104 protein-coding genes (1 of these 104 cut by a window edge) are annotated in these 113,365 nt (G+C 71.2%); 58 read left to right on the top strand and 46 right to left on the bottom strand.

The window, feature by feature from the left end; translation table 11 throughout:
• Window positions 1–47 precede the first annotated feature (47 nt).
• The 7 genes from AB0J69_RS08370 (at window position 48) to AB0J69_RS08340 (ending at window position 6,776) form a co-directional block, all read left to right on the top strand.
• Complete coding sequence (locus AB0J69_RS08370; RefSeq protein ID WP_364114271.1) at window positions 48–857, top strand: sugar phosphate isomerase/epimerase; 810 nt, start codon at window positions 48–50, stop codon at window positions 855–857.
• Complete coding sequence (locus tag AB0J69_RS08365) at window positions 854–1,627, top strand: class I SAM-dependent methyltransferase (RefSeq protein WP_364114269.1); 774 nt, start codon at window positions 854–856, stop codon at window positions 1,625–1,627. The genes AB0J69_RS08370 and AB0J69_RS08365 overlap by 4 nt, the downstream gene beginning before the upstream one ends.
• Window positions 1,624–2,205 carry a TetR family transcriptional regulator gene (locus AB0J69_RS08360; protein WP_364114267.1) on the top strand — a complete coding sequence of 194 codons (582 nt, stop codon included), beginning with the start codon at window positions 1,624–1,626 and terminating at the stop codon, window positions 2,203–2,205. The genes AB0J69_RS08365 and AB0J69_RS08360 overlap by 4 nt, the downstream gene beginning before the upstream one ends.
• 138 nt (window positions 2,206–2,343) lie before the next feature.
• Complete coding sequence (locus AB0J69_RS08355) at window positions 2,344–4,449, top strand: (Fe-S)-binding protein (RefSeq protein ID WP_364114265.1); 2,106 nt, start codon at window positions 2,344–2,346, stop codon at window positions 4,447–4,449.
• A 148-nt stretch (window positions 4,450–4,597) separates the two neighbouring features.
• Complete coding sequence (locus tag AB0J69_RS08350; RefSeq protein ID WP_364114263.1) at window positions 4,598–5,401, top strand: hypothetical protein; 804 nt, start codon at window positions 4,598–4,600, stop codon at window positions 5,399–5,401.
• On the top strand, window positions 5,398–6,465 hold the full coding sequence (locus AB0J69_RS08345; protein ID WP_364114261.1) for a glycosyltransferase: 1,068 nt from the start codon (window positions 5,398–5,400) through the stop codon (window positions 6,463–6,465). The genes AB0J69_RS08350 and AB0J69_RS08345 overlap by 4 nt, the downstream gene beginning before the upstream one ends.
• A gap of 29 nt (window positions 6,466–6,494) precedes the next feature.
• Window positions 6,495–6,776, top strand: a complete 282-nt coding sequence (locus tag AB0J69_RS08340) for a metal-sensitive transcriptional regulator (protein ID WP_364114259.1) — start codon at window positions 6,495–6,497, stop codon at window positions 6,774–6,776.
• A 134-nt stretch (window positions 6,777–6,910) separates the two neighbouring features.
• Here the strand turns inward: AB0J69_RS08340 and AB0J69_RS08335 are convergent, their stop codons facing one another.
• A complete protein-coding gene (locus tag AB0J69_RS08335) occupies window positions 6,911–7,072 on the bottom strand; it encodes a hypothetical protein (protein WP_020540796.1) in 162 nt (53 codons plus the stop codon).
• A 214-nt stretch (window positions 7,073–7,286) separates the two neighbouring features.
• Window positions 7,287–8,615, bottom strand: a complete 1,329-nt coding sequence (locus tag AB0J69_RS08330; protein ID WP_364114257.1) for a hypothetical protein — start codon at window positions 8,613–8,615, stop codon at window positions 7,287–7,289.
• 74 nt (window positions 8,616–8,689) lie between these two features.
• On the opposite strand from AB0J69_RS08330, the gene AB0J69_RS08325 reads away from it, so the two are divergent.
• On the top strand, window positions 8,690–9,571 hold the full coding sequence (locus AB0J69_RS08325; RefSeq protein WP_364114255.1) for a hypothetical protein: 882 nt from the start codon (window positions 8,690–8,692) through the stop codon (window positions 9,569–9,571).
• Here AB0J69_RS08325 and AB0J69_RS08320 read toward each other — a convergent pair.
• Window positions 9,543–10,064 (bottom strand): gamma carbonic anhydrase family protein, encoded by a 522-nt coding sequence (locus AB0J69_RS08320; RefSeq protein ID WP_364114253.1) that lies wholly within the window; start codon window positions 10,062–10,064, stop codon window positions 9,543–9,545. The two genes, AB0J69_RS08325 and AB0J69_RS08320, sit on opposite strands and share 29 nt — an antisense overlap.
• Before the next feature lie 150 nt (window positions 10,065–10,214).
• Here AB0J69_RS08320 and AB0J69_RS08315 point away from each other — a divergent pair, with 150 nt between their 5' ends.
• Entirely contained in the window at window positions 10,215–11,252 is a 1,038-nt protein-coding gene (locus AB0J69_RS08315) for a hypothetical protein (RefSeq protein ID WP_364114251.1), read from the top strand.
• A 37-nt stretch (window positions 11,253–11,289) separates the two neighbouring features.
• On the opposite strand, the gene AB0J69_RS08310 is transcribed toward AB0J69_RS08315, so the two are convergent.
• The 4 genes from AB0J69_RS08310 to AB0J69_RS08295 form a co-directional block, all read right to left on the bottom strand.
• Window positions 11,290–11,856 carry a hypothetical protein gene (locus AB0J69_RS08310; RefSeq protein ID WP_364114249.1) on the bottom strand — a complete coding sequence of 189 codons (567 nt, stop codon included), beginning with the start codon at window positions 11,854–11,856 and terminating at the stop codon, window positions 11,290–11,292.
• A 538-nt stretch (window positions 11,857–12,394) separates the two neighbouring features.
• Complete coding sequence (locus tag AB0J69_RS08305) at window positions 12,395–13,147, bottom strand: GntR family transcriptional regulator (RefSeq protein ID WP_364114247.1); 753 nt, start codon at window positions 13,145–13,147, stop codon at window positions 12,395–12,397.
• A gap of 152 nt (window positions 13,148–13,299) precedes the next feature.
• Complete coding sequence (locus AB0J69_RS08300; protein ID WP_364114245.1) at window positions 13,300–13,842, bottom strand: VanZ family protein; 543 nt, start codon at window positions 13,840–13,842, stop codon at window positions 13,300–13,302.
• Window positions 13,843–13,898: 56 nt separating this feature from the next.
• Window positions 13,899–14,603 carry a dienelactone hydrolase family protein gene (locus tag AB0J69_RS08295; protein ID WP_364114243.1) on the bottom strand — a complete coding sequence of 235 codons (705 nt, stop codon included), beginning with the start codon at window positions 14,601–14,603 and terminating at the stop codon, window positions 13,899–13,901.
• Between the two features lie 140 nt (window positions 14,604–14,743).
• Here AB0J69_RS08295 and AB0J69_RS08290 point away from each other — a divergent pair, with 140 nt between their 5' ends.
• The 7 genes from AB0J69_RS08290 to kynU are packed head-to-tail and all read left to right on the top strand — an operon-like array spanning window position 14,744 to window position 21,190.
• Window positions 14,744–16,153, top strand: a complete 1,410-nt coding sequence (locus AB0J69_RS08290; RefSeq protein ID WP_364114241.1) for an aldehyde dehydrogenase family protein — start codon at window positions 14,744–14,746, stop codon at window positions 16,151–16,153.
• Complete coding sequence (locus AB0J69_RS08285) at window positions 16,146–16,943, top strand: fumarylacetoacetate hydrolase family protein (protein WP_364114239.1); 798 nt, start codon at window positions 16,146–16,148, stop codon at window positions 16,941–16,943. The genes AB0J69_RS08290 and AB0J69_RS08285 overlap by 8 nt, the downstream gene beginning before the upstream one ends.
• A complete protein-coding gene (locus AB0J69_RS08280) occupies window positions 16,940–17,365 on the top strand; it encodes a RidA family protein (protein WP_364114237.1) in 426 nt (141 codons plus the stop codon). Before AB0J69_RS08285 ends, AB0J69_RS08280 begins: the two co-directional genes overlap by 4 nt.
• Window positions 17,362–17,877 carry a 3-hydroxyanthranilate 3,4-dioxygenase gene (locus AB0J69_RS08275; protein ID WP_364114235.1) on the top strand — a complete coding sequence of 172 codons (516 nt, stop codon included), beginning with the start codon at window positions 17,362–17,364 and terminating at the stop codon, window positions 17,875–17,877. Before AB0J69_RS08280 ends, AB0J69_RS08275 begins: the two co-directional genes overlap by 4 nt.
• A 10-nt stretch (window positions 17,878–17,887) precedes the next feature.
• The gene (locus AB0J69_RS08270) at window positions 17,888–18,856 is read left to right on the top strand and encodes an amidohydrolase family protein (RefSeq protein ID WP_364114233.1); all 969 of its coding nucleotides are present in this window, start codon (window positions 17,888–17,890) and stop codon (window positions 18,854–18,856) included.
• A 13-nt stretch (window positions 18,857–18,869) separates the two neighbouring features.
• Complete coding sequence (locus AB0J69_RS08265) at window positions 18,870–19,991, top strand: ABC transporter substrate-binding protein (RefSeq protein ID WP_364114231.1); 1,122 nt, start codon at window positions 18,870–18,872, stop codon at window positions 19,989–19,991.
• 2 nt (window positions 19,992–19,993) lie between these two features.
• Window positions 19,994–21,190: a kynureninase gene (kynU, locus tag AB0J69_RS08260; protein ID WP_364114229.1), complete on the top strand. Its 1,197-nt coding sequence runs from the start codon at window positions 19,994–19,996 to the stop codon at window positions 21,188–21,190.
• On the opposite strand, the gene AB0J69_RS08255 is transcribed toward kynU, so the two are convergent.
• Both AB0J69_RS08255 and AB0J69_RS08250 read right to left on the bottom strand, forming a co-directional pair.
• Window positions 21,183–21,554: an MmcQ/YjbR family DNA-binding protein gene (locus AB0J69_RS08255; RefSeq protein ID WP_364114227.1), complete on the bottom strand. Its 372-nt coding sequence runs from the start codon at window positions 21,552–21,554 to the stop codon at window positions 21,183–21,185. The two genes, kynU and AB0J69_RS08255, sit on opposite strands and share 8 nt — an antisense overlap.
• 10 nt (window positions 21,555–21,564) lie before the next feature.
• Window positions 21,565–22,608, bottom strand: a complete 1,044-nt coding sequence (locus AB0J69_RS08250; protein WP_364114225.1) for a DUF2293 domain-containing protein — start codon at window positions 22,606–22,608, stop codon at window positions 21,565–21,567.
• A gap of 145 nt (window positions 22,609–22,753) precedes the next feature.
• Here AB0J69_RS08250 and AB0J69_RS08245 point away from each other — a divergent pair, with 145 nt between their 5' ends.
• Window positions 22,754–23,557: an FKBP-type peptidyl-prolyl cis-trans isomerase gene (locus AB0J69_RS08245; RefSeq protein ID WP_364114223.1), complete on the top strand. Its 804-nt coding sequence runs from the start codon at window positions 22,754–22,756 to the stop codon at window positions 23,555–23,557.
• A gap of 50 nt (window positions 23,558–23,607) precedes the next feature.
• Here the strand turns inward: AB0J69_RS08245 and AB0J69_RS08240 are convergent, their stop codons facing one another.
• Window positions 23,608–24,516, bottom strand: a complete 909-nt coding sequence (locus AB0J69_RS08240) for a M23 family metallopeptidase (protein ID WP_364114221.1) — start codon at window positions 24,514–24,516, stop codon at window positions 23,608–23,610.
• Window positions 24,517–24,628: 112 nt separating this feature from the next.
• Between AB0J69_RS08240 and AB0J69_RS08235 the strand changes: the two genes are divergently transcribed.
• Window positions 24,629–27,355, top strand: coding sequence for a BTAD domain-containing putative transcriptional regulator (locus tag AB0J69_RS08235; RefSeq protein WP_364114219.1), 2,727 nt, complete (start codon window positions 24,629–24,631; stop codon window positions 27,353–27,355).
• Here AB0J69_RS08235 and AB0J69_RS08230 read toward each other — a convergent pair.
• Both AB0J69_RS08230 and AB0J69_RS08225 read right to left on the bottom strand, forming a co-directional pair.
• A complete protein-coding gene (locus tag AB0J69_RS08230) occupies window positions 27,352–27,561 on the bottom strand; it encodes a hypothetical protein (RefSeq protein ID WP_364114217.1) in 210 nt (69 codons plus the stop codon). The two genes, AB0J69_RS08235 and AB0J69_RS08230, sit on opposite strands and share 4 nt — an antisense overlap.
• Window positions 27,558–28,907, bottom strand: coding sequence for an NERD domain-containing protein kinase family protein (locus AB0J69_RS08225; protein WP_364114215.1), 1,350 nt, complete (start codon window positions 28,905–28,907; stop codon window positions 27,558–27,560). The genes AB0J69_RS08230 and AB0J69_RS08225 overlap by 4 nt, the downstream gene beginning before the upstream one ends.
• A gap of 61 nt (window positions 28,908–28,968) precedes the next feature.
• Here AB0J69_RS08225 and AB0J69_RS08220 point away from each other — a divergent pair, with 61 nt between their 5' ends.
• The 3 genes from AB0J69_RS08220 to AB0J69_RS08210 all read left to right on the top strand — a co-directional run bounded on the left by AB0J69_RS08220 (window position 28,969) and on the right by AB0J69_RS08210 (window position 30,796).
• Window positions 28,969–29,586, top strand: coding sequence for a type 1 glutamine amidotransferase family protein (locus tag AB0J69_RS08220; protein ID WP_364114213.1), 618 nt, complete (start codon window positions 28,969–28,971; stop codon window positions 29,584–29,586).
• A complete protein-coding gene (locus tag AB0J69_RS08215) occupies window positions 29,583–30,029 on the top strand; it encodes a MarR family transcriptional regulator (protein WP_364114211.1) in 447 nt (148 codons plus the stop codon). Before AB0J69_RS08220 ends, AB0J69_RS08215 begins: the two co-directional genes overlap by 4 nt.
• A gap of 500 nt (window positions 30,030–30,529) precedes the next feature.
• The gene (locus AB0J69_RS08210; RefSeq protein ID WP_364114209.1) at window positions 30,530–30,796 is read left to right on the top strand and encodes a hypothetical protein; all 267 of its coding nucleotides are present in this window, start codon (window positions 30,530–30,532) and stop codon (window positions 30,794–30,796) included.
• Between the two features lie 217 nt (window positions 30,797–31,013).
• Here the strand turns inward: AB0J69_RS08210 and AB0J69_RS08205 are convergent, their stop codons facing one another.
• Window positions 31,014–31,472 (bottom strand): C40 family peptidase, encoded by a 459-nt coding sequence (locus AB0J69_RS08205; RefSeq protein WP_364114207.1) that lies wholly within the window; start codon window positions 31,470–31,472, stop codon window positions 31,014–31,016.
• A 501-nt stretch (window positions 31,473–31,973) separates the two neighbouring features.
• Here AB0J69_RS08205 and AB0J69_RS08200 point away from each other — a divergent pair.
• Window positions 31,974–32,240, top strand: coding sequence for a hypothetical protein (locus tag AB0J69_RS08200; protein ID WP_364114205.1), 267 nt, complete (start codon window positions 31,974–31,976; stop codon window positions 32,238–32,240).
• 402 nt (window positions 32,241–32,642) lie between these two features.
• Entirely contained in the window at window positions 32,643–32,990 is a 348-nt protein-coding gene (locus tag AB0J69_RS08195) for an STAS domain-containing protein (RefSeq protein WP_364114203.1), read from the top strand.
• Here the strand turns inward: AB0J69_RS08195 and AB0J69_RS08190 are convergent.
• From AB0J69_RS08190 to AB0J69_RS08170, 5 genes are read right to left on the bottom strand one after another with little or no spacing between them, the layout of a single operon-like run.
• Window positions 32,908–35,148 carry a terpene synthase family protein gene (locus AB0J69_RS08190; protein ID WP_364114201.1) on the bottom strand — a complete coding sequence of 747 codons (2,241 nt, stop codon included), beginning with the start codon at window positions 35,146–35,148 and terminating at the stop codon, window positions 32,908–32,910. The genes AB0J69_RS08195 and AB0J69_RS08190 overlap by 83 nt on opposite strands.
• Window positions 35,149–35,170: 22 nt before the next feature.
• Window positions 35,171–36,589, bottom strand: a complete 1,419-nt coding sequence (locus tag AB0J69_RS08185; protein WP_364114199.1) for a family 2B encapsulin nanocompartment shell protein — start codon at window positions 36,587–36,589, stop codon at window positions 35,171–35,173.
• A 49-nt stretch (window positions 36,590–36,638) separates the two neighbouring features.
• The gene (locus AB0J69_RS08180) at window positions 36,639–38,048 is read right to left on the bottom strand and encodes a family 2B encapsulin nanocompartment shell protein (RefSeq protein WP_364114197.1); all 1,410 of its coding nucleotides are present in this window, start codon (window positions 38,046–38,048) and stop codon (window positions 36,639–36,641) included.
• A 25-nt stretch (window positions 38,049–38,073) separates the two neighbouring features.
• A complete protein-coding gene (locus AB0J69_RS08175; protein ID WP_364114195.1) occupies window positions 38,074–39,015 on the bottom strand; it encodes a 4-hydroxy-3-methylbut-2-enyl diphosphate reductase in 942 nt (313 codons plus the stop codon).
• An 11-nt stretch (window positions 39,016–39,026) separates the two neighbouring features.
• Window positions 39,027–40,070 (bottom strand): polyprenyl synthetase family protein, encoded by a 1,044-nt coding sequence (locus tag AB0J69_RS08170; RefSeq protein WP_364114193.1) that lies wholly within the window; start codon window positions 40,068–40,070, stop codon window positions 39,027–39,029.
• A 129-nt stretch (window positions 40,071–40,199) separates the two neighbouring features.
• Between AB0J69_RS08170 and AB0J69_RS08165 the strand changes: the two genes are divergently transcribed.
• Together AB0J69_RS08165 and ispG are read left to right on the top strand one after the other, a co-directional pair.
• Entirely contained in the window at window positions 40,200–41,948 is a 1,749-nt protein-coding gene (locus AB0J69_RS08165; RefSeq protein ID WP_364114191.1) for a 1-deoxy-D-xylulose-5-phosphate synthase, read from the top strand.
• Window positions 41,936–43,045 (top strand): flavodoxin-dependent (E)-4-hydroxy-3-methylbut-2-enyl-diphosphate synthase, encoded by a 1,110-nt coding sequence (ispG, locus tag AB0J69_RS08160; protein ID WP_364114189.1) that lies wholly within the window; start codon window positions 41,936–41,938, stop codon window positions 43,043–43,045. The genes AB0J69_RS08165 and ispG overlap by 13 nt, the downstream gene beginning before the upstream one ends.
• A gap of 40 nt (window positions 43,046–43,085) precedes the next feature.
• Here ispG and AB0J69_RS08155 read toward each other — a convergent pair whose 3' ends face one another.
• Complete coding sequence (locus AB0J69_RS08155) at window positions 43,086–44,459, bottom strand: carbohydrate-binding protein (RefSeq protein ID WP_364114187.1); 1,374 nt, start codon at window positions 44,457–44,459, stop codon at window positions 43,086–43,088.
• A 79-nt stretch (window positions 44,460–44,538) separates the two neighbouring features.
• Entirely contained in the window at window positions 44,539–44,808 is a 270-nt protein-coding gene (locus AB0J69_RS08150; RefSeq protein WP_364114185.1) for a hypothetical protein, read from the bottom strand.
• A gap of 94 nt (window positions 44,809–44,902) precedes the next feature.
• Between AB0J69_RS08150 and AB0J69_RS08145 the strand changes: the two genes are divergently transcribed.
• From AB0J69_RS08145 to AB0J69_RS08125, 5 genes are all read left to right on the top strand, one after another.
• Window positions 44,903–46,084: a zinc-dependent alcohol dehydrogenase gene (locus tag AB0J69_RS08145; RefSeq protein ID WP_364114183.1), complete on the top strand. Its 1,182-nt coding sequence runs from the start codon at window positions 44,903–44,905 to the stop codon at window positions 46,082–46,084.
• Between the two features lie 52 nt (window positions 46,085–46,136).
• Window positions 46,137–47,186, top strand: a complete 1,050-nt coding sequence (locus AB0J69_RS08140) for an NAD-dependent epimerase/dehydratase family protein (protein WP_364114181.1) — start codon at window positions 46,137–46,139, stop codon at window positions 47,184–47,186.
• 99 nt (window positions 47,187–47,285) lie between these two features.
• Window positions 47,286–47,759 carry an ATP-binding protein gene (locus AB0J69_RS08135; protein WP_364114179.1) on the top strand — a complete coding sequence of 158 codons (474 nt, stop codon included), beginning with the start codon at window positions 47,286–47,288 and terminating at the stop codon, window positions 47,757–47,759.
• A gap of 75 nt (window positions 47,760–47,834) precedes the next feature.
• Window positions 47,835–48,734, top strand: a complete 900-nt coding sequence (gene folP, locus AB0J69_RS08130) for a dihydropteroate synthase (protein ID WP_364114177.1) — start codon at window positions 47,835–47,837, stop codon at window positions 48,732–48,734.
• Between the two features lie 12 nt (window positions 48,735–48,746).
• Window positions 48,747–49,145 (top strand): DUF1992 domain-containing protein, encoded by a 399-nt coding sequence (locus AB0J69_RS08125; RefSeq protein WP_364114175.1) that lies wholly within the window; start codon window positions 48,747–48,749, stop codon window positions 49,143–49,145.
• Between the two features lie 126 nt (window positions 49,146–49,271).
• Here the strand turns inward: AB0J69_RS08125 and AB0J69_RS08120 are convergent, their stop codons facing one another.
• Window positions 49,272–51,578, bottom strand: coding sequence for a glycoside hydrolase family 6 protein (locus AB0J69_RS08120; RefSeq protein WP_364114173.1), 2,307 nt, complete (start codon window positions 51,576–51,578; stop codon window positions 49,272–49,274).
• Window positions 51,579–51,936: 358 nt separating this feature from the next.
• On the opposite strand from AB0J69_RS08120, the gene AB0J69_RS08115 reads away from it, so the two are divergent.
• The 3 genes from AB0J69_RS08115 (at window position 51,937) to AB0J69_RS08105 (ending at window position 59,251) form a co-directional block, all read left to right on the top strand.
• Entirely contained in the window at window positions 51,937–54,831 is a 2,895-nt protein-coding gene (locus tag AB0J69_RS08115; protein WP_364114171.1) for a glycoside hydrolase family 48 protein, read from the top strand.
• Between the two features lie 29 nt (window positions 54,832–54,860).
• Window positions 54,861–57,608, top strand: a complete 2,748-nt coding sequence (locus tag AB0J69_RS08110) for a glycoside hydrolase family 9 protein (RefSeq protein ID WP_364114301.1) — start codon at window positions 54,861–54,863, stop codon at window positions 57,606–57,608.
• 65 nt (window positions 57,609–57,673) lie between these two features.
• Window positions 57,674–59,251 (top strand): cellulase family glycosylhydrolase, encoded by a 1,578-nt coding sequence (locus AB0J69_RS08105; protein ID WP_364114169.1) that lies wholly within the window; start codon window positions 57,674–57,676, stop codon window positions 59,249–59,251.
• 552 nt (window positions 59,252–59,803) lie between these two features.
• On the opposite strand, the gene AB0J69_RS08100 is transcribed toward AB0J69_RS08105, so the two are convergent.
• Together AB0J69_RS08100 and AB0J69_RS08095 are read right to left on the bottom strand one after the other, a co-directional pair.
• Window positions 59,804–60,328 (bottom strand): hypothetical protein, encoded by a 525-nt coding sequence (locus AB0J69_RS08100; protein WP_364114167.1) that lies wholly within the window; start codon window positions 60,326–60,328, stop codon window positions 59,804–59,806.
• The gene (locus tag AB0J69_RS08095) at window positions 60,325–61,386 is read right to left on the bottom strand and encodes a lytic polysaccharide monooxygenase (RefSeq protein ID WP_364114165.1); all 1,062 of its coding nucleotides are present in this window, start codon (window positions 61,384–61,386) and stop codon (window positions 60,325–60,327) included. Before AB0J69_RS08095 ends, AB0J69_RS08100 begins: the two co-directional genes overlap by 4 nt.
• A 261-nt stretch (window positions 61,387–61,647) precedes the next feature.
• Between AB0J69_RS08095 and AB0J69_RS08090 the strand changes: the two genes are divergently transcribed.
• Window positions 61,648–63,012: a cellulose binding domain-containing protein gene (locus AB0J69_RS08090; RefSeq protein ID WP_364114163.1), complete on the top strand. Its 1,365-nt coding sequence runs from the start codon at window positions 61,648–61,650 to the stop codon at window positions 63,010–63,012.
• 82 nt (window positions 63,013–63,094) lie between these two features.
• On the opposite strand, the gene AB0J69_RS08085 is transcribed toward AB0J69_RS08090, so the two are convergent.
• From AB0J69_RS08085 to AB0J69_RS08075, 3 genes are all read right to left on the bottom strand, one after another.
• The gene (locus tag AB0J69_RS08085; protein ID WP_364114161.1) at window positions 63,095–64,351 is read right to left on the bottom strand and encodes a serine/threonine-protein kinase; all 1,257 of its coding nucleotides are present in this window, start codon (window positions 64,349–64,351) and stop codon (window positions 63,095–63,097) included.
• Window positions 64,338–65,309: a LacI family DNA-binding transcriptional regulator gene (locus tag AB0J69_RS08080; protein ID WP_364114159.1), complete on the bottom strand. Its 972-nt coding sequence runs from the start codon at window positions 65,307–65,309 to the stop codon at window positions 64,338–64,340. Before AB0J69_RS08080 ends, AB0J69_RS08085 begins: the two co-directional genes overlap by 14 nt.
• A 227-nt stretch (window positions 65,310–65,536) precedes the next feature.
• Window positions 65,537–67,669 (bottom strand): transglycosylase domain-containing protein, encoded by a 2,133-nt coding sequence (locus tag AB0J69_RS08075; protein ID WP_364114157.1) that lies wholly within the window; start codon window positions 67,667–67,669, stop codon window positions 65,537–65,539.
• Between the two features lie 337 nt (window positions 67,670–68,006).
• Between AB0J69_RS08075 and AB0J69_RS08070 the strand changes: the two genes are divergently transcribed.
• From AB0J69_RS08070 to AB0J69_RS08055, 4 genes are all read left to right on the top strand, one after another.
• On the top strand, window positions 68,007–69,191 hold the full coding sequence (locus AB0J69_RS08070) for a hypothetical protein (RefSeq protein WP_364114155.1): 1,185 nt from the start codon (window positions 68,007–68,009) through the stop codon (window positions 69,189–69,191).
• A complete protein-coding gene (locus AB0J69_RS08065; RefSeq protein WP_364114153.1) occupies window positions 69,188–70,186 on the top strand; it encodes a hypothetical protein in 999 nt (332 codons plus the stop codon). Before AB0J69_RS08070 ends, AB0J69_RS08065 begins: the two co-directional genes overlap by 4 nt.
• A 179-nt stretch (window positions 70,187–70,365) precedes the next feature.
• On the top strand, window positions 70,366–70,875 hold the full coding sequence (locus AB0J69_RS08060) for a MarR family transcriptional regulator (RefSeq protein ID WP_364114151.1): 510 nt from the start codon (window positions 70,366–70,368) through the stop codon (window positions 70,873–70,875).
• A gap of 74 nt (window positions 70,876–70,949) precedes the next feature.
• The gene (locus AB0J69_RS08055) at window positions 70,950–71,360 is read left to right on the top strand and encodes an STAS domain-containing protein (protein ID WP_364114149.1); all 411 of its coding nucleotides are present in this window, start codon (window positions 70,950–70,952) and stop codon (window positions 71,358–71,360) included.
• A gap of 133 nt (window positions 71,361–71,493) precedes the next feature.
• Here AB0J69_RS08055 and AB0J69_RS08050 read toward each other — a convergent pair whose 3' ends face one another.
• Window positions 71,494–72,900, bottom strand: a complete 1,407-nt coding sequence (locus AB0J69_RS08050) for an NAD(P)/FAD-dependent oxidoreductase (protein WP_364114147.1) — start codon at window positions 72,898–72,900, stop codon at window positions 71,494–71,496.
• 225 nt (window positions 72,901–73,125) lie between these two features.
• On the opposite strand from AB0J69_RS08050, the gene AB0J69_RS08045 reads away from it, so the two are divergent.
• A complete protein-coding gene (locus tag AB0J69_RS08045) occupies window positions 73,126–73,722 on the top strand; it encodes a hypothetical protein (protein ID WP_364114145.1) in 597 nt (198 codons plus the stop codon).
• A 422-nt stretch (window positions 73,723–74,144) separates the two neighbouring features.
• On the top strand, window positions 74,145–74,681 hold the full coding sequence (locus AB0J69_RS08040; protein ID WP_364114143.1) for a class F sortase: 537 nt from the start codon (window positions 74,145–74,147) through the stop codon (window positions 74,679–74,681).
• A 116-nt stretch (window positions 74,682–74,797) separates the two neighbouring features.
• Here AB0J69_RS08040 and AB0J69_RS08035 read toward each other — a convergent pair whose 3' ends face one another.
• From AB0J69_RS08035 to AB0J69_RS08025, 3 genes are all read right to left on the bottom strand, one after another.
• The gene (locus tag AB0J69_RS08035) at window positions 74,798–75,598 is read right to left on the bottom strand and encodes a hypothetical protein (RefSeq protein ID WP_364114141.1); all 801 of its coding nucleotides are present in this window, start codon (window positions 75,596–75,598) and stop codon (window positions 74,798–74,800) included.
• 399 nt (window positions 75,599–75,997) lie between these two features.
• Complete coding sequence (locus AB0J69_RS08030; protein ID WP_364114139.1) at window positions 75,998–77,050, bottom strand: CU044_5270 family protein; 1,053 nt, start codon at window positions 77,048–77,050, stop codon at window positions 75,998–76,000.
• The gene (locus tag AB0J69_RS08025) at window positions 77,043–77,648 is read right to left on the bottom strand and encodes an RNA polymerase sigma factor (protein WP_364114137.1); all 606 of its coding nucleotides are present in this window, start codon (window positions 77,646–77,648) and stop codon (window positions 77,043–77,045) included. Before AB0J69_RS08025 ends, AB0J69_RS08030 begins: the two co-directional genes overlap by 8 nt.
• Window positions 77,649–77,756: 108 nt before the next feature.
• Here AB0J69_RS08025 and AB0J69_RS08020 point away from each other — a divergent pair, with 108 nt between their 5' ends.
• Complete coding sequence (locus AB0J69_RS08020; RefSeq protein WP_364114135.1) at window positions 77,757–78,860, top strand: sialidase family protein; 1,104 nt, start codon at window positions 77,757–77,759, stop codon at window positions 78,858–78,860.
• A gap of 9 nt (window positions 78,861–78,869) precedes the next feature.
• Here AB0J69_RS08020 and AB0J69_RS08015 read toward each other — a convergent pair whose 3' ends face one another.
• The 4 genes from AB0J69_RS08015 to AB0J69_RS08000 form a co-directional block, all read right to left on the bottom strand.
• Window positions 78,870–80,720 carry a CheR family methyltransferase gene (locus AB0J69_RS08015; RefSeq protein ID WP_364114133.1) on the bottom strand — a complete coding sequence of 617 codons (1,851 nt, stop codon included), beginning with the start codon at window positions 80,718–80,720 and terminating at the stop codon, window positions 78,870–78,872.
• Between the two features lie 28 nt (window positions 80,721–80,748).
• On the bottom strand, window positions 80,749–80,952 hold the full coding sequence (locus AB0J69_RS08010; protein ID WP_364114131.1) for a hypothetical protein: 204 nt from the start codon (window positions 80,950–80,952) through the stop codon (window positions 80,749–80,751).
• A 50-nt stretch (window positions 80,953–81,002) separates the two neighbouring features.
• Window positions 81,003–81,815: an STAS domain-containing protein gene (locus tag AB0J69_RS08005; RefSeq protein WP_364114129.1), complete on the bottom strand. Its 813-nt coding sequence runs from the start codon at window positions 81,813–81,815 to the stop codon at window positions 81,003–81,005.
• A gap of 112 nt (window positions 81,816–81,927) precedes the next feature.
• Window positions 81,928–83,472 carry an IucA/IucC family protein gene (locus AB0J69_RS08000; protein ID WP_364114127.1) on the bottom strand — a complete coding sequence of 515 codons (1,545 nt, stop codon included), beginning with the start codon at window positions 83,470–83,472 and terminating at the stop codon, window positions 81,928–81,930.
• 80 nt (window positions 83,473–83,552) lie between these two features.
• Between AB0J69_RS08000 and AB0J69_RS07995 the strand changes: the two genes are divergently transcribed.
• Together AB0J69_RS07995 and AB0J69_RS07990 are read left to right on the top strand one after the other, a co-directional pair.
• Window positions 83,553–85,121: an IucA/IucC family C-terminal-domain containing protein gene (locus tag AB0J69_RS07995; protein WP_364114125.1), complete on the top strand. Its 1,569-nt coding sequence runs from the start codon at window positions 83,553–83,555 to the stop codon at window positions 85,119–85,121.
• Window positions 85,122–85,173: 52 nt separating this feature from the next.
• Window positions 85,174–86,013 carry an alpha/beta fold hydrolase gene (locus AB0J69_RS07990; protein ID WP_364114123.1) on the top strand — a complete coding sequence of 280 codons (840 nt, stop codon included), beginning with the start codon at window positions 85,174–85,176 and terminating at the stop codon, window positions 86,011–86,013.
• Between the two features lie 6 nt (window positions 86,014–86,019).
• On the opposite strand, the gene AB0J69_RS07985 is transcribed toward AB0J69_RS07990, so the two are convergent.
• Entirely contained in the window at window positions 86,020–86,514 is a 495-nt protein-coding gene (locus AB0J69_RS07985; protein WP_364114121.1) for a hypothetical protein, read from the bottom strand.
• Between the two features lie 37 nt (window positions 86,515–86,551).
• Entirely contained in the window at window positions 86,552–87,973 is a 1,422-nt protein-coding gene (gene rfaE2, locus AB0J69_RS07980; protein WP_364114119.1) for a D-glycero-beta-D-manno-heptose 1-phosphate adenylyltransferase, read from the bottom strand.
• A gap of 84 nt (window positions 87,974–88,057) precedes the next feature.
• Here rfaE2 and AB0J69_RS07975 point away from each other — a divergent pair, with 84 nt between their 5' ends.
• Genes AB0J69_RS07975 through AB0J69_RS07935 form a run of 9 tightly spaced genes read left to right on the top strand, consistent with a single transcriptional unit; the run spans window position 88,058 to window position 95,592 of the window.
• Window positions 88,058–89,170 (top strand): glycosyltransferase family 9 protein, encoded by a 1,113-nt coding sequence (locus AB0J69_RS07975; protein ID WP_364114117.1) that lies wholly within the window; start codon window positions 88,058–88,060, stop codon window positions 89,168–89,170.
• Window positions 89,171–89,172: 2 nt separating this feature from the next.
• Window positions 89,173–89,466 carry a hypothetical protein gene (locus tag AB0J69_RS07970; RefSeq protein ID WP_364114115.1) on the top strand — a complete coding sequence of 98 codons (294 nt, stop codon included), beginning with the start codon at window positions 89,173–89,175 and terminating at the stop codon, window positions 89,464–89,466.
• A 38-nt stretch (window positions 89,467–89,504) separates the two neighbouring features.
• Window positions 89,505–90,041 (top strand): SigE family RNA polymerase sigma factor, encoded by a 537-nt coding sequence (locus tag AB0J69_RS07965; RefSeq protein WP_364114113.1) that lies wholly within the window; start codon window positions 89,505–89,507, stop codon window positions 90,039–90,041.
• The gene (locus AB0J69_RS07960) at window positions 90,038–91,246 is read left to right on the top strand and encodes a hypothetical protein (RefSeq protein WP_364114111.1); all 1,209 of its coding nucleotides are present in this window, start codon (window positions 90,038–90,040) and stop codon (window positions 91,244–91,246) included. The genes AB0J69_RS07965 and AB0J69_RS07960 overlap by 4 nt, the downstream gene beginning before the upstream one ends.
• Window positions 91,247–91,299: 53 nt before the next feature.
• Entirely contained in the window at window positions 91,300–92,517 is a 1,218-nt protein-coding gene (locus AB0J69_RS07955) for an extracellular solute-binding protein (protein WP_364114109.1), read from the top strand.
• Window positions 92,514–93,374: a sugar ABC transporter permease gene (locus AB0J69_RS07950; RefSeq protein ID WP_364114107.1), complete on the top strand. Its 861-nt coding sequence runs from the start codon at window positions 92,514–92,516 to the stop codon at window positions 93,372–93,374. Before AB0J69_RS07955 ends, AB0J69_RS07950 begins: the two co-directional genes overlap by 4 nt.
• Complete coding sequence (locus AB0J69_RS07945) at window positions 93,374–94,189, top strand: carbohydrate ABC transporter permease (RefSeq protein WP_364114105.1); 816 nt, start codon at window positions 93,374–93,376, stop codon at window positions 94,187–94,189. The genes AB0J69_RS07950 and AB0J69_RS07945 overlap by 1 nt, the downstream gene beginning before the upstream one ends.
• 43 nt (window positions 94,190–94,232) lie before the next feature.
• Complete coding sequence (locus AB0J69_RS07940; protein ID WP_364114103.1) at window positions 94,233–94,811, top strand: TetR family transcriptional regulator; 579 nt, start codon at window positions 94,233–94,235, stop codon at window positions 94,809–94,811.
• A gap of 19 nt (window positions 94,812–94,830) precedes the next feature.
• Complete coding sequence (locus tag AB0J69_RS07935; protein ID WP_364114101.1) at window positions 94,831–95,592, top strand: SDR family oxidoreductase; 762 nt, start codon at window positions 94,831–94,833, stop codon at window positions 95,590–95,592.
• Window positions 95,593–95,598: 6 nt separating this feature from the next.
• Here the strand turns inward: AB0J69_RS07935 and AB0J69_RS07930 are convergent, their stop codons facing one another.
• The 3 genes from AB0J69_RS07930 to AB0J69_RS07920 form a co-directional block, all read right to left on the bottom strand.
• Entirely contained in the window at window positions 95,599–96,309 is a 711-nt protein-coding gene (locus AB0J69_RS07930) for a hypothetical protein (RefSeq protein ID WP_364114099.1), read from the bottom strand.
• 42 nt (window positions 96,310–96,351) lie between these two features.
• Window positions 96,352–98,535, bottom strand: a complete 2,184-nt coding sequence (locus AB0J69_RS07925; protein ID WP_364114097.1) for a hypothetical protein — start codon at window positions 98,533–98,535, stop codon at window positions 96,352–96,354.
• 188 nt (window positions 98,536–98,723) lie between these two features.
• A complete protein-coding gene (locus AB0J69_RS07920) occupies window positions 98,724–100,235 on the bottom strand; it encodes an N-acetylmuramoyl-L-alanine amidase (RefSeq protein WP_364114095.1) in 1,512 nt (503 codons plus the stop codon).
• Between the two features lie 184 nt (window positions 100,236–100,419).
• Here AB0J69_RS07920 and AB0J69_RS07915 point away from each other — a divergent pair, with 184 nt between their 5' ends.
• From AB0J69_RS07915 to AB0J69_RS07895, 5 genes are read left to right on the top strand one after another with little or no spacing between them, the layout of a single operon-like run.
• Window positions 100,420–102,369 (top strand): family 10 glycosylhydrolase, encoded by a 1,950-nt coding sequence (locus AB0J69_RS07915; protein ID WP_364114093.1) that lies wholly within the window; start codon window positions 100,420–100,422, stop codon window positions 102,367–102,369.
• Window positions 102,370–102,423: 54 nt separating this feature from the next.
• Window positions 102,424–103,515 carry a histidine kinase gene (locus tag AB0J69_RS07910; protein WP_364114091.1) on the top strand — a complete coding sequence of 364 codons (1,092 nt, stop codon included), beginning with the start codon at window positions 102,424–102,426 and terminating at the stop codon, window positions 103,513–103,515.
• 37 nt (window positions 103,516–103,552) lie between these two features.
• A complete protein-coding gene (locus AB0J69_RS07905) occupies window positions 103,553–104,386 on the top strand; it encodes a YbaB/EbfC family nucleoid-associated protein (RefSeq protein ID WP_364114089.1) in 834 nt (277 codons plus the stop codon).
• Between the two features lie 8 nt (window positions 104,387–104,394).
• Entirely contained in the window at window positions 104,395–104,724 is a 330-nt protein-coding gene (locus AB0J69_RS07900; protein ID WP_364114087.1) for a hypothetical protein, read from the top strand.
• 5 nt (window positions 104,725–104,729) lie between these two features.
• Window positions 104,730–105,224 (top strand): hypothetical protein, encoded by a 495-nt coding sequence (locus AB0J69_RS07895; RefSeq protein WP_364114085.1) that lies wholly within the window; start codon window positions 104,730–104,732, stop codon window positions 105,222–105,224.
• Between the two features lie 7 nt (window positions 105,225–105,231).
• Here the strand turns inward: AB0J69_RS07895 and AB0J69_RS07890 are convergent, their stop codons facing one another.
• The 7 genes from AB0J69_RS07890 to AB0J69_RS07860 form a co-directional block, all read right to left on the bottom strand.
• A complete protein-coding gene (locus AB0J69_RS07890) occupies window positions 105,232–105,531 on the bottom strand; it encodes a YrhB domain-containing protein (protein ID WP_364114083.1) in 300 nt (99 codons plus the stop codon).
• Between the two features lie 12 nt (window positions 105,532–105,543).
• Window positions 105,544–106,254: a toxin glutamine deamidase domain-containing protein gene (locus AB0J69_RS07885; protein WP_364114081.1), complete on the bottom strand. Its 711-nt coding sequence runs from the start codon at window positions 106,252–106,254 to the stop codon at window positions 105,544–105,546.
• A gap of 40 nt (window positions 106,255–106,294) precedes the next feature.
• The gene (locus AB0J69_RS07880; protein WP_364114079.1) at window positions 106,295–107,716 is read right to left on the bottom strand and encodes an aspartate aminotransferase family protein; all 1,422 of its coding nucleotides are present in this window, start codon (window positions 107,714–107,716) and stop codon (window positions 106,295–106,297) included.
• Entirely contained in the window at window positions 107,713–109,038 is a 1,326-nt protein-coding gene (locus AB0J69_RS07875; protein WP_364114077.1) for an MFS transporter, read from the bottom strand. The genes AB0J69_RS07880 and AB0J69_RS07875 overlap by 4 nt, the downstream gene beginning before the upstream one ends.
• A complete protein-coding gene (locus AB0J69_RS07870) occupies window positions 109,035–109,664 on the bottom strand; it encodes a TetR/AcrR family transcriptional regulator (protein ID WP_364114075.1) in 630 nt (209 codons plus the stop codon). Before AB0J69_RS07870 ends, AB0J69_RS07875 begins: the two co-directional genes overlap by 4 nt.
• Before the next feature lie 55 nt (window positions 109,665–109,719).
• Window positions 109,720–110,142, bottom strand: a complete 423-nt coding sequence (locus tag AB0J69_RS07865) for a hypothetical protein (protein WP_364114073.1) — start codon at window positions 110,140–110,142, stop codon at window positions 109,720–109,722.
• Between the two features lie 90 nt (window positions 110,143–110,232).
• A complete protein-coding gene (locus tag AB0J69_RS07860; RefSeq protein ID WP_364114071.1) occupies window positions 110,233–112,764 on the bottom strand; it encodes a glycoside hydrolase family 9 protein in 2,532 nt (843 codons plus the stop codon).
• Window positions 112,765–112,931: 167 nt separating this feature from the next.
• Between AB0J69_RS07860 and AB0J69_RS07855 the strand changes: the two genes are divergently transcribed.
• Window positions 112,932–113,365: the start of an ABC transporter substrate-binding protein gene (locus AB0J69_RS07855; RefSeq protein ID WP_364114069.1), read on the top strand. The gene runs 598 nt beyond the window's last position; 434 of the gene's 1,032 nt are visible here — the first part of the coding sequence; it begins with the start codon at window positions 112,932–112,934; its stop codon lies beyond the right edge, outside the window.

The following is a 113,365-nucleotide window of genomic DNA, read 5'->3' as shown; positions in this document are numbered from 1 at the left end:
ACAGGGGCTCGCGCGCCAGATCGGCTTCCCCGGCTTAGGCTGGCAGCGTGGCTGATGTCATCCGCGTGCCCAATGCGAAGATCGCATTGTCCACCGCTTCGGTATATCCGGAACGCACTCCTGACGCGTTCGAGCTGGCCGCCCGCCTGGGTTACGACGGCGTTGAGATCATGGTCGGCGCCGACCCGGTGAGCCAGGACATCGACGTGATCGAGCGGCTTTCCGCGCACTACGAGATACCCGTCCTGGCCATTCACGCGCCATGCCTGCTGGTCACGCAGCGGGTCTGGGGGCGTGACCCGTGGGCGAAGCTGGTCAAGGCGCAGAAGGCGGCCGAACGCCTGGGCGCCTCGACGGTCGTCGTCCACCCGCCGTTCCGCTGGCAGCGCGACTACGCCCGCGACTTCGAGACCGGGCTGGCCAGGATGCGGGACGAGACCGATGTCACGTTCGCGGTGGAGAACATGTTCCCGCTGCGGGCCAGGGGCAACGACGTCGTGCCCTACTCGCCCGACTGGAACCCGATCGACTACGACTTCCCGCAGGTGACGCTGGACCTCTCGCACACCGCCGTGTCGGGCTCCGACGCCATGGAGATGGCCGTCAAGCTCGGTGACAGGCTCGCGCACCTGCACCTGGCCGACGGCATCGGCGTGACGAACAAGGACGAGCACCTGGTCCCCGGCAGGGGCAACCAGCCGTGCGCGCAGATGCTGGAGCGACTGGCCAACAACGGCTACTCCGGGCTGGTGGTCCTCGAGATCAACACCCGTAAGGCGACCAGCCGCACCGAGCGGATCGACGACCTGGCGGAGGGGCTGGCCTTCGCCCGGCTGCACCTGGCGGCATCCACATGAACACAGGTCCCATCAAAGATCTGGGCAGGTCGTTCGATCGCGTGGCGGACGCCTACGACGCCGGCCGGCCCCACTACCCCGACGAGCTCTACCGGGCGCTGACCGAGGTGTCCGGCGTCGAGCTGGACGGCGCCACCACGGTCGACATCGGCGCGGGCACCGGCATCATGACGCGCGCGCTCAGGGCCCGCGGCGCGCGGGTCATCGGGGTGGACCCGGGCGAGCCGATGTTGCGGCGCCTGGTGTCCAGGACCGGCGCCGAGGAGGGCGCCCCGGCCGCGGCCGTGCTGGCGGACGGCAACGTGCTGCCGCTGGCCGACGGGGTGGCCGACCTGGTGACCTACGCCCAGTCGTGGCACTGGCTGGACCCGGTGGCCTCGATCGCCGAGGCCAGGCGGGTGCTGCGGCCGGAGGGCGCGATCGCGGGCTGCTGGAACCTCAACCACGCCGCGCAGGCCGAGTGGCTGGCCGCCTACGAGGCGCGCCTGGCGGAGGAGGTTCCCAGCTACTGGGGGCCCGCGGTGGAGGAGTGGTCGGTGCCGCCCATCGCCTCGGCCTTCGAGGTGATCGCCGAGCGCTGGATCCCGTGGACCAGGCTGGTCGGCATCGAGGACTTCCTGCTGGACCTGCGCTCCCACTCCTACATGGCGGCGCTGTCGCAGGAGCGCGCCGACGAGCTGGTCGAGCGGCAGCGGGTGGAGCTGCGCAAGGCGTTCCCCGAGGGGTTGCTGTCCGTGCCGATGCGGGTCTACCTGGCGGTGGGCCGGTGACGGTGAAGCGGCGTCCCGGGCGCAGGCCCGGGTCGGCCGACACGCGGGGGGAGATCCTCACCGCGGCGCGGAGGGTCTTCGCCGAGAAGGGGTTCGACAAGGCCACCGTGCGCGGCATCGCCAGGGAGGCGCAGGTCGACCCCGCCCTCGTCCACCACTATTTCGACACCAAGGCCGGTATGTTCGCGGCGGCCATGGCCCTGCCGATCACGCCGCAGGACGTCCTCCCGGTGCTGCTGGAGGGACCGCGCGAGGAGATCGGGGAGCGGCTCGTACGCATGATCCTGCGCGTCACCGCCTCCGAGGAGACCAGGGAGCCGCTGCTGGCCCTGATCCGCTCGGCCGTGACCCACGACCAGGCGGTCGCGATGTTCCGGGAGTTCATCACGAACGCCCTGCTCTTCCAGGTGGCCGACCGGCTGCGGGTGCCGCACCTGAGGGTCGAGGCCGCCTTCGCGCAGATGCTGGGCGTCATCATGGCCCGCTACGTCATCAAGCTGGAACCGCTGGCCAGCGCCGGTCACGACGAGCTGGTCGAGCTGCTCGCGCCGACCATCCAGAGGTACTTCACCGCCTAGAGCATTGTTCTGGATATGTCGGTGACCTTAGGGTATGTCACGTAGACCGGTAAAGTTACTCGTGGGTAGGATCTGGTCGTATGCCTGCGCAGCGGGTGACCGTACGCTGACAGCCAACGTCGTCTGTGGGAGGACCCCGTGCTCTGGGTAGCCATCATCGGGCTCGTCATGACCGTCCTGGCGGTGGCAATGGCCGGCCGCAGGGCGCTGTTCCTGTACAGGCTCGCGACCGTGGGACCGCCCGCGCCTGAGCGCATCGAATATGCCAGGACACATGTGGGCGACGAGCTCAAGGCTCAGCTCGTCGAGGTGTTCGGGCAGAAGAAGCTGCTCAAGTGGACGCCGTCGGGCACCGCGCACTTCTTCGTCATGTGGGCGTTCTTCATCCTGCTGACCGTCTACGTGGAGGCGTACGGCGCGATCATCCAGGGGGCGATCACCGGCAGGCCCGACTTCCACATCCCGCTCATCGGGACCTGGGGCGTGCTCGGCTTCCTGCAGGACTTCATCGCCGTCGCGTGTCTGCTCGGCCTGGTCGCCTTCGCGATCATCCGGGTCAAGAACTCGCCCAAGACGCTCGGCCGCGACTCCCGCTTCTCCGGCTCGCACCTGGGTGGCGCGTGGCTCGTCCTGTTCATGATCTTCAACATCATCTGGACGCTCTTCCTCGCCCGCGGCGCGGCCGCCGCCAACGGCAACTTCCCCTACTCCTCGGGCGCCTTCGTGTCGCTCGCGCTCGGTGACGTGCTGCCGCAGAGCGGGCTGCTGGAGGAGATCGCGCTGCTCCTGCACATCGGCTTCATGCTGGTGTTCCTGGTCATCGTGGTGAACTCCAAGCACCTGCACATCTTCACCGCCCCGCTCAACGTGCTCTTCTCGCGCCGCCCCGACGGCCTGGGCGGCGCGCCGGAGATGCGTGTGGACGGCAAGCCGGTCGACTTCGAGGACGAGGACCTCGACCCGGAGCGGCTCGGGCGCGGCAAGATCGGCGACACCACGTGGAAGGGCTTCCTCGACTTCTACTCCTGTACGGAGTGCGGTCGTTGCCAGTCGCAGTGCCCGGCGTGGAACACCGACAAGCCGCTGTCGCCGAAGATGCTCATCCTCGACCAGCGTGACCACGCCTTCAAGGTGGCGCCGTACCTGATGGCGGCCGCGGGCGGTGTCGAGCACAAGGACACCGACGTGCTGGCGCTGCTGGAGAAGCCGCTGGTCGGCGAGGACGGCGTGATCCACCCCGACGTGCTGTGGTCCTGCACCAACTGCGGCGCCTGCGTCGAGCAGTGCCCGGTGGACATCGAGCACATCGACCACATCCTCGACATGCGCCGCTACCAGGTGATGGTGGAGTCGTCGTTCCCGTCCGAGGCGGGGGTGATGGTGAAGAACCTGGAGAACAAGGGCAACCCGTGGGGCATGTCCGAGATGAAGCGGGCCGACTGGATCGAGGAGCTCGACTTCGAGGTCGAGGTCGTCGAGGAGAAGATGCCCGAGGACGCCGAATACCTGTTCTGGGTGGGCTGCGCGGGCGCGCTGGAGGACCGGGCCAAGAAGACCACCAAGGCCGTCGCGGAGCTGCTGCACATCGCGGGCGTGAAGTTCGCCGTGCTCGGCCCGATGGAGGCGTGCACCGGTGACCCGGCCCGGCGGCTGGGCATGGAATACCTGTTCAACATGCTCGCCCAGCAGAACATCGAGACGCTCAACGACGCGGGCGTGAAGAAGATCGTCGCCACCTGCCCCCACTGCTTCAACACCCTCGCCAACGAATATCCGCAGCTCGGCGGCACGTACGAGGTCGTCCACCACACCCAGCTGCTGTCCAAGCTGGTCGACGAGGGCCTGCTCACCCCGGTCACGCCGATCGAGGAGAAGATCACCTACCACGACCCGTGCTTCCTGGGCCGCCACAACAAGGTCTACTCCCAGCCCCGCGACATCATGTCGAAGGTGCCCGGCGTGCAGACCCAGGAGATGCACCGCCACAAGGACCGCGGCTTCTGCTGCGGCGCCGGCGGCGCGCGCATGTGGATGGAGGAGCGCATCGGCAAGCGCATCAACACCGAGCGCGTGGACGAGGCGCTGACCACGAATCCCGACACCGTCTCCACCGCCTGCCCGTTCTGCATGGTGATGCTCGGTGACGCCATCAACGAGAAGAAGAACAACGGCGAGGCCAAGGAGTCGCTCGAAGTCGTGGATGTGGCCCAGCTGTTGATCAAGTCGGTCAAGGGAGCTTCCTGACCACGAGATGTCGGACTCCTCCACATCTGATGTGGAGGAGTTTCGCCTGTCAACGGGTGTGTCTGCGCGAAATCCGGCATCCACATAACGGGAAAATCACGGTAACCTCAACGTCGCATGGCTCTATTCGACGGGGAGGGGGCTCGTGATGGGCGTCGTCGTCACGGACGCCGAGGTCACCCTGGCCGACGTGCTCTCCCTGCGACTAGCCATCGACGAACCACTGGAAGACGGCACCGAACTCGTTCTCCGGCATCGCACCACGGGGGTGGAACGCGACGTGCTGCTCGGCAGTCCAGGCGCGCGGGCGCGCGAGGCCACGCTGGCGGTCTCGCTGGCGCCGCTGGAGCTCAGCACCGGGCGCTGGGACGCCTATCTGCGCAATGACGGCAAGCGCAGCAGGCTGCGCAGCGTGGACCCGGGCTTCTCGCTCGACCACCTCGACGCGTACGCGTTGTGCAAACGGTCCCTCGCCTACCGCTCCTACCGCACCCGCAACGGCTTCCTGGCGCTGAAGATCTCCGACGCCGAGCCGGTGGCCGAGGTGCGCTCCATCTGGTTCAGGGAGGGCCGCTTCGAGGTGATGGGCCTGCTGGCCTTCACCGGGCTCGAGGACGACGACTCCCGCCACGAGGCCGTCCTGACGCTCGACCGGCGGCAGACGAGCGCCCACCTGTCGGCCACGGCCACGGTGCAGGGGGTGCGCTTCCACGCCGCCGTCTCCCTCGTGGACGTGCTGGCCGCCGACCCCGACGGCGCGGCCAGCTCCGGCACCTGGGAGCCCGCGCTGGAGGTCGACGGGGTGCCCACGCCGCTGCGGCTGGGCGCGCGACTCGACGACGTCGACGGCAAGCGGCGCCGCCTGCACTACCCGTCGGCCAGGGTGGACGGCGTGCTCATCAAGCCCTGCTACACCGCGGACGACGAGCTGCGGATCGAGGTCGGCGGATGAAGGTCAGCCTGGTCCTCGCCTCGGCGTACGCCATGCGGGGCGACGTCCGCGCCACGCTGAACCTCGCCACCGCCCTCGCCGAGCGGCACGACGTCGAGGTGATCAGCATCAGGCGGCAGAAGGAGAAGCCGTTCTTCCCCGTCGGCCCGAAGGTGACCATGCGCAGCGTCGTCGACGCCAGGCCGGGGGTCAGGCACCTGCTGCCGCGCGGCCAGGTGCGCACCGAGGTGGCGCTGTGGCGGGTGCTGCGCAACCTCAGGTCCGACGTCCTGATCACGACCCGGCCCGGGATCGGCGTCCAGGCCGCCCGGCACGCACCGCGCGAGACCATCAGGATCGCCCGTGAGTGGGGCCGGCCGGCCGTGCCGGGTCCCGTGCAACGCTTCTACCCGCGCCTGAGCGCCGTCGTGACGGCCACGGAGTCGGCCCAGGAGGAATGGGTCAAGCTCCTCGGCGACGGGGCCGTCGTGCACAGCGTGCTGGACGCGCTCCCGAGCGGCCCGTGGCCGCGCTCGCGGATGGACAACCGGATCGTGGCCGCCGGCGGGCGGTGGGTGCCGATGAAGGCTTATGACCGGCTGATCCGGGCGTTCGCGATCGTGGCGGACAAGCGGCCGGACTGGCGGCTGCGGCTCTACGGCGGCGGCCCCGAGGAGCGCCGGCTGCGCGCGCTGGTGCGCGACCTCAACCTGCACAACCACGTCTACTTCATGGGCACCACGCCGGATCTGGCGGGCGAGTTCGCCAAGGCGTCGATCGTGGCCAACACCTCGCACAGTGAAGACCTGGGCATGACCGTGCTGGAGGCCATGGGGTGCGGGGTGCCCGTGGTGGCCTTCGAGGGGGCCAGGGGGCCCAGGGAGTTCGTGGCGACGGGCTACAACGGCGTGCTGGTGCCCGAGGCGGACAGCGACCCGCAGCTGTTCGCGGCGGCGCTGCTGGCGCTGATCGACGACGAGCGCAGGCGGCGCTCGCTCGCGGCGGGGGCGCGGGACACGGCGGTGCGCCACTCGGCCGACGAGGTGGCCGAGCAGTGGGAGAAGCTCATCGCCGATCTCCGCTAGCGGATACCTGTTACGGGTACCGTAGAACCATGCATGGGTACAGCGGGGACAAGCAGGCCTATCTGACGCGCCTGCGGCGAATCGAGGGGCAGATCAGGGGTCTGCAGCGCATGGTCGATGACGATGCCTACTGCATCGACGTGCTCACCCAGGTCTCCGCGGCGACGCGGGCGCTGCAGGCGGTGGCGCTGGGGCTGCTCGAGGAGCACATCTCGCACTGCGTGACCGACGCGATCAACACCGGCGGGCCCGAGGCCGAGGCGAAGGTGAAGGAGGCCTCGGCGGCGATCGCCCGCCTCGTGCGTTCGTAGGAGTGGCCGTCTCGTCCGTAAGTCGGAGGACCGGGCGGCGGATTGACTAGTTATGAGAAACCCCGGAAACCCACCTTCCCGACCCCTTTGGAGCCGGGAACTAGGTCCCCGGGGCTAGTAATCGTGTTGGTCCTTCAGCGGCTCGCCGAAGTCCGCAATCCGAGCGCGTCGTCGAGTTCGTCCAAGGTCAGCCGCCGCTCGCTGACAGCCACGGCCGTGAGCACCTCGGCGTAGAGCGCAATCTCGTCCAACGCGACACGGTCGTGGACCCGAGAGTCCAGGTCGTCGTGCCCCACCGCGTCGTCCTTCCTTCCGCAGCCCACACCCTCTACGAGGTTACGGCTGAGGCCCTTCCGGCGACATGGCCCATCGGAGTCATTCCTTTCCGCGCCGCTGGGCCCCCAGGAGGATCATTTCCCGAATCCGAGATCACAATTCAGCGAATTTGCTGTTATCATAAGTGTTAGAACGATATAGGCGGAGTAAGGGTGAAATAACGGTATTAGTGGTTTAGGCGTGACCGGTGTGGTGATCGTCGCGTTCATGGACGATCTTACGGACGAGTGCCGCCTGCCCCGCCAGCCCCCGCTCCGGCACCTTGGCCCCCGTCAGCCGGCCCCACGCGAGCCCCATGGCGTACGCGGCCCCGAGCACCGCCGCCCCGCTCGCCCGGTCCGGCGGCGCCACCTCCAGCACCGGGGCCGGCGCGACCGAGACCCCGCCCGTACGGACCGGGAAGCCCTCCGGCTGCGTCGACTCGGCGGCGGACGTGCCGGTGCGCCCCGCGCGCCGCAGCTCCTCGTACGCCAGCCGCAGCCGGTGGTCCAGCCGCCCCGGCAGCGTCCCCCTGGAGTCGGACAGGTCGGCCAGGAACGCGGCCGCGGCCTCCCGCGGGTCCGGCATGAAGGACAGCGCCTCCACGAGGTCGTAGAGGGCGTGGGAGAAGTGCGCCTCCGGGTCGTTCTCCACGAGCAGGGCCCGGCACAGCCGCGCCGGGCAGCGCGCCAGCCACGCCCGGCGCACCGGCTCGGCGGCGTCGTGCACGACGTCGAGCCCCGGCCGGCGCAGCACGGGCTCCACCATCGTGAGCAGGGCCAGCGCCCGCGGCCTGAAGCGGGTGTCCAGCAGCAGGATCTGGGCCGTGTCCGCCATCACGGCGGCCAGCCTGAGCGCCTCCCGCGAACGCCCGGCCCGCAGCCGCTCCACCACGAGCGTGACGAGATCGAGCAGCGGCGGCGCGGGCAGCCAGCGCACCCACTCGTCGCCGGGCAGCGGGCGGCGCAGGTATTCGCCGAACACGGTGATCAGCCGCTCGTTGCCGTCGAAGGCCGGTGCGTAAGCGCACCACATGATCGTGCCCCAGACGGCCGCCACGGTGCTCGGCACGTCGGAGGCGAAGATCTCGTCGAACGCCGTCAGCGGGTAGTCCAGCTCCGACTTGAGCCCGCCGGCGCGTACCAGCACGCGGACCTGCTCGGTGAGGCTCTCGGGCACGTCGGGGCCGACGAACGACTGGACGGAGCCCGGCTCGGCGTGGAAGTCGTAGCCGACCGGCACCACGTCGTCCGGCAGGGCCGCCGCCGGGTGCCCCACCTGGCGGGCCCGCGTGCCCCTCGGCGGCGGGGCCAGGTGCCAGCGGCCGTCGGCGGGGTCGAGCAGGTGCCAGCGGGCGTGGGCTCCGAAGATCCATCGGTCGCCGGCTGGGGTCACAAGAATTCTGGCAGCGAGCACGTGGGCGCGGTCGGGCACGGAAAGGCCCTGCCAGCGCGGGTCCGCGACCATCGCGCGGACCTCCGCCTCTGTGGCGGTGAACGCGTCCCAGGGTGGCACGGCGGTCATCGTACTGGGAGTACTCGGATCATCCATCGGCATTTCACGGCAGAATGTCCGCTATGAGGGCGAAGGTAGCAGGGATGTTGGCAGTCGTAAGCGTGCTCTCCGGTTGCGGTACGTCCACGTCGGCGCGGCCGACGCCCACCGGTCCCGGCATACTCACGCTACAGAACGCCACGCCCCCGGCGCCCGGCGGGGAGGTCGGCGCGGCCTCCACGGAGTTCGACAAGGCCGCCGACCTGACGATGTGGACCAAGCTCAGCGAGACCGAGAAGGACATCGACCGGATCGCCAAGTACGACGTGAACAAGACCGTGAAGGGCTCGATGTACCTGGAGCCCAAGACCTCGGCCTGGTTCGACGGCTTCCGGGGCCCCTTCGTGTACCAGGAGCTCGCCGGGGACATCGTCATGCACGCCCGGATCAAGGTCGAGGGCAAGAAGGGCGGCCAGCCCAAGCGGAAGTTCTCGCTCGGGGGGCTGATGGCCCGCCAGCCCAACTCGTACGCCAAGCCCAACTGGGTGTCGGTCACCACCGGCACCGGCGAGAAGAGCGGCCAGGTCGAGGTGAAGTACACCCAGGACGGCAGCTCCAAACCGCAGGAGCTGGCCGTCAAGAGCGGGTGGGTGGAGCTCTCGCTGGCCAGGGTGGGCCGGGTCTTCGTCGCGCTGTACAAGGAGGACGGCGGGAAGTGGAAGGTGGGCCGGCGCTGGCCGTCGACCCTGCCCGACGTGCTCCAGTGGGGGATCACGGCCTACACCGACTGGGACAGCTACAGCCTGCTCAAGAAGGACGCGGCCAAGGCCAACGCCACGCAGGTCAAGGGCACGCCCGACCTCGAGGTCACGGTCGACTTCGTCCGCTTCCTGAGGCCGGAGCTGCCGGAATATGCCGACCCGCTCAACAGCGCGTCGGTGTCGGACGAGGTCCTGATCAAAGCGATGACGCCTGCCGGTGCCTGAGCGCCTTGGCCATGTAGTTGTCCGGCGTGCGCGCGAAAGAGTCGCGGTCGTCGTCGGTGAGCTCACGCACGATCTTGCCCGGCACGCCCGCGACCAGCACGCCCGCGGGGATCTTCTTGCCGGGGCCCACCAGCGCTCCGGCGGCCACCAGCGTGCCCGCCCCCACGTGGGCGCCCCCCAGCACGATCGCGCCGATGCCGATCAGCGCGCCGGACTCCACGTGGGCGCCGTGGACCATCGCCTTGTGGCCCAGGCTGACGCGGTCTTCCAGGATCGCGGGCTCGCCGGGGTCGGAGTGCAGGCAGCACAGGTCCTGGACGTTGCACTCCGCGCCGATCTCGATCCGCTCGTCGTCCCCACGGAGAACGGAGCCGTACCAGATGCTGGACGCCCGGCCCACGCGTACGTTGCCGACCACGACGGCGCTGGGGGCTATGTACGCCTCAGGGTGTATGTCTGGGACTGCTCCGTTGTCCAACGCTGCTATGTACATTCGACACATCGTAATTCCAGGTCGGGGTATGGCGTTCGGGTTGCGGACGTGGGCAGATGGCAGGAAAGTCGTTTCCTGACGTCTCGTCGCCAGACCCTCACAACCCGCAGTTTTCCCCCGCCTCACGCAAACCACCCTTAGGTAACCCCCATGACACACCAGCACGAGAGCATTCCCGATCTGATGCAAGAGGACACCTTCGAAGTCGTGATGCGCGGCTACAACCGCCGCCAGGTCCACGACTACATGATCCGTACCCGTAACCAGATACGGGATCTGGAGGAGAGGCTGGCACGGGCGATCGACCAGGCGGAACAGGGCCGCATCGAGCTGGCCGAGGCCAGGCGGCGCATGGTCGAGACCCCTCAGAGCTACGAGGACCTCAGCCCCAGACTCGCGCAGATCCTCCGGCTCGGAGAGGAGGAGGCCGCGTCCAAGCGCGAGGACGCCGAGGCCGAGGCCGCCAGCGTGCGCGACGCGGCCAAGTCGGAGGCCGACCGGCTCGTCACGAGCTCCCGCGAGACCGCCGACAAGATCCTCACCTCCGCGCAGGCGGAGGCCGAGCGGCGGGTGAGCGAGGCCACGCAGGCCGCCGAGCGGATGCTGGCCCAGGCGGGCAGCGACGCGGAGGAGCAGCTCACCGCCGCCCGCACGGAGGCCGAGGAGACGCTGAGGGAGGCGCGGTCCGAGGCCGAGCAGCTGCTCTCCTCGGCCCGGTCCGAGTCGGAGCAGTCACTGCAGTCCGCCCACGCCCAGGCCGAGCAGTTGGTGCAGTCCGCCACCGCGCAGGCCGAGCAGCTGGTGCAGTCCGCGACCGCGCAGGCCGAGCAGCTCACGACGGGAGCGCGCGGGGAGGCCGACTCGATGCTGGCCGCCGCGCGGCAGCGTACCGCCGCGCTGGACGAGCAGGCGGGGCGGCGGGTCGAATACCTGTCCAACACACACACCGAGGTCGTGCGGCGGCTGACGGAGATCAGCTCGGTGCTCGGTGACCTCATGCGCAGTGAGTCGAACGCCGGGCCGCTGGTCCCCGAGGCCGCCACGCCGCCGGCGCCGCAGAACCCGCAGGACGACGTGCGGGTGATCGTCGAGGAGGACGAGCCCGAGGAGCAGCAGCAGCCCAAGGAAGAGGGCATCTCGGACGACACGGACGTGCACATCGTCCGGCTGTCGGAGGCGCAGAAGTAACCAGGCCGCCTCGCCCCTGTCCTCGCGGGGACAGGGGTCAGGGCCTGGCCGCCAGGTAGGCCGCACCCCGTGGTGAGACGCGGTAACCGGTCTCCAGGCTGATCGTCAGACCGAGCTCCTTCAGCCTACGGACGTTGAGCTTGAACCGGGCAACCTCCTGGCCCACCTCCGGCGCCAGGTCCCCGGCCCGCACCCCGGGCCGTGCGGCGATGAGCCGCAGCGTGGGGAGCGCCCAGGGGCCCATCCGGTCCAGCCGCGCGGTGAGTGCCGCCACCTCCTCCTGGGCCAGTGTGGAGCTCGCGGCCAGCACGTCGCGCGGGTCGGGCTCGTGTACCAGGCGCAGCGCCAGGCGGTGGATGGGGTCGGAGCCCCGCGCCGCGAGGTCCGCGAGGAGGGCGGCGCGGTCCGGATAACCCGCCGCCCTGGCCTCCTCCTCCGTCACGTCCTCGGCGGAGGTCACCGCCACCGAGGTGACCTCCGCCATCAGCCCGTGACCCATGCGGTAGCGCCCGCCGGCCGTGACCTGGGGACGTTTCCATCGCCTGAAGGCCAGGGTGATCGAACCATCCTGGATGCCCTCGCGCAGGCGCCGCTCGAACAGCATGCCGACGACTCTACGGGGGTGGGGAGCGGAAGCCCCCGCCCCCGATAGGGTCGGAGGCTTCCGCGTTCGTGGCCCCTCCTGATTGGGGGCCCGGTACCGGGGCCGCCGAGACGCTGGACCCGGCACCGGGCTGCTTGTGTACGCCGGTCGCGGAACGCTCCACGACCTGCGTCAAGGAGGTGCGGGGCCGGCCCGCCACGTGGTCTGCTCGCCGGCCCGCCTCTCCTGGTCCCGGAGCTGGTCGCGCAGGCCGTCCGGGTCGTCCGCGTCGATGGTCATCGCACATCCGGCATCGCGCTGCGCCGCGCTGAGCGGATGGTGTCTCGTGGCCCACCAGCGGCCCGCATCGCTCCGCCAGATGGTCCACTGGGGGTATTCCCGGGCGATTTCGGCAAGGTGCCGATCAAAGGACATCGCTGTCCACCTTTCCCGGGCCCCCAGGCGAGGTTTCCATCTCCTTAGAAGATGCGGCACCTCTCTAGAGAATTCAATGATCGTGATGGACAGGTCAACCTATCGCTTGACAGATCGGTTTGAATCACGCGTCGAAGTCGTACTGGAGTACGTACGCCGCCGAGTCCAGCACCATCTCGTTGAGCTCGATCGGCAACCCGCCCGACGTGTACGCCGTCCGCGAGATAACGATGACGGGGGTGCCGCCCGGCAGGTCGAGCAGCCCGCTCTCGCGCGGCCCCGGCATCCGGGCCCGAACCTCCTCGGTGAAGTGGGCGGGTGGGACGCCCAGGTCGCTCAGCCTGGCATAGACGCCGCCCGGGCCGGTGTCCGCGAGGGTGATCGCGCTGCCCTCGACCAGATGGGCGGGGAAGTAGGACGTGGCCAGTTGCACGGGTCTGGTGTCCACCGAGTAGCGGCGCCGCCGTACCCATACCTCGCCGCTCTCCAGGACGCCCGCCACCTCCTCCGTGGCTCGCTCCAACGCCACCTCCACCCGGTCCACGGTGAAAGGCCGGCCACGCGTGTCCGCGTCCCAGATGGCCCGCCCCTGACCCCACTGCTCTCGTGACAGACGGCGCGAGCCGTGCCTGCGTATGGGTTTGAACAGCCGCACGTAAACCCCCGAACCTCGTCTGGGCACCGCCAGCCCTTCGTTGATCAGTACGGCAAGCGCCTGCCTGGCGGTGGCTCGTGCGATTGCGTAGTCGGCCATGAGCGCGTTCTCGCCCGGTAGTCGGTCCCCGTCGCGCAGTTCGCCGGACAGAATCCGGGCGCGGAGACCGTCGGCGATGCGTCGATAGATAGGGGGCTCGTGGGGTACCGGGGATTCAGACAACTTTGATCACCCTCTGTCACCAACCAGGTTGTGGCGTCTCCAGAGAACTTGCCCCGTCTTGTCCACGATCGCACAGAAGCAAGCGATGGTCGCGGGCTGATTTTGAGCGGATCGTGCCCGTGTGGTGAATTCCGCGATGTTTTAGCGGACCGTTACCGTGGAACGGTCCCGGCCGGTATTCGATCGGCCCACCAGCGGCGAGTAACCAAAGCGAAGATCACCGCGCCGGCCGTGTTGAGGATGACGTCGTCCACGGACGAGAAACGACCCAGGCGCAGCACATACTGGAGCACCTCGACCAGGACCGAAAATGCCGCCGCGATGGCCGCAACGCGGGCGATCGAGGACATGGCTCGGCTGCGTACCGGAAGCAGCGCGCCCAGCGCCGCGAAGACCAGCAGATTGCCTCCGACCTGCACCGACACCGCCTCCCACGACGCCTCGGCCAGGTCCGCGAGGTCGGCGAACGGGACCAGGCCGACCCCTGCCCGGCCGTCCGACGGCGTGAGGATCATCCATATCCATGGAGCGGTCCCGACCGCGATGCCGACGTCGGCGATCGAGGTGCGCAGGGGCGCCGGACGGAGGGCGCGGGCGCGGCGGCGGGAGAGGAGCAAGATTGCTAGCAAGCCCAGGGGGAGCGCAAACGTACCAGCAATAATGACGTTTCCCCACAATTCCCACGTCCGCGCCATCCGACCATGATGGCGATTGATCTAGGGGTACCGGAAGATGTCTATCTGGACAGGTCTCATCGGGCGGGAAGATGCTCCTCAAGGAAGGCCAGCGCCACCCGCCAGGCACGCTCCGCAGCCTCCGGGTGGTGGAACATCGGCGCCTCGCTGTTGTGGAAGGCGTGCCCGGCCTCTTCCTCGACGTGCATGACCACGTTCGGCCTGGACTCGGCGGCCTTCTCGACGACCGCCACCCGCTCGCGCGGGATGTAGGGGTCGCTGCCGCCGAACACCAGCAGGAGCGGCGCCTCGATGCGCTCCATCAGGCCGGTCGCGTCGGGGACGGCCGAGCCGTAGAAGGACAGGACCGCGGCCATCTCGACCTGGGTGGCCAGCATGTAGCCGATCGAGCCGCCCAGGCAGAAGCCGAGCGCGCCGACGCCCCCGCTCACCTCGGGCCGCGCGTCCAGATGGGCGACCGTGAGGGCGCAGTCGGCCACGCCCTGCGCGAAATCGAAGCCCTCGCTCAGCTCGATCGCGGCCTGCGTGCCCTCGGGCGTGTGCTCGCCCCGCCAGTTCGGTCGCAGGCGCCAGAACAGGTCCGGCGCGGCCACCACGTAACCGCGGGAGGCCAGGTCGAGGGCGACCTTCTCGATGTACGGGCCCACTCCGTAGATCTCCTGCACCAGGAGGAGCCCGGGGCCGGTGCCGGAGTCGGGAAGCCACACGCGGACGTCGAAGGAGCCGTCGTGGGCGGCGATTCGATCTGTACGGGTCTGCATGTCCACCAGCATCGCGCATGGCGCGCGCCGCGTTCCGGCGAGACGATGCGATCGGGGGTTCCGTGTCCCGGAACACCCTGTTGTCCAGGGAGCGCACGGCGATCTATACCGGGGAGTGAGGGAGAGATGAGGAGACTGTTGTGCTGACCCATTTCATCGGTGGCCAGCCGGTTGCCGCGGGCAAGGCGTTTCCCGTCCACGACCCTGTGACGGGCGCGGTGGTCAGACAGGTCCACGAGGCCGATCCCGAGGTGGCCGACCGGGCGGTGCGCGCGGCCAGGGAGGCGGCGCGCGACTGGGCGGGGATGCCCGTCGGCGAGCGCGCCGGGTGGATGCGGCGCCTGGCCGAGGGCATCGAGGCCCGGTTCGACGACCTGGTGGCGGCGGAGATCGCCGACACGGGCAAGCCGCTCGACCAGACGCGCACGCTCGACATCCCGCGCGGCATCGCGAACTTCCGCGCCTTTGCCGAGATCGCCGCCCAGCGCCCCGACGACGCCTTCCACCTGTCTGGGACGCTCAGCTACACCGTACGCAGGCCGCACGGCGTGGTCGCGGTGATCGTCCCGTGGAACCTGCCGTTCCTGCTCATGACCTGGAAGCTCGCGCCCGCCCTCGTCGCGGGCAACACCGTGGTGGTCAAGCCGTCGGAGCAGACGCCCGGCTCGGCCGCCGTGTTCGCCGAGATCTGCTCCGAGACGGGGCTTCCGCCCGGCGTGGTCAACATCATCTTCGGGCACGGGCCGGCCGGCCAACTGCTCGTCGAGCACCCGGGCGTGGACGCCGTGACGTTCACCGGGTCCACCGCGACCGGCACGGCGATCATGAAGACGGCGGCCGACCGGGTCAAGCCGATCTCGTTCGAGCTGGGCGGCAAGAACGCCGGGCTGGTCTTCGAGGACTGCGACCTCGACCGGGCGGTCGAGGGCACCATGAAGTCGGTCTTCACCAACGGCGGCCAGGTCTGCCTGTGCACCGAGCGGATGTACGTCCACCGCTCGATCTTCGAGGACTTCTGCGCCCGGCTGGCCGTTCGCGCCCAGGAGGTGGAGCCCCAGCCGATGATCTCGTCGGAGCATCGCGACAAGGTGCTCTCCTACTATGCCTTGGCCCGCTCGGAGGGAGCCAAGGTGCTCACAGGGGGCAGCGTCCCTGTATTCGGCGATCACCGCGATTCCGGGTATTTCGTGGAACCGACGGTGGTGACAGGCTTGTCGGAGTGGTCCAGGTTCAACAGGGAGGAGATCTTCGGTCCCGTGTGCCACGTCGCCCCCTTCGACAGCGAGGCCGAGGCGATCGACCTGGCCAACGGCAGCGACTACGGCCTGGCCGCCACGCTGTGGACCACCAACCTCGACCGCGCGCACCGCGTGGCCCAGCGCCTGGAGGCCGGGCTCGTCTGGGTCAACACCTGGTATCTGCGCGACCTGCGGACCCCGTTCGGCGGGGTGAAGCTCTCGGGCATCGGCCGGGAGGGCGGCACCCGGTCACTCGACTTCTACTCCGAACCCACCACGATCACCATCAAACTGGAGCAGCCCGATGCATGACGAATGGTCCCAGGCAGTGGACGCGCGCGCCCAGGCCGCCGACCGGCTGGCGGAGGCGGCGCGCTCGGGCAAGCCCTGCGCACCGATCAGGGACCTGGTCAGCACGGCGGCCGACGGGTACGCCGTACAGGAGATCAACACGAGGCGGGCGCTCGGCGCGGGCCGGCGGCTGGTCGGCAGGAAGATCGGCCTCACGAACCCGGTGGTGCAGCAGCAGCTCGGCGTCGACCAGCCGGACTTCGGCATGCTCTTCGCGGACATGTGCCACGGCGACGGGCTGCCGATCCCGGTGGAGCGGTTCCTGCAGCCGCGGGCCGAGGCGGAGGTCGCGCTGGTGCTCGGCAGGGACCTGGAGGGCGGGCCGTTCACGGTGGCCGACGTGATCAGGGCGGTGGAGTTCGCGCTGCCCGCCATCGAGATCGCCGACTCCCGGATCGCCGGCTGGGACATCACGGCGGCCGACACGATCGCGGACAACGCCTCGGGCGGCGCGTTCGTGCTGGGCTGCACGCCCGTGCCGCTGGCGGGGCTCGATCTGCGGGCGGCCGGGATGACGATGAGCCGCGGCGGGCAGGAGGTCTCGACCGGCGCCGGCGAGAGGTGCCAGGGCAACCCGCTCAACGCCGCCGTCTGGCTGGCCTCCCGGCTCGGTCGCACCGACTTCGCGCTGCGGGCCGGGGACGTGGTGCTGACCGGCGCGCTGGGGCCGGTGGTGCCCGTGGGTCCCGAGGACGTGTTCGAGGCGCGGATCGAGGGACTCGGCTCCGTGCGGGCGGTGTTCGGGAAGTGAGGCCCAAGGCCATCCGGGTGCCGGGCAAGGCCACCCCCCGAGGGCGGTTTCCACACGTCAAGCGGGCCGGCGACTTCCTGTACGTCTCAGGCACCAGCTGCCGGCGGCCCGACGACACGTTCGTGGGCGTGGAGGTGGACAAGTACGGGGCGACGAACCTGGACATCCGCGCCCAGACCAGAGCGGTCATCGAGAACATCGGCGACATCCTCAAGGCGGCGGGCGGCTCGCTCGCCGACCTGGTGCAGATCACCACCTACCTGGTGAACATGAACGACTTCAGGGGATACAACGAGGTCTACGCCGAGTTCTTCGACGAGGAGGGGCCGACCAGGACCACGGTCGCGGTGCACCAGCTGCCGCACCCCCATCTCCTCATCGAGATGCAAGCCGTCGCCTACCATCCGCAGGAGCGATCATGATTGCGCCCATTGACTTCACCAGGTGGATCGACGAGCACGCCCACCTGCTCAAGCCGCCGGTCGGCAACAAGGTGGTCTTCGAGAAGGCGAACGACTTCATCGTGATGGTGGTCGGCGGGCCGAACTCCAGGACCGACTTCCACGTGGACCCGTACGAGGAGCTGTTCTACCAGGTGCGCGGCAACATGCACGTCAACGTCGTCACCGAGGACGGCCCCGGGACCGTGCACATCCGCGAGGGCCAGATGTGGCTGCTGCCGCCGCGCGTGCCGCACTCCCCGCAGCGGCCCGAGGCCGGGTCGGTGGGGCTGGTGGTGGAGCGGATCCGGCCGGAGGGCGAGCTGGAGAAGTTCCAGTGGTACTGCATGGAGTGCGGGGCCCTCGTGCACGAGGTCGAGTTGCAGGTGCGCGACATCGTCAAGGACCTGCCGCCGGTCTTCGAGGCGTTCTACGGCGACGAGAAGGCCCGCACCTGCGGTCAATGCGGCGCGCTGCACCCTGGCAAGGGCTAGATGGTCCTCTATGGTCACTGACGTACACACGCACCACGTGCCCAAGGGCTGGCCCGAGCTGGGCTGGCCCGGGGCGCCCAGGCTGAGGATCGAGTCGGAGCGCGAAGCGACGATCCTCATCAACGACCGACAATTCCGGAAAATTCAGGATGACTGCTGGGATCCCCGGGTCCGGCTGGAACGGATGGACAAGGACGGCGTCGACCGGCAGGTGGTCTCGCCCACGCCCGTCTTCTTCGGCTACGACCGGCCGGCCGCGCAGGGCGTACGGATCGCGAAGGTCTTCAACGACCTGGCCCTGGAGATCTGCGCCGGCGAGCGGCTGATCCCGTTCTGCCAGGTGCCGCTGCAGGACCCCGAGCTGGCCTGCGCGGAGCTCGACCGCTGCCTGGACAACGGCCACCGCGGCGTGGAGATCGGCAACCACGTCGGCGACCGCGACCTCGACGACCCCGGGGTCGTCGAGTTCCTGCGCCACTGCGCCGGGCGGAACGTTCCCGTCTTCGTGCACCCGTGGGACATGCCCACGGGGCCGCGCGTCGCGCGCTGGATGGCGCAGTGGCTGGTCGGCATGCCGGCGGAGACCCACCTGTCCATCCTGGCGATGATTCTCGGCGGCGTGTTCGACCGCGTGCCGGACACGTTGCGGATCTGCTTCGCGCACGGCGGCGGCTCGTTCGCCTTCTGGCTCGGCCGGGTCGAGAACGCCTGGCACCGCAGGCACGACGTGGTCGGCGGCTCCGAACGGCCGCCGTCCCACTACCTCGGCAGGTTCAGCGTCGACTCTGCCGTCTTCGACGAGCGCGCGCTGCGGCTGCTCGTCGACACCCTCGGGGAGGACCATGTGATGCTCGGCAGCGACTTTCCCTATCCCCTGGGCGAGTCACCCTCGGGTGACCTGATCCGCAACGCCGGCTTCCTGTCCGGCGCGGCCCGCGCCAAGCTCCTCGCCGGCAACGCCGAGGCGTTCCTGGGCTGAAGGGAGCCACCCCATGCGCGTACCCGTGCTGGGGCTGCCCGCGGTCGGCCTGGCGGTGCTGATGGCCGCCGGGTGCGGCGGGTCGGTGCCGCCGCCCGATGAGGACGAGCGCCCGGTCAGGATCGGCGCGATCATCTCGCAGACCGGCGTGTACGCCGTGCTCGGCGACGACATGGAGACCGCCATGCGCCTCTATCTCGACGACCACGGCGAGCGCCTGGGCGGCAGGCCGGCCGAGCTGGTCGTGGCCGACGACGGGGGCTCCCCGGAGCAGGGCCAGCAGGCGGCCAGGAAGCTCATCGACGAGGAGGGCGTGGACGCGATCACCGGTCTGATCGCCTCGCCCGTCGCCGTGGCGGTGGCCGGCCAGGCGGGCCGTACGCCGGTGGTGGTCGCCAACGCGGGCGCCGACGAGCTGGCCGGCCCGAACGTCTTCCGCGTCTCCTACACCAACCACGACCACGGCCACGCCGCCGGCCGCTACGCCGCCGAGCGGTACGGCGGCCAGGGCGTGGTGCTCATGGCCTCCGACTACTCGGCGGGCGTCGAGACGCTCAGGGGCTTCACCGAGGGCTTCGGGGCCGAGCCGCTCAAGCAGATCCTGACGCCGTACGGCCGGCTCACCGACCTGGAGCCGTACTTCGAGCAGATCCCGCCGGAGGCGAAGCTCCTGTACGCCTTCTACGCCGGCGGCGAGGCGGTCGCGTTCACCACCGCGTTCAAGCGGCTCGGCTACGACAGCAAGATCGAGCTGCTGGCCGGCATGAACCTGACGGACGAGGATGTCCTGCGGGCCGTCGGCCCGGACGCCGAGGGCATCACGACCGTCGGCATGTACTCGCCCGCGCTGGACAACCCGGACAACGCCGCCTTCGTCGCCAGGTGGCGGGCCAGGACCGGCCAGAACCCGTCCGCGGTGGCGCTGCAGAGCTGGGACGCCATGCGCCTCATCGACGCGGCGCTGTCCAGGGGCGGCGATCTGGGGCGGCGGCTGGGGGAGCTGGGCGAGCTGTCGGGGCCGCGCGGCACGTTCCGCCTGGACGCGCGGCACAACCCGGTGCAGAACTGGTACGTCCGGAAGTACCAGAATGGCGTGAACCGGGTATTGGCCACCATCCCCCCACGTCAGGAGTGAACTTGGATCGCGATCAGTGCCTCGCCCTCGACGCCGAGGATCCGCTGCGGGCCTTCAAGGAGGAGTTCGTACTGCCCGAGGGGGTCATCTACCTCGTCGGCAACTCGCTGGGCGCGCTGCCCCGCCGTACCGCGGAGCGGGTGCGGCGGACCGTCGAGGACGAATGGGGCAGGCAGCTCGTCGGCGGCTGGAACCACGCCGGCTGGTACGCGCAGCCGCTCACGGCCGGCGACCGGCTGGCCCCGCTGATCGGCGCGGGCCCCGGGCAGGTCGTGGTGGGCAACGCGACCTCGATCGCGATCTTCCAGGCGGTGGCGGCGGCGCTGAGGCTGCGTCCGGAACGCCGGGTGATCGTCTCCGACCTGCGGAACTTCCCCACCGACCACTACATGGTGCAGGGCCTGGCCAAACTGCTCGGCGGCGGTTACGAGCTGCGCGACCTGGCCGAGCGGCGCTTCGACGACGCGGCCGTGGTGCTGCTGTCGGAGGTGGACTACCGCACCGGCGCCCGCCACGACGTGCCGTCGGTCACCGCCGAGGCGCACGCGGCCGGGGCGCTGATCGTCTGGGACGTGTGCCACAGTGTGGGCGCCATGGAGGTGGACGTCTCGGAGGCCGACTTCGCGGTCGGCTGCACGTACAAGTACCTCAACGCCGGTCCGGGCGCGCCCGCGTTCCTCTACGTGAACCCCCGCCACCACGCCGCCGCCGAGAACGTGCTGTCCGGCTGGCACGGCCACGCCGAGCCGTTCGCGTTCGAGACCGGCTTCCGGCCCGCCGAGGGCATCAGGCGCTTCGCGGTGAGCACTCCGCACGTGTTGTCGTTCGCGGCGCTGGAGGCGGCGCTCGACGTGTGGGAGCGGGTGCCGATGGACCAGGTCAGAGCCAAGAGCATGGCTCTGACCTCGCTCTTCGTCGACCTGGTCGGCGACCGGCTGGAGCTGGCCTCACCGGCCGACCCCGCCGCGCGGGGGAGCCAGGTGAGCCTGCGCCACCCCGACGGCTACCCGGTCATGCGGGCGCTGATCGACCAGGGCGTGCACGGCGACTTCCGCGCCCCCGACATCCTCAGGTTCGGCTTCGCGCCCCTCTACATCGGCTACGCCGACACCTACGACGCCGCCACCACGCTGCTGGAGGTGCTGGACAAGGAGCTCTGGCGGGACGAGAGGTACGCCACGCGGCTGGCCGTCACCTGAGGTCGAGCTCCTTGATCGCGCGCTTGGGGGCGATCGCTCGGTAGCTCTCCTCCACCCAGTCGAGCAGGATCTCGGTCTCCGGCAGCGCCGACAGGAAGGGCACGGTCACCCAGCCCGCCTTGCCCAGGCCGTAGCCGGTCGGCTGGGCGCCCTCGACGGTCAGCGCGTGGCCGTGGGCCTCCGACAGCAGCTTCACGCCGAACGCGGGACCCCACTTCTCGGTCTGCTCGTCGACGCCGAGGAAGAGGAACACCTTCTTGTTGACCTTGATGACCGTGTCACCCCAGGGGTGGTCCTCGTGAGCCTCGGGCAGCCCGAGTGCGAACGCGCGGAGCTGTTCCCGTGTGTCGTGCCAGTCGCTCATGTTTTCGACACTAGCGCGGCCCGCGGAACTCATCGAGCTTGCGCTCGATGCGGTCCCTGATCTGCTCGCGGGCCTCCATCCGGGGCACGCCCGCCATCAGCAGGCGGTCGTAGTCGGTGTCGAGATGCCGGATCGAGGCGATCACGGCGAGGGTGATGGCGTTCTCGTCGAGGGCTCTGGCCGCCGCCGACCTGCCCACCCGGCCGCTGCCGCGCTGGCCGGCGTGCTCGGCGATCTCCCGCGCCCGCGGCTCGGGGCAGCCGGGGAACAGCCGGGCGATCTCGGCGGCCATCCGGGCCTGGAAGTCGACGTCCTGCTCCGCCCGGCGTACGCGGTCGCGCTCGCGCCGGCGCAGGCGTACCTCCTCGTCGGCCAGGCACCGGTCCTCGGCGGCGGCCAGCGCGGCGTCCTCCACCAGCAGGCCCAGGCGCTGGTAGACCTTGCGCCGCCGGTTGTACTGGACGACCACGGCCGACAGGCCGCTCTCCTGCTTGGCGCGGCGGCTGAGCGCCGCGTTCCCGGCCGGCAGGAACACCAGGTGGTCCATGTCCGCGCAGGTCAGGCAGTGCGGCCGGTCGTCCTCCATGATCAGGTAGGGGCCGGTGTCGGCGCAGGACGCGCATGTCCAGGCGTCGAGCGGGGCCACCGCCACCAGGTCGGGCGCCTTGCTCTGCGTCTCGGTGAGCCGCCGCACCCTGGCCTCGCTGAGGTCGGGGGACAGCCAGTGCACCCGGAACGGCTCCTGCGGGTGCCGCGCGGTGAAGCGCAGCTCGCGGCGGTCGCGGGTGCCGGAGACGTAGGGCGTGTCCACCGGCCTCAGCCCCTTGGCGCGCGCCCAGTCGCGCAGCAGGGCGGCCGTGGTGACCAGGCGCTCCTCGTCGACGGCCGCCAGCTCGGCCAGCGTGGCCGCCCGGCCCTGCCGCCAGGTGTCCACGTGCCTGGAGTGCAGCCAGCGCAGCCCCGTCACTACGTCGATGAACGTCACGTATTTCCGGGTGGTCAGCGCGACCTCGGCCGCCTCCGCGACCCGCCGGGCCAAGTTGGGTTTGCTCACAGCGACTCCTCCCCCGAGAGCAGACTGCCGCATCCGATGACTCGCTCGCTCACGGGACAAGTTTGTCGTGAGATGGCGCGTCCCGAAGCTTTCCTTTTGGCACTTGCGGCAAGTAACTCCTTCGGATCTGGTCCGGGAGGAAATCGTGCGTCTGTTCTGGCCTGCCCTCCTCATGCTCGCCACGTCGTGTGGCCTGGCCGAGGAGGGCACGCAACCCGTCGTCACGGGGCGGTTCGGCAGCAAGCCGATCGTCTCCATACCCAAGGGCCAGCCGGGGCGCATGCCGCGGATCACGGTGCTGTCGGTGGGCAGCGGGCGGCGTACGGTGCCCGGTGACGTGGTGCTCGCCGACGTGGACATCCGGCGCTGGTCCGGTAACCGGCCGTACATGAGCACCTACGACGGCAACCAGCCCACCACGGTCGTCTTCGACGGCAGGCAGGTGTCGGAGACCTGGCGGCAGTCGCTCATCGGCCGGCCGGCGGGCACCAGGGTCATGCTGGTCAGCTCGGCGGGCGAGGCCCTGGGCCCGAACGTGCCGCTGACCGGCGTCTCGCCGACGGACACGCTGGTGCTCGTCTTCGACATCCTGGGCGGCTACCCGCCGGACGCGCGGCTCGTCGGGCGTACGCTGCCGGTGATCCCGGCCGACCTCACGCCGGCCGCGCCGCCGCGTACCGTCATCGACGGGTCGGGCCGGGAGGTCCTGGCGGGGTCGAAGGTGGTCATCCAGTACGTGGCCGCGTCCTGGCCGTCGAGGACCGTCGTGGACTCCTCGTACCGGCGGGGCGGGCCCAGCGCGTTCACGCTGGAGGAGGGGGCCGTGCCGGCCGCCTGGGTGGACGCGCTGTCCGGGCAGCGGGTCGGCAGCCGGGTGGCCGTGCCGTCCCCGGGGGAACGGCCCATGCTCTACGTCATCGACGTGCTCGACACCATCACTCCCGAATAGGCACCGCCGAGCAGGCCGGGCGGAATGCCGCCCGGCCTGATCGCGTCTGGTCAGTCGCAGTGCTCGAACGGGCTGTCGTAGGCCGACGCGCCGGCCTTGCCGCCCCACCTGACGCACGTGCCGGCCGCCGAGGCGATGACCGGTCCCGCGTAGTAGCCGTAGTTGCCCGAGTCCGTCTTCCTCGTGCTGCCCTGTACCTCCAGGTAGGCGCTGGTGGCGGTGGCCGTGCCGAGGGACCTCGACTTCAGCGTGGCGACGCAGTTGTTGCCGTTGCCGCTGTTGTAGAGCAGGTAGACGGTGCCGTCGCTGCCGAGCACGGCCGAGTCGATCACGCTGTAGCCCGAGCCGCAGACCTCCTGCGGGGTGTACGGGTTGGTCGAGCCGCCGCAGTTCCTCGAGGTCAGCGTCTGCTGCGGGTACCCGAACGTGACGCCGTTGAAAACGGCCTTCTGGATGTTGGACGGGTAGCTGGTTCCCAGCCGTACCTCGTAGTGGAGGTGAGGCGAGATGTTGTTGCCCGGCTTGCTGGTGTTGCCGACCGTCCCGATCTGCTGGCCCTGCGAGACGGCCTGGCCGGCGCTGACCGAGCGGACGTTCAGATGGGCGTAGTACGTGGCCCAGCCGCCCCCGTGGTCGATCTTGACGAGGTTCCCGAAACCGTTGGTCGAGCCCTGGTGGGCCGAGATCGCCACCGTGCCCGACGCGGCGGCCACCACGGGGTCGCCGAGGTCGGCGCCGGCGGTGCTGCCCCGGTTGAAGTCGATCTCCCACGACTGGTGCGCGCTGCTGGCGCTGGAGTTGCCCGTCCAGCTCTGGCCGCAGGGGAACGGCAGCTGGAAGTTCGTGGCGAGTATCTGCGCCTGCGGCGATTCCGGCTCCGGGTCGGCCGCGGCGGCGGAGGTCGTACCCAGACTGAATAACAATGCGAGGCCCGCGACCATTGCTCCGCTGAGCTTCATGAGGTGATCCTTTCCCGTGGGATCTCTGAGACCAGGGTCCGCACAGGCCGCACAAGAATCGTCCAGAACCGATACAAAGAGCTGTCAGGCCTCTGTAGAGGAGCTGATGCGGATGACGGTCACCTTCCACGTGCTCGGGCCGCTCGAGGTCCGCTCCGACGGGCGTCCCGTCCGGATCTCCGGCAGGAAGCCACGACTGTTGCTGGCCACGCTGTTGCTGGACGCGGGGCGGGTGGTCGGCGCCGACCGGCTGGCCGAGGTGCTCTGGCCGCACCGCCCGCCCCGCTCCGCCCAGGCCAACCTGCGTACGTACGTCAGCTCGCTCCGCTCCGACCTCCGCTGCGACCTGGGCCCCGAGTGGCTGCGGGCCGACGGCAGCGGCTACGCGATCGACGTGGACCGCGGCGCGCTCGACCTGCTGGCGTTCGAGGACCTGGTCGACCGGGGCGATCACGCCGGGGCGCTGGCCCTGTGGCGTGGCGCGCCGCTGTGCGACCTGCCCGGCAGCCCCGTCTGGGACCGCCGCCTCGAACGCCTGCACCAGCTGCGCCTGCGCGCCGCCGAGGCGATGGTCGAGCGGCGGATCGAGCGCGGTGACCGCGACGGGGCCATCACCGAGCTGCGCGGGCTGCTGGCCGAGCACCCCTACCGGGAGGACCTGTGGGGCCGCCTGCTGCTGACCCTGCACGAGGACGGCAGGAAGGCCGAGGCCCTGCGGGTCTACGCCGGCGTCCGCGACCAGCTCGTGGACGAGCTGGGGGTCGAGCCGGGGGCCGGGCTGCGCGGCGCGTACGAGCTGATCCTGGCTGACGAGGCCCCGGTCCTCGCGGGCGAGGCGGCGCCGCGCCGCCGGACCGCCGCCAGGGCGCGCCCGGCGGCGCCCCGCCAGCTCCCGCCCGACCTGCCCGACTTCACCGGCCGGGCCGACGCGGTGGCCGAGCTGGGCCGGCCGTTCGCCGTCGCGGTGATCTCCGGGCCGCCGGGGGCGGGCAAGTCGGCGCTGGCCGTGCACGCGGCGCACGCCCTGCGCGAGGCGTACCCGGCCGGGCAGCTCTACCTGGAGCTGGGCGGCAGGGAGCCGGCCGGCCTGCTGGCCGAGGCGCTCAGGGCGCTCGGCGTGGACTCCGCGCCGCCGACCGTGCCCGAGCGCTCGGCGCTGCTGCGCTCGCTGCTGGCCGAGCGGCCCATGCTGGTGCTGCTCGACGACGCCCGCGACGCCGGGCAGGTGCGGCCGCTGCTGCCCGGCACCGGCAGCGCGGTGATCGTCACCAGCCGCCGCCGGATCACCGAGCTGCCCGGCGCGGTACGCATCCAGCTCGGCGAGCTCGCTCCCCAGGAGGCGCTGTCGCTGCTCGGGCACATCGCGGGCGCGGAGCGGGTGGCGCGCGAGCGGGAGGCCGCCCGCGCCATCGTGGCCGCCTGCGGCGGGCTCCCGCTGGCCGTGCGGAACGCGGGCACCCGGCTGGCCGCGCGGCCCGGATGGTCGCTGTCGGTGCTGCGGCAGCGGCTGGAGGACGACTGGCTGGGCGAGCTGCGGGACGTGCGGACGACTTTGGACCACGGCTACGAGTGTCTGCCGCGGGAGGCCGCCCGTACTCTGGGCACGCTGGGCCTGCTCGGCGCGCCCGCCCAGCCCGGCTGGGTGGTCGACGCGGCCCTCGGCCGGCACGGCGCACACGACGTCACGGATCTGCTGGTGGACGTCAACCTGCTGGACCTGGTCGGCACCGACCCGATGGGCCAGCCGCGCTACCGGGTGCCCGGCCTCATCGCCCGTCACGCCCTGGAGCGCGGGGACGGCCTGGACGCGGTCGGGCGGGTGCTGGCGGCGTGGACCGCGACCACCGAGCACGCCATGGCGCGGCTGCCGACCACCGTCTTCAGCCTCACCGCCGCCAGGGCGCCGCGCTGGCGGCTGCCCGAGCCCACGCTCGAACGGCTGACCTCCGACCCGGTCACCTGGTTCGAGTCCGAGCACGAAGCCCTGGCCGGGGCGGTGGAGGTGGCGGCCGGGCTCGGGCTGGCCGAGTCCGCGTGGGGGCTGGCCGCCGCGATGGTGCCCTACCTCGACCTGCACTGCCACCTGGAGACGTGGCGGCGCACGCACGCCGCCGCATTGGCCGCCGCCCGCGCGGCCGGCGACACGTACGGCGAGGCCGCCATGCTGAGGGGCCTGGCACAGGTGAGCCTGTACCAGGACCGGTACGACGAGTCCGCCGAGGGCTTCACCCGCTCCCGACGGATATTTCATGAATTAGGGGACAGAAGAGCCGAAGCCACCTCCATCTGCGGCCTCGGAGCGGTCAGCCAGTTCCGCGGCCGCCACGCGCGCTCCCTCGGCCACTTCCAGCACGCCCTGGCGATCTTCCTGGCCACCGGCGACCGGCACGGCGAGGCCTTCGCCCGCCAGGCCATCGGCCGCGTGTGCCTGAAGTCGGGGGACCTGGCGCAGGCGTCGGAGTCCCTCGGCCAGGCCATGCGGCTGGCCCAGGAGCTCGGGGACGCCCACCGGGAGGGCTGCGTGTGCCTCCAGATGGGCCACCTGCACCAGGCGATGTCGTTCCACCGGCACGCGTTGGAGATCTTCGAGTCGCTGGGGGACCGGCACTGCGGGGCGTACGCGCTGCAGAGCCTGGCCGGGCTGCAGGCGGCCCGCGGCGAGCTGGCCCCGGCCTCGGCCGGACTGGAACGGTCGCTGGAGATCTTCCAGGAGCTGGGGGACCGCAGCGGCGAGGCGTCCACCACCCAGCTCCTGGGGGAGCTGCACCGCTCGGCCGGGCGCACGGGCCTGGCGCTCGACTATCTCCGGCGCTCCAGCGCCCTGCGCTCCAGCCTCTAACCCAGGTCGGAGCGGATCACGCTGTAGAGCACGCCGTCACGCCGCTGACCCGCCCGGAACCCGGCGCCCCTGAGCACTCCCTCGCGCAGGCGGTGGGGGCTCTGGAAGCCGTACCACTGGAACTCGCCGGTGCTGTGCGGGTCGCTGGTGAGCCTGTGGATGAAGGGCAGGTCGTCCTCTTCCACAGGCCGCAGGTTGATCGTCATGAGCGGGACACTATGCGGCGTACGAGCCGTTTGAGCCTCGACTCCGGGGCGGCCGGCGCGCTCTCCAGGGCCTGCAGCGCCTCGGCGGCCGTGGGCCGCTTCGCCGGCGAGTGGTCGAGCATCCGGCGCACCACCTCGGGCACCTCGGGGCCCTGGGCGTCGGCGCTGGTCGGGAGCAGGCCGGTGAGGAGCTGGTGGGCGATGACCCCGGCCGCGTACACGTCGGAGGCGGTCGTCATGCGGTCGGGCCGCTCCTGGCACTCCGGCGCCACGTAGTGGGCGTCGAGCACGTTGCCCAGCTCGTGGGCGACGGTGTAGTTGCGCGGCCCCGGCTTGGCGTAGTCGAATCCCGTCAGCACCGCGCGCCCGTCGTCGGTGACCAGCACGGCGGCCGGGGTGAGCGCGCGGTGGACCACGCCGTTGGCGTGCGCGTGCGCCAGCCCGCGCAGCAGGTCCTGGATCACGCCCAGCGGGGCGCCCTTGCCCAGCGCCAGGTGCAGCGCCTCGCCGTGCACGTCGTCGAGCACCAGCACGAAGCGGCTCTCGTCGTCGATGGCGAAGAAGTCGCGCGAGCGCACCACGCACGGGTGCGGCGGGATGCGGGCCAGCGTCTGGTAGGCGTTGGCGATGCGCTGCCGCTCGGCCGCCCGCGCCGTGTGGTCGGCCAGCGGGTCGGCCTGGTAGACCCGCAGCAGCACGGTCTCGCTGCCCGGCAGCGTGGCGTTGAACGCGCGGTATTCGGTGACCTTGGTGTCGCCGCCGAGCTGCTCCTCCACCTCCCAGTTGCCGAACCTGGGCGGCGCGGTGCTGCGGCGCACGGTCTGGTTGAGCGCGTCGAGGATCGCCGTCATGTACGGCTTCGCGTCGGGGCTGCACCCGCGCCTGACCCGCGCGACGTCGCTCAGCGTGGTCAGCAGGCCGGGCAGGTCGGTGACGTTGACCGCGTCGCGCCCGGCCGGGTCGATCAGCTCGGCGTCGGGCGAGGTGAGCACGACCAGGCTGTCGACGTAGACGCGTTCGAGCTGGGTGGCCCTGGAGACCAGCAGGCCCTTGAGCGCCTTCGCCGTGCCCCGCAGCTTGGCCACCGGAGACCCGAACGCCTCCCTGCGCGGCGGGAACCAGCGCGTGCCCGACACCTCGATGCGCCCCCGGGTGCCCTTGACGTCGACGACCACGAGCGAGTGGCCGGTCAGCACGATCAGGTCCACCTCGAAGATGTCATGGCCGCGTGGGACCTCGACGTTGTGCAGCAGCAGCCAGTCGGCGGGCGCGTGGTCTCGCAGATATGCGATCACGCGCCGTTCGGCGTCGTTGACCGGACGTCCTCCGCCGACGATCTCTGCCATGACGCCTATCCTCGCACGGGAAACGATTGACAACATGATGTCGAAATGACAAGATGCTGTCATGAAGGGAATCGTTCACCACGCCGTTTACGACACGTTCGCCGACTGGGAGACCGGTCACGCCACCGCCCACCTGCGCAACGGGCGCTACATGCGGGAGCCCGGCGGCTACGAGATCGTCACCGTCGGCCCGACCACCGATCCGATCGTCACCATGGGCGGCCTGCGGATCACGCCCGACCTCGCGCTCGAAGAGCTCTCCCCGGCCGACAGCGCGCTGCTCATCCTGCCGGGGGCCGATCTGTGGGACGCGGGCGCCGAGCTGGCGCCGTTCGCCCGCAAGGCCGGGGAGTTCCTCGACGCCGGGGTGCCGGTGGCGGCCATCTGCGGCGCCACGGCCGGGCTGGCCCGCGAGGGGCTGCTGGACGACCGCGACCACACCAGCGCCGTGGTGCAGTACCTGGAGGCGCAGGAGGGATACGCGGGGTCCAAGCACTATCTCGACCGGGACGCGGTGCTGGGAGGCGACCTCGTCACGGCCGGGCCGACGGAGCCGGTGGCGTTCGCCAGGGAGATCTTCCGGCGGCTCGACGTCTACCGGCCCGAGGTGCTGGACGCCTGGTTCCGGCTGTTCTCCAGGAGCGACGCCACGGCCTACGAGGTGCTGATGGCGGCATGAGCGAGAGCGGCGACCTGCTGTCGGGGCTGGCGCTGGGCTCCTTCCGGCTCTACGGCCAGTTCCTGCACGTGGCGGAGGGGCTGGCGCGGCCGGTGGGGATGACGGCCGCGTGGTGGCAGGTGCTCGGCGCCGTCCTGCGCGAGCCGCTGCCCGTCGCCGGCATCGCCCGGGCCATGGGGATGACCCGGCAGGGGGTGCAGCGGATCGCGGATCTGCTGGTGGAGCGGGGGCTGGCCGAATACCGGCCCAATCCGGCGCACCGGCGGGCCAAGCTGCTCCAGCCCACGGCGGCCGGGCGGGAGGCCATCGCCAAGATCGTCCCCGCCCACCAGGCGTTCGCCGACCGGCTGGTGGCGGAGCTGGGGGTCGAGGGGGCGCGCGAGTGCCTGGAGGCCGTCCAGCGGCTCTCGGCGGCCCTCGACCACCTGAGCGATCCCTCCTGACACCGCACGCACCCGGGGATCGAGGGCGGCGAGCAGGTGGTCGACGTCGGGATCACAGGAGCGGGCGAAGCCCGCCGACCCGGGTGCGTTCTCCGGCCGCGGTGACGGGCTCGGCGCCCGGGAATTCGTGGTCGTTTTCCATGAGGGCCGGTGATCAATGCCGTCCGGCCGCCGACTCCATTCGCCGATCGGCGTGCGGGAGATTCTCAAGTTTCGGGTGATCGTTGCCTAACCTGCGGTGAACGCATGCGCGGGCATTCTCGGGGGCGGCCAAAACAAATCTCGTTCGACGGCCTGCCGATGCACGCCATATACCGAGCGCCGTCGACGAGCGGGAAAACCGAGTGCCAAGAAATCGAGGCGCCTCCTTGACCTTCATGAGGGCATTCTGAGTTGCGGTTCTCGCTGCCTGCCGCGATTGTTATTGGCGGCACCTCACAGCCCTGCACAAACGACTATGGCGTCGGGTTTTCCGCGCCGATCCATGGAGGAAACCAAACATGATCCGTCGCATTCTGGCCGGTGCAGCAATCGCGGCCGCCGCCCTGGGCTTCTCCGCCACCGCGGCCTCGGCCAGTGTCGGCCCCAACCCGAACAACAGCGGGCAGAGCATCCTGAGCCAGCTCAGCATCCTCGACGACCTCACCGCACTGAACGACGTCCTCAACGACTCGGTCAAGTACGTCGACATTCTCACGCTGCTGCACCTGAACGACATCGACGCCGACATCCTGAACAACGAGGAAGACACGGGCGACAACAACTGACGGCTCCTCACGTGGCGTAGGCAGGAAGCTGATCGGCGGCTCCCGGGCAATGGCGGGAGCCCGCCCGGCCAAGATTGACTTCCTGATGCCTTGAGGTACCGACGTACGGGCCGTGGAAATTCGCGAAGCCACGGCACGGGCTTGGTGCGCACCGAGCTCTCAGCGCCGCGCGGCTCAGGTCGATCACTGCAGGACGACCTGGGCCGCGCGGTCGCGTTCAGACCTCGTCCGCCGAATCGACCGGCGGATCGAGGTTGGCCGCGCTCTCCGTCGGCCGTACCACCCCCATGAAGGTCCGCCGGTCGAGCGGATCCACCCGGACGAACTGCCCCGTGTACGGGGCGTGCACCATGCGGGTCGCGTCCACCGCCAGCCCGACGTGCTCGGGCCCCGAACTTCCCGGGTCGTTGTCGTAGAAGACCAGGTCCCCCGGCTCCACCTGCTCCTTCGTGAGCCTGATCCCCGAGCGCCACTGCTCCTGCGTGGTCGAGCCGATCGGCACCCCCGCCCGCGCCCACGCGTACTCCGTCAGCCCCGAGCAGTCGAACCCCCAGACCTTGGCCCCTTTCCCGATCCCGAACCCGGGCCCCCGGATCCCGCCGCCACCCCACGAGTACGGGACGCCGATCATCTCCATCGCCGCCCGCACCGCGATCGCCCCGGCCCCGGACCGCACGGCCTGAGCCGAGTGGGGCCGGCAAATGTGCGTGGGACAGCCATTGACCGCCGCCGCGGCAGGCAGAACCAGCCCGCCCGGAATCGTGTGCGCCACCGCAATTAGCAGCAGCGCCCGTAGTCCTTTCATGGCATATTCAGCGCTCCCTGACTCGTTGGCGCCGAACCCTGCCGTGGCGCGCACCAGGTCGTTCCTCCGCTAACATTCCTCCTTCCCTATACGGATAAAACGCCCTTTGGCCATGCGGTACGCGCGTATGGCCATAAGATGAAAAATTGCCCTGCAAGCCACCCCGGGCAAATGAGGGCCACTCGGACATATCCGGACTAGTTGTGATTTACGACCAAGGAATTGGGGTGCGCATTTGACTTTGACTTAGCACGGCCAGGTTGCGGCCCGCCGACGCCCGCGAGACGGTTACTCGTGGAATCTCGCAGCCCTTGCGAGTGATTCACGATGACGCGCATCCCGCGCCGATTCCGACGAAGGAGAAGTACAGAAATGATGCGTCGCGTTCTTGCCGGTGCAGCGATCGCGGGCTGCCTGTTCGGGTTCTCGGCCACGAGCGCTTCGGCCGACGTCGGCCCCAACGCGTTCAACAAAGACAAGCAGATCCTGAGCCAGCTCAGCATCCTGGACGACGCGACCGTGCTCAACGACGTCCTCAACGACTCGGTGAAGTACATCGACGTTCTCACGGCCCTGCACCTGCAAGACATCAACCTCGACGTGCTGAACAACGAGAAGGGCACGGGCGACAACAACTGATCCGTCCCGGGTGGCGGCGGCTCACGCCCACGTCCGCACGCCCGGCATGAAGGCGGTCCGACAGCCACGGCCCCTCGTGGCGGCACCTTGCCGGAGAGCCTTCGAGGCCGGCCGCGTGCCCGGGCACGGGCGCGGCGAGCCCCACCGACGGTAGATCGCGATTCCGAACAGGCCGGTGCTCGTCAAGCCCGCAGCCGGCGCGGGTACGGCCGGCCTGTTCGGAAAGCGCCGCCCGCCATGATTTCCCCGTAATTCGGTCATTTCACGGCGAAAATTACATAGCGTTACATACCTCGTGTAGCCTGGATTCGGGTTAATCGCCAGCGGTCAAGGCGGTCATCCCCTGCCAGTGGCAGTCCGGCAAGACGACCCCCAGAGCGCGTGTTGGGGGGTGCGGGGAGCGTGAGCGTCCAGGAACGGCTGCTCTATCAGGACCAGCAGCTGAGGATCACGGTGGCGACGGCGCCAGGGGTTCCAGCCGTCACGCTGATCGGTGAGATCGATGCCACCAACAGCTCCGCGCTGGCCGGCGCCCTGGCGAGTTGCCGTCAGGGCACCTACATCGTCGTCGACACCGGCGAGCTGACCTTCATCGACGTCTCCGGGCTGCGCGTGCTCGTCATGCCCACGGTGCCGCCCTCGGAGCGCTGGATCCGCCTGCACAACGTCACGCCGTACCAGCGGCGGTTGCTGCGCATGATGGGGTGGTTCTACCAGCCCAGGGTCCACCACGTGCCCCTGCAGGGCTGACGGTCGCGGCCGAGGTGCCGAACCCGGTCGGCCCGCCCAGCCGCCACGCCGGCGGCCGGTTGTGGCGCAGGAGCGACGGCTCGTCATAGCGGAAGCAGCCGCGGTGCCAGTTGAGGATGCCCGCCAGCCAGTTGTGCAGCTCCATCACGAACGCGTCGAGATCCCGCCGCGCCTCGGCGTCGAGGCCGAAGTCGTCGCAGACGATCGGCAGCTCGTGGTTCACGATGTGCTCGAACTGCCGCACCCGCGAGGCCAGCAGGTCGTTCACGATGGCCAGCGCCGTGGGGTAGTCGCAGTCGAAGAAGCTCTGCACCACCAGGACGCAGTTGTGCACCTCGCCCTCGAACTCGATCTCCTTCTGGTACGAGAAGATGTCGTTGACCAGCAGCCCGGCGTCCATCATCGCGTTCTCCAGCGCCACCATCGTGCCGCCGGCGTAGAACTCCTCCGGGATCCCCTTCGAGTGCCGCAGCCGGCACAGGCTCATCGTCAGCTCGGAGCCGAAGGTCAGCCTGCGCATCTCCAGGTAGTCCACCGGGTCGGGGATGTGGTGGGCGATCTCGTTGGCCAGCTCCCACAACCAGCCCTCGCACATGTGCTCGACCGCCGTGCGCAGCTTGCGCCGGTCCGCGGGCGGCATCGGCGCGGTCGTGCGCGCCCACAGGTCGGCCAGCCCGCGTTCGAGCGCGCCGGCCGGCGGCGGCGGGGCCGAGCCGTCGAGCGGCATGAACGCCCCGAACCTGGCCACCGCCACCCTGGCCGCCGCCAGGTTGCGCGACCGGCCGAAGACGACGGGGAAGTAGTCGTCCCCGTACGTGCCCCACGCCAGCCAGAACGACGCCAGGTTCAGCTCCTCGGGCGTGGCGTCGGGATGCAGGCCCGCCGCGCACAGCGGCAGGTCGTTGTCGATCAGCTTCTCCTCGTCCCACACGGCCGAGCCGGACACTCCCGGCTGGGCCTCGAGCATGCCCATCGCGCGGCACCAGGCCACGGTGTCCCGCCGGGAGGCGTCGAGGTGCGGCGACAGCTTGAGCTCGAACGGTACGTACAGGTCGGGGATCTGCGAAGGCCCAACCCGCCGGTACGGCACGTGCGCGAAGTTGCGCAGCCGCTTGACCCCCAGCAGGTCGACCATCGACGACATGCCCAGCGGCCGGCTCGACCTGGCCCGCGCGTTCATGTACCGGCTGGAGCGCATGTGCCACTCGTGCCCGCCCGACTGCCAGTCCTGCAACCCCTTGACGTACGCCAGCACCCCGGCCGCGCTGAGCGGGTCGATGGCGTGCTCCACGAACAGCGGCCCCAGCTCGAAGACCGCCGTGTGCTCGAACTGCTGCATCCGCGAGGTCAGCAGGTCGTTGACCGCGTCGGCGGCCGCCTGCGTGTCACAGCCCAGCAACCGCTCCAGCACCAGCACGCCGTTGCTCAGCTCGCCCTCGTCCCCGACCTCCCGCTGGTAGGAGAACAGGTCGTTGCGCAGGTGCACGGCGTCGGAGAAGGAGTCCCGCAGCACCCGCATCGGCCGCGACGCCGCGATCCGCTCCGGCACCTCGGCCCCCACGGCGTGCTCGACCAGCCCGGCCGACCAGGGCGCCCCACCGACCTTGCGCCGCATCTCGATGTACTCGACCGGGTTGGACACCCGGCCCCGGTTGATGTTGGCCAGCTCCCAGAGCGACTCGTCGAGCAGGTTGCGGGTGCTCTCCGCGAAGCGCGCCCGCCAGGCCGGCGACATGCTCGGCACCGTACGCGGCCACAGGTCGGCCAGCCCCGCCTCGACCGGGTTGGCCGGCTCCGGCACGGCCAGGTCCCCGCCCATCGGCATGAACCGGGCCAGCCGGTTGAGGTATTTCTTGCCGCCCGCCAGGTCGCCGGTGCGCTTGAAGACCTCCAGGAAGTGGTCGTCGAAGAAGAAGACCCACACGTACCAGTCGGTGATCAGGCTGAGCTCGGCGCCGTCGCAGTCGGGGTGGGTGTAGGCGCACATCAGCGGATAGTCGTGCGCGTCGAGGTCGGCCTCCTCCCATACGCCCGAGCCTTCGAGCATGCCCATGTCGCGCGCCCACTGTTTGGAGTGCACGCGAGCCTCTTCAAGATGGGGGTTGAGCCGGGCCGGGTACGGCATGTAGAAGTCCGGCAGTTCGAACGGCTGGGTCATCGTCACTCCTTCATGTGGACGGTCAGCGCGCCACCTCGACGTCCTCCAGCACCCCGAGCGCGTCCGGCACCAGGACCGCGACCGAGTAGTAGGCGCTGACCTGGTACGACGCGACGGCCCGCGCGTCGATCCCGGTGAACTTCACGCTGAGGCCCGGCTCCCGCTCGCCGGGGACGCCCTTCTGGAAGAGCCCGACGACGCCCTGGTCCTCCTCGCCCGTACGCAGGACGAGGATCGAGCTGGTGCCCGCCCGGGTGATCGGGATCTTGTCGCAGGGCAGGATGGGCACCCCGCGCCAGGCGGTCACCCAGGAGCCCTCGACCTCCGCGCTGTCGGGATAGACGCCCCTGGCGCTGCACTCCCGGTGGAAGGCGGCGATGGCGCGCGGGTGGGCCAGGAAGAAGCGCGACCTCTTCCTGCGGCAGAGCAGCTCGTCCAGGTCGTCGGGACCCGGCGGGCCGGTACGGGTGTAGACGCGCTGCCCGGGGTGGGCCTGGTGCAGCAGCCCGAAGTCGGGGTTGTTGACCAGCTCGCGCTCCTGGGACTCGCGCACCGCCTGGATGGTCAGCCTGAGCTGCTGCTCCTGCTGGTCCATCGGCTGGTTGTACAGGTCCGACACCCGGGTGTGGACGCGCAGCACGGTCTGCGACACGCTCAGCTCGTACTCGCGCGGTCCGGGGTCGTAGTCGGCGAACGTGCCGGGCAGCGTGGTCTCGCCCCGGTGCCCGGCGGCCGTGACGATCGCGGCCTCGCCCCACTTGTTCTGCGGGGCGGCCCTGCGGGCGCGGTAGCGGGCGAGGTGTTCGCGCAGCGCCGGCGACTGGCTGGCCACCGCGTGGAACTCCTCCCACGGCAGGGCCAGCACCGTGCACGCGGTGCCGGCCTCCAGCGTGTACTCCCAGACCGCGCCCCCGGCGGGCGGGCCGGAGCCGGCCTGGTCAGAACCGGCCTGGTCAGAACCGGCATGGTCGCCGCCGGCCAGCGAGCCGAGGACGACGCGGTCGCCGTACCGGCCCGCCTGGAGCTTGGTCGCCTTGCCGCGCGCGATGAGGACCAGCTCGTCCGCCGGCCGTCCGGCCCGCACGATCGTGTCGCCGCGCTCGAACTCCCGCTGCTCGAACAGCCCCGCGAGGGTGTCGAGCACGCGGTCGTCGTCGAGCCCGTGCAGCGGCGGCAGCTCGGTCAGGCTCGGCGGGACGACCCGGACGCGGGACCCGGTGTTCGAGAAGCTCACCCGCCCGCCGCCGACCGCGTACGTGAGCCGCCGGTTCACCCGGTAGACCCCGCCCGTGACGTCCACCCAAGGGAGCACCCGCAGCAGCCAGCGGGGAGAGATCTCCCGCATCTGCGGGGGCGTCTTGGTCGTCGTGGCGAGATTGCGCGCTGCCGCGGTGTCGAGGCTCAGCCGCTGGTCGGGGCCCTGGTCGGGCTGCGTTGACATGAACACCACCAATCCCTGTGGACCGGACGGACGAGAGGTAGGGGCCCGGCTAGCCGTTCCTGCCGAGCTCGACGTCCTCCAGCACGCCGAGCGCGTCCGGCACCAGGACCGCGGCCGAGTAGTAGGCGCTGACCAGGTAGGAGATGACGGCCTTCTCGTTGATGCTCATGAAGCGGACCGACAGGCTCGGCTGGTACTCGTCGGGGATGCCGGTCTGGTGCAGGCCGACGACGCCCTGGTTCTCCTGGCCGGTACGCATGAGCAGGAACGACGTCGTCCGCGTCGAGGAGACCGGGATCTTGTTGCACGGGAAGATCGGCACGCCTCGCCAGGCCGGCACGCGATGCCCGCTGACCTCGCTGGACTGCGGGTAGATGCCGCGCTTGCTGCACTCCCGGCCGAAGGCGGCGATGGCCTGCGGGTGCGCCAGGAAGAACGACGGCTCCTTCCAGACCGTGGACAGCAGGTCGTCGAGGTCGTCAGGGGTGGGCGGGCCCGAGCGGGTGCGGATGCGCTGGCTGAAGTCGGCGTTGTGGAGCAGGCCGAACTCCTTGTTGTTGATCAGCTCGTTCTCCTGGCGCTCGCGCAGGGCCTCCACCGTGAGGCGGAGTTGCTGGTCGAGCTGGCTCATCGGCTGGTTGTACAGGTCGGAGACCCGGCTGTGCACGCGCAGGACCGTCTGGGCCACGCTCAGCTCGTACTCGCGCGGGCTCTGCTCGTAGTCCACGAACGTGCCGGGCAGCACGGCCTCGCCGACGTGGCCGGCCGACATGTTGATCGCGGCCTCGCCGTAGTCGTTGGTGTCGTGGTCGCCGCTCGTCCGCCAGCGCTCCACGTGCTCGCGCAGCGCGGGAGCCTGCTCGGCGAGCTGCTCGAAGTCCTGCCGGGAGAGCGTGAGCAGGGTGGTGGCCGTCTTGGCCCGGGCGCTGAACTCGAACTGGCCGCCCTCGATCAGGGTCTGCTCGCCGAGGTAGTCTCCGTCGGCCAGCACGCCGAGGTTCTGCTCGTCACCGTACGAGCCGCGCCCGACCTTGGCGACGCGGCCGTGGACGATCAGCACGAGCCGGTCCACCGGGCCGCCCTCGGAGACGATCTCCTCGTTGGCCGCGACCTCACGCTGGGTGAAGCGGCCCGCCAGCGCTTCGAGCACCTCCATGTCGTCGAATCCGCGCAACATGGGCAGCTCGGTGAGCTCGGCCGGGATGACCCGCACCTCGGAGCCGGTGTTGCTGAAGGTGATCCGGCCATCTCCCAGCGTGTACGTCAGTCGCCGGTTCACCCTGAACACGCCGCCGGAGCACTGCACCCAGGGCAGCAGCCGCAGCAGCCAACGGGAGGTGATCTCCTGCATCTGCGGCGGCGTCTTGGTCGTCGTCGCGAGTTGTTTGGCGGCATCGGTGCTGAGGCTGAGCTGTCCGTTGCCGTTCTCGGGAGCGGAGGAATGAGTCGTTTCGGTCATCGTGCTGCACCACCAATCTCGGGGCCTAGCCGGGGTTGCGGGTCGATCGGAGTTCGAGCGGCAGGGAGAACGTGAGGGTCTCCTCGGTCAGGGTCACCGGCTCCACGTCGGCGTATCCGCGGTCCGCGAGCCAGTCGAGTAATTCCACGACCAGCCCTTCGGGGACGGAGGCGCCGGAGCTGACGCCGACGGTCCGCACCCCGTCGAGCCACTCCTGCTCGGCGTGCGCGGCCCGGTCGACCAGGTAGGCCGCGTCGGCGCCCGCGTTCAGCGCCACCTCCACCAGCCGCTGGGAGTTGGAGGAGTTGGCCGAGCCGACCACGATGACCAGCTCGCACTCGGGCGCGATCCTGGTGATCGCCTCCTGGCGGTTCTGGCTGGCGTAGCAGATGTCGTCGCTGGGCGGGTCGGCCAGGTCGGGGAAGCGCCGGCGCAACTCCGTGACCGCCCGCATGGTCTCGTCCACGGCGAGGGTGGTCTGCGACAGCCAGCTCATCGGCCGGGAGCCGTCGGCCGTCAGGTCGTCGGGCCTGGCCGGGTCCATGACGTGGATGCGTTCGGGGGCCTCGCCGAGCGTGCCCTCGACCTCCTCGTGCTCGGCGTGGCCGATCAGCACGATCTCGTAGCCCGCCTCGGCCATGCGCACGGCCTCTTTGTGCACCTTCGTGACCAGCGGGCAGGTGGCGTCGATCGTCCGCAGCCCGCGCCGTGCCGCCGTCTCCTTCACCGCCGGCGAGACGCCGTGGGCCGAGAAGACGACCAGCGAGCCGTCGGGGACCTCGTCGAGCTCATCGACGAAGACCGCGCCGCGCCGGGTGAGGTCGTCGACGACGAAGGTGTTGTGAACGATCTGCTTACGCACGTACACGGGTGGCCCGAAGCGTCTCAGCGCCTCTTCCACGGTGATGATCGCGCGTTCGACGCCCGCGCAGTAGCCGCGCGGAGCCGCGAGAAGTACCCGTCCCATGGGGGATCTCCTTACTTGATGCGGTGCGCGAGCTGATCGGCCATCAGGGTCAGCACGGTGGCGGCCTCGGGCTTGATCTGCGCCTCGGCCAGGACCGACACGGCCTCACGCACGCGTTCTTCGATCATTTGCTCGACCCTGGCCAGCGCCCCGGTGTCGACCAGGATCTGCCGCACCTCGGCGGCGCGCTCCTCGGTCAGCGCGGGGTTGCCGTGCCAGGTCCTGAGGTGGCCGAGCTGGGCGGGCGAGGCGTGCTGGACGGCGTGCGCGTACATCACCGTCTGCTTGCCCTCCCGCAGGTCGTCCAGCGCCGACTTGCCGGTCTGCGACGACGAGCCGAACGTGCCGAGCACGTCGTCGCGCAGCTGGAACGCCTCGCCGAGCGGCACGCCGAACCGCGAGTAGGCGTCCAGCAGCTCCGGCGAGGCGCCGGCCAGCGCGCCGCCGATCTGCAGCGGCCGCTCGACGGTGTACTTGGCGCTCTTGTAGCGGATCACCGTCAGCGCCTCGGCCTCGGTCGCGCCCGAGCGGAGCTGGGCGAGCACGTCGAGGTACTGGCCACTGATGACCTCGGTCCGCATGGCGTCGAACACGTGGTGCGCGGCCCGCAACCGCGACGGGTCCACCCCGCACGACGACAGCAGCGCGTCGGACCAGGCCAGGCTGAGCGTGCCGAGCAGGATGCCGCCCGCCCGCCCGAACGCCTCCGCGCCGGGGCCGTCGTGCAGCCCCGCCAGGTTCCGGTGCACGGTGGCCTGGCCGCGGCGCAGCTCGCTGCCGTCCATGATGTCGTCGTGGATCAGCAGGCCCGCGTGACACAGCTCAAGGGACGCGGCCGCGCTGATGATCTCTTCGCAATCGTCCCCACCGGCGCCGCGCCAGCCCCAGTAACACAGCTGCGGCCGCACGCGCTTGCCGCCGCCCAGGATGAAGTCGGCCAGCAGGCCGTAGGCGGCTTCGACACCGGGGTCGGAAACCGGGGTGCGCCAGGTTTCCAGGAAACCGCTCAGGCGTCGGTCAATTCTTGAACCAAGGGAGTGCTGAGTGAAGCTCACCGGCATACGCACGGCTCCTTCTGTCAGTCCGTCACTACCAATAGTTACTCATTGAATACGGAGCGTGTAAAGTGTCTTTAGTAGCTCAACCTTTCTTTTGCCACAGCAGTCACACGGTCTGGGGATCTCATGAAGACCCTGCTGCCCTACGTCTCGACCCCTGACGACCTTCGAGCCCTGCCCGCCGAGCTGCTTCCGGGGCTGGCCCGCGAGATTCGCGACTTCCTGATCGACAAGGTGAGCGCGAGGGGCGGCCACCTCGGCTCGAACCTCGGCGTCGTGGAGCTGACGATCGCGCTGCACCGGGTGTTCGACTCGCCCGACGACGTGATCGTGTTCGACACGGGCCACCAGGCCTACGTGCACAAGATCCTCACCGGCCGCCGCGACGGCTTCGACGCGCTGCGCTGCCGGGGTGGCCTGAGCGGCTACCCGTGCCGGCAGGAGTCGGCGCACGACCACATGGACAGCTCCCACGCCTCCACCGCGCTGGCCTACGCCGACGGCATGGCCAAGGCCCGCCGGATCACCGGTGGCGACACCAGGGCCGTGGTGGCGGTGGTGGGCGACGGCGCGCTCACCGGCGGGGTGGCCTGGGAGGCGCTCAACAACCTGGGCGCCGCCCGGCACCGGCCCGTGATCGTGGTGCTCAACGACAACGGCCGCTCCTACGCGCCGACGTTCGGGGGCTGCGCCGAGCACCTCGGCCGGTTGCGCGCCGCCCCCGGCGTGACCGTCTTCGAGAACCTCGGCCTGCGTTACCTCGGCCCCGTCGACGGGCACGACATCGAGGCGCTGGAGCAGGTCATGCGTACGGCGCGCGAGCTGCGGGAGCCGGTCGTGGTCCACTGCGTCACCCGCAAGGGCCGCGGCTACGAGCCCGCCGAGCAGGACCTCGACGAGCACCTGCACGCGATCCCGGTCACCGACCCCACCACCGGGCGGCCCCGCTCGACCGGCGGGAGCACCTGGACGCACGCCTTCTCCCACCACCTGTGCGCGCTGGGCGAGCGGCGCCACGACCTGGTCGCCATCACCGCGGCCATGCCGGGCCCGACCGGGCTGGCGGAGTTCGGCCGGCGCTTCCCCGAGCGCATGTTCGACGTCGGCATCGCCGAGCAGCAGGCCATGGCCTCGGCCGCGGGCCTGGCCATGAGCGGCCTGCACCCGGTGGTCGCGATCTACGCCACATTCCTCAACCGCGCCTTCGACCAGGTGCTGATGGACATCGCGCTGCACCGGCTGCCCGTCACGCTGGTGCTCGACCGGGCCGGGATCACCGGTCCCGACGGGCCCAGCCACCACGGCATGTGGGACCTGGCGGCGCTGTCCATCGTGCCGGGCATGCGGGTGGCCGCGCCGCGTGACGTGGTGCGCCTGTCCGAGCTGCTGGAGGAGGCCGTGGAGCACGACGGCCCCACGGCGCTGCGCTTCCCCAAGGCCCCGGTCGAGGCGGAGATCCCGCCCGCCGGCAGCATCGGCGACGTGGACGTGCTGTCGTCCAGCGGCCAGGACGTGCTGCTCGTGGCCGTCGGGCCGATGGCCGAGCCGTGCCTGAGCGCCGCCGCGATGTTGTCGGCGGCGGGCGTCGGCGTGACCGTGGTCGATCCGCGCTGGGTCATCCCGGTCTCCGTCGACCTGCGCAAGGCGGCCTGCGCCAGCCGGCTGGTCGTCACGGTCGAGGACGGCATCGCCGCCTCCGGGGCCGGCGCCCTGCTGCGGCAGGTGTGCGAGCCCGGCCGGCACGTGCTCAACCTCGGGCTGCCGTGCGAGTTCGTCGGCCAGGGCAGCCGGTCCGAGCTGCTGGCCGAGGCCGGGCTGACCGGCCAGGGCATCGCGTACGCCATCAGGAAGGAGCTGAACAGGTGGCCGCTGTAGATCTCGGGATACCTTCGGCCGGCCGGCCCCGGCGGGCCTCGCGGACGGTCATGGTGGGTGACGTGCCGGTCGGCGGCGACGCGCCCGTCTCGGTGCAGTCGATGACCACCACGGTCACGGCCGACGTCAACGCCACGCTGCAGCAGATCGCCGAGCTGACCGCGGCCGGCTGCCAGATCGTCCGGGTGGCGGTGCCGTCGCAGGACGACGCCGACGCGCTGCCGGAGATCGCGCGCAAGTCGCAGATCCCGGTCATCGCCGACATCCACTTCCAGCCGAAGTACGTGTTCGCCGCCATAGACGCCGGTTGCGCGGCCGTGCGGGTCAACCCCGGCAACATCAAGAAATTTGATGACAAGGTGGGCGAGATCGCCCGGGCGGCGGCCGACCGGGGCGTGCCGATCCGCATCGGCGTCAACGCCGGCTCGCTCGACCCCAGGCTGCTCACGAAGCACGGCAAGGCGACGCCGGAGGCGCTGGTGGAGTCGGCGCTGTGGGAGTGCTCGCTGTTCGAGGAGCACGGGTTCCGCGACATCAAGATCTCGGTCAAGCACCACGACCCGCAGGTGATGGTGGCCGCGTACCGGCTGCTGGCCAGGAGCTGCGACTACCCGCTGCACCTGGGGGTGACCGAGGCCGGGCCGCTCATGCAGGGCACGGTCAAGTCGGCGGTGGCCTTCGGGGTGCTGCTCGACGAGGGGATCGGCGACACGATCAGGGTGTCGCTGTCCGCGCCGCCCGTGGAGGAGGTCAAGGTCGGCATCGGCATCCTGGAGTCGCTGGGGTTGCGGCAGCGGAGGCTGGAGATCGTGTCATGCCCGTCCTGCGGACGGGCCCAGGTGGACGTCTACACGCTGACCGACCGGGTGACGGCCGCGCTCGACGGGTTCCCGCACCCGCTGCGGGTGGCGGTCATGGGGTGCGTGGTCAACGGGCCGGGCGAGGCCCGCGAGGCCGACCTGGGCGTGGCCTCCGGCAACGGCAAGGGGCAGATCTTCGTCAAGGGCGAGGTGGTCAAGACCGTCCCCGAGTCGCTGATCGTGGAGACGCTGGTCGAGGAGGCCATGCGCATCGCCGAGGAGCGGGAGCGGGGGTAGGCCCAGGCCGGGGAGGGGGCTCCCCGGTCTGGAGCTTCCGCTAGACGCGCTGCCAGAGCGCGGGCACGTTGGGCGGTTCCCAGCCTGCCTGCGAGGTGTGGCCCTGCAGGCAGCGGTAGGTGGCCCCGCCGTAGGTGACGGTTGCGCCCGTCGCGTACGCCGTGTTCGGCGCCCACGTGCCGCCCGGGTCGGTCGGGGTGACGGTCGGCGAGCCGGTCGGGCCGCCGCCCTGGGTGGCCAGGGTCAGCCCGTACGTGGCCAGGATCTCGTTGACCGGCTGGAAGTACGTCGTCCCGCCGGAGCCGCAGTTGCCCGAGCCGCCTGAGGTGACACCCTGGGCCTGGTCGCCGGAGATGAACGAGCCGCCCGAGTCGCCGGGCTCGGCGCAGACGCTGGTCCTGGTCACGCCGCTGACCGTGCCCTGCGGGTAGGTGACGCTGGTGTTGAGCTGCTGGACCGAGCCGCAGCGCCACTGGGTGGTCGAGCCGGAGCGGCAGATCGACGAGCCGGGCTGGGCCACGGTCGAGCCGCGCACCGGCAGGACGCCCGCGCTGTAGCCGTTCACGACGCCGACCGGGGTCCACTGCGTGTTGACCTCGACCCAGGCGTAGTCGTTGCCGGGGAAGGAGGAGCCGCGGAACGTCCCCTGGGCCACCCGGTTGACGCCCGTGGTGGTCGCGCCCGTGGAGCCGCAGTGGCCGGCGGTCACGAAGCCGCCCTGCGAGCCGGCCCTCGTCACCGAGAACCCGACCGAGCAGCGCGAGCCCGAGCCGATGTAGTACGCGTCGCCGCCGCGCACGTCGTAGTACGGCTCCGGCCGCTCGTCGGAGCGCACGACGCGGACGGCGGAGACGTCGGCGCCGCTGGCCCGCACCCAGGCCGCGGCCCGGGCGGGCGTGGAGGTCAGGACGACCACGGTGTTCTCGACGACGTCCACGTACCAGACCGGCGCGGTCCTCGGGGCGGTGGCCGACGCCTGGTCGAGGGTGGCCTTGACCTGGTCGAGCCGGTCGAGCGAGCGGCTGACCACGCGGGCCGCGACGCCGGCCGCCGCGATCGCCGCGGTCTTCGACGGGTCGGTGGTGGCGGCGACGGGGGTGGCGGTGGGGCCGGTGACCCAGGTGCCGGCGTACGACGGGCCGAGCAGGGCCCTGAGCCCGGGCTCCACGCCGGCCGCGGCGGCCTCGTTCACCAGGCGCGCCTCAGCCTGCTCGCCGGTGACGCCGAGGTCGCGGGCGAGCGCGTCCACGAGGCCGGGAGGGGGGTCGGCCGCGATGGAAGCGCTCGCCCTGGCCATCTCGTAGAGGCTGTCGTCCTGGGCCGAGGCGCCCTTCGCGGCGAGGGCGACGGCCGGGACAGCGATGAGGGTGACGGCTAACGCGATGCCCGCCGTCCGGGTCTTTCTGGGGAGCATTGGTGACTCTCCTCGTACTGGGGGGTGCCGTCACCGTACGGGACCGGATACGAGGAGTGGTCGTGTCAAATGGCCCCTATCACTGTGTTATGGGGGAACGCCCCTGGCCAGGCAGCTGTTCGTCGCCGAGCTCGAACGTCATGCCGCGGCTGCCGGCAATGCTGATCACCGGTCGCCGGAGCAGCTCGCTCGTCCGGTGCACCACGTCCTGGAAGTTGCGCTGGAGGTCGGGGTCGTCCACGGCGGACAGGCGTACCGAGCCTTTGTCCAGGAGCTCCTTGGCGAGCCACTCGGACATGGTGACGCGGAATCTGGCGGCCTCGTCGGGTGTGAGCGGTGTGGGTGCCATGCGGGCAGTCTAGACGCGGTGCGGGGCCTGGAGGCTGTTTGATGAGCTATGTGGGGGTATGCGGCATTTGTGCCCCGGCAATGAGGAGACGAGCATGAAAGCAGTCACCTGGCACGGCAAGCGCGACGTACGGGTCGAGGAGGTCCCCGACCCGGCGATCAAGGAGCCCAACGACGCTGTCATCAGGGTGACCAGCACCGGGATCTGCGGCTCCGACCTGCACCTGTACGAGGTGCTCGGGCCGTTCATGGCCGAGGGCGACATCCTCGGGCACGAGCCCATGGGCGTCGTCGAGGAGGTCGGCTCCGCCATCGACAACATCAAGCCCGGAGACCGGGTGGTCATCCCGTTCAACATCTCCTGCGGCCACTGCCACATGTGCGGGATGGAGCTCTACGCGCAGTGCGAGACGACCCAGGTCCGCGAGCAGGGCATGGGCGCCGCCCTGTTCGGCTACACGAGGCTCTACGGGCAGGTGCCCGGCGGTCAGGCCCAGTACCTGCGGGTGCCCGAGGCGCAGTTCGGGCCCATCAAGGTCCCGGAGGGGCCGCCGGACGAGCGGTTCCTGTACCTGTCCGACGTGCTGCCGACCTCCTGGCAGGCCGTCGCGTACGCGGAGATCCCCGACGGCGGCAGCGTCACCGTCTTCGGGCTCGGGCCCATCGGCCAGATGTGCGCCCGCATCGCCCGCCACCTCGGCCACCGCGTGATCGGCGTGGACGGCATCACCACCCGCCTGGAGATGGCTCGCCGCCACGGTGTCGAGGTCATCGACGCCAGCGAGGTGCACAACGTCCCCGAGGAGATCCGCCGGCGCACCTCCGGGCGCGGCACGGACTCGGTCATCGACGCCGTCGGCATGGAGGCCCACGGCTCCACCGCCGCCAAGATCGCCCAGACCCTCACCGGGCTGCTGCCCGACGCGGTGGCCGCGCCGCTCATGTCGAACGCCGGCGTGGACCGGCTGGCCGCGCTCAACCAGGCCATCGACTCCGTCCGCCGCGGCGGCGTCATCTCGGTCATCGGCGTCTACGGCGGCATGACCGACCCGCTGCCCATGCTGCGCATGTTCGACAAGGGCATCACGTTGCGCATGGGCCAGGCCCACGTCAGGAAGTGGGTCAGCGCGCTGATGCCGCTGCTGACCGACGACTCCGACCCGCTCGGCGTGATGGACCTGACCACCCACCGGCTGCCGCTGGAGCAGGCGCCCCATGCGTACGAGATGTTCCAGAAGAAGGCCGACGGCGCGGTGAAGATCCTGCTCCAGCCGTGATCTGCCAGCTCAGAGGGGTTTCACGGCCCGGGAGGCGGGCAGCGGAGCACCCATGAGAGTCGTGGTGGTGGGAGCAACCGGGAACGTCGGCACCAGCGTGGTGCGCGCGCTGGCCGCGGACGGCGGCGTGACCTCGATCGTGGGGGTCGCCCGCCGGCTCCCCGGGTGGCGGATCGACCGCACCGACTGGCGGCAGGCCGACGTGGCGACCGGCGACCTGACCCGGATCTTCGACGGGGCGGACGCGGTGGTGCACCTCGCGTGGCTGTTCCAGCCGACCAGGGACCCCGCCACCACCTGGCGGGCGAACGTGCTGGGCAGCATGCGGGTCTTCCGCGCCGCCGCGGAGGCGGGGGTGCCCGCCCTGGTCCACGCCTCGTCGGTGGGGGCGTACTCGCCGGGGCCCAAGGACCGGCCGGTGGACGAGAGCTGGCCCACGCACGGCTGGCCGGGGGCCGCGTACGGGCGGGAGAAGGCGTACGTCGAGCGGGTGCTCGACGTCTTCGAGCACGATCACCCGAACATCCGGGTCGTGCGGATGCGACCCGGCTTCATCTTCCAGCGTGCGGCCGCGACCGAGCAGCGCAGGCTGTTCGCCGGGCCGTTCGTGCCGCGGCGGCTCATCAAGGCCGGCCGGATCCCGTTCGTGCCGGACATCCCCGGGCTGCGGATGCAGGTGCTGCACGCCGAGGACGCGGCCGAGGCGTACCGGCTGGCCGTCACCAAGCCCGTGCGGGGCGCGTTCAACATCGCCGCCGAGCCCGTGCTCGACCCGCACGACCTGGCCAGGATGCTCGGCGCCCGGACCGTGCCGGTCCCGCAGGGGCTGGCCAGGGCGGCCGTGTCCGCGGGCTGGCACCTGCGGCTCGTGCCCGCCGCACCCGGCCTGCTGGAGCTGGCGCTGCGGATTCCGGTCATGAAGACGGAGCGGGCCAGAGAGGTGCTCGGCTGGAAGCCGCGGCACACGTCGTTCGAGGCCATGCGGGAGCTGTTCGACGGGTTGCGCGAGGGTGCCGGCATGGACACCGCGCCGCTGGCCCCGGACGGCGGTCCGATCGGCCGGGTACGCGAGCTCGCCGGCGGCATTGGCGGACGCCCGTAAAGAGATGACTGTGTGTAAATTCCGGCTGTCGGGGAAAGGGAATCACCACGCGAGGTCCTGAAGCGTGGCCCTGCGTGTCGGAAAGACACGGAGGAGCCCATGCGCACCTTGATGACCGAGAGGTTCACCCTCCAAGACATCACCAAGCTGCGCCATGCGGTGGCCGAGCAGTCCGCGAGCTGTGGCCTGCACGGTCCCCGGCTGGACGACTTCGTCCTGGCCGTGCACGAGAGCGTGGTCAACGCCGTGGAGCACGCGGGCGGAGCAGGGCGCTTCAAGCTGTGGACGGTCGACGGCGTCATCCGCGCCGAGACCAGTGACCGGGGCTCGGGCATTCCCCAGGAGTACGTCAACGGCGGCAGGCGGCCGTCCGACCATTCCTACACGGGCCGGGGGATCTACCTGATCCGCCGGTTGTGCGACGTGGCCGACTTCCGTACCGGACCCGCCGGCACCACGGTCGTGCTCACCATGCGGTTACCGCGGGGGCTCGATCACCGGACCCACAGGAGCATGCGGCGCATCCGGGTCACGGCGTCCGGAGGACGCCTGTTCGGCCGCTTCACCGCCTGATCCAGGGTGCCGTCCCGGGCCATCTGACCTGGCCGGGCGCCAGGTAGGCTCGAGGGGACGGAAAGGGATCACTACGTGAGCGGCGAAATGCTTTTCCCCGGGATCATCTCTCCGGTCCGGCGCATCGGGCGGCGTGAGTTCGATTTCGAGCGCCAGGTCGCCATCATGGCCATCGTCAACAGGACGCCCAACTCCTTCCACGACCAGGGCCGCACCTTCGAGCTCGACGGCGCGGTCGCGGCGGCGACGCGGGCCGTGGAGGCCGGGGCCGACTGGGTGGACATCGGCGGCTTCGCCTTCAGCGCTGCCCAGGCGCAGATCGGGGTGGCTGAGGAGATCGACCGCGTCGCCCCCGTCATCGCCCGGGTCAGGGCCGCCACCGACGCCGTGATCTCCGTCGACACCCACCGCCCCGAGGTGGCGAAGGCGGCCGTCGAGGCCGGCGCCGACGTCATCAACGACACCAACGGCCTGCGTGAGCCCGGCCTTGCCGAGGTCGCGGCGGAGACCGGGGTCGGCGTGGTGGTCACCCACAGCCTCGGCGGGCCCGGCCGCCGGGTCTTCCGGCCGAGCTATTCCGACGTCGTCTCCGAGGTGGCGGACTTCCTGCGGGAGCGGGTCTCGTTCGCGCTGAAGGCGGGGATCGCCCCCGACAAGATCATCATCGATCCCGGGCACGACCTGAACAAGAACACCTTCCACTCCCTCGAGCTGACGCGCCGGCTCGAGGAGATCACCTCGATCGGCTACCCGACGCTGGTGGCGCTGTCCAACAAGGACTTCATCGGGGAGACGATCGACCGCCCCCAGGGGGAGCGGAAGGAGGGGACGATCGCCGTCAACGTCGTCTCCGTCCTCAAGGGCGCACGCATCCTGCGCGTGCACGACGTGGCCGCGACGGTCGCGTCCGTGCGCATGACCGAGGCCGTGCTGGGGTGGCGCGGTCCGGTGGCACCCAGTCACAACCTCGCGTGAGGAGATCCGTACGTGACCGACCGCAAACCCGTCGGACTTCCCTTCGAGACCTGGATCGACCGGCAGATCCGCGAGGCGGAGGAGCGAGGCGAGTTCGACGACCTGCCCGGCAAGGGCAAGCCGCTGCCGGGGCTCGATCGGCACCCCGACGAGATGTGGTGGATCAAGCAGAAGGTCGAGAGCGAGGGGCTGTCGATGCCTCTGCCGCCCACGCTCGCGTTGCGCAAGGAGGCGGAGGAGGCGCTGGCCGCGGCGCGTGGGGCTCGCTCCGAGGCCGAGGCTCGGCGGATCGTCGAGGAGATCAACCACAGGATCCGGGAAGCGATCAGGACCGGGTTGTCGGGGCCGCCGCTGAACCTGATGCCCTTTGACGCCGACGAGATCGTGTCGGAGTGGCGGCGGGGGCGTTGACCCTGGGAAGGGGCCCGGGGGTGTGGCCCCCCGGGCCCCTTCCGGCAGCTGAGGGGCCCGGGTCAGGCGGGCCCCTCAGGCTGGTCGGGGGCCCGGGTCAGGCGGGTCCCCCGGCCGGCCGGGTCTTCAGTTGACGGGCGGGTAGGCGTTCTGCAGCAGCTCACGGAACTGGGCCGAGAACCACTGGCCGGACAGCGGGGCGTCGGCCTTGGCTCCCGACATGTTGTTGCCGTTGAGGCTGTTGCCGGTGTAGGTCGGGTCGCACATCCGGTCGAACTTCTTGCCCTCGTCGTTCGGGATGTCCCGGCTGGCGCCGTCGGACTCGCCCGGAGGCTTGATCCAGACGTAGGCGTCGAAGCCGGCGGCCGGGCTGGCCGTGGGCCGCGTGCCCAGGCCGGCGCCGCTCTGGTTGCACCAGTTGCCGGCGTGGATGCGCTGGTCGACGCGGGACTGGTTGACGAACTCGTCCACGTTGGTCGAGGTGCTCGGCCCGCTCGGGCGGGCGCTGCCGCCCCAGCCGTTGCGGGAGGTGTCGATCAGCATGCCGAGCCCCTGCCGGAAGCCCTTGCTGATGAGCGCGTTGCGCAGGGCCGTGGCGAAGGTCTGCTCGTCGACGTAATAGTTCCAGTCCACCCACTTGGACTGCCTGACCGAGGTGCTGCCCACCATGGTGTTGATGGTGAAGTGCGGCTCGGTCGTGGCCGAGTAGTTGGCGGTGTTGACGATGAAGCCGTCCACGCTGTCCACCCCGGCGGTGGTGCCGGCGACGGTCTCGTAGAAGAGGTTCACGGACGGGTTGAAGTTCGAGTCCCAGCCGAGCCACGCGTGGTGGGCGGCGTCGATGTAGGTGTAGACGTTCGTGATGGCGTGCAGCTGGTTGAGCGCGTAGCGGACGCCGTCGCGGTAGCCGCCGGCGCCGTTGGCCTCGCGGCACTTCTCGAAGGAGTTGAGGTTGGTGACCAGGTTCGGCAGCGAGTCGGGCTCGATGATCGTGACGATGCGCAGGTTGGCGTAGGCCGAGTCGCGCATGATGGCCGCGATCGGGTCGATGTACTCCGTCTTGTAGCGGTTGAACCCGTCCTCCGCGATGAGCAGCTCACCGTTGGAGGCCAGCGCCGAGCAGTCGCGGTTGGGCAGGTTGTAGATGACGACCTGGATCGTCAGCGGCGCGGAGCCGTTGGCGGCGTCCTGCCGGACGGCCTCGTCCAGGTGGGCGCGCAGGCCCATGGCCGAGGAGGAGCCGGCGATGGCCGCGATGCGGTCCATCCACACGGCCGTGGAGGTGTTGGCGACCGCCGAGCCGCCGGGCTCGGCCGCGGCCCTGGCGCTCCAGTTCGGGTTCACGTAGCCGGTGGCGCCCGCGTACGGGTTCTCGACGTGGGTCGGGTTGGTGCTGCCGTCGTCGTCGGCCTCGGTGGCGGTGACCGTACGCGAGGTCAGGCCGGTGGAGGCGACGGTGAAGGGGCGGCTGCCGTTGGCCGTGTCGGAGTCCTGGGCGGCGGCCAGGGTCACCGTCTGCGGGGTGCTCCAGTTGGCCGGGGTGAAGGTCAGGCTGGCCCCCGAGGAGATGGTGAGGTTGGTGTCACCGCTGCCGGCCGTCGTGGTGACGGTCACGTTCGAGGACGGCTGCGCGGCCAGGCGGACCGTGTAGGTGCCGGTCGAGCCCTCGGGCACGGTCACCGCGGGCGGCGACACGATGATCGACTGCTCCACGGTGGCGTCGTCGTCCACCTCGGTCGCGGTGACCGAGGCGCCGGTGACGCCGGTGCCGCCGACGCTGAAGGCGGCGGTGCCCGCGGCGGTGTCGGAGTCCTGGGCGGCGGCCAGGGTCACCGTCTGCGCGGTGCTCCAGTTGGACGGGGTGAAGGTGAGCGAGCTGCCCGAGCTGACGGTCAGGTCGGTGTCACCGCTGGTCCGCGCGGTGGTGACGGTTACGTTCGAGGTGGGCGCGGAGGAGAGCCGGGCGGTGAAGGTGGCCGTGCCGCCCTCGTTGACCGCGACCGCGCTGGCCGAGGTCACCACGGACGGGGTGGTCGGGCCGGTGCCGCCGCAGGTGACCCCGTTCACGCTGAACGAGGTGGGGTTCGGGTTGGTGCCCGTCCACGTGCCGTTGAAGCCGATGTTGGTGGAGGCGCCGGTGGCCAGGGTGCCGTTCCACGGCATGTTCGTGGCCGTGACCCGGGTGCCCGACTGGGACCAGTTCGCACCCCAGCCGGTCGGCGTGTACCTCTGACCGGTGGTCGGGAAGTCGAAGGCCAGCGACCACGACGTCAGGGGATCACCGGTGTTCTTCAGCGTGACGCTCGCGGTGAAACCGCCTGAGCCGGTGCCCCACTGGTTGGCGGTATAGGCCACGTCGCAGGTGACGGCGGCGTTCGCGGCCGTGCCCTGGCCGACGACGAGTCCTAAGGCCGCGACACTCGCGGCGGTCATGGTCACGGCCCATTTGCGGAGGCCGCGGTGGAGTCTCACGAGCGATCATCTCCAGTACTTAGGTGGCTGGGAGCGCTCCCATGGTGAGCCGCGCTCGGAGCCCTGTACAGAGGGCGGCCGTCGAGAAGGTGTCCGCCGCCCCGCATGCTCGTTGAATACCCCGGAACGGGGATGAAACTTTCATCCCTGGCAGCCTGGTGAGAGGAAACACGGGGGTTACCGAACCGCCATTCCGTTGACATACGCCGCCGGGCACCCACAATCCACTTTGGGAGCGCTCCCACACCCCTACTCCCATGGAGACCCCGTGAAGTACAGACCTTCATCCCTTTTGACGCGCTTATCGAGGCGGCTGGCCGTGGCCACGACCCTCGTCCTCGTCGCGGGCACGACCACGGCCTTGGCCGCCGGTCCCGCCCAGGCGGCCGTGGCGTGTGACGTGACGTACGCGGCCAACCAGTGGGGCACCGGTTCGGGCGGTTTCACCGCGAGCGTCACGCTGAAGAACACCGGCGACCCGCTGACCTCCTGGTCGCTCGGCTTCGATTTCCCGACCACCGGTCAGAGGTACACGCCGACCGGCTGGGGTGCGAACTGGTCCCAGTCGGGCACCCGGGTCACGGCCACGAACATGCCGTGGAACGGCACTCTGGCCACCGGTGCCTCCACCAACATCGGCTTCAACGGCACGTGGACGGGCAGCAACCCGAGCCCGACCTCGTTCAGCGTGAACGGGGTCACCTGCGGCGGCCCCGGCACCGGGACCGCGCCCACCGTGTCGCTGACCTCGCCGACCGCCGGCCAGACGTTCACCGCCCCGGCCACCGTGCCGATCGCGGCGAACGCGGCCGACTCCGACGGCACCGTCGCCAAGGTCGACTTCTACCAGGGCTCCACGCTGCTGGGCACCGACACCTCCTCGCCGTACAGCTACAGCTGGACGAACGTGGCGGCCGGCAGCTACTCGATCACGGCCAGGGCCACCGACAACGCCGGCCTGACCACGACCTCGTCGCCAGTCGGGATCACGGTCTCGCCGAACACCGGGCCGGCCCTCGTGGTCAGCCCGACCACGCTGTCCGTGCCCGAGGCGGGGACGGCGACCTTCGGCGTGAAGCTGTCGCAGGCTCCCTCGGCGAACGTGACGGTCACGACGGCCCGCGCCAGCGGTGACGCCGACGTCACGGTGTCGGGCGGCGCCAGCCTCACGTTCACCCCGTCGAACTGGAACACCGCGCAGAACGTCACGCTGGCCGCGGCCAACGACAGCGACACGACGAGCGGTTCGGCCGTGATCAGGGTGAGCGCCACCGGGTACACGCCGGTGGACGTCGCGGCCTCCGAGGCGGACGACGACGTCGGCGGCGACAACGAGTACGTCCAGCGCTTCGTCGAGCTCTACAACGAGCTGCACGACCCGGCCAACGGCTACTTCTCGCCCGAGGGCGTGCCGTACCACTCGGTCGAGACGTTCCTGGTCGAGGCGCCGGACCACGGGCACGAGACCACGTCCGAGGCCTACAGCTACTACCTGTGGCTGGAGGCGACCTACGGGCAGGTGACCGGCGACTGGACGAAGTTCAACAACGCGTGGGCCTCGATGGAGAAGTACATCATCCCGGCCACCGCCGACCAGCCGACGAACTCGTTCTACAACGCCTCGAAGCCCGCCACGTACGCGGCCGAGTACAACACGATCAGCAGCTACCCGTCGCAGATCGACTCCGGCGTCAGCGTGGGCACCGACCCGATCGCCGGTGAGCTGCAGAGCGCGTACGGCACGCGCGACATCTACGGCATGCACTGGCTGCTCGACGTCGACAACACCTACGGCTTCGGCCGCTGCGGCGACGGCACCACCAGGCCCGCCTACATCAACACCTACCAGCGCGGCCCGGAGGAGTCGGTCTTCGAGACGATCCCGCAGCCGTCCTGCGACACCTTCGCCCACGGCGGCACCAACGGCTACCTGGACCTGTTCATCAAGGACGCCTCGTACGCCAAGCAGTGGAAGTACACCAACGCCCCCGACGCCGACGCCCGCGCGGTGCAGGTGGCGTACTGGGCGCAGACCTGGGCCAAGGAGCAGGGCAAGGAGTCGCAGATCTCCGCGACGGTGGCCAAGGCCGCCAAGATGGGCGACTACCTGCGCTACGCGATGTACGACAAGTACTTCAAGCAGCCCGGCTGCACGAGCCCTTCGTGCCCGGCCGGTACCGGCAAGAACGCCTCCAACTACCTGCTGAGCTGGTATTACGCATGGGGCGGCGCGACCGACTCCAGCGCCGGTTGGGCCTGGCGCATCGGCTCCAGCCACAACCACTCCGGCTACCAGAACCCGTTCGCGGCCTGGGCGCTGGCCAACGTGGCCGAGCTCAAGCCGAAGAGCGCGACCGGTGCCGCCGACTGGAGCACCAGCATGACGCGCCAGCTGCAGTTCTACACGTGGCTGCAGTCGGCCGAGGGCGCCATCGCCGGCGGCGCGACCAACAGCTGGGAGGGCCACTACGCCACGCCGCCGGCGGGGCTGCCGAAGTTCCACGGCATGACCTACGACTGGCAGCCGGTCTACCACGACCCGCCGTCGAACCAGTGGTTCGGCTTCCAGGCGTGGACGATGGAGCGGGTCGCGGAGCTCTACTACGCCACCGGCAACGCCGACGCCAAGGCGCTGCTCGACAAGTGGGTGACGTGGGCGCTGGACAACACCACGATCGGCTCCGACGGCAGCTACCAGATCCCGTCCACGCTGCGCTGGACCGGTCAGCCGGCCGGCAACTTCAACGCGACGACGGGCATGCCGCCGGCCAACCCCGGCCTGCACGTGACCGTCGTGGACCACACGCAGGACGTGGGCGTCGCCGGCTCCTACGCTAAGGTGCTCATGTACTACGCGGCCAAGGCGAACCACGCCGAGGCGCGGGACACGGCCAAGGCGCTGCTCGACGGCGTCTGGGAGAACCGTGACGCCAAGGGCGTGTCGGTGCCGGAGACCAAGGGCGACTACAACCGCATCGACGACCCGGTGTACGTGCCCGCCGGCTGGACCGGTGAGATGCCGAACGGCGACACGATCAACTCCAGCTCGACCTTCATCTCGATCCGGTCCTTCTACCGGAACGACCCGGACTGGCCGAAGGTCGACGCCTTCCTGAAGGGGACGGGCCCGGCGCCCGTCTTCAACTACCACCGGTTCTGGGCGCAGGTGGACGTAGCCGTCGCCCTGGCCGAGTACGGGCGGCTCTTCCCGTGAAAAAGGCAACACTGATCGCCGTGGCGTCGCTGGTCCTGCCCCTGTTCGGGGCGGGGCCGGCGGCCCACGCCGCCGCTGCCGCACCCGCCTTCGCCTACGGCGAGGCGCTGCAGAAGTCGCTGTGGTTCTACGAGGCCCAGCAGTCGGGCGCGCTGCCCGACTGGAACCGCGTCTCCTGGCGCGGCGACTCGGGCCTGAACGACGGCAAGGACGTGGGCGTGGACCTCACGGGCGGCTGGTACGACGCGGGCGACCACGTCAAGTTCGGCTTCCCGATGGCGTTCTCGGCCACCATGCTGGCCTGGGGCGCGGTCGAGTACCGCGACGCCTACGCGGGCTCCGGCCAGCTCACCCACCTGCTCAACAATCTCAAGTTCGTCAACGACTACTTCATCAAGGCCCACCCGTCGCCGAACGTGCTCTACGGGCAGGTCGGCAACGGCGGCACGGACCACGCCTGGTGGGGCCCGGCCGAGGCGATGTCGATGGCGCGGCCCGCGTACAAGATCGACGCGTCGTGCGGCGGGTCGGATCTGGCGGGGGAGACGGCGGCGGCGATGGCGGCCTCGTCGATCGTCTTCCGCCCGACAAATCCGTCTTATGCCGACACGCTGGTGACGCACGCCAAGCAGCTCTACTCCTTCGCCGACACCGTCAGGAAGAAGTACAGCGAGTGCATCACCGACGCGTCGAGCTTCTACAACTCGTGGAGCGGCTTCAACGACGAGCTGGTGTGGGGCGCGATCTGGCTCTACCGGGCCACGAACGACGCCTCCTACCTGGCCAAGGCCGAGAGCGGCTACGCCAACCTGGGTACCGAACCCCAGACCAGCACCAAGTCGTACAAGTGGACGATCGCCTGGGACGACAAGTCGTACGGCGCGTACGTGCTGCTGCACAAGCTGACCGGCAAGCAGCAGTACCTGGACGACGCCAACCGCTGGCTCGACTGGTGGACGGTCGGTGTGAACGGGTCGCAGGTCAAGTACTCGCCGGGCGGGCAGGCCGTGCTCGACCGGTGGGGCTCGCTGCGGTACGCGGCCAACACCTCGTTCGCGGCGCTGGTGCACAGTGACTCGATCACCGACGCCACGCGCAAGGCCCGCTACCACGACTTCGCGGTCCGGCAGATCAACTACGCGCTGGGCGACAACCCGCGCAACTCCTCGTACCTGATCGGGTTCGGCGCCAACCCGCCGAAGAACCCGCACCACCGTACGGCGCACGGCTCGTGGACCGACCAGATCACCAACCCCGAGCAGACCCGCCACACCCTGTACGGCGCGCTCGTCGGCGGCCCGCCCGACCCGAACGACGCCTACACCGACAAGCGCGACGACTACGTCATGAACGAGGTCGCCACCGACTACAACGCCGGCTTCACCAGCGCGGTGGCCAGGTTGTACAAGGAGTACGGCGGCGCCCCGGCGGCGAGCTTCCCCGCCGCGGAGACGCCGGACGGTCCGGAGATCTTCGTCGAGGCGGGCGTGAACGCCTCGGGGACCGGGTTCACCGAGATCAAGGCCATCGTCCGCAACCAGTCGGCCTGGCCCGCCAGGGTCCTGTCCGACGGCTCGTTCCGCTACTACTTCACCCTCGACGGCTCGACGACGGCCTCGCAGATCAGCGTGTCGTCGGCCTACACGCAGTGCAAGGCGCCGACGCTGCACCAGGCGAGCGGCAGCACGTACTACGTGAACATCGACTGCTCGGGCCAGGCCATCGCGCCCGCCGGGCAGTCGCAGCACCGCAGGGAGGTGCAGTTCAGGATCGCCAGCGCGGGCACGTGGGACCCGGCCAACGACTGGTCGTACCGGAACATCCCCACCACGCCCGGCACGACGCCGGTGCGCACCGGGAACATCACCCTCTACAGCGGCGCCACCAAGATCTGGGGTGACCCGCCGGGTCCGGAGGAAGTGGACACGACGGCGCCCAGCAAGCCGGGCAAGCCCGCGGTCTCCGCGATCGCGGGCTCCTCGGCGAAGCTGAGCTGGACCGCCTCCACCGACAACGTGGGCGTGACCGGTTACGACGTCTACCTGGGGTCCACCAAGGTAGGAACCGCCACGACCACGTCCTTCGACCTGAGCGGGCTCACCCCTGCCACGGCCTACACCGCCCACGTGGTGGCCAGGGACGCGGCAGGCAACACGTCGGCGCAGTCCGACGGCACGGCGTTCACCACGTCAGACACGGTGGACGGGACGCCGCCCAGCAAGCCGGGCAAGCCGACGGTGTCCGGGATCACCTCCTCGGCAGCGCGGGTGAGCTGGGCGGCGTCCACGGACAACGTGGGCGTGGCCGGATATGACGTCTACCTGGGGTCCACCAAGGCAGGCACGGCCACGACCACGTCGTTCGACCTGAGCGGTCTCACCCCCGCCACCGGCTACACGGTCACCGTGGTGGCGCGGGACGAGGCGGGCAACAGCTCGGCGGCCTCGGACGGCACCGCGTTCACCACCTCCGACACCCCGGCCGGCGGGTGCACGGCCACCTACAAGGTGGTCAACACGTGGGGCGGCTCGTACCAGGCCGAGGTGACGGTGAAGAACGCCGGCACGTCGGCCACCAGCGCCTGGACGGTCACCTGGAACTCCCAGAACTCGATCACCCAGCTCTGGGGCGGCAAGCACACCGTGTCCGGCTCCACGGTCACGGTGAAGAACGAGGCGTGGAACGGCGCGCTCGCGCCGGGCGCCACCACCACGTTCGGCTTCATCGCCAACGGCTCCTCCACCACTCCCGACCCGATCACCTGCACCCCCGCCTGATCCGAGACTCCGCCCCCGCCGCAGTAGCGGCGGGGGCGGCTCCATCGGCTCAGTGAAAGGCACAAATGAGAGCACTCTTCACCGCGCTGGCCTTCGTGGCGGCACTCCTGGCGGTCCCCGCCGCACCGGCGAGCGCCGCCACCGGCCTGCACGTCAGCGGCACGAAGATCCTCGAGGCGAACGGCCAGGAGTTCGTCATGCGCGGCACCAGCCACGCCCACACCTGGTACGCCACGCAGACCAAGGCGTTCGCCGACATCAAGTCGCTGAAGGCCAACACCGTACGCGTCGTGCTCAGCGGCGGCCGCTGGACCGCCAACAACACCGCCGACGTGGCCAATGTCGTCGCCCTCTGCAAGCAGAACAAGCTGATCTGCGTGCTGGAGAACCACGACACCACCGGGTACGGCGAGCAGAGCGGCGCCTACACCCTCGACCAGGCCGCCGACTACTGGATCAGCGTCAGGTCCGCCCTGGTCGGCCAGGAGGACCACATCATCGTCAACATCGGCAACGAGCCGATCGGCAACAACCCCGTCACCCCCGGCTGGGCCGCCGCCACCACGGCCGCGATCCAGAAGCTGCGCACCAACGGCTTCGACCACGCGCTCATGGTGGACGCGCCGAACTGGGGCCAGGACTGGCAGTTCACGATGCGCGACAACGCGCGGGCGGTCTTCGACGGCGACCCCGACAAGAACACGATCTTCTCCGTGCACATGTACGGGGTGTTCGACACGGCCGCCGAGGTCACCGCGTACATGGACGCGTTCAGGACCGCCGGGCTGCCGCTGGTCGTGGGCGAGTTCGGGTTCGACCACTCCGACGGGAACCCGGACGAGGACACGATCATGGCGCAGGCCGTGAGCCGCGGGCTCGGCTACCTGGGCTGGTCCTGGAGCGGGAACAGCGGCGGCGTCGAGTATCTCGACCAGGTCACCGGCTTCGACGTCACCCGGCTCACCCCCTGGGGACAGCGGCTGTTCAACGGCGCCAACGGCATCGCCGCGACCGCCAAGGAAGCCTCGATCTATGGCGGCGGCACCACCGACCCGACACCGCCGAGCACCCCCGGCACGCCGTCGGCGTCGAACGTCACCTCGTCCGGGGCGACCCTGACCTGGGCCGCCTCCACCGACAACCTGGGCGTGACCGGGTACGACGTCTACACCTCGACCGGCACGGCCCTCGGCGCCACGGCCACGAACTCGATCACGCTGACCGGGCTGACGCCGGCCACCGCGTACCAGGTGCACGTCAAGGCCAGGGACGCGGCCGGGAACCAGTCGGGGCCGTCGCCGGCGGTGTCGTTCACCACGACCGGCGCGCCGGTCGGCGGGTGCACAGCTGCCGGGACCGTACAGAGCCAGTGGAGCACCGGCTACGTCGTGCAGCCCGTGACCGTGACCAACACCAGCACGACGGCCAGGACGGGCTGGACGGTGACGTTCACCCTGCCCGCCGGGCACACGGTCACCGGCTACTGGAACGCGGTGGTGACGGTCAGCGGGCAGACGGTGACGGCCAAGAATTTGAGCTACAACGGCACGCTCGCCCCGAACACCGGCACCACCTTCGGCCTCCAGGCGGGTCGGCCGACCGGGGACACGTCGATCCCGTCCGGTTACACGTGCGCCAACTGAACTGCCCGGCAGCCGGGTGCGTATGAGGAGGTGAGGCCCTAACCAGCTATCCCTGCCCAACAAACCATCCCGCCCGGATGGGACGGACGCGGCCGAAACCTCCACTCGGCCGCGTCCGTTTTCTCCCCACCCGCTTCCGCCACACGCCCGCTTCGCCGTGCGCCCGGCCCGCGGTCCCGCGCCGCCCCGCCGAGCCGCCGCGCCGCCCCGCCCCGCCGCGCCCCGCGCCCCGCGCCGCTCGCCCGCTCTCCACCGCCACCGGGCCCCATCGTCCCACGCCCCCCGCTCCGGCCGCGCTCGCTTCGGGCCCGGGCTGCGCTGTCTGCCGGGGTGCGCATGCCGCGCTGCCGAGGTCGCGCGCCGACGACGCCGGCCGACTGCCCCCTTCGGTCGCGGTGCCGTGGCCTGTCGGGCTCGCCGCGTGCCTGGCGTGTCGCCTCTGAACGTCCCCCGTGTCACAAAGCCCGCCGGCGCCGAGTCGGCGCCTCGGCGGGGCCCTGAGAGCCGTGAGGAGGCGCGGCCAGAGGGCCGGGCCTCCTCACGGGTGGGGGGCTATTTGGCGGTCGAGGTCGCCAGGGCGAAGCGTTCGCGGGCCGCCTCGATCGCCGTGTCGTCGGCGAACTCGGCGAACGCCTCCTCGTGATAGTGCTGAGGGATGAGCCGGCGGACCCGGTCCGGGTAGCCGGCTCCCGATTCGGGCACCCTGACCTGGGGCGGGATGCTGATCTTGACGGCGATCGGCCCCGAGGCGCGTACGGAGGCGGCCCAGTCCGGGCTCTCCCCCGTGATCGCGCACATGTGGCGGGCATACACCCACGTCACCTCCACGAGCGAGGTGGCGTTCCGGGGTTCGGTGCCGAAGGGTTCCACGGCGCACACGACGCGGGAGTCGAAGCTGTGTCCGTGGGCGTGGTGCTCGCCGGGCGATGCCTGCTCGAGTATCAGGGTCACCTGGGCGGCGAGCTCCGCGTTGAGCTGGGAGGACGGCTGCCTGGCAGCGAAGAACGTCACCCCGGCCAGGGTCAGGCCGGCCAGGGTGACGACTGCCGCGACGAGCCCGCGACGCGTTTTGATCACGGGCTGGTGCAGGTCAGGGTCGGTGCGGGGCTCGGGATCGAGCCGGTGGCGTTGAATCCGAACGCGGTGGAGGCGTTCGGTGCGAGTTGCCCGTTGTACGTGGCGTTCTTGACCGTCACGTTGGGCGCTTGTGTGGACAGCACGCCGTTCCACGGTGAGCCGTCGAAGCTCTGGCCGCCGGCGTACGTCCACTTGACCGTCCAGCCGTTGATCGCGCTGGTGCTGGTGTTCTTCACGGTCACCTCACCCTGGAAGTGGCCGGCCCAGCCGGTGTCGGTGGCCTTCCACGTGGCGGTGCAGGCGCCCGTCGGAGCGGGGTCGGTCGGCGTGACGGTGGGGCTGGGGCCGGGGGTGCTGCCGCCGGGGCCGACGCCGGTCACCTGGCCGTTGCCGCCGTCGAAGACGACGTCGGAGCAGCTGTAGAAGTTCTCGTTGCTGTCCGAGCGGATCCAGTGCGTGAAGATGATGTGCCGGCCGCTCTTGCCGGACGGCAGCTGGGCGTTCCAGTAGTAGTAGTTGAGCCCGCCGGCGCCGCCGCTGGCGGGCGGGTTGGTGACGCTGCCGAACGGCTCGAGGTCGGACCACTTGAGCGGCCCGTTGGGGTTCCAGCCGTTCTTGGTGATGTAGTAGTTGAACGCGCCGGGGTGCTGCGCCCAGTTGCTGTGCCGCATCTGGATGGAGGCCCCGGAGGTCAAGTGGGTCAGCGGCCAGTCGGAGCGGACCGCGTTGTAGGCCGAGAAGTCGTAGGGCCCGCCGGTGCCGCCGCTGCAGATCTGCCCGTCGGGGATGAATCCGGTGGTTCGGCCCGCGCCGTCGGAGCGCAGCACCGCGAACCAGTTGTACAGGGGGGTCGCGCCGCTCTGGTTGACCGCGGCCGCGCATGCGGGGTTGTAGGGGAGGATCTGCCCGTTGTCCCGCAGGCCGTCCTGCCAGCACAGGAACGTACGGCTGCCCGGGAACATGGACACGCCGTGGGCCTGTGCCTGCGTGGGCACCATCAGAACACTTGTGATCAGGACCAGGACGGCGGTGAGTGCCGCCGACTTGAATAACTTCATGGGGATTCCCTTGCGCTGACGACAGAGGAAACCTGCCCACGACCTGCCCGCCCGGCGAGCGCATTGAATCACGCTTTTTCCGGATTCGACAACGATCGGTGAAACTTTCAGCCGATCTTGGTCACGGTTTCCGCTGGTGGGTGCCTCGCCCCTGCTCGCGCGCGGGCACCGCTGCTTGCCGTACCGGAAAGGCCCGGAGAGGGTGAACGCTGGGAGCGCTCCCACTACACTCCACTGTCAGAGAGGCGGGAGCAACACGCCATGAGGCACGCGCACATCCACCTGATCATCGGGGCGTTACTCGCCATGGGCCTGTTCGCCGCGCCGGCGCAGGCCGCTCCGGTGCTCTGCGAGAAGTACGGCTCGGCGAGCATCCAGAACGGCCGCTACATCGTGCAGAACAACGTCTGGGGCGCGAGCACCGCGCAGTGCATCGACATCAACCAGAACGGCGGCTTCACCGTCACGCAGGCGGCCCACAACAACTCCACGAGCGGCGCACCGGCCGGCTACCCGTCGATCTACGCCGGCTGCCACTACGCCAACTGCACCACCGGCAGCAACCTGCCCATGCAGGCCAGCGCCGGAGGTTTCGCCGGGCTCCGGAGCAGCGTCAGCATGACGTACCCGAGCTCCGGCACCTACAACGCCTCCTACGACCTGTGGTTCGACCCCACGCCCCGCACCGACGGCCAGAACACCGGCGCCGAGCTGATGATCTGGCTCAACCGGCAGGGCTCGATCCAGCCGATCGGCTCCCAGGTCGGCACCGCGAACCTGGCCGGCGCGACCTGGCAGGTCTGGTACGGCAACATCGGCTGGAACGTGATCTCCTACGTGCGCACCTCGCCCGCCACCTCGCTGGACTTCACCATCGACACCTTCTACTCCGACGTGGTCAGCCGCGGCTACGGCCAGCGGTCGTGGTATCTGACCAGCGTCCAGGCCGGGTTCGAGCCCTGGATCGGCGGCACGGGCCTGGCGGTCAACTCCTTCTCGTTCGGCTCGGGCGGTGGCACCACCGACCCGACCCCGCCGAGCACCCCCGGCACGCCGTCGGCCTCGAACGTCACCTCGTCCGGGGCCACCCTCACCTGGGCCGCCTCCACCGACAACGTGGGCGTGACCGGCTATGAGGTGCTGCGCGCGACCGGCGACACGTTCACCAGGGTCGGCACCAGCGGCACCACCTCCTACACCGACACCGGCCTGAGCCCCGCCACCACCTACCGCTACCGGATCAGGGCAAGAGACGCCGCGGGCAACCTCTCGCCTGAGTCCGCCACGGTCACGGTGACCACCCAGACCGGCGGGACCGGCGGCGGTTGCGCGGCCACCGCCACCACCCAGACCGCCTGGAACAACGGCTACGTCATCCAGCCGGTCACCGTCACCAACCGGGGCGCCTCGGCGCTCGACGGCTGGACGGTCACGTTCGCGCTGCCGTCCGGGCACACGATCACCGGCATGTGGAACGCGAGCTACACCGTCAGCGGTGGCACGGTCACGGTCCGGAGCCTGTCGCACAACGGCCCTCTGGCGTCCGGCGCCACCACGTCGTTCGGCTACCAGGCGACGCGGCCGGCCGGCAACACGCAGGTACCCAGCGGTTACACCTGCGCATGAGGCTCGCGCGGGCATCGCTTTGCGAGGGGCCCAGCCCGCGCGCGGAGGGGTACGGCTGGTGCTGCCGTACCCCTCATCAATCTCAGTCGTGCTGCAGCGCCGCGTCGATGTCGTCCAGCCTGGCCTGCAGCTCGCTCAGGCAGGCGGGGGTGAGCCGGCCCTCCCGCATGCGGTCGGAGAGCTTCTGGCGCAGGCTCTCGGTCCTGGACTCCTCCGGGCCGTGCCGCGGCGCCACGGCGGTGTCCAGCACCTGCCGGAGGTCCAGCACGACGTCGGCGTCGGTCGCGCCGCACGGCGTCCTGGCCTCCAGCACGGTCCTGAAGCCGGCCGCGGCCTGCTCCACCGTGATAGTCGCGGACGGCGAGCTCTCGATCAGCCGGGCCGTCGGGGACGGCGCCGGCTCGGCTATCCGCTGCTGTTGCTGCTGCGGGGGCGGCCCCGTCTGCTGCTGGAACCAGAGCATGGCGGACAGGGCGATGGCCGCCGAGCCCGTCACGGTGAGGCCGCGCCGCACGTGCCGGCCCAGCGTCACCGTGCCGAGCGCGGAGGTCAGCGCGGAGACGATCTGCGCCGCCGTCGGCCGCTCCTCCGGCTCGTGCGCCAGGCAGCGCTGGCAGAGCGAGGCGACGGCGTTCGGCACGCCGGGGACGCGGGGAGGGGGCTCGGTGCGGTGAGCCGCCTCGATCTCCTCCCACGTGGTCTCCGGGTACGGCGTCCGCCCCGTGAGCATGGCGTGCAGCAGTACGCCCAGGGCGTACACGTCGACCGCCGGATGCGTCGGCGCGCCGAGCAGCCGCTCGGGGGCGACGTAGGGAGGGGTGCCGCGATCGTCGTCGGGGTCGCCCGCCCAGGCCGCGATGCCGAAGTCGAGGAGCTTGGGCCCGTTGGCGGTGAGCAGCACGTTCTCCGCCGTGACGTCCCGGTGCACCAGGCCGCGGGCGTGCCCGGCCATCAGCACCCGCGCCAGCCGCAGCGCGATGGCCGCCGCGTCCGGCCACGGCAGCGGGCCCTTCTCGATGAGCTCGGCCAGCGGCGTGCCGTCGAGCAGCGGCATCACGACGTAGGCCGCGACGCCGCCGCTCGTGGTGACGGTCTCGCCGTAGTCGTAGATCTCGATGGAGTCGGGATGGATGAAGCGGGCGGCGGCGCGGGCCTCGCTGCGTACGCTGACCCGATCTCCCGGGTCGGTGTGCAGCGAGGCCGTGAGCACCTTGACCGCGATCATCCGGTGCAGGGACTGGTCGAAGGCACGCCAGATGACCGACATGCCCCCGCGGGCCAGCGGATCCAGCAACAGATACCGCCGGGCCAGCACGTCCCCAGGCTCAAGCCGACTCACGGATGACCAGTTCCGTGGGGAGTACGGGGTCGATCCCCGCGGCTCCCGTCAGGAGCAGCCGGGTGGCGACGGTGGCGAGCTCCTCGACGGGCTGGCGGATGGTGGTCAGGGCCGGGACGGTGTGCCTGGCGACCGGGGCGTCGTCGAACCCGATCACCGCGACGTCCGCCGGCACCTTGCGTCCGGCCCTGCGCAGGGCCTGGATCGCGCCCGCCGCCATCAGGTCGGAGGCCACGAAGACCGCGTCCAGGCCGGGCGCGTGGCGTAACAGCCACTGCATCGCGTGCGTGCCCGACGCGGCGGTGAAGTCCCCGTAAGCCACGGGTACGTCGGGTGCGCCGGCCGCCTGCAAGGTGCGTATGAGGCCCTCCAACCTGTCACGGGCTCCGGGTAAGGACGGCGGGCCGCCGATGGCGGCGACGTTACGGCGGCCCGACAGCAGGAAGTGTTCGGCCGCCTGACGGCCGCCGTCGAGGTTGTCGACGTCGGCGAACGGGAGTTTGAGGTCGTGGGGCGGGCGGCCGATGTTGCGCACCGGTATGCCCGAGGTGGATAACTTGATCGCCAGGGGATGACGCTCTCTTGCGCCCACGATCAGCACCGCGCCGGACAGGGCGGGCAGCGTGGATGAGGTGGGGGTGACGGTGGTCACCATGAGGTGGGTGCCGTGCTCGTTTATCACGGCGCCCGCGGCGGACAGGAGCCTGGCGTAGTAGGGCTCGGAGAAGAGCCGGGGAAGGTGGTCACAGATCACCGCTGTGACTCCGTCGGCCATGGTTTTCGCGGCCGTTCCCCGGGGTGCGCGTTGTCGGACGTATCCCATGCGGGACACGGCGTCGTAGACTTGGCGGCGGGTCGAGGTACTGACCCGCACCGAGCCTGTGAGGACTCGAGATGCGGTCGCGGGGGAAACCCCTGCAGCGGCCGCCACCTGTGCCAGTGTGGGCTGCTCGGTCATGGAGCACCTCGCGGAAAGATCCTGGGAGCGCTCCCACGTTACCAATGTTTCGCCGCTGTTAATAGGGCCTTTGCAGGGAGTGCGTCCCACTGTGCGGACGCACTCCGAATTTGCTCAGCTAGAGGCGCTGGTAACCGGCAGAGGTTTCTGTGTCGGATGTGGATCACGGCATATTTACGTGTCCGATTTGTCTTATCCGACAATCAGGAAACCCCTCCTACCCGTGATCATTCTCCGAACTCGGCCAGATCCCCTTCATCGATCAAGCCTTCCTGGTCCTCGTCCGGCTCCGGCTGGACCACCGGCCGGCAACCCGAGCCGCAGCCGCCGAAGCGGGAGGTGTTCACCGGGGTGAAGTCGGTCGCCGGGGTGCCCTTCAGGGCGGCGATCATGGTGTCCTTCCAGATCGGCCCGGGGATCGAGGCGCCGAAGACCGAGGCGTAGTAACGGCCGCCGATGGTGATGTTGTTGAGCTTGTAGTCCTGGGAGCCGCGCGGGTCGCCGATGCTGACCGCCCCCGCCAGGTCCGGGGTGAACCCGGCGAACCAGGCGGTGGCCTGCGCGTCCGTGGTGCCGGTCTTGCCCGCCGCCGGACGGCCGATGCCGCCGACGCCGCGCATGGTTCCCTTGGTGAACACGCCGGACAGGATGTCCGCCGCGGCGTCCGCGACCTCGGGGTCGAGGGCCTGCTTGCACTTCGGGTTGTAGGTCTTCACCTTGCCGTAGCGGTCGGTGATCTTGGTGATCGCCATGGGCGCGCAGTACTTGCCGCGCGCGCCGATGGCCGCGTACGCGTTGGCGACGGTCACCGGGTCCATCTCGTTGGTGCCGAGCGTGAACGTCTCGTACTCCGTCAGCGCCAGGCCGTCGGAGCGCTTGATCCCCAGCGACTTGGCCGTCTGGATGGTGTCACACAGGCCGACCTTCTGCTCCAGCATCATGAAGAAGGTGTTCACCGAGCCCCAGGTGCCGGTGGCCAGCGACTTGAAGCCGCCGCCGCCCTCGTCGTTGGTGACGGTGTGGCTGGGGTCGCCGATGTTCTCGCCCTTGCAGTTCTTGAACGTGGAGTAGAAGGGGGCGCGGTAGCCGCTGCCGACGCTGAACCCGTCGTTGATCTTCATGCCCTCCTTGAGGGCGGTGATCAGGGTGAACGTCTTGAACGTCGAGCCCGCCTGGAAGCCGACGCCGCCGCCGTGCACGGCGTCCGCCACCACGTTGTACGACATCTCCTTCTTGCGCTTGTTGTTGCCGTACTTGCGGCTGGCGGCCATCGCCTTGATCGCGCCCGTGCCCGGCTCCACCAGGGCCTCGGAGGCGACCGGGTTGTCCGAGGCGAACACGTGCTTCCTGATCGCCGCGTCGGCGGCCTTCTGCATCTTCGGGTCCAGCGTGGTCTGGATCGTCAGGCCGCCCCGGTTGAGGAACTGGCTCCTGGCCTTGGCCGTCTTGCCGAAGACCGGGTTGCTCAGCACCTCGTTGCGCACGTACATGCAGAAGTACGGGTAGTCGCTGGCTCCGCAGCCGCCCGGGATGTCGACGCCCTTGTAGCCGAGCTTCTTGGCCTTGGCCTCGGCGGCCTGCTCGGGCGTGATCTTCTTCAGCTCGGCCATCCGGTCGAGCACCACGTTGCGCCGCGCCAGCAGGGCCTTCTGCTGCGCCTTGCCCAGGTTCGGGTCCGTCGAGTTGGGGTCCTGCACGGCGCCGGCCAGCGTTGCGGCCTGCACCAGCGTCAGCTCCGACGCGCTCACCCCGAAGAAGCGCTTGGCCGCCGCCTCCACCCCGTTGGCGCCGGCGCCGAAGTAGGCGATGTTGAGGTACTTCTCCAGGATCTCGTCCTTGGTGTACTTGTTCTCCACCGCCATCGCGTAGCGCAGCTCCTTGAGCTTGCGCGCGTAGCTGGCCTCCAGGGCCGCGTTCCGCTCCTTGTCGGTGGTGGCCGAGTTGAGCAGCACCTGCTTGACGTACTGCTGGGTGATGGACGAGCCGCCCTGGGCGATGCCGCCCGAGGTGAAGTTCTTGGCCAGGGCCCGGATGGTGCCCTCGATGTCGATCGCGCCGTGCTCGTAGAAGCGGAAGTCCTCGATGGAGATGATGGCCGTCTTCATGATGTCGGCCACCTGGTCGAGCGCGATGCTCTCGCGGTACTCCTCCCAGAAGTAGGCGATCTCGTTGCCCTTGGCGTCCAGCACGGTCGTCCGCTCGGCCAGGGGGGGTTCCTTGAGCTCCTCGGGTTTGATGCCGAGATCCTCCGATGCCGAGACGAACATCGCTCCGGTACCCCCGACCGCGGGCAGCGCGATGGCGGCGGCCACGACGCCGGCCGCCGCCGCGGCCGCCGTCAGGCGTGCGACACTCGACAAACGGGAACCCATAACGGTAAACCCTCCCCCTCGTGGCATTTAGGGTGCATCCTAAACCCGGGCATGACGTGCTCCATGTAAAACCTTGGACGCCTTCCGCGGCTCGATTGTTCGGCCGTACGCGGGGTTTTTCGCCGGATTCGGGCGCATACCAGGGGTTCGGGCATCTTGGGGCTCCTGCGCCGGCTGTGACGGGAGACTTTAGTTTCTGTCAGCCGGCGGCAAAGAAGCGTGTTGACGGCGGGGCGGCCCGGCCGCGATCTGGCAACGTCTACCAGGGCATTTCTTCCTGGCCTTGGTGGAGGGGCTTATGCGTCGCGTCGGGGATGGCGAGCACGTGGATCGTCTGCTCGCCGCTGCCAGGAGTTGTTGGGGCGAGCCCGCCGGCGGCGACGGATGCGTCGTGGCGGAGGCGTACGACGAGGACCTGCGGGTCGTGGCGCGTACGCTGCTGGTGGCCAGGGCGGTCTGCGGCCTGCTCTCCGCGCGGCTGGTCGTGCTGACCGGGCCGGAGTGGCGGCGGCTGGCCGAGGCATTCGGCGCCGTGGGGGACATCCGGCCCGACGTGCCGCCCCGCGCGCTGGTCACGAGCCGGCCGGAGCGTGCCGTGCGCAGGGACGTCCCCGTCGTGCACGTGCACGGCACGGGGTCGCTGAAGGCGTACGCGCTGTTCCCCGACCAGGGCTCGTGCTCGATCGAGGACGAGCTGCCCGCCCGGGTCGGCGCGTTCTTCGAGCGGCAGGTCTGGCCGCACAGGGAGCTGATCAGGCCCGGCGCGGAGCGGGTGGCCTGGCGGGCGAAGAGCGGCTACCAGGTCCGTACGGACACCGAGCGCCGCCAGCTCCGCTACTACGGCTGTGCCCGGCTGGGCCTCGACCCCGACCGGCCCACGATCGTCGTGTTCGGCCACGCGCCGGATCGCGACGCGGAGCTGTTCGGGACGACGGCGGAGTTCGCCGCCGCCGACGAGTCCGCGAACTGGCTGTTCCTCGACCCCGCCCCCGTCGCCGGCCATCCCCGCATCAGGGGCGTGACCGGCGGGCTGTCCGCCAACCTCCTGTGGAGCATGGCGGACGTGGGCGTCACGTTCGAGGACAGCGATCTGCCCGCCTTCGGCATCCCCGTCATCCAGGCCGGCTGGTCGGAGGGCGCCGCCTGCGGGGCCACCCACGTCCCGGGCTCGCCGTCCGAGCACCGACTGCTGCTCGGGGAGGCCGTCGCCAGGCACGCCAAGGGCGAGTCCCTCCTCGGGCCCGAGCAGCGCGAGCGCGCCCGGCTGTGGCTCTGGTTGCGCCGCTGCGGCGCCGACGTGCCCAGCCAGCTCGTGCCCCACTGGGAGCACGGCGACGACTACGCCCAGGCGCTCGCCGTCAACCTGCGGCACGTCGAGCACGACGGCGACCCCCTCTACGGCGCGGTCGCCCGCATGTGGGAACGGCGCGAGCCCGTCCTCACCCGATTCGACTTCCACGACCCGATTGGGCTGGCCACCACACTCACCCCCTCGAGGAGCACCAGATGAGCAGCTCAGGATCCGCCACCGACCTGGACCAGGTGATCCTTCCCGCCATCCCGCCCGTACACCTGACCAGCGGCAAGGCCGCTCCCCTGCAGGTGACCGACCGGTTGCACCGCGGCCGCCAGATCCTGGGCAGGTTCGAGACCTCAGGGCTGGCCGGCTTCAAGGTGTCGGCGCAGGGGCGGCCGCTGCGGGTGCAGGTGGCGCTGTCCACCGACGAGCGGTCGGTGAGCGGCTGGCACGAGGGACGTACCGAGCCGGCGAGCACGCTGCCGCGGTTCGTCCAGATCCGCTCCCAGGGGCGGCTGCGCCAGTGCGTGCTGCTGCGCGGCCGGAAGTCGCACGCCCGGGTGGCCTTCGACCTGTCGCCGGAGGAGATCCCCGACGACGGCCTCATCTGCATCGAGGCGCTGGACATCACCGAGGGCGACGGCGTCAGCGAGGAGGTGCGCCGGGCCGTGTCGGGCCGCGTCGCCGAGGACGGCGTGGCGGGGGTGCGGCTGGACAAGGTCGTGTTCGAGGAGCCGCCGCCGGTGGACTACGACCCCGACACGCTCGACGGGTCGCGCTGCGAGCTCTACTCGCTGATCAGCGCGGGCGGGCTGGCCAACCTCAACAGGCAGGGCGTACGCGCGCTGCGCTCGGGCATGTTCGTGGTCAACCCCGTGCTCAAGGACCGGTTCGGGTCCAGCGGCCTGATCACGCTCCGGCTCGGCACCAAGGCGGAGGCGGTGAGCGTGATCCCCGCGACGTGGCGGCGGGTCAACAGCGAGCTGCGCTGGCTCCGCCACACCACCAGGAAGCTGCTGAACTCGGCGGCGCCGTCCGTGGAGCGGGTGCTCAGCGTCAGGGACGGGGACGCGGGGGCGCCGGAGCAGAACGTGCGCGGCAACATCACCGAGCTGGTGCTGCCCAGCCCGTCGAACTCGCCGCTGCTGGTGGTCCTGGCTCCGTGCCCGGACGCCGTACCGACCCTGGAGTCCGGCACCCAGCACTAGCCCCGCCGTCCGCCATTCGACCTCCGGCTGGCCACCACCGGCCGCACTCGCTTCGGCCAGGGCGCGGGCGTGCCTCCCTCCAGGGGGACCCGCGCCTTTCCCCGAGGGATCCGCGCCGAGGACGCCGGGACCAGGTGCTACGGGCGCGAATAGTTTTCGCTCGAATAAGATGCGGGTTCATGGGCGACGCCATCGACGGGATCATCGAGCAGTGGCGGCGCGAGCGGCCCGATCTCGACCTGTCGGCCATGGACGTCTTCGGCCGGCTCGCCCAGGCCATGCGGCTCATGGTGCCGCAGGTGGACCGGGTCTTCACCAAGCGCGGGCTCCGGCAGGGCGAGTTCGACGTGCTGGCGGCGCTGCGCCGGGCCGGGGCGCCGTACACGCTGATCCCCTCCGAGCTGTCGGAGGTGCTGATGATGTCGCGGGCCGGCATGACCAACCGGCTCGACCGGCTGGAGGCCGCCGGGCTGGTCGAGCGCAACCTGGACCCCGCCGACCGGCGCAGTTTCCGCGTCCGGCTGACCGAGGAGGGCCTGCGGATCGTCGACGACGCGCTCACCGAACACGCCGCGAACCTGGCCCGCCTGGCCTCGCCCCTCACCCGCGAGGACATGGACACGCTCACCGTGCTCATGCGCAAGCTGGTCAGCGGTCCTCTTGGTAATCGGGGGGACGCCGGGGCCTAATAGGTCCGGAAAAATAGCGATCACCTGTGATAACGCCGCTCATTGGGCAGTTTGTCTGTGTGGGCAGGAGCGGTTTGCGCATCGAGACGACCCGGCATCTCCATTGCACGGTCATGCGCGCCAGCGGCGTGCTCGATCACGACGGCAGGGTCCGCTTCAGCGCTCGCATCAACGCCGTGTGGAACTGGTCGGCGGGGCCGGTTCTGGTGCTGGACCTGGCCGACCTCGACTTCTACGACTCGTCGGTCATCGGGGTGCTGGCGATGGCGATGCAGCGGATGGAGGAGGAGGGCGACGGCCGGATCATCCTGGTGCGGCCCTCCGACCACCTGCTTTCCGTGTTGCGGCTGACGGACCTGCTGTCGCACGTGGAGTTGCGTGACAGCGTCGAGGAGACGGTGGCGGAGCTGATGCTGCGGTCGGGAGGACGCTTCCCTGAGCCCACCACCGCGATCCTGCGCGGCCCGCCGAGAGACGCGGCCTGAACCCTGAGCCCTGAACCTTGAACCTTGAGCCCTGAGCCCTGAGCCCTGAGCCGGTCTCGACTCCGTCCGCGCCCTCGCTGTCCGCCGTTGACAGCCGCCTTCTTACAGCCCGCCTTCCTTGAGGCCCACCTGCTTACAGCCCGTACGCCTCCAGCAGCCGCAGCCACACCTCGCTCACCGTCGGGAACGACGGCACCGCGTGCCAGAGCCGGTCGAGCGGCACCTCGGCGGTCACCGCGATCGTGGCGGCGTGCAGCAGCTCGGCCGCGCCCGGCCCGGCGAACGTGACGCCGAGCAGCACCTTCCTGTCCTCGTCCACCACGGCCCTGGCCCGGCCACGGTAGCCGTCGCCCAGCAGGTAGGCCCCGGTGACCGCGCCCATGTCGTAGTCCACCGCGCGGACCCGGAAGCCGTCCGCGCGAGCCGCCTCCTCGGTCCGGCCCACGGCGCAGATCTGCGGGTCGGTGAAGACGACCTGGGGCGCCCCGTAGCCGTCCGCCAGGTCCCGCATCGCGGGGAGCTCGTCGCCCCGCGCCCGGGCGGCGATCACGTCGCCGCAGATCCTGGCCTGGTACTTGCCCATGTGGGTCAGGAGCACCCGCCCGTTGATGTCGCCCACGGCGTACAGCCAGCCGTCGGGGACCTCGGTGGCCCGCATGCTGTCGTCCACCTTGACGGGCGCGTCGTCGGGCAGGCCCACCGTGTCGAGGCCCAGGTCGCGGGTGGCGACGTGGCGGCCGGTGGCCACCAGCAGCTCGTCGGCCTCCAGCGGCGGGCCCTCGGCCAGGTGCACGGTCGCCTTCCCGCCGGGCTCGGGGCGTTCGACCCTGACCATGTCGGCGTGGAAGCGTACGTCGATGCCCTCCTCGGCGAAGGACTCGGCGAGCAGCTCCCCGGCGAACGGCTCCATGCGGTTCAGCAGCCGGCCACCGCGTACCAGCACGGTGGTCTGCCGGGCGCCCAGACCGTGCATGGCCTGCGCCATCTCGCAGGCGACCACGCCGCCGCCGAGCACGACCAGCCGCTCGGGGATCGAGCTCGTCGCCGTCACCTCGTGGCTGGTCCAGGGCTTCGCCTCGGCCAGGCCGGGCACGGGCGGCACGACCGCGGTGCTGCCGGTGGCCAGCACGACGGCCTGGCGGGCGGTCAGCACGCGCTCGCCGCCGTCCTCCATGGTGACGCGTACGCGCTTGGGGCCGTCCAGGCGGCCACGGCCACGTACGAACTCGGCGGGCACGCTCTCGACCCAGCGCACCTGGCCGGCGTCGCTGTAGTTGGAGACGGCCTCGTCGCGCCGGGCCAGCACGGCGGCCACGTCGATCTCCCCGAGCTTGAGCCCGGGAACCCGGCGTACCTCGCCGGCCAGGTCGATCGGCCGCAGCAACGCCTTGCTCGGCACGCACGCCCAGTAGGAGCACTCGCCGCCGGCCAGCCGCTCCTCGACGACGGCCGCCGTCAACCCACCCCGCACGGCCCTGTCCACGACGTTCTCACCGGCGGGACCCGCACCGATCACGATGACGTCGAATTCGTCAGCCACCCCAGCCTCCACATGTGCTCGCTCGGCTACGTTGAAATGGTTTCACGCCGGGTCGGCGGCCTCTCACGCCGGGCCGGGAACACGTCGAACCCTGGCGCAGCGGACGACTCCCGGCGTCGGCCGTGAGAGTCCTTTCATCTCGACCTCATCGTGGTCCAACAGCCGCCCGACACCCTGGAACCACTCGCGGAAGTCACCGCGGGGACACCATCCAGGAGGGTTTCCATGGGTCAGGCATTACGGCGACTGCTGCTCGCCATCACGATCACACTCCTGCCGGCCACCGTCGGCGCCATCCTCACCCCAACAGCCGCCCAGGCGGCGATCGCCCCGACGAGCATCCACGTCACCACCTCGGCCGACGACGACGATGACGAGGACGGGGACGACGGCGGGGACGATGGAGACGGGGACGACGACGGTGGCGCGCCGCGTGGTGGCGTGGACACGGGTGTCGGTGGGGCGGCGTCGCGGGACGACGACGATGACGATGATGGTGCGCCGCGTGGTGGCGTGGACACGGGTGTCGGTGGGGCGGCGTCGCGGGACGACGACGATGACGATGACGGTGCGCCGCGCGGTGGCGTGGACACCGGCATGGGCGGGACCGCCAGCGATGGGACCGTCGGAGGCGCGACTGCCACGGGTGGGTCCGACGGAAGCGGGTCCTCAATTGGTGAGTTCACGGCGCGCGAGGCCGCGGGGAGCAGTGAGGCCGACGAGGGTGGGGCGGTGCCCCTGGTGCCGCTGAGCTTGGCAGGCGCCGGGCTGTTCGCGGTGGGCGCTTACTGGCTGCGGCGCACCTTCTTCGCGAGGGGCTGACCATGCGCGCGCTCCTGGCGGTCACCACCTGCGCCCTGCTCGCAACCAGCGCCTGCACCACCGGAAACGCTTTCGACAGCCCTCACCACGAGACCGTCGGAACGAGTGACGGGGTGCGGCCTGCGGTTGGTGGCAGCGCGGGTGGGGCCACCGGACGGACCACCAACGGGGCTGCCGAGCCGACCGCTGACGCGGGCACCGCCATTGCTACGGACGCTGCCCTCAACAGGGGCGACGCCGCTACGGGCACTACCGTCGGGGCAGGCACGGCCTTGGGGGCGAGCGCCACCTTCGGAGCAGGCACGGCCTTGGGGGCGAGCGCCACCGTCGGGGCGAGGACGGCCTTCGGGGCGAGCGCCACCGTCGGGGTGGACGCCGCCGTTGGGGTGGATGCCTCCGCTGGTGCGGCCACCGTCCCGGAGGTGGAGACCGCTGAGGTGCTGAGGCCGGTGGGTTCGGGTGAGGGTGTGCGGTCGGCGCTGAGCGTAAGGAGTCGTACGGGTGGGTCCGGTGACGTGGCCCAGCCCGTACGGTTGCGCATCCCGGCCATCAACGTCTCCACCCGGGTGACCCCGCTGCGGCTCGATGCCAAGGGCCGCCTGATCGCCCCCACCAGGTTCGACCGGGTGGGCTGGAACAAGGCGGGGCCCGAGCCGGGCGAGAAGGGGGTCGCCGTGATCGCCGGTCACGTCGACTCCAAGACCGGACCGGCCGTGTTCTACCGCCTGTCCCAGCTGCGCAAGGGTGACCGCGTCCACGTCGATCGGGCCGACGGCAGCACGGCCACCTTCGTGGTCGGCCGCCTGGCCCGCTACGCCAAGAACCGCATCCCGAACAAGGAGGTCTACGGTTCGGGCAAGGGTGCCCAGCTCAGGCTGATCACCTGCGGTGGGACGTTCGACCGTGCACGCGGCAGCTACCGCGACAACGTGATCGTGTTCGCCGCCCCTGTCGCTTAGGGGCTTACCGGTGCGGGGCTGACACCCGCGATCCCCTCATCCGTTGAGCTGGGACCCCAGGACTCTGCCGCCGTGGAGGCGACTCCACGGCGGCAGAGGCATGGCTGGGGGTGGGCTCAGGAGGCGGCTGGTTCGTTGTTGGTCCAGCCGGACTTCACGTCCGTGGTCCACGTCTTGGCGTTCAGTTGCTTGCCGTTGTGGATGGTGTCGAGCTCCGTCCCCACCAGCAGCAGGTCCCTTGTGTCGATGATCCGGGCGTGCCGGGCCTTGGTGTTGGGACGCTCCGAGCGCTCGGTGACCTTCTTGCGGCCCTTGCCCGCGTCGGTGACGGTCGCGCCGGGCATTTGGGACAGCAGTTGGTACGCGGCTGTTCGTACGGCCTTGGGGGCGGGCAGGCGGTGCATCAAGTCCGTGTACGCGGACGGGAGGTCAGTGCTCGGGTCGATCGGAGGTTCGCCCGGTGTGCTGTAGAGCTTCTGCAGCCAGGTCTTCAACTGCCTCGGGTCCGTGGGGGCGGCCTGCAGCTCCTCGAACGTCAGCCGGGTGTATCCCAGGAACCAGCCGTGCGGGGACCTGGGCGGGATCACGCGGCCCTTCTCCGGCTCCATCGACAGCTCCAGCAGCATGCCTTCGGTGCGGTAGCTCCACTTCTTAGGTGATCCGTCCCGTTTCCATGCCGCCCGGTCGGCGGCGGACTTGGGTGTCGCGCCCAGCCGCCGGAAGGTCGTCCACGCCCGGCCGTCGCGCGAGGTCCAGGTCTCACTGAGCCGCCGCTCCACCAGCCAGTACTTGTTGTCGCCCCGGCCCACCTGGCGGGGGTGGGTCATGACCTGCAGGGTTCTGGTGTGCCAGTACTTGCCCTCGGCGACCGCCTCCCGTGTCCCGACGCCGGTCCGGCCGGTGGCGTCGGCGGACATGGTGCGGCTCGCGCCAGTGAGGGCGTTGGCGGCAGTCGTGTGGCCGGCAGCAGTGAGGGCGTTGGCGGCAGTCGTGTGGCCGGCAGCAGTGAGGGCGTTGGCGGCAGTCGTGTGGCCGGCAGCAGTGAGGGCGTTGGCGGCTGTCGTGTGGCTTGCGGCAGTGAGGGTGGCGGCGGCAGTTGTGTGGGTTTCCGCAGTGAGGGTGGCGCTGGGCGGCGTGCGGGTCTCGGCTGTCCGGGCGGTGGTGGCTGGTGCGTGGTGGCCGGACGTCAGGGCGGTGGTCGGGTGGGCCGGCGGTTGGAGCGCGTGGGCAGCCGGTGAAGCGGCGGGTGAAGGGGCCGCGAGTGCCGCTGTGGTCAGGGCCGTGGTCAGTAGGGTTCGCATGAAGGTCTCTCTCGGTCAGTTGCGCGGCTGCGGGTTGGGGAAGTCGGGCTTCCGGTCGGTCCACACGCTCTGCTCGATCGCCACGAACGACATCAGCTCCCCCGTGTCCGGTGTGAGCGTCTCGACGGCCAGTGGCTCGCCGGTCGCCGAGTCGACGATCAGCCGGGTCTGCACCTGCCGGCCGGACCGCGTGTGGCTGGGCTGGCGGTAGAGGACGGCCTGTCCGGTCCGGCCGAGCTGGTCGGTCGCCGGTCCCTGGGCGATCACCCCGGGCAGCGAGGCCATGAGCCGGTAGGCCGCGGCCCGGACCTCGGAGGGGACGGGGACGTACGCGATCAGGCTCTGCAGGTTGTGCAGCAGGCCCTCCATGTCGCCGGAGGAGGGCTCCATCAGGGCGCGCAGCCCTTCCGGGGTTGCGGGGAGCTGGTCCATGTCGGCCAGCGTCTTGCCGGTGAAGAGCAGGCGCCACTCCACGTCCCGCGACTCGTACGACTCGGGCTCCCCGGGCGCGGCCTCGACGTCGAACGGGTTGCCGGCCAGGTCGGAGGGGTTGACGGTCTTGTAGGCCCAGGACGACGGCGAGCCGGCGGCGCGCCAGGCGGCCTCATCCTGTGGCGTGGCGGGCTTGGCCCCGAGGTAGCGCTGCACGATCCAGTGGGGCTTGGTCACCTCGCCGGCCTGGATCCAGGTCTCCTCGGCGGTGGCCGTCTGGATGACGTACTGGCCGGTGGGATCGTGGAAGCGGGCGCCTCGGACCAGCTTGTTGCCCCACCAGGAGCCCCCCGCGGGCCGCTTGGCGACGGAGGTGGCGGCGGCCAGCAGGATCTGCCGCGCCGAGGGGGGCGCGACCGGTTCGGGGGCCGCGACCGTGGAGGCGATCATGACGGCCGCCGTGGCCGCTCCGGCCAGACCCAGGCCGAACGAGGTCCAGCGAGCCGCGCGGATCCTCGCCTTCGGCGGCCGCTCGTCGGCGATCTCCCGGAGGAGCCTGGCCCGCCCCAGGGCGACCGTCTCCGTGGTGGGCCCCGGCCCGGCGAGCTGCTCCCGTACCGCGGACAGGTCATCCATCTGCGTCTCCGATCATGGGGTTGACGTCGCCGAGCGCGGCCCTGACCCGCTTGCGCGCCCGGTTGAGGCGGGAGCCGACGGTGCCCGGCGGGATGCCCAGCGACTCGGCCACCTCCTCGTAGCTCAGCCCGGCCACGGCCACGAGCAGCAGCACGTCCCTGTCGCCCGGGGAGAGCGCGGCCAGCGCCCCGGCGAGCGGCCCCCGCACGCTCGCCGCGTCCACCCGGCTCGGCACCCGGTCCTCGGGGCCCGCCTCGACCGGGTCGGCCGGCCGCGCGCGGCGGAACGCCGCCAGCATCCTGGTCACGCCCCTGCGGTGGCCGGCGACGAGCTTGGTGGCGATGCCGTACAGCCACGGCCGTACGGCCCCGAGCCCGGCGTCGTACGTGTGCCGCTTGCGGAAGGCGATCAGGAACGTCTCCGCGGCCAGGTCGTCGGCGGCCTCGCTGCCGAGCCTGGCGGCGAGGTAGCGGTAGATCTCCTCGAAGTAGCGGTCGTAGAGGATCGCGAACCGCTCCGGCCGGCGTAACGACTCGCTCATCACGCTCGCGTCGTCGGCCTGTCTGGGTGGATCGTCCACCTCTGGAGGGGCGGTCATGCGGGCGTCCCTTCTGTCGTTTACACCGCTACTCCACCGCTCGCCTCATTTGTCTTCACGTACGGCTGGCGTCGAAGTCCGTTAACCCGGGAGCCGTAGCGTGCTCGCATGGCGGATCGTTACCCGACGTCGGTCCCGTACCGGCAGCAGACGGACGGCTACCACACCTACCGGATCCCGGCGGCCGTGGTGACCACGACCGGTACGGTGCTGGCCTTCGCCGAGGGGCGGCGCGGCTCGGCCTCCGACTCCGGCCACATCGACCTGGTGCTCAGGCGGTCCGCGGACGGCGGGCAGACGTGGGGCGCCCTGCAGGTGGTGGCCACGGAGCCGCGCCGGGGCACGGCCGGCAACCCGGCACCCGTCGTGCTGGACGACGGCCGGATCGTGCTGGTCTTCGTCCGGCAGGGCCCTTCGGCGACCGAGGAGAAGATCAGGCGCGGTCAGGTGGCGGCGGCCGACGGGCGGCGGGTGTTCGTACAGGTCAGCGAGGACGACGGCGTCACGTGGTCGGAGCCGCGCGAGATCACCGGCAGCGTGAAGCGGGCCGAGTGGCGCTGGTACGCGACGACGCCCGGCCACGCGCTGGTGCTGCGGCAGGGCCCGCACGCCGGGCGCCTCGTGGTCCCCGCCAACCACTCGCTGCCGCCGAGCGGTCAGGACAACGGGACCGAGGGCAAGTACAACGGCGGCCACGCGCTGCTGAGCGACGACGGCGGCCAGACCTGGCGGATCGGGTACGTCGACGACAACCCGGACGGGTACGTCAACGTCAACGAGACCACCGCCACCGAGCTGCCCGGCGGGCGCGTCTACCTCAACACCCGCACCGACTCCACCGCCCCCGGCACCAGGGCGGACGCCTACTCGGCCGACGGCGGCCAGACGCTGGAGCTGCCCTTCCGCCCGCAGGCCGGGCTGGTGGGCCCGGTGGTGGAGGGCAGCGTGTTGTGGTGCGACTCGCCGGACGTGCTGCTGTTCTCCGGCCCGGCCGCCCCCGACGCGAGGGCGCTGATGACGGTACGCGCCAGCGACGACCACGGCGTCACCTGGCGGGTGGCGCACACGGTGTCGGGGCTGCCCGCGGCCTACTCCGACCTGGTGCGGGTGGGCGGCGACACGGTCGGACTGCTGTACGAGACCGGGAACTTCGGCCCGTACGAGACCATCGCCTTCCGCCGGATCCCGCTCGCGGAGCTGGCCACCGGCTGAGACCCCGGCCTAGGAGGCGAGCACGTTCATCACCATGATGAGACCGTGGACGGCGCCGTCCTCCGTACGCAGGTGGGACAGGTGCACGGTCAGCGGCGCCGGCCGCCCCCGGCGGTTGACCGCGTCGAGCACCAGCCCGTCCACCGCTTCGAGCGGATCGGACCCGTCGGTCAGCGCGGCCCGCAGGCGCGGCACCAGCGGGTCGAGGGGCAGGCCGATGTCGAGGCCGCCGAGCGCCTGGCCCACGGCCTCGTCCGCCCGCACCCCCCACAGCTCCTCCGCCCCGGGGCTCCAGACGGCCACCCGCAGCTCCTCGTCCAGGACCACCACGGCGTCGCCGAGGCTGCGCACCACCGAGGACACGAACGTGTTGACCTCGTCGAGCTCGATCGTGCGGGCCGTCAGGGCGTCGTTGATCTGCTGCAGCTCGTCGTTGGCGGACTGGAGCTCCTCGTTCATCGTTTCCAGCTCCTCGTTGGTGGACTGGAGCTCCTCGTTGGTCGTCTCGAGTTCTTCGTTGGTGGACTGGAGCTCCTCGTTCGTGGTCTCCAGCTCCTCGTTGAGCGACTGCAGCTGCTCGTAGGCCTGTTCGAGCTGCCCGTTGGCCAGCTCCAGCTCGGTCCTGAGCTTGCGGTAGCGGGTGACGTCGCAGAAGTGGATGCCCACGCCGACGAGGATGCCCGAGGCGAGCATGGGAACGACGGAGACGTCGAAGACGCCCCTTTCCGGCAGCCCGGCGCGGTGCCAGATCACCTCACGCAGCTCGACCGGCCCCAGGTCGTGGCGGGCCTGCTCGATGACCGAGCGCAGCTCGACGGGCCGGTAGGAGACCTCCAGGTCCTGGAAGGGGCGGCCGACGTCGCGCGGGTTGAGGTTGAACAGGGACTCGGCCTTGGCGTTGGCCAGCGCGAGGTTGCCCGCGGCGTCCACGACGATCTGGGCCACGGGCCCGGCCGCCAGCGCCACGGACACCAGCTTGGGCAGGTGGGCGGCGAGCTCGTCGGCGGTGCCGGTGACCGGCCACGGCGCCCGGTCGTCGTGGTGAGCCGGCCTGACCTTCCGGAACAGGCGCATGCGCAGGTCCACCGGCTCGAACTTGTCGCTGTGGTTGAGCAGCATCTCCGCCTTGCCCAGGAACAGGAAGCCGGGGTCCGACAGCGCGAGGTGGAAGCGCCGGACGATGTTGAGCTGCATCTCCGTGTTGAAGTACATGAGCGTGTTGCGGGCCAGGAGCAGGTCCACGCGGGAGATGGGGGCGTCGCGGGTGAGGTCGTTGCGCCCGAAGATCAGCTGGCGGCGCAGGTCGCGGCGGAAGGAGTGGCCGTTGTCCAGCGGGTCGAAGTACGTCTCGCGCAGGTCGATCGGCACGTCGGTGAGCGTGCGGTCGGCGTAGACGCCCGTCCTGGCGACCTGCAGCGCCTTGTCATCGAGGTCCGTGCCGTAGATCTTCACCCGGTCGCGGAACTGGTCGATGCCCATCTCCTCGGCCAGCACCATGGCGGCCGTGTAGACCTCCTCGCCGGTCGCGCAGCCGGCACTCCACACCCGGATGGGCCGGCCGGCGGCCTTCTGGTCGAGCAGGGCGGGGACCACGAGCTCGCGCAGGCGCTGCCATGCCGAGGTGTCCCTGAAGAAGCCGGTGACATTGATCAGCAAGCTGTCGAAGAGCCTCGTGAACTCCTCCGGCTCCAGCTCGAGCAGATCGCGGTATTCGCCGTAGTCGCGCAGCCTCAGCGTCTCCATCCGGCGGGCGATCCGCCGGATGAGGGTGTTGCGTTTGTATCCCGTGAAATCGAACCCGCGGGTCTCCTTGAGGAGAACGAGGAGGTCGTCGAACTCACGCTCTTCCTCTGGTGCCACAACGGAAGACTACGCCGATCCCGCGAGGTCAACTTGTCAGCGGAGTGCCGCCGGTGCGGCCGATGCGGGATTGCAGCATGCGAATGGTATTCAGGGTTTCGAGGTTGCGTTCCGTCTTCTCATGGAAGTGCCGCAGCGCGGCGGGAGCAGCCTTGAGCGGTCTGACCCGCAGTGGCTCGACCCCGCCGGCGGTCGCGGCGACCACGACCACGTCGCGCACCGCTGTCGCCATCTCCTCCGCCTGTCCAGGGATGGGGAGGGAACATGCGCGTCGGCCGGAGATCAGGGACCAGGCCGTGGAAGTCGGGGCCGTGCCGAGCTCGCGCAGCGGGGCTCCAGGGCCCAGCGCGCGTGCGTGAGATTGGCGCGCAGGGCTCCCAGGCTGTCGTTGCAGCGCTCGCGGGCGCTGATCAGCAGCATGCGGGCCCTGGCCGCCGCGGCCAGTTGCTCGGCCAGGGTCTGCTGCTGGTGGACGGCCTGCTCGCAGAGCGTGCGCGACTGATGGATGATCGCCGGTAGCGAGCCGTTTCCCGGTGACCCGTTTCCGTGTGACCCGTTTCCGTGTGGGCCGTTTCCCGGGCCGGCGGGCGGCCTGGGCGGATCGGTCTCCGACCGGCCGGGTGGCAGCTCGCGCGCGGGCCGGGGACGGTCGCGGACGGCCGGCTGGATGCGCGGCACGCTGCGCAGGCGCGGCAGGTGGCGGTGGCCGGCAGGGAGCAACGCCGGCGTCTGGTATTCCACCACCCCGGCGGCCGCGAGGGCCTCCGCCATGCTGGCGAACACCGGCATCGCCGCGCAGGCATGCTCGGCCATCAGCCCGATGAGGCGGCGCAGCGCCGGCTGGGCCTCGGCGATGGCCAGGTGGCCGCCCTTGGCCTGCAGGGCGCCGTGGGTGGACGCGAACTGCTCCAGGCCGTTCAGGTCGCAGAACCAGAGGTCTCCCGCCGCCACGAGCACGTATTTCACCGGCGACCTCGGCAGCGGATCCAGGAAGGCGGCCAGCACCGGCCTGGTCGTCGAGTCCAGCTCTCCGGTCAGGGCGACCACCAGGGTGGCGTCGTCGACCGGGACAAGGCGCACCGACAGCTGCATCATCGCAAGCCCCCTCCCCATCCGCCGCCGCGCGATCGGGATCGCCGCGCCGGCGGATTTCCGGCTCGCCGCCCATCCTCCTACCCGGCGGCGGAAAGAGCCAGGTAATTCGGTATCAAAGGGCCACGCGGGCGGCGAGAGGGTTGGGCAGGCTCGTCCAGCTGTCGCCCGGCGGGGCGCCCTCCAGCCGCGAGAGCAGGTGGGCCTTGACCGCGACCCGCTCCCCGAACAGGGCGTCGCGGTCGGCGCGTACGTCCGGGGTGCCGGGCAGCGCCTCGAACGCCCGCCGGGCCGCGGCGGCCACGACGTCCCAGAGCCGGGCCTCCACCGCCCGGTCCCCCTGCCCGAACAGGGAGACCAGGCTGCCGAACGTGGTGCCGACCAGCGACCCGAACAGCTTGGCGTGCAGGACCGCGGGGTCGTCGGTGAGGAGCCGGGCGCTGACCGGCGGGACCTCGATCCCGTTGCGGGCCAGCCTGGCGGGGCTGATCCTGACGTCGGCCAGATCGCGATAGATCAGCCGGTACGGCAGGCCGTCCCCGCCGACCGCCACCACGAGGTTCTGGCCGTGCGCCTCCAGCGCCACCCCGAGCGACAGCAGGCTCAACGCGTTCGTCAGGGCCAGGCGGGCGAACGCGGCCAGCCACGCCCCAGGGGTGCGCGCCGTCGCCCGGGTGACCGCGGCGACGGGCAGCACGGTGCCGGCCTCGTGCGTGGGCTCGCGGAGCATGGCCGACAGGTCGGCGCTGTGCTCGCCGTGCACCGAGCCCGCCGCCCCGGCCAGGTAACGGGCGATGCGCAGCCCGCCGCCGCACCGCGCGGACAGCGTGGTGAGCAGGTGCGACAGGGGAACGCAGTCGCGTACCGAGCCGGGGGAGATGTCCCTGACGCCCGAGGTCATGCGCGTGGTGAAGGCCGTCTTGAGATGCGGGCCGCCGTCGAGCGGGGCGAGGGTCCGTACGGACATGAGCGGCCGGGTCCTGATGACCCCCGCGGCGTACGGCCGCAGGCCCAGGGCGGGCAGGACGTGCCTGGTCTGCCAGGGGTGCACGGGCAGCAGGAGCCGGTCGCCGTCCATGAGGGAGGCCGGCCACGGACCCGTGACCAGGCAGTCCCGTACGGGCAGCGCCAGCAGGTCGAGGGCGACCGTGGGGCGGTGCTCCGGCATGTACGCGAGCTGCTCGGCCACGGAGACGCCCGGGCGGTTGCGGCAGCCCGGGTGATAGGGATGGCCGTCCACGACGCTCTGCTCGTAGTCCTCGAGCGTGGCGGCGGGCCGGGCGGAGGCGTCCGCGCGGGAGAGGGCCAGCGAGGCGACGCTGTTGTCCAGGTCCTCGACCAGCCGGTCCGTGCCGGGCAGGCCGAGGGCGGCCAGCAGCTCGGCCGGGTGCGTGTGGGGGCGGCCGTCCAGCCAGAGCGCGGGCTCGACCCCGAGGTCGTACGGCCGCCGCGAACGCCCCGTGAGGCTGCGCCCGTCGGCCAGCAGCACGCACGCGGGACCGGACGCCGTCAGCCCGGGCAGCGGCTCGTACAGCAGCCCCCGCCACAGGCGGCCCAGGACGGCGGCGCGCGCGCCGGGGAGCGCCCCGGCGTACGCGGCGGAGAGGCCGGGACGCACGAGGGCCAGCTCCGCGGCGAAGTCCGCCTCCAACGGCCTCATATTTCCCACCTTTCCCAGAAAGATGCCCCGTAGCTACTCTGTGGCCACCAATCGGGACAAAGGGTAGGAGTAGGGTCGACATGGCATCTACTGACGTCCTTCCTCCACCCTCCGGGCCGGGGTGGGAGGCAGCTGCGGAGGCCGAGGTCCTCGCGGTGACGGCGCTGCTCAACTGCCTGATCCGGGAGGTGGCCCGGCCCGACGGCCCCGGCACGTACCTGCTGCCCGCGACCGGCCACGTGCTGCGCGTCGGTGGCACGCGTTTCCCCACCGCCCCCGCCCTGCGCACCCCTGACGGCTGGTGCCCGCTGCCGCTGGCGGATCTGGTCGCCTTGACGGCCGCGGAGCTGCGGGCGAGCACCGGGGTCGGCAATGACGCGCTGCCCGCCGAGATCCTCCAGAGCCGGGACGTCACGGCCGCGCTGCTGGCGGCCAGGCGGACCGCCGTGCTGCCCGCGGACCCGTACCTGCGCTCCGAGCAGGCTCTCGTGGCGGGCCACCGCTACCATCCCGCGCCCAAGGCGCGCGGCGGGTCGGGCCCCGAGGCGTGGCTGCCCTACTCGCCCGAGGCGCGCACGAGCTTCCCCTTGACGCTGCTCGGGGTGCCCGTCGCGGACCTGGTGGAGGAGGGGGACGGGGGCGCGCTGGACCGGCTCGGCGGCCCGGCCGGCGACGGCCTGGTCCTGCTGCCCGCCCACCCCTGGCAGGTGGAGCTGCTCGGCGGCCTGCGGGACGGCCGGCTGCGGCACCTGGGGGTCACGGCGGCCGCGGCGGTGCCCACCGCGTCCATCCGCACGGTGTACCTGCCGGAGGCGGACCTGTTCTGCAAGTTCAGCCTGGACGTGCGGATCACGAACGACGTGCGCCGCCTGTGGCTGCACGACCTGCGCCACCTCGAGACGGTGGTGGCCCTGGTGGACGCGGCCTTCGACGACTTTCCCGAGCACCTCCCGCGCCCGGCCGTGCTGCGCGACCGCGGCTACCGCAGCGCGGAGCTGGGCGGGGACGGGGGCGAGGCGCTGGCGGTGATCGTCCGCGACGGGCTGCGCGAGCACGTGCGGCCCGGGCTGACCGCGCTGCAGGCAGCCGGGGTCAGCGAGGGCTTCCCCGGCAACCCGCTCGACGGGCTGGACGAGGACGGGGCGCTCGTGTGGTGGGAGCGGTACCTGGAGCACGTGGTGCCGCCGGTCCTGCACGCGTACCTGCGCCATGGGGTCGTGCTCGAATGCCACCTGCAGAACGTGCTGGTCGCGGTGGACGAGCGGGGACTGCCCGCGCAGGCGCTGTTCCGCGACCACGAGGGCGTCAAGCTCGTCGCCGAGCGGCACCCGCGGCTCGGCTCGCCGGTACTGGGCGGCGTGCGGGCGTGGGAGCGGCTGGTCTACTGCCTGCTGACCAACAACCTGTGCGAGATCGCCGGTGCGGTGACGGCCCGCCATCCCCGGCTGGGCGACGAGCTGTGGGCGCGGGCCAGAGCCGTGTTCGCCGCCGCCGCCAAGGAGTACGGCGATCCGCCGGAGCTGCGGGACCTGCTCGCCGCCGCCCACATCCCCGCCAAGGCCAACCTCCTGCTGCGCTGGCTGGACGCCGACGGCGCCGCCATGCGGTGGGTGCCCGTCCCCAATCCGTTGAGACTCTTTACGCCATAAGCTATCCTCGCCGTGACGATTCTTTACGGTGTACTGAGTTAGGAGGCGCACGATGGGCCGAGCGAGGATGCACGACGGGAGCACCATCGAGGTGGAGGTGCACGGGTCCGGCCCGGCCGTGCTGCTGCCGGTCGATCCACAGCCTGTGGAAGGCGCGCAGGCCGACGAGCTGCGCAAGTGGGGCACCGATCCGGCGCTCGGGCGGTCGCTGATCGACGGGCTCAGCGACGCCTTCCAGGTCGTGGCCTTCGACTACACGGGTCACTGCCTGAACACCCCCAAACCGGACACGCTCACGCCCGAGAACGTGGCCGCCGACCTGCTGGCCGTGGCCGACGCGGTGGGGGCCGAGCGGTTCGCGTACTACGGGTACTCGTGGCTGGGGCTGAGCGGGCTGCAGCTCGCGATCCGGACCGACCGGCTCGCCGCGCTGGTCATGGGCGGGTATCCACCGTACGGCGGGCCGTACGCGGAGATGTTGCGGGTCACCGAGGCCGCGTACGCCGAGGCCGTCAACCCCACTCCCGCGCCCGTTGGGAAGAGCTCCGACGACGCCTACGACTGGTCCTCCGCCGCGGTCAGCACGACCGAGGAGCAGGCCAGGCAGTTCGTCACGCTGTACGAGGCCCTCCGGGGCTTCGACGACCGGGCGGTCCGGCTGTCCTGCCCGCGGCTGTGCTTCGCCGGGTCCGCCGACGCGATCAGCTACGACGAGCGGTGGGGCGGTGTGGTCGTCGACATCGGGGGACCGCTGGTGCGGCACCGGGCGGAGCTCGAAGCGCTCGGCTGGGACGTCGAGGTGCTGGACGGGCTCGACCACATGGGAGCCATGCAGGCGGCCACTGTGCTGCCGATCCTGCGTCCGTGGCTGACCAGGGCGCTGCGGGAGTAGGCGCCCTCAGCGGTCGTCCTCGTGCGGCCAGGGCGAGGCGGCCACCACGGCGCCGTACAGGACGTGGTCGGCCAGCAGCGCGAGCCGCTCGGCGGTGCCGTGCCGGCGGTGCAGGCCGAGCGCGGGCGCGATCGCCATCTCGAAGGCGGCCCAGACCAGCACCCCGTAGGCCGGGCCCGCCCACGGCTGCCTGCGCGCCGCGCGCGGCAGCAGGGCGAAGACCGCGCCGCCGCCCGCGCCGTACAACCAGTGCACCATCTCCACCACGGCCGGCCGCCGGTCGACCGGGATGCGGTGGAAGGCCGTGGGCGCGGTCCGCTCGATGACGGACTCCGGTGGCGTCGTCGGGACCAGCCCGAGCGCGGTGGTGAGCTGCCGCAGGCCCGACATCGCCATGGACGCGATCGCGCCACGGGCGGCGGCACGCGCGACCGGCTTGCGCTCCCGTCGCTCCCGTACGTCTTCGTCCAGGTCAGGAGGGGTCCGCAGGGTCTGTGTCATGGTGTGGCGCCTACCGAACGGCACCCCGGTTAAACCCTCACGGGAGCGAGCGCATGCGGCCGATGATGGCGGTGGTCGAGCGGTCCGGCAGGTAGCCGAGCACCCGTACCTCGCCGCCCAGCGACCGGACCAGCGGGGCCTCGGCGAGCATCTCGGCGGTGTAGTCGCCGCCCTTCACGTAGAGCTCCGGCCGGATCATCCTGAGCAGCCGCTCCGGGGTGTCCTCGTCGAACTCGGTCACGTAGTCCACGTCGTTCAGCGCGGCCAGCACGGACATCCGGTCCTCGCACGGGTTGACCGGCCGGCCCGGCCCCTTCAGCCGGGCCACGCTGGCGTCGCTGTTGACCGCCACCACCAGCACGTCACCGAGCTGGCCGGCCTGCTCCAGGTAGGTCACGTGGCCCCGGTGCAGCACGTCGAAGCAGCCGTTGGTGAACACCACCCGCTCGCCCCTTCGCCGGTGCTCGTCCAGGAGCTGGGCCAGGCGCTCGGGCGTCTGCACCGTGCCCTCGTGGCGGCGCAGGGCGCGCAGCAGGTCGTAGCGGGTGCAGATGGCGGTGCCCTGGCGGCGTACGACGACGCCGGCCGCCGCCTGGCCCGCCTCCGCCGCCTCCTCCGGCGACGCGCCGCCGGCCAGCCAGAGCGCGAACGCGGCGGCGTAGGTGTCGCCCGCGCCCGTCGCCATGTGCTGGGGCGCGGGCGAGGCGTAGGTCCGGTAAGGCGGGTGGCCGCTCCTGTGCAGGAGCGTGCCCTCCCCGTCCAGCGTGGTCACCACGATCCCGGCGCCCGTCAGCTCCAGCAGCCGGTCCGAGCGGGCCATCAGGTACGCCGGCCGGTCGCCGGTCCCGTTGCCGGTCCCGTCGCCCAGCAGGCGCACCACCTCGGCGTAGTTCGGCAGGACCGCGGCCGGCCCGCACTCCCGCCACGGCGCCACCGCGTGCGCGTCCACCACCAGCAGCGGCAGCCCGGCCAGCGCCCGCCGCACGGCGGAGGTGAACACCCCGCCGCCGTAGTCGCACGCCACCACCACGTCGGCGTCCGCCACGGCCGCGGCCAGCCGGCCGAGCAGCTCCCGCTCGGCCTCCTCCGGGATGACGTCGAGGTCCTCCTCGTCGTAGCGCGCGGTGAGCTGGCCGCTGGTGACCAGCCGCCGCTTGTGCGCCGTCCGCCGCCCGGGCACGGTCACCAGGTCGGTGCCGACGCCGAGCAGGCGCAGCGACTGCACCAGCTTGTCCCCGCAGTCGTCGTCCCCCACGATGCCGACGAGGTGCACCCGCGCGCCGAGCGCCACCAGGTTGGCCGCGGTGTTGGCGGCCCCGCCCGGGGCGTCCTCGGTCGCCTCCAGGCTCATCACGGGCACCGGCGCCTCCTGGGCCAGACGCTTGGCCGAGCCGTGCAGCCACGAGTCGAGCATGACGTCGCCGACGACCGCGGCGCGGATCACCCTGTCTGTGCCCATGGAAGGCGAGTACCTGCGAAAGACCTGCTCAAACCCGGTATGGCGGAAGTTACGGACAGGAGATCCCTGGGTAGCCAGGCCGCTATGCGCGGCCCTTCAGATCTCGATGTGCTCGTGCCGGCCAGGGACGGTCCCGCCCTGGAGGCGCTGGTCGGCGGCGTACGCCGGATCGCGGTGCTGCGGGCCAACGCGCTCGGCGACTACCTCATGGCCGTGCCGGCGCTGGAGGCGCTCAAGCGGGCCTACCCCGGCGCGCACCTGACGCTGCTGGGCACCGCGTGGCACGCCGAGTTCCTCACGGGACGGCCCGGGCCCGTGGACGACGTGGTGGCGCTGCCGCCGATCACCGGTGTCTCCACGCCGGAAGCCGGGCATGTGGTGCCCGACGGGTTGTGCGAGGAACTGCGGGGGCGCGGGTTCGACCTGGCCGTGCAGATCCACGGGGGCGGGCGGTTCTCCAACCCGTTCATGCGCCGGCTGGGCGCCAGGGTGACCGCCGGGATGCGCGCCCCGGGGGCGGAGAGCCTGGACCGCTGGGTGCCGTACACCGACTATCACCACGAGACCCTCCGCTTCCTGCAGGTCGCCGCGCTGGTCGGCGCGGTGGGCGGCGGGCTGGAGGCGCGGGTGGCGGTCACCGGCGAGGACCGCGCCGAGCTGGCCCGCGCGCTCGGGGAGCCGCCGCGCGGGCTGGTGGCCGTGCACCCGGGCGCGACCGATCCCCGGCGGCGCTGGCCGGTGGAGCGCTTCGCCGAGGTGGCCGACCGGACCGGCCGTCCCGTGGCCGTGACCGGTACGCGCGAGGAGGAGCACCTGGTGACGGGCGTGGTCGCGGCGATGCGCCGGCCGGCGATCCCCGTCGTCGGCACGCTCGGCATCGGCGCCCTGGCCGCCCTGTACGAGCGCTGCGACCTGCTGATCGCCAACGACACCGGCCCGCGCCACCTGGCCGCGGCCGTCGGAACCCCCACGGTCGCCGTCTACTGGTGCGGCAACCTGATCAACGCCGGCCCGCTCAGCAGGACCGCGCACCGGCCGCTGATCTCCTGGACCACGGCCTGCCCGCGCTGCGGCGCCGGCGGCGTGGCCCCGGGCGCCGAGCGCTGCCCGCACGACGTGTCATGGGTACGCGACGTCTCGGTGGACATGGTGATGGAGCAGGCCGAAGACCTGCTCACCGGACCTAGGGGAGGATGACGATGACGGATCATGCGGTGCTCGACGAGTTGCAGCAGGCCATCGACGAGGCGTTCCGGGGGCGCGAGCGGGTCGCGATGAGGGAGGTCTACTCGCAGGTCTCGCGGCACGTGGGCCTGCCGGCCGACCTGCTGACGCACCTCAACGAGCTGCCCGAGGGGGCCTACGACAGGCAGGAGCTGACCGAGGCGATCAACGAGGTGATCACCCGGAGGGGCGAGCAGGACACCCTCGGGCTGCTGGAAGTGCCCAGGCAGGCCGGGCCGGACGACGGCGATCCTGATCTGATGCGGTAGGCGGCGCATAGCGGGAGCCGCGGGGGGCGTCTGAGAGGGTGACGTCGATCCCCCTGGAGGTGACCGTGGACGCCGCGGACGAGCAACGGTTCCGCGAGTTCGTCGCCGCGCGTTCGCCTGCCCTCATGCGGCTCGGGTTCCTGCTCACCGGTGGTGACCAGCACGCGGCCGAAGACCTGGTGCAGACCGCGCTGGCGAGGCTGGTGAGCAAGTGGCGGCGGGTGGAGGCGCCGGAGGCGTACGCCCGGCAGATCATGTACCGGCAGCAGGTCAGCTGGTGGCGGGCGAGCGTGCGGCGCGGCGAGGTGGTGCAGGCGAGCCCGCCCGAGCGCGAGGAACGCGACGCGCACCACCAGAGCGAGCTGCGCATGGTGCTGCGCGCCGCCCTGGCCAGGCTCACCGCCCGCCAGCGCGCGGTGCTGGTGCTGCGGTATTTCGAGGATCTGCCCGAGCAGGAGGTCGCCCGGATGCTGGGCTGCTCCGTCGGCACGGTCAGGAGCACCGCGCACCGGTCCCTGGCCAGGCTGCGCGAGATCGCCCCCGAGCTGGCACAGGCACTGGAGGTGGCCAGGTGACCCGACTGCTGCGCGACACGCTGGAGGAATGGGCCGGCGAGGCCAGGGTGCCGGACGACCTGGCCGACCGGGCGCTACGGAGGCGCGCCTGGAAGCCCGTGGGAGCGGCGGTGCTGGTGGCGGTCATGATCGTGGCCATCGCCGTGTTCGTCGGCGGCCGGCGGGAGCCGGAGCGCGTCGTCGTCCCGGCCACCGGCATCACGCTGCCGGCCCGGCCGTCGCCCGCCCCGACGGACGTGCGGACCGACACCGGGAACAGCCCGCCGGCCAAGCTGATCGCCGCGGGGGGCATGGCCGTGTCGGCGTACTACGTGACCCGGCGAGAGGAGATCTCGGAGACCGGGCAGCGCGTCCGGCGGATCTGGTCCCTGTACGACCCGCGCACCGGCGGCTACGAGAAGACCCCGTACGCCTGGGTGGACGTCGCCCCAGGGCTCCAGGTCGCGGCCGTGCTCGAAGGCGACCTGATCAGCAGGCGGCTGGGCGTGCTCGATCTGAACACCCGCCGCATGCTCACCTGGATCGACCTGGAGCACCCCGTGGGGTCCGTGGCGTGGTCCCCCGACGGCACCAGGATCCTGGCCACCGCCTACTCCAGCTACCCCGACATCCTCGAAGGCAAGGGCGACCAGGCGGCGCCACCGCGGGGCGGGAGCCCGCGCACCGGCTACTACATCGTCGACGTGCGGGCGGGCACGGCCGAGTATCACGCGCTGCCGCCCATGGGTGACAGCCTCCCCGGCGAGGCCCCGGGCCGGCCCTTCAACATGAACAGCCGCCAGGACCTGGGCTGGAGCCTGGACGGAACGATGCTCTGGATGCCCACGGCCACCCACCCGGACCGGGTCTTCCTCACCCTCGACGGCCAGGAGCGGGAGGCCCCCCAGGACCAGCGGTACGTCGGCTACTCGCGGATCTCGGCCACCTCGCCCGACGGCCGGCTGGTCCTGGGCCCGGACGGGCTGCCGACGGAGATCACCGAGGCCGCGACCGGCAGGGTCGCCGGCCGGCAGCGGGTGCTGCAACTGCACGCCTGGGCGGACAACGACAACGTCCTCGCGCTGGGCTGCGCCGGCGAGTGCGACGACGAGTTCCACAACGGCCTGGTGCTCGTCAGCGTGGACGGCTCCAGGATGACCCAGCTCGCCGCCAACCGTAAGAGCGACAAGGACGGCGCCTGGCGGTGGGTCCTCACCCCCAGATAGCCGGATGGCGGCCGGGAGACATGACCGGGCGTTGACGGGGCAGCGACCCGGTCATGAAGCGGACCGCCCTCTTCGTGGCCGGGGTGCTGCTCATCACCGCCTGTGCCGCGCAGCCCGCGGACACGCGGGTCACGCTGGAGTTCTTCCAGTTCAAGCCGGAAGCGATCGAGACCTTCGACCGGATCATCAGGGACTTCGAGGCCGCGAACCCCGGCATCCACGTCGTGCAGAACCACACGCCCACGGCCGAGAGCGCCATCAGGGCCAGGCTGGTCAAGGACGACGTCCCCGACGTGATGGCGCTGAACGGCAACGGCGTCTTCGGCGAGCTGGCCTCGGCCGGGGTGTTCTACGACTTCTCCGGCACCCCGTCCCGCGTCTCCCCGCCCATCCAGCGCATCCTCGACGACCTGGGCGTGCACCGGGCGGGGGAGCGCAACGGGATGCCGTTCGCCTCCAACGGCAACGGCGTCATCTACAACAAGGACCTGTTCGAGCGGCACGGCGTGCGGCCGCCGACCACGTGGCCGGAGGTGGTCGCCGCGGCCAGGACGTTCGAGGCCGCCGGCGTCACGCCGTTCTACGGGACGCTGGCGGACGCGTGGACGGTGCTGCCCGCCTTCAACGCGCTGGCCGCGAACGCGGCGCCGCCCGACTTCTTCGCGCGGCGCGCGGCCGGGCGGACCTCGTTCGCCGCCGCCTATCCGGCGGTGGCGGCCAAGTTACGGGAGCTGTTCGGGTTCACCCAGCCGGACCGGCACTCCCGGACGTACGAGGACGGCAACCTCGCCTTCGCCCAGGGCAAGGCGGCCATGTACCTCCAGGGCAGCTTCGCCCTCCCGGCCATCGCCACCTCCGGCCCCCGCTTCGAGATCGGCACGTTCGCCCTCCCCGCGACCGGCGACCCCGCGGCCACCTGGCTGGTCTCGGGCGTGGACGTGGCGCTCACCATGCCCCGCGAGCCGGAGCACCCGCGGGAGTCGCTGGCCTTCATCGACCACCTCCTGCGGCCGGAGGTGATGACCGCCTACGCGCGGGAGCAGCGCGCCGTGCCGCCGATCGAGAACGCCGCCTCCGGTGACCCCGCGCTGGCCGGGCTGATGCCGTATTTCAAGGAGGGACGGCTCACCGGCTACGCCGACCACCACATCCCGCTGGCGATCCCGCTGGAGCAGCTCCTGCAGCAGTTCCTGATCGACGGTGACCAGGCCCGCCTGTTACGCGACCTCGACCGCGAGTGGGACAAGGTCGCCGCCCGGAGCACCTCATGACGACCTCCCGCGCCTACTACTGGATGGTCCTGCCGGCCCTGGTCCTGTTCCTGGTCTTCCACACCGTGCCCGTCCTCCAGGGCTTCTACTACAGCCTCACCGACTCCCCGGGGTACGGCACCTACGGATTCGTCGGCCTGCGCAACTACGTGAACCTCCTCAGGGACGACCGGATCCTCGACGCCTACCTGTTCACCTTCCGGTTCGCCGTCGTGGCCACCGTGCTGACCAACGCCCTGGCCCTGGCCATCGCGCTCGGGCTCAACGCGCGCATCCGCTTCCGCACCGCGCTGCGCGGGATCTTCTTCATCCCGAACGTGCTGGCCATCCTCATCATCGGCTACATCTTCAACTACCTGTTCGCCAACTCGATCCCGGCCGTCGCCCAGGCGCTCGGCATCGAGGCGCTGAGCACGAACCTCCTGGCCGACCCCGGGCTGGCCTGGCTCGGCATCGTCGCCGTGGCCGTCTGGCAGGCCGCCGCGTTCAACATCATCATCTATCTCGCCGGGCTGCAGACGATCTCCGACGACGTGCGGGAGGCCGCCACGATCGACGGCGCGGGCTCGTGGCGGCAGTTCAGGTCGATCGTCTTCCCGCTGATCGCGCCGTTCTTCACGATCAACATGGTGCTGTCGCTGAAGAACTTCCTGCAGGTCTTCGACCACATCGTGGCCCTCACCAACGGCGGCCCCGGCACCGCGACCACGTCGGTCTCCCTGCTCATCTACAGCGGCGGCCTGGAGGGCGGCGAGTACGCGTACCAGACGGCCAACGCCGTCGTGTACTTCCTCGTCATCGTCGCCGTCTCCGCCTTCCAGCTCCGCGTCCTGCAACGCCGCGAAATGAGCGCCTGATGCGACACACCAACCCCTGGCTGACCGCCCTGATGGCGGCCTGCGCGCTGACCGTGCTCGTCCCGCTGTACTTCACCGTGGTCACCGCGCTGAAGGAGCCGGCCGAGCTCGCGGGCGCGGGCTTCGGCCTGCCAGCCGACCCCCGCTGGAGCAACTTCGCCGACGCCTGGCACCTGACGAACTACCCGAGGGCCGCCCTGAACAGCGCCCTGGTCACCGTCGGCGCCGTGGTCCTGACGCTGCTGACCAACTCGCTGGTGGCCTACGCCATCGCCCGCAACCTGCACCGCCGCCTGTTCAAGGGGCTGTACTTCTACTTCGTCTCGGCCCTGTTCGTGCCGTTCCCGATCATCATGCTGCCGGTCATCAAGCAGACCTCGCTGCTGCGCCTGGACAACCAGCTCGGCCTCATCCTGCTGTACGTCGTCTACGGCCTGGCCTTCAACATCTTCCTCTACGTGGGCTACATCAAGTCGATCCCGCGGGCCCTGGAGGAGGCGGCCCGCACGGACGGCGCGGGCACGTGGACGGTCTTCTGGAAGGTGATCTTCCCGCTGCTCGCCCCCATGAACGCCACCGTGGGCATCCTGACGTTCCTGTGGGCGTGGAACGACTTCCTGCTGCCGCTGGTGGTGCTGTCCAGCCCGAGCGCCAGGACCCTCCCGCTGGTCCAGTACGTCTTCCAGAGCCAGTTCAGCACCGACTACACCACGGCCTTCGCCTCCTACCTGATGGCTCTGGCCCCGGCGCTGCTCGTCTACCTGTTCGCCCAGCGCTGGGTGATCTCGGGCGTGCTGCGCGGGGCCGTGAAGTGACTTTATTGACCGATCGTTCTCGATACTGCTAGCGTTCACAGCCATGGCCAGGACCAAGGAGTTCGATCCGGACGCGGCGCTGCAGCAGGCGCTGGAGCTGTTCTGGGAGCGGGGCTACGAGGCGACCTCGATGGCCGACCTCGTGGAGCGCCTCGGGGTCGCACGGGCGAGCATCTACGCGACCTTCGGCGGCAAGCGCGAGCTCTACCTGAAAGCGCTGGAGCGTTATCTCCAGCAGCGCGATGTGGTCGCGCCGCTGGCCCAGCCGGGCCCGGCGCTGCCCGCCATCCGCGCCTTCCTCGACTCCTACGTGGCCGAATGCCTGGCCGACGAGCTGCGGCGGGGCTGCATGGTGGTCAACACGGCCGTGGAGTTCGCCACGCGCGACGCGGAGGTGTCCCGCAAGGTGACGGAGAGCTGGGCGGGGCTGGAGACGGCGCTGGCCGGGGCGCTGGTCAGGGCGCGCGCCCAGGGGGAGCTGCCGGCGGGCAAGGACCCGTACGCGCTGGCCCGGTTCCTGCTCGTGCTGCTGCAGGGGCTCAGGGTGCTCGGCCGGGCCGACCCGGACCCGCGCAGGTTGCGGGACGCGGTCGAACAGGCCATGACAGCTGTCGTGATTTAAGAACGATTGGTATGGAATTATGACTGGACGTTTTGCCGGCAAGGTCGCGCTCGTCACGGGCGCGAGCGGGGTCGTGGGGCGGGCGGCGGCGCTGGCGTACGCGCGGGAAGGCGCGGCGGTGCTCGTCGCGGGGCGCGACGAGCACCGCCTGGCCGAGGTCGTGAAGCTGGCCGAGGAGAACGGCGGGCGGGTGAGCGCGTTCACCGTGGACATCACCCGCTCGGCCGAGGTCGCCGCCATGGTGGAGGCGGCGGTCTCCCGGTACGGCGGACTCGACGTGGCGCTCAACGCGGCCGGGATCTTCGGCCAGGTGGCGCCGCTGGCCGACTACGACGAGGACACCTGGGACGACGTGCTCGCGATCAACCTCAAGGGCGTGTTCCTGTCGATGAAGCACGAGATCGCCCACATGCGGGCGCACGGGGGCGGCGCCGTCGTCAACGTGGCCTCCAACCTGGGCGCGCACTGGCGCCTGGCGGGGGCGAGTGCGTACGCCGCCTCGAAGGCCGCGGTGAGCCACCTGACCCGCACGGCCGCCCGCGACCACATCGCCGACGGCGTCCGCGTCAACGCCATCAGCCCCGGCCCGATCGACTCGCCCATGTCCATGCGGCCCGGCGAAACGCCGCAGGACCGGGACGACCGCATGAGGGGCGCGCTGCCGATCGGCCGCGTGGCCACCCCGGAGGAGATCGCCGCCGCGGCGCTGTGGCTGTCGTCGCCGGAGTCGAGCTTCGTCGTCGGCGCCGACCACGTGATCGACGGCGGCGCCACGGCCTGACCCCCGTCAGCGTGCCGGCCGCAGCCGCCGCAGCACCAGAACGAGGAGAGCGGGGACCGCCACCAGCCCGAGCAGCGGCCAGGGACCGAAGGACATGCTGAGCCAGGCCAGCAGACCGGTGTTCACGAAGGCCATCGGCATGATGCCGCTGACCAGCAGGAACACGGCAACGGTCCAGTAGCAGAGGAGAAAGGCCGAGACCCGGCGCACCGCCACCCCGGCGGGCCTCTCCTCGGCCGGGCCCGTGGTCCGGGTGGCGAGCAGCACCAGCAGGGCGGCACCCAGCAGGGCCACGCTCGTGCCCGTCCCGAGATGGCTCACCACTTCCGCGAACCACCTGCCGCTGAACACCCGCACCTCGGCACAGGCCTCAGCGTCGTAGTACGGCAGGCTGAGCGGCAGGAGCACGGCGAGCGACGCGAGGAGCACCGCCGACCGCCGCCCCGTCGTCCCCGACCGCCGCCAGGCCAGCGCCGTCAGCACCACCAACACGGGGACGGCCCCGATCAGCGACAGCCACACCACCGCGAACGCATCCGCGCGCAGCGGCAGGACGAGCGGCTCCATGATCCGGTCCCACACACTGAGCGGCTGGAGGACCGACGCCGGGCAGTAGGAGAACCACCCGTATCCCGGCCCGTCCCGCCACGCCGCCCACGTCGGGAAGGCAGCGGCACCAAGGGCACCCGACCAGGCAACCAGGGCTGATCGCGACAAGCCGTCCTCCTCTGTGTCCGCGAAACCCTACTGCGGCGGACGTCATGAAGGGAGGTTGAGCGGGGTGGTCACGACGAGGTGCCATTCGCCCCCGTACGGGCTGCCGTCCATCCAGGCGATCACCGGACGCCCCTCCCTGTTCAGCGCCATGGTCAGGCCGTGGCCCGCGTAATGGCGCATCTTCGCCACCGGGGTGTGCGTGCAGCGCGTGCCCGTGCAGGCGGCGACGACGAGCCGCTCGCGGTCGAGGTCCTGGTAGGCCACCAGGGCCCGTCCGTCCCGGTCCAGCACCATGGCCGGCGCCGCGTGATCCAGGCCGGGCGCGGACAGCACGACGGTGTCGGCCTGCGAGCACTCCGGGTTGCGGCAGTCGAGCAGCCTGATCGAACCGTCGGCCGAGTCCCGGTAGGCGATCAGCGGCCGGGTGTCCTCCCGGAGGAGCATGGTCGCGCCTGACTGGTTGTCGTGGTCGTCGCGGCGCCAGGGCCGGCCGCCGTGGACGGGCCGCTCCACGCGGGGCCGCGCGCAGTCGGAGTCCGCGCAGGTGATCACGGTGACCGAGCCGGTTTCGCCGTCGAAGCGGACGACGGAGGGGCGGTCGAGCGGGCCGGCGGCGACGGCGAGGCCGCGGTCCTGGTAGACCGAGGTGCGGGAGGGGAGCCTGGCGACCTCCTTCGTGCGCGGGCTGGTGCAGGCCGGGTCCTCGCAGGTGGTGATGGAGAGCACCTCCCGGTCCTCCTCGCCCTCCCGCCACGGCAGCCCGCGCACGTGGGCGACCACCAGGCCGCCGTAGCGCCCCGGCGCCAGCGCCACGAGCCGGTCGTCCGTGGCGTGCGTCGCCTCCGCGAGGGGCTTGCCGCCGGGGGCCGGGACGCAGCCGGCCGCGTCGCAGATCAGCAGCCTGAGCTGGGCGCGCCAGTCGTCGTCCGCGAGCTTGTTCCCCTGCTGCGCCCACGTCGCCACGACGAGCCTGCCGCCGACCAGCCGGGCGACGGCCGCCCGTGGGTCGCCGTCGACGCCGGCCGGCTCGGCCCAGGCGTACCGGGTACGGTCACAGGTGCTGTCGGCGCACGTGAGCAGTTTGGCCTCGGCGGATGAGTCCATGACCATGACCATGCGCGCGCCCTCGCCCGCGTGCACGGCCTGCAGGTCCCATCCGCCGAGAGTCGGTCGCGGCCGGCCGTCCGCCTGGATCTCCGGGCCCCGGTCGCGGCTCCAGGTGGCGGTGACGACCGTTTCGGTGGTCTCCAGCCAGCCGAGCGGGTTGACCAGCATCGCGCCGCCGTAGAGCAGGCCGGGCACCAGCAGCGCCCCCAGCACCGAGGCCGGCCTGGCCGGGCCCGGCCCGCTCCCGGGCAGGCCCTCGACGACCTGCCCGTACTCGGCGGTCGTGCCCCGGAGCGCCAGGCGGTGCAGGAACAGGCGGGTGATCACCGTCGCCTGGAACGCGGGGACGACCAGCCCCAGGACGGAGCCCGTCAGGCCCTGCGCGAGATGGTTCCCGGACGCCGCCCACTGCGCGCCCTGCTGGACCAGGGCGGGGAGGACCAGCACGCCGAAGGCCAGCGTGACCGCGCTCGACCAGAAACCGCCCGTCCCGTGCCCGCGCACGCACGCCAGCACGTACGCACGCTTGAGCGCGCGTCCCGCGGACCGGCCTTCCAGGGCCACGATCGGCACCGCCAGCAGGCACGGGATCGCGAGCAGCGTCAGGGGCGCCATCACGGCGAACGACCCCAGCAGTTCCCCGTCCCACAGCATCGTGGCGGCCCCGGCCGCCACGATCGCCGCGAACACCACGACGCCCAGCAGCGTGAGCCCCGCAATCGCGGGCAGGCGCCGGACCGCTGCCCGCAGCGCCGCGGACGTGCTGACGGGCCTGCCGGTCAGCAGCCCGGCGGCGAGCACGACGGTGGCGGGCATGACGACGGTCTGCGCGGCCAGCGAGACGAGCAACGTGCCCGCCGCCCACACCGCCAGCGGCCGGCCCGGCGCGCCGATCAGCTCGAACGCGCCGTTGACCAGCGCCGCCGACCCGTCCACGACGAGCGCCAGCCCCAGCAGGGACAGCAGGCCGACCGGCACGAACACCAGCAGGGCGGGGGCCACGAGCCGGATCAGGTGCCGCGCCGCGGTCGCGTAGGCCGGCCGGAGCACCCCGGACCGCTGTCCGGCGGCCATGGCGTCGTCGTGGCGGGTGTCCGCCTGTAACACCGCCTCGGACATGGAGGCCTCCAGCGCAGTGGGAATCGCCTTGTGGCCAGAGCGTAGGTTCCGTGGGCCGCGTGGAAGGGGGACGCGTCCCGGTCGGCATCGGATCGAACCCGCCGCGGGACGCCGCACGTACACCTACGGCGCAGCGGACGGCCCGCGTCCGGGAGGGGGGTCGGGCGCGGGCCGTCGTGGGGGATGGGCTACCTGCTGATGCGCACCGCGTCGGCGATGACGTAGCCGGTGCCCGAGGTCCACCGGCTCACGCCGACCACGTTGTACGTGCCCGCGTTGAGGGTGAACGTGCCGATGCTGCGCCAGGCTCCACCGCCGGAGCGCTGGTCGACGTAGACGGTCTGGTTCCCGCTCGACGTCGCCACGATGTACGGCGCCGAGCTGTTGTACCCGGGATCGGCCGGATACCAGACCTCGACCTGGTACGTCCCCGCGCTGGGGATCGTGGCCGAGAACCAGGCCGGGTCACTGGCCGCGACCGGGTCGGCGAAGCGGTAGTCGGCACCGTGGCGCTGGCTGGAGTAGGTGGAGGTGCCCCAGTTGGCGCTGGCGGTGAACTGGCCGGCCGTGGCGTTGTCGACCGTGGTGCTCCACGTCGGGGTGCCGCCACCGGTCACGTAGTTCATGTACGTGGTCCAGTTCCAGTGCGGGCCCGGGTCGGTGTGGGTCGCGCCGGGGACCTCATTGTGGCCGATGATGCCGGTCCGGGTCTTGGGGATGCCGTACTTGTCGCACAGGGCGCGCGTCAGGGCGGCCGAGGCCCGGTACATCGCGTCGGTGAACCACGAGGCGTCGCTGACGAAGCCCTCGTGCTCGATGCCGATGGACCGGTTGTTGTAGGTCGAGTTCCCGGCGTGCCAGGCGACGTCCTTGTCGCGCACCATCTGGGTGATGGCGCCGTTGGAGGACTTGACCACGTAGTGCGAGGAGACCTGGGCGCTGGGGTTCTGGAACCAGGAGATCGTCCCGGCGTACGAGCCCTGGGTGACGTGGATGACCACCCGGTCGATGTTGTAGCTGGTCTCCCGGCTGGAGACGCGGTAGTTGCTGGTGCTGGCCGGGACCCAGGCGGCCGGGGGGTAGTCGGGGCTGGCGACCGCCGCCTGCGCGCTCAGGTCGCGCGCCTTGGCGAGGGCGCCGCGGTCGGCGGTGACCTCCTGCGGCTTGACCTGCACGCCGCGCAGGTCGATGCCGAGGCCGAGCTGCTCGTAGACCGCGTCGGCGTACAGGCGGGCCAGCTCGGGGGAGGCGGCGTTGCCGTACTTGGCCACGGCCTGGTACCAGCGGCCGAGGTCCTTCCTGGCGGTCTCGTCGAGGCCCAGCCCGTCGGCGTGGGCGCGCAGCACGGCCGCGCCGCCGAGGACGTTGGCCTCGTCGTCGGCCTTGAGCCGGTCGGCGGGGAGCCCGGTGAGCTCGGCGGCCTTCTCCAGTGAGCGGTTGGTGGGGTTGCTGACCAGGTGCATCACGCCGTAGCCGCCGCTGGCGCTGGGCTCGCCGCCGTGCCCGTCGAGGTGGGTCTCGGCGTAGGCGAGCGCGACGAGCAGGTCGCGGGGTACGTCGTGCGCGGCGGCCGCCTTGGCGAAGGCCGCGGGCAGCGGGGGCTCCTTGGCCTGGGACCATGCGGGCTGGCCTGCGGCGATGAGGAGGATGGCGAGGATCGAGGTGGCGAGGGCTGCTAATCGCGTGCGGGCGAGAGTCATGGGATGCTCCTCGTTCACAGGTGACGGGTGCAACCTATGGCAGCTTCTGACTAATGTCGATAATTGACATTACTGCGGAGTTAGGTGAAACTTTTCGCCCCGCGGTCGGGGTCCCGGAGATTAGGTCCCCGTGAACTTCTGAAAACTATTGCGCTTCCGTGCGAATGCACTGAAACTTCCCTTCGTGACCGCGCTCCTGCGTACCGTCCTGGCGGCGCTCACCGCCGCACTCGTCAGTATCGTGGCCCCTACCTCCGCCGTCGCAGCCGCTTGCACGACAGATCCCGCCATGCCGAAGCGGCAGCTCAGAGCCATGTGGATCTCCTCGGTCGCCAACATCGACTGGCCCAGCCGCACCGGCCTGAGCGTGTCGGCGCAGCAGGCCGAGTTCCGGGCCTGGCTCGACCTGGCCGTGGCCAAGCGCATGAACGCCGTGGTCGTGCAGGTCCGGCCGACCGCCGACGCGTTCTGGCCCTCGCCGTACGAGCCGTGGTCGCAGTGGCTGACCGGCACCCAGGGCGGCAACCCCGGGTACGACCCGCTGGCCTTCATGGTCAACGAGGCCCACGCCCGGAACCTGGAGTTCCACGCCTGGTTCAACCCGTACCGGATCGCCAACCACGACGACCCGTCCAGGCTCGTGGCCACGCACCCCGCGCGGCAGCACCCCGACTGGCGTTTCGCCTACGGCGGCAAGCTCTACTACAACCCGGGCATCCCGGAGGTCCGCGACTTCATCGAGGACGCGATCATGGACGCCGTCTCCCGGTACGACGTGGACGGCGTGCACCTCGACGACTACTTCTACCCCTATCCGGTCAGCGGCCAGGCCATCCCCGACTCGGCCACCTACGCCAGGTACGGCGGCTCGTTCGGCAACGTCGCCGACTGGCGCCGCGAGAACGTCAACCTCCTGGTACGCGAGCTCGACCAGCGCATCCACGCCGCCAAGCCGCACGTGTCCTTCGGCATCAGCCCGTTCGGCATCTGGCGCAACGCCGGCACCGACCCGCTCGGCTCGCCCACCTCGGGGCTCCAGTCGTACGACGCGATCTACGCCGACACCAGGCAGTGGGTGAAGCAGGGCTGGGTGGACTACCTCGCCCCGCAGATCTACTGGCACATCGGCTTCTCCACGGCCGCCTACGAGGTGCTCACCGCCTGGTGGGCCGGCGTGGTCCGGGGCACCGGCGTGCAGCTCGTCATCGGCCAGGCCGCCTACCGCGCGGGCGCCTCGGGGCAGGACGCCGCCTGGCAGGACCCGGCGGAGCTGAGCGACCACCTCTTCGACAACCGGCGACATCCCGAGGTGGCCGGCGACATCTACTTCAGCGCCAAGGACGTCAAGGCGGACCGGATCGGCGCCTTCACCAGGGTCGTCAACGCCCACTACACCAGGCCTGCGCTGCTGCCCGCCCGGGGCTCCGCCGCCGCCCCCGCCGCGCCCTCGATCACCTCGGCGACGCGGGTCTCGAACGGCGTGCAGCTCGCCTGGACGGGCTCGGCCACGGCGTACGCGGTCTACCGGGTGGACGGCGCGCCGCCGGCGGCCGACCCGTGCTTCTTCGCCGACGCCCGCAACCTGGTCGCCACGACCAGGCAGAAGGCGTTCACCGACACGACCGCCGGCGGGCCGGCGTACACCTACTACGTGACCGCGCTCAACCGGACCCACCAGGAGAGCGCCCCGAGCGCGGGCAAGGCCGTGGGCTCCGGCGGGGGCGGCACGTTCAGCGTGGTGATCGACAACGCCGACGCCGGGTTCGCCGCGGGCTCGGCCTGGGGCACCTCCACGTACTCGGCGCAGCTCCACGGCGCGGACTACCGCTTCGCCCCGCCGGTCGCGGCCAGCGATCCGGCCTGGTTCAGGGCGGCCGTCCCGAGCGCCGGGAGCTACCGGGTGGAGGTGTGGCATCCGGCCGACGCCGGGTACAACAGCGCGACGCCGTACATCGTGGCGGCCTCCGGCGGGAACCAGACGGTCACCGTGGACCAGCGCACCGGGGGCGGGACGTGGCGGAGCATCGGCACCTTCCCGCTCGCCGCCGGGACCTACAACGTGGTCGGGGTGAGCCGCTGGACCTCCACCACCGGATACGTCATCGCCGACGCCGTCCGGATCACCAAGCTCTGATCGGCCACCCGGGGAAGGGTGGGCACGTACGGCGGGTGATCGTACGATGAACCGGTGGACGGTGCCCGCCCGCGACCTGTCGACGCGATCGCGGTCCTGGTCGCGGCAGGCTTGACGCCTGCGACCGGCTATACGGGTCCGGGCCTGGTGATCCTGCTGGCGGGGGCGCTGCCGGTGCTCTGGATGCGCTGCGCGCCCATCGTCGTCGCCTGGGTCGGCGCGGGCACCGCGATCGTGCTGCCGGTGTTGTCGGCGCTCGTCCCGTCCGCCGTTCCGCTTCCCTCCGCCGGCGCCCCGATCTGGCCGCCCGTGTGCGCGTTCGCGGCCTACGGTGTGATGGCGTTCGCGTCCGGGCGGCATCGCCCGCTCTCGCGGTGGGTGCCGGTGATCGTGCTCGCCGCCGCCGTCCTGTCCCTGCCCGACCGGCTCCCGCTGGTGGCCCGCACCGAGGCGGTCATCGCGCTCGCCGTGGTGTACGGCCTCTACACCGCCACCAGGGAACGCCTGCGCGCCGAGCTGGTGGAGCGCTCCGAGCGGGTGGAGCGCGAGCGGCTGGCGGGCGAGCTGCACGACGTCGTCACCCACCGGGTCAGCAAGATGGTGCTCCAGGCGGGCGTGCTGGCCCTGACCGCCGCTGACGACCGTGCCAGGGCGGCGGCCGAGGACATCCGGGCGACCGGCTCCGAGACGCTGGACGAGCTGCGCCACATGGTGGCGCTGTTACGGCGCGGCACCGGCGAGGGGTTCGACCTGGGGCTGCCCATGCCCGACCTGCGGCCGCTGGTGATCGACTCGGCCCGGGCCGGAGTGCCGGCGGAGCTGGCGGTGGACGGCGCGCCGGTGCCCGTCTCGGGGGTGGTGGGGCGGACCGCGTACCTGGTGGTCGAGGCGGCCCTCGCGAACGTGCGCAAGCACGCGCCGGGCGCGGAGGTGCGCGTCACGGTCCGCTACACGCGCGGCTCCGTGCGGATCGCCGTCCGCAACACCGCTCCCCGGCCCGACTCCTGGGTCACCGCCGACGACCCGGGGGTGAACCTGCTCGACCTGCAGCGCCGGGTGGCGGTGGCCGGCGGCACGCTGGAGAGCGGCGTCCAGGAGGACGGCGGGTTCCGCGTCGAGGCGATCTTCCCCACGTCACCGCCATGACCGCGCTGCGATAACCTCGTCGGGTCCAATTCTGGGGGTGAGTCACGCGGTGCCGGAGCCACTCGACGACGCGGAGCTCGAGCGCCACATGGACGAGACGCTCGCGCGCGTGGAGTCGTTACGGGCCGGGGAGACGCCTCCGGAGCGCCTGCCGGACGCGCCGGAGGCCCGTGGCGAGACCGAGGACGGGCGGGTGCGCGTGATCGTCCGCGCCGGCGCCCTCCAGCTCGTCAGCCTCGATCCCCGCCTCCTGCGGCTGCCTCCTGACAGGCTGGCCGAGCTGGTGCGGGAGGCCGCCAACGCGGCGATCGCCGAGCTGCTCGGCCGCCCCACCGCCGACGTGCCCGATCTTGCCGAGCTGGCCAGGACGCTGCACCAGGTCCGCGACGAGGCCCTCTACCAGATGGACGTCATCTCCCGGTCGATCGCCTCGGCGATGGCCAGGATCCGCGAGCGGACCTCCGTGGCCGGCGACCCCCGTCCGCGTGGCCTCGAGGACCTCCTCGACCTGACGCGGCGCAACCTCGACGACGCGCTGGCCGGGGTGGACGGCCTGGCGGAGCCCGTGCGCGGAAGGGGCGAGGCCGCCAGGGGGTGGGTGCGCGTGGAGGTGACCGACGGGCGGGTGGAGTCGGTGCGGATCCACCCGAAGGCGATGGCGGAGGGCTCGTACGAGCTGGGCGACCACCTGCGCGCGGCCGTGAACGCGGCCTTCGAGGACCTGCCCCGGCGCCGCCAGGGCACCGGGGCGGTGGACCTGGCGGACGTGGCCCGCCGCGCGCGCGAGACGCAGCTCGCCGGCGTCGCGCAGATGCACGCCGCCACCCGCGCGCTGCGCGACATCATGACCAGCATCCAGGGACCGGAGTGAGGTGTTCGGTGGACCCCGAAGGAATCTTGTACCGGCCGGCGGACACCCACCGGGCGGCCACGGGCGTGGGGGCGTCGGCGGAGGAGTTGCGGGCGCGCCTGGCCGCCTTCGAGCGGGAGCTCACCGGCGACGGTGACGCGTTCGGCGCCGACGACCTGGGCGCCGTCATCGGGACGATCTACGGGGCCATCCACCAGATGGCGTTCGAGTCCTACGGCGACAACACGGGTGACATGGGAACGTACGCCGGCAATCTGCAGGTGATGGGCGTCAACCAGAAGCGCAGCGAGGACGCGGCCGTGGTCGAGGTCAACAACGTGCGAAAGATGCTCGGGTAGCCGCCATGGGGATGAAGCTGCCGGCCGGGCTGGCCAAGGTCATGAACCTGACCGGCCGCCAATGGCCGATGAGCGACGAGGAGAAGCTGCTCAGGATGGGCCTGGCCTGGCTCGGCATGAGCGGTGACGTGGGCCGGCTGGCCGGCTCCGCCGGCGCGCTCGCGGCGACGGCCTGGACGGTGCAGGAGGGCGCGAGCATCACCGCCGCCCACGACGCGTGGGACGGCCCGGACTCGCCGCAGAAGAACCTGCTCGACGGCCTGACCGGCGCGGACATCATCGGTCTCGGGCTGATGGTGTGCGCCGCGATCGTCCTGGTGCTCAAGGTCAACTTCATCGTCCAGCTGATCCAGCTCGCGATCCAGCTCTTCCAGGCGATGGCGGCGGCGCCGGCCACGATGGGGGCCTCCACGCTGCAGGTCCCGATCCTCATGGAGATCACCGGCAGGCTGCTCGACCTCTGCATCACCGTGGCCATGAACGGCGTCATGGGCGGCTGAGCCCGGCTCAGGCCCCGGCGAGCCCGTTCTCGTACTCCGCCAGCGCCGACTCGCGCGAGTGGTAGGAGGGGAACTCGATGACCCGGCCGTCCTCCCGCAGGACCAGCAGCGGCCCCGCGCCCAGCACGCCTTCCTCGGGGTCGCGGGTGCGCAGGTAGGAGAGGGTGGTGTAGACGAACAGCCAGCCGTAGGGGCGCTCGATCGTGGCCTCGTCGTTGACCGCGAACTCCTCCTCGCCCTCCTCGGGAGCGAACTCCCTGGCGACGTAGTCGCGGACGATCCGCTCGGCCTCCGCTCTGGTGATCATCGCTGTCCTCCGTCACCCCGTCCGGTAGAAATCGTACTGGGAGAACCTGGCCGCGTGCGGATTCGTGTCGGCCATGCGCATGAACTGCCCGTCCAGGTACGACATCCGGCCGCCCACGTTGGCCACGTTGTAGACGTGGCCGGCACCCTCGCCGCCGCGCGCCACGATGATGCCGCGGGCGCCGGGGTTCGCCGCGATCAGGCGCTCCACGTCGTCCAGGGAGCTCAGACCCGTCATCCGGTCGCTGGCCAGGCCCTGGTAGGCGCCGCGGGCCTGGGGGATCGGCACGCCCCTGGCCCGGGCGCCGGCGACGGCGGCGCGGCCGGCCAGGATGTCGTCCACCGCCAGGGCGACCTCGGCGCAGTTCCGCTTGTTGCCGGTGGGGTTCACGTGCCGCATGGCGACCCTGATCTCGTACCTGCCGAGGGGCCGGCCGCCGGCCTCCCGCAGGAGGCGGTCGATCTGCTGGTGGCCCTCCCGCATGGCGGCCTGCTGGGCCGCGGTCAGCGGCGTGTTGCCGCCCTCCAGCAGGTGGACGCGCTGGGGACGCAGCCCGACCAGCGGGATCTGCCCGCGCCGCCGCAGCGCGTAGCGGGCGGCCTCGTCGTCGACCCCGGCCAGCAGTTGAGGGCCGCGCCGCCCGCCCCCGCGTGCCGCCCTGCTCCTGAACCAGGGCGCCGCCTTGCGGAAGAGGCCCAATGCCGCCCCACCGAACTTCGCCATCCGGGATGTATAGCACGATCCCGGGCGTCGTACCGGCGGGTCAGCGGCTGTAGATCATCGACAGGAACCGCACCAGCACCGCCTCTCTGGCGGCGGCGGGCAGCGCGTCCAGGACGGCGTTGACCACCGCCATCTCCGGTTGCCCGGCGCCCGGCCGCAGGTCCACCCCGACCGACGCGCTCAGCTCGGCGAACGTGGCGTCGTCCAGCGCCTCCAGGTCCAGCCCCGCGACCAGGTCCACCAGCCCGTCGGGCAGCACGGCGGGGCCGCGCTCGCGGGCGGCCGCGGCCGACTCGGCGATCACCTTCAGCATGGCCTCGACCCCGGCCAGCGTGACCCCGGTGACCGTGATGTGCAGGTTGGCCGGGATGCCGGCGTAGGAGAGCTGCGGCTGCAGGAACCAGCCCCGCGCCCGGGCCTCGTCCGCCAGCACGAACACGTCGATCCCGTCACCCGCGAACGCCACCAGTGACGACTCCGGCGCCCCCAGCACGCGCAGGCCGGGGATCGCCGCGATGCCCTCGCGCAGCCGGTCCGCCGCCTCCAGGGTGGCCCGGCCCAGCTCCACGTAACCCTCGCGGCCCAGCGCCTGCAGCGTGGCCCAGGCGCCGCCGAGCGGGCCCGCCGACCGGGAGCTCTGCACGGTCGCGTTGATGATCGTGTAGCCCGGCCAGGCGGCCGAGGCGAAGTACGCCTTGCGGCGCATCGCCGGATCGGCGAAGAGCAGGACGGAGGCGCCCTTGGGGGCGTACCCGAACTTGTGCAGGTCGCAGGAGATCGACGTGACCCCGGGCACGGACAGGTCGAACGGCGGGATCGCCGCCCCCGCCTCCCGCAACCACGGCAGCAGCCACCCGCCCACGCACGCGTCCACGTGGAACTGCACGCCCGCCGCCGCGGCCACGGCGCCGATCTCCTCGACGGGGTCGATCACGCCCTGCGGGTAGGACGGCGCGGAGGCCACGACCAGGACGGTGTCGGCGCCGATCGCCTCCTCGACGTCGCGGGCCCGCACCTTGTACGTCTCCAGGTCCACCGGCACGGCGACCACCTCGACCCCGAGATAGTGCGCCGCCTTGTGGAAGGCGGGGTGGGCGGTGACCGGCAGCACCAGGTTCGGGCGGTCCCGGCCGGCCAGGTCGCGCGCGGCCTTCACGGCCAGCATGATCGACTCGGTGCCGCCGCTGGTGAAGATGCCGTGGCCGCCGCCGAGTAAGTCCGCGACCGCGCCGACGACCTGCCGCTCCATCTCGACCACGCTGGGGAACGCGGTCGGGTCGAGGCAGTTGACCTCCAGCATCTCCAGGTACGCCCGGGTCGCGGCGTCGTTCACCTCGGCCCGCCCGGTGTCGTAGACGTAGGCGGTCACCTGGCCGCCGCGCACGGGCAGGTCGTGCTCCTTGAGCCGGGCCACCTCCGCCAGCAGGTCTTCGGCGGTCCTCCCGGCCGGGGGCAGATTCACACGGTCTCCTTCTTCCTCGTGGGGGCGAGCCGGCCGTACCGGACGACGAACGGCAGGCTGATCAGCATGAGCAGCGCGGGCAGCGCCGTGAACCCGAGCAGCAGCCCGGTCAGCGCGCCCGGCGGCTGGGCGACCGGCGACTCGACCGGTGCCGACGCGAACCCGGACACGGACAGCACCAGCGCGAACAGTCCCGGTCCGAGCGCCAGCCCGGCGGTCTCGCCCGCAGTCCACAGTCCGGTGAACGCGCCGGCCTGCGCGTGCCCCGTGCGGGCGGCGTCGGCGTGCACGGTGTCGGGCAGCAACGACAGCGGCAGCAGTTGCAGCGCCGCGTAGCAGACCCCGGCCAGCGCGGTCAGCACCAGCGTCGCGGCCAGGCCGCCCGCCGAGATGGCCGGGATCAGCGCCACCGCGACGCCGCAGAAGCCGAGGGAGGCGGCCAGGTAGCAGCGCACGGCCCCGTGGACGCGCGCCAGCCAGGCCCAAACGGGCACGGCCAGCATGCTCGGACCGACCAGGCACACGAACATCACCGAGGTCAGCCCGTAGTCGGACAGCCGGTACGAGGCCACGTACGGCGCTCCGGCCAGCATCACCGCCACGGCCAGCGCCTGCGTCACGAACGCCGCCAGCAGCACGAAGAACGGCACGTTGCCCCTGGCCAGGCGGAAGGCGGCCACCGGGCCGAGCGGCCGGGGCCCCGGCCTGGACGGCACCCAGCGGGTGGCCAGCGTCGCGGCGGCCAGCGCCACCGCCATGACGGCGCCGATCGCCACGCCCATCACGGCGTACCCGGCCCGGCCCCCGCCCGCCAGATCGACCACTGCCGGGGCCAGCCCGCCGGCCACCAGGATGCCGACCGTCAGGCACACCACCCGCCAGGACATGATCCGCGTCCGCTCGCCCCGGTCGGCCGACATCTCGGCGGGCAGGGCCACGTACGGCACCTGGAAGCAGGCGAACGCGCTGGCCGCCACCAGGAACGCCGCCCCCGCCCAGACCGCCCCCGGGACGTCCCCCGGCACCGCGAACATCAGCGCGAACGCCACCGGCAACGTCACCGAGCCGATCGTCAGCAGCCGCGTCCTGCGGCCCGTCCGCACGGCCTCGCGGTCGCTGGCGGCGCCGACCAGCGGGTTGAGCAGCACGTCCCAGATCTTGGGCGCGACCAGCACGGCGCCCGCCACGGCCGCGGGGACGCCGAGCATGTCGGTCAGGTAGTACAGGAGCAGCAGGCCCGGGACCGCCGAGAACACGCCGGTGCCGACGGAACCGATCCCGTAGCCCAGCAGCCGGTCCCGGCCCAGCCGCGCGGCGGTCACCGGGGGTCGCCGGGCAGGCCGAGCGTGCGGTGCAGGGTCAGGTGCAGGTGGGCGCGGAAGCGGCGCAGCGCGGCCCGGTCGCCGGCGGCCCGGCGGCGGCCCTCGGCGTCGAGCACCCCGCCCTTGGCGAAGCCGTGCACGGACCAGATGACCGTCCAGACGGTGTATTCGAGATCCACGTCCGCGGAGATCAGCCCGGTCTCGACGGCGGGGCGCAGCGCGCCGGTCACCGCCGACAGCAGCGGCTGGACGTACTGGCGCTCCAGCTCGGTGATGTCGCTGGCGTCGGAGAGCCAGCGGTGCATCCACAGGGCGGGCACCTCGGGGTTGTCCACGCAGAAGTCGAGGTAGTCGTCGGCCAGCCGGTGGATGGCGGTCACGGGGTCGTCGCCGGGGAGCCGGCCGAGCGCCGTCTCCAGCGCCGCCTTCTCCGCCCGGTGCGCGGCCTCCATGACGGCGAGATACAGCTCCCGCTTGCCGCCCACGTGGTAGTTGACGGTGGCGATGTTCAGCCCGGCGGCCTCGGCGATCTGGCGCGTCGAGGTGCCGTCGTAACCGAGCGCCGCGAACAGCTGTGTCGCGACCTTGAGGATCAGGCCGGCCTGTGTGCTCTCCGCAGGGGTCATGCGACCGAAGGTAGTTCGGTATCCCTCTCTCGGTCAATCACTTGATGGAGAGCGCTCAGTCCGGCGCCCAGTACTTCTCCATGATCTGGTCCAGCTGCCGGACCACCGGCTGCCAGCTCGCCGGGAGGGTGTAGCGGCTGGCCCGCCGCTTGTCGTAGGCCAGCGTGTACTTGATGAAGTCCGCCCCCGGCGGCTGCCCCTCCGAGCGCCCGATCCGCAGGCTCCTCAGGTGGGCGCGCAGCAGGCGCTTCTCCTTGGCGGTCAGGCACTTGTCGATGGTCGGCCCCGTACGCCGGCTGAGCCGCACGCACCCGTTGCCGTAGACGATCACCCGGTCGTCCAGCCCCGCGAAGCCGCCCTGCTTGCGGAAGTCCACCAGCGCCTTCTTCGGCGCCACCCCGGCCTGCGCCGCCGGGGCCATGGACGTGCTCAGTGCCAGCAGGAGCACGGGCAGGAGCACGATTCTCCAGATCCTCATGCCCTCTTGGACGTTTCCCGGCCCCGAACGGCTCACCGCGGCATCCCCTGGGCGTACGGCGACCGGGCGTACGCCCAGGGGATCACGGTGCTACTTGCAGCGCGCGCCGTTGAGGTGGAACACCTCGGGCGCCGGGTTCGGACCGGCGGCGTTCGTGCCGTTGAACCCGAACGTCACCTTCTGGCCCGGCTTGATCTTGCCGTTCCAGCCCAGCGCCTTGGCCGTCACCACCGAGCCCGACTGCGCCAGGGTCGCGCCCCAGGCGTGCCCAGCCCGCTGGCCGCTCAGGAACGACCAGCGCAGGCTCCAGCCCTCCACGGCCTGCTTGCCGGTGTTCTCGATCACGACCTGCGCGGTGAACCCGCCGGGCCACGAGCCGTGCGCCGAGTAGCCTACCCGGCAGTCCGAGCGCTCGCTCTTGTCCGCCAGGAACGCCGAGACCCAGGCCAGCGGGGAGTTCCAGTTGATGGTCAGCTCGTTCGTGGCCCACGACTCGATGTGGTCGATGTAGCAGAACTGCGGCTTGCAGCCCTGGAGCAGGCGCTGCGCGAGCGGGTCCTGGATGCTGGAGTTCGGGCCGCCGGCCAGCGTGCCGATCGGCGGGTTGGGCAGCTCGGGGTCGAGCTGGCGGGCGTACCAGCGGCTGTGCTGGTTCTTGGAGGCCACCTCGCCGTAGCCGGTCACGTACGACTGGTTGAGCGCGTTGCGGCCCAGGATGTAGTCCATGCCCTCGCGGACGGCCGCCCGGTACTTCTCCTGGCCGGTCAGGTCGTACGCCGTCGCCACGACGACCAGGTTGTTCAGCACCAGGTTGTTGGAGCCCCAGTCGAAGTCCGGCGGGTTGTACGGGAGCCCGTACGGGTGCTCCTTCTGGATCGCGAGATACTTCTCGGCACCCTCGACCACCGACTGCCGCACCCGTGCCCGGTCGGGGAGCGCGTTCGGTACGGTGGCCAGCTCCAGGCGGCCCAGCTGGGCAGTGTTGCCCCAGTCGAAGCCGCGCTCGCGCCAGACGTCACCGGTGTGGTGCGGCGAGGCCAGCACGAAGTCCCTGAACTCCTTCTCGCCCGTCGTGATGTACAGCTCGGCCGCCGCCCAGTAGAACTCGTCGCTCACGTCACCGTCGCTGTAGGCGCCGCCGCCGGTGCCGTCGTTCGGGTCGGCGTACTTCTCCGGGTTCGCCCTGGCGGCCGCCCACGCCTTGCGGGCCGCCTTGAGGTTCCTGGCGGCGAACTCGGCGTCGTACGGGGCGTACAGACGGGCCGCCTGCGCCGCCGTCGCGGCCAGGTTGAGCGTGGCGGCCGTGGAGGGCGGGTGCAGCTCGCGCAGTTGCGGGTCCAGGTGGGGCAGCAGGGGGAGGCCGGTCCAGTTCTGGTCGTGGATCTTGTGGTGCGCCATCCCGGCGTACGGCTTGCCGTCCGGCACCTGCATGCTCAGCAGGAACTCCTGCTCCCAGCGGGCCTCGTCCAGGATGTCCGGCCGGCCGTTGCCGCTCTCGGGGATGTTCAGCTGGCCGTCCGTGAACGCCGCCCGGTCCCGCTCGTACGCGGCCATGAGCTGGTGGACGGAGATGCCGCCGTTGACGACGTACTTGCCGTGGTCGCCGGCGTCGTACCAGCCGCCCTTGACGTCCAGCGTGTAGTCGCAGACGCCGGGCTGGCACGGCACGTCCACGTCGCCCTGGTTCGGCGCGGCGTTGACGTGACCGGCCGGCCGGCCGTACCCGGGCCGGAGGCTGTCGAGGATCTCGATCCCGCTGCGCTGGGTGTAGTAGAACTTCAGCGCGTCCGACGGGAGCCGGTCGTAGATGTCCGCCCTGATGTCGAACGGCCTGCTCGTCTCGCCGTCGGCCGTCAGCGTGTAGCCCTCGCCCGGCTTGCGGTACGCGCCGAAGTCGAGCGTGTGCACGTTCTGGCCGGAGCTGGCGTCCACGCCCCTGGGGGTGGTTCGGCCGCTCGCCACGGTCTCCTTCTCGGCGTTCCTGAGCTCCCAGTCCAGGGCCTCGGTCGCGGCGGTGACGACCGTGGCCTTCTTGGGCCCGGCGGGGAGGTAGCCGACCATGTTCACGCGCACGCGCGGGCCGGTGTCCGGCTCGTAGACCTCGGGTTCGGCGCCGCCCTTGAGCGACACGTCGTCCATGCAGAACCTCCAGGGCTCGACACTGCCGCCCAGCTGGAACACGACCTGGGCGTTCGGCAGCGACGCGGGGGCGGTGAACGTGTAGGAGTAGCTGTTGCCCGAGACGCTCATCTCCGGCGCGGCCGACAGGTACTGGGTCCAGGGGTCCACCGGTAGCTGGATCAGCGCCCGGCCGACCTTGGCCGGGGTCGCTGCGGCGAAGAACCGGTAGGCGTACGTCTCGCCTTCCACCAGCGGGATGTCGTTCTGGCCGATGATGACGTCCCACGGGTTGGCGGTGCCGCCGGGGATGTCGGCGCACAGCCGGCCGTCGTCCACCGCGAGGGTGACGTTGCCGGTGCCCCACCAGGGGGCGGTGCCGGTGTCGAAGGTGCCGTTGACGATCTGCTCGGGTCCCTCGTCGGCGGCCGCGTGCGCGGCTGTGGCGGGGGACAGGGCGACCATGGTGAGGAGGGCCAGTAAGGCGGCCCGGCATCGGGTCATGGAGGTCCTTCAGGAGTTGGGAGCGCTCCCAAAAATGGCGCGAATCCGATCCTCCTTTCCCGCCGCCGCGCCGTCAACGGCTGCGCACCGCCGGGCCCGGAAGACTGTGAAACTTTCACGCCCCGGCGGGCAGGGGGAGCCTGTGCGCGTCGCGAACCTGAGGGGCCGTGTCCCCTGACCGCCGGCTCCGGGTGGGGGTCCCGCTGTCCCTGTCCGGCCGGCACGCCCGGTTCGGCCGGCAGGCGGCGCTCGGGCTGGAGGTCTGGGGGGCTCTCGGCGTGTCCGTGGACGTGCTCGTCGAGGACGATCGCAGCGATCCGGACGTGCTGGAGGGTGCCGTACGGCGGCTGGCGGGGCGGTGCGACCTGCTGCTGGGGCCGTACTCGACGCAGCTCATGCGCCGGGCGGGGCGCGTCGCGGCGGAGCTGGACCGGCTGGTCTGGAATCACGGGGGTTCCGGTGATGACGTCGAGACGGCGTATCCCGGCCATGTCGTGTCGATACCGGCACCGGCCGGCCGTTATGCCGAGCCCTTCATCCGGCACCTGGCGGACGGCGGCGACCGGACGCGGCTGCTGATCGTCCAGGGCAGGGGCCGCTT

Source organism: Nonomuraea sp. NPDC049709, from assembly GCF_040674815.1.
Lineage (GTDB): Bacteria > Actinomycetota > Actinomycetes > Streptosporangiales > Streptosporangiaceae > Nonomuraea.
The sequence above is the reverse complement of the archived record's forward strand: the minus strand, read 5'-3'. Positions and strand labels throughout refer to the sequence as shown.

Bases quoted from the DNA above. Each gene is read 5' to 3' on its own strand.
- AB0J69_RS08045 (WP_364114145.1), top strand. From the start codon at position 73,126: ATGGGTCAGGCATTACGGCGACTGCTGCTCGCCATCACGATCACACTC.
- AB0J69_RS08225 (WP_364114215.1), bottom strand. From the start codon at position 28,907: ATGGCAGAGATCGTCGGCGGAGGACGTCCGGTCAACGACGCCGAACGG.
- AB0J69_RS08140 (WP_364114181.1), top strand. From the start codon at position 46,137: ATGAGAGTCGTGGTGGTGGGAGCAACCGGGAACGTCGGCACCAGCGTG.
- AB0J69_RS07945 (WP_364114105.1), top strand. From the start codon at position 93,374: ATGCGACACACCAACCCCTGGCTGACCGCCCTGATGGCGGCCTGCGCG.
- AB0J69_RS07935 (WP_364114101.1), top strand. From the start codon at position 94,831: ATGACTGGACGTTTTGCCGGCAAGGTCGCGCTCGTCACGGGCGCGAGC.
- AB0J69_RS08010 (WP_364114131.1), bottom strand. From the start codon at position 80,952: ATGGCGACAGCGGTGCGCGACGTGGTCGTGGTCGCCGCGACCGCCGGC.
- AB0J69_RS07895 (WP_364114085.1), top strand. From the start codon at position 104,730: ATGGGGATGAAGCTGCCGGCCGGGCTGGCCAAGGTCATGAACCTGACC.
- AB0J69_RS08235 (WP_364114219.1), top strand. From the start codon at position 24,629: ATGACGGTCACCTTCCACGTGCTCGGGCCGCTCGAGGTCCGCTCCGAC.
- AB0J69_RS08325 (WP_364114255.1), top strand. From the start codon at position 8,690: ATGTTGGCAGTCGTAAGCGTGCTCTCCGGTTGCGGTACGTCCACGTCG.
- AB0J69_RS08275 (WP_364114235.1), top strand. From the start codon at position 17,362: ATGATTGCGCCCATTGACTTCACCAGGTGGATCGACGAGCACGCCCAC.
- AB0J69_RS08265 (WP_364114231.1), top strand. From the start codon at position 18,870: ATGCGCGTACCCGTGCTGGGGCTGCCCGCGGTCGGCCTGGCGGTGCTG.
- AB0J69_RS07995 (WP_364114125.1), top strand. From the start codon at position 83,553: ATGGCATCTACTGACGTCCTTCCTCCACCCTCCGGGCCGGGGTGGGAG.
- AB0J69_RS08350 (WP_364114263.1), top strand. From the start codon at position 4,598: ATGGGCGTCGTCGTCACGGACGCCGAGGTCACCCTGGCCGACGTGCTC.
- AB0J69_RS08365 (WP_364114269.1), top strand. From the start codon at position 854: ATGAACACAGGTCCCATCAAAGATCTGGGCAGGTCGTTCGATCGCGTG.
- AB0J69_RS08020 (WP_364114135.1), top strand. From the start codon at position 77,757: ATGGCGGATCGTTACCCGACGTCGGTCCCGTACCGGCAGCAGACGGAC.
- AB0J69_RS08005 (WP_364114129.1), bottom strand. From the start codon at position 81,815: ATGATGCAGCTGTCGGTGCGCCTTGTCCCGGTCGACGACGCCACCCTG.
- AB0J69_RS08230 (WP_364114217.1), bottom strand. From the start codon at position 27,561: ATGACGATCAACCTGCGGCCTGTGGAAGAGGACGACCTGCCCTTCATC.
- AB0J69_RS08240 (WP_364114221.1), bottom strand. From the start codon at position 24,516: ATGAAGCTCAGCGGAGCAATGGTCGCGGGCCTCGCATTGTTATTCAGT.
- AB0J69_RS08150 (WP_364114185.1), bottom strand. From the start codon at position 44,808: ATGGCACCCACACCGCTCACACCCGACGAGGCCGCCAGATTCCGCGTC.
- AB0J69_RS08330 (WP_364114257.1), bottom strand. From the start codon at position 8,615: ATGACCGCCGTGCCACCCTGGGACGCGTTCACCGCCACAGAGGCGGAG.
- AB0J69_RS07975 (WP_364114117.1), top strand. From the start codon at position 88,058: ATGCGCGGCCCTTCAGATCTCGATGTGCTCGTGCCGGCCAGGGACGGT.
- AB0J69_RS08270 (WP_364114233.1), top strand. From the start codon at position 17,888: ATGGTCACTGACGTACACACGCACCACGTGCCCAAGGGCTGGCCCGAG.
- rfaE2 (WP_364114119.1), bottom strand. From the start codon at position 87,973: ATGGGCACAGACAGGGTGATCCGCGCCGCGGTCGTCGGCGACGTCATG.
- AB0J69_RS08035 (WP_364114141.1), bottom strand. From the start codon at position 75,598: ATGTCCGCCGACGCCACCGGCCGGACCGGCGTCGGGACACGGGAGGCG.
- AB0J69_RS08175 (WP_364114195.1), bottom strand. From the start codon at position 39,015: ATGGGACGGGTACTTCTCGCGGCTCCGCGCGGCTACTGCGCGGGCGTC.
- AB0J69_RS07885 (WP_364114081.1), bottom strand. From the start codon at position 106,254: ATGGCGAAGTTCGGTGGGGCGGCATTGGGCCTCTTCCGCAAGGCGGCG.
- AB0J69_RS08185 (WP_364114199.1), bottom strand. From the start codon at position 36,589: ATGTCAACGCAGCCCGACCAGGGCCCCGACCAGCGGCTGAGCCTCGAC.
- AB0J69_RS08295 (WP_364114243.1), bottom strand. From the start codon at position 14,603: ATGCAGACCCGTACAGATCGAATCGCCGCCCACGACGGCTCCTTCGAC.
- AB0J69_RS07925 (WP_364114097.1), bottom strand. From the start codon at position 98,535: ATGTCCGAGGCGGTGTTACAGGCGGACACCCGCCACGACGACGCCATG.
- AB0J69_RS07990 (WP_364114123.1), top strand. From the start codon at position 85,174: ATGGGCCGAGCGAGGATGCACGACGGGAGCACCATCGAGGTGGAGGTG.
- AB0J69_RS07950 (WP_364114107.1), top strand. From the start codon at position 92,514: ATGACGACCTCCCGCGCCTACTACTGGATGGTCCTGCCGGCCCTGGTC.
- AB0J69_RS08155 (WP_364114187.1), bottom strand. From the start codon at position 44,459: ATGCTCCCCAGAAAGACCCGGACGGCGGGCATCGCGTTAGCCGTCACC.
- AB0J69_RS08095 (WP_364114165.1), bottom strand. From the start codon at position 61,386: ATGAAGTTATTCAAGTCGGCGGCACTCACCGCCGTCCTGGTCCTGATC.
- AB0J69_RS08120 (WP_364114173.1), bottom strand. From the start codon at position 51,578: ATGACCGCCGCGAGTGTCGCGGCCTTAGGACTCGTCGTCGGCCAGGGC.
- AB0J69_RS07865 (WP_364114073.1), bottom strand. From the start codon at position 110,142: ATGAGGATCTGGAGAATCGTGCTCCTGCCCGTGCTCCTGCTGGCACTG.
- AB0J69_RS08285 (WP_364114239.1), top strand. From the start codon at position 16,146: ATGCATGACGAATGGTCCCAGGCAGTGGACGCGCGCGCCCAGGCCGCC.
- AB0J69_RS08060 (WP_364114151.1), top strand. From the start codon at position 70,366: ATGGGCGACGCCATCGACGGGATCATCGAGCAGTGGCGGCGCGAGCGG.
- AB0J69_RS07955 (WP_364114109.1), top strand. From the start codon at position 91,300: ATGAAGCGGACCGCCCTCTTCGTGGCCGGGGTGCTGCTCATCACCGCC.
- AB0J69_RS08255 (WP_364114227.1), bottom strand. From the start codon at position 21,554: ATGAGCGACTGGCACGACACACGGGAACAGCTCCGCGCGTTCGCACTC.
- AB0J69_RS08345 (WP_364114261.1), top strand. From the start codon at position 5,398: ATGAAGGTCAGCCTGGTCCTCGCCTCGGCGTACGCCATGCGGGGCGAC.
- AB0J69_RS08135 (WP_364114179.1), top strand. From the start codon at position 47,286: ATGCGCACCTTGATGACCGAGAGGTTCACCCTCCAAGACATCACCAAG.
- AB0J69_RS08315 (WP_364114251.1), top strand. From the start codon at position 10,215: ATGACACACCAGCACGAGAGCATTCCCGATCTGATGCAAGAGGACACC.
- AB0J69_RS08080 (WP_364114159.1), bottom strand. From the start codon at position 65,309: ATGACCGAGCAGCCCACACTGGCACAGGTGGCGGCCGCTGCAGGGGTT.
- AB0J69_RS08105 (WP_364114169.1), top strand. From the start codon at position 57,674: ATGAGAGCACTCTTCACCGCGCTGGCCTTCGTGGCGGCACTCCTGGCG.
- AB0J69_RS08200 (WP_364114205.1), top strand. From the start codon at position 31,974: ATGATGCGTCGCGTTCTTGCCGGTGCAGCGATCGCGGGCTGCCTGTTC.
- AB0J69_RS08300 (WP_364114245.1), bottom strand. From the start codon at position 13,842: ATGGCGCGGACGTGGGAATTGTGGGGAAACGTCATTATTGCTGGTACG.
- AB0J69_RS08030 (WP_364114139.1), bottom strand. From the start codon at position 77,050: ATGGATGACCTGTCCGCGGTACGGGAGCAGCTCGCCGGGCCGGGGCCC.
- AB0J69_RS08320 (WP_364114253.1), bottom strand. From the start codon at position 10,064: ATGTACATAGCAGCGTTGGACAACGGAGCAGTCCCAGACATACACCCT.
- AB0J69_RS08215 (WP_364114211.1), top strand. From the start codon at position 29,583: ATGAGCGAGAGCGGCGACCTGCTGTCGGGGCTGGCGCTGGGCTCCTTC.
- AB0J69_RS07860 (WP_364114071.1), bottom strand. From the start codon at position 112,764: ATGACCCGATGCCGGGCCGCCTTACTGGCCCTCCTCACCATGGTCGCC.
- AB0J69_RS08220 (WP_364114213.1), top strand. From the start codon at position 28,969: ATGAAGGGAATCGTTCACCACGCCGTTTACGACACGTTCGCCGACTGG.
- AB0J69_RS08025 (WP_364114137.1), bottom strand. From the start codon at position 77,648: ATGACCGCCCCTCCAGAGGTGGACGATCCACCCAGACAGGCCGACGAC.
- AB0J69_RS07890 (WP_364114083.1), bottom strand. From the start codon at position 105,531: ATGATCACCAGAGCGGAGGCCGAGCGGATCGTCCGCGACTACGTCGCC.
- AB0J69_RS08210 (WP_364114209.1), top strand. From the start codon at position 30,530: ATGATCCGTCGCATTCTGGCCGGTGCAGCAATCGCGGCCGCCGCCCTG.
- AB0J69_RS07970 (WP_364114115.1), top strand. From the start codon at position 89,173: ATGACGGATCATGCGGTGCTCGACGAGTTGCAGCAGGCCATCGACGAG.
- AB0J69_RS07985 (WP_364114121.1), bottom strand. From the start codon at position 86,514: ATGACACAGACCCTGCGGACCCCTCCTGACCTGGACGAAGACGTACGG.
- AB0J69_RS08000 (WP_364114127.1), bottom strand. From the start codon at position 83,472: ATGAGGCCGTTGGAGGCGGACTTCGCCGCGGAGCTGGCCCTCGTGCGT.
- AB0J69_RS08165 (WP_364114191.1), top strand. From the start codon at position 40,200: ATGAAGACCCTGCTGCCCTACGTCTCGACCCCTGACGACCTTCGAGCC.
- AB0J69_RS08340 (WP_364114259.1), top strand. From the start codon at position 6,495: ATGCATGGGTACAGCGGGGACAAGCAGGCCTATCTGACGCGCCTGCGG.
- AB0J69_RS08065 (WP_364114153.1), top strand. From the start codon at position 69,188: ATGAGCAGCTCAGGATCCGCCACCGACCTGGACCAGGTGATCCTTCCC.
- AB0J69_RS08190 (WP_364114201.1), bottom strand. From the start codon at position 35,148: ATGACCCAGCCGTTCGAACTGCCGGACTTCTACATGCCGTACCCGGCC.
- AB0J69_RS07940 (WP_364114103.1), top strand. From the start codon at position 94,233: ATGGCCAGGACCAAGGAGTTCGATCCGGACGCGGCGCTGCAGCAGGCG.
- AB0J69_RS08145 (WP_364114183.1), top strand. From the start codon at position 44,903: ATGAAAGCAGTCACCTGGCACGGCAAGCGCGACGTACGGGTCGAGGAG.
- AB0J69_RS08310 (WP_364114249.1), bottom strand. From the start codon at position 11,856: ATGCTGTTCGAGCGGCGCCTGCGCGAGGGCATCCAGGATGGTTCGATC.
- AB0J69_RS07870 (WP_364114075.1), bottom strand. From the start codon at position 109,664: ATGACCCCTGCGGAGAGCACACAGGCCGGCCTGATCCTCAAGGTCGCG.
- AB0J69_RS08180 (WP_364114197.1), bottom strand. From the start codon at position 38,048: ATGACCGAAACGACTCATTCCTCCGCTCCCGAGAACGGCAACGGACAG.
- AB0J69_RS07920 (WP_364114095.1), bottom strand. From the start codon at position 100,235: ATGACTCTCGCCCGCACGCGATTAGCAGCCCTCGCCACCTCGATCCTC.
- AB0J69_RS08090 (WP_364114163.1), top strand. From the start codon at position 61,648: ATGAGGCACGCGCACATCCACCTGATCATCGGGGCGTTACTCGCCATG.